Source organism: Microbacterium sp. NPDC055521, assembly GCF_053619695.1.
The window spans coordinates 277,696-362,662 of the sequence record NZ_JBSHJX010000002.1; the positions used below are offsets into that span (position 1 = coordinate 277,696).

The 84,967-nt window shown below is 67.8% G+C and carries 74 protein-coding genes (1 of these 74 cut by a window edge); 39 read left to right on the plus strand and 35 right to left on the minus strand.

Going from position 1 to position 84,967, the window contains the following annotated elements; genetic code table 11:
- Window positions 1-1,273 carry the 3' portion of a hypothetical protein gene (locus ACWGSM_RS03200; RefSeq protein ID WP_452321519.1) on the plus strand. It extends 56 nt beyond the left edge of the window, so 1,273 of the gene's 1,329 nt are visible here — the last part of the coding sequence; the start codon falls outside the window, past its left edge; it ends in the stop codon at window positions 1,271-1,273.
- Window positions 1,274-1,362: 89 nt separating this feature from the next.
- Here the strand turns inward: ACWGSM_RS03200 and hpf are convergent, their stop codons facing one another.
- The 5 genes from hpf to mtrA form a co-directional block, all read right to left on the minus strand.
- A complete protein-coding gene (gene hpf, locus ACWGSM_RS03205; RefSeq protein ID WP_452321520.1) occupies window positions 1,363-2,019 on the minus strand; it encodes a ribosome hibernation-promoting factor, HPF/YfiA family in 657 nt (218 codons plus the stop codon).
- Between the two features lie 101 nt (window positions 2,020-2,120).
- Window positions 2,121-2,765 (minus strand): ComF family protein, encoded by a 645-nt coding sequence (locus ACWGSM_RS03210; protein ID WP_452321521.1) that lies wholly within the window; start codon window positions 2,763-2,765, stop codon window positions 2,121-2,123.
- Between the two features lie 92 nt (window positions 2,766-2,857).
- Window positions 2,858-4,576: an LpqB family beta-propeller domain-containing protein gene (locus tag ACWGSM_RS03215; protein ID WP_452321522.1), complete on the minus strand. Its 1,719-nt coding sequence runs from the start codon at window positions 4,574-4,576 to the stop codon at window positions 2,858-2,860.
- Entirely contained in the window at window positions 4,573-6,312 is a 1,740-nt protein-coding gene (gene mtrB / locus ACWGSM_RS03220) for an MtrAB system histidine kinase MtrB (protein ID WP_452321523.1), read from the minus strand. The genes ACWGSM_RS03215 and mtrB overlap by 4 nt, the downstream gene beginning before the upstream one ends.
- An 8-nt stretch (window positions 6,313-6,320) precedes the next feature.
- Window positions 6,321-7,001 (minus strand): MtrAB system response regulator MtrA, encoded by a 681-nt coding sequence (mtrA, locus tag ACWGSM_RS03225; protein ID WP_313357822.1) that lies wholly within the window; start codon window positions 6,999-7,001, stop codon window positions 6,321-6,323.
- A 161-nt stretch (window positions 7,002-7,162) separates the two neighbouring features.
- Here mtrA and ACWGSM_RS03230 point away from each other — a divergent pair, with 161 nt between their 5' ends.
- The 8 genes from ACWGSM_RS03230 to ACWGSM_RS03265 all read left to right on the plus strand — a co-directional run bounded on the left by ACWGSM_RS03230 (window position 7,163) and on the right by ACWGSM_RS03265 (window position 15,667).
- A complete protein-coding gene (locus ACWGSM_RS03230) occupies window positions 7,163-8,593 on the plus strand; it encodes a glycerophosphoryl diester phosphodiesterase membrane domain-containing protein (protein WP_452321524.1) in 1,431 nt (476 codons plus the stop codon).
- The gene (locus tag ACWGSM_RS03235; protein ID WP_452321525.1) at window positions 8,590-9,252 is read left to right on the plus strand and encodes a DUF4129 domain-containing protein; all 663 of its coding nucleotides are present in this window, start codon (window positions 8,590-8,592) and stop codon (window positions 9,250-9,252) included. Before ACWGSM_RS03230 ends, ACWGSM_RS03235 begins: the two co-directional genes overlap by 4 nt.
- Entirely contained in the window at window positions 9,249-10,439 is a 1,191-nt protein-coding gene (locus ACWGSM_RS03240; protein WP_452321526.1) for a DUF4350 domain-containing protein, read from the plus strand. Before ACWGSM_RS03235 ends, ACWGSM_RS03240 begins: the two co-directional genes overlap by 4 nt.
- A gap of 56 nt (window positions 10,440-10,495) precedes the next feature.
- Window positions 10,496-11,419 (plus strand): AAA family ATPase, encoded by a 924-nt coding sequence (locus ACWGSM_RS03245; protein ID WP_452321591.1) that lies wholly within the window; start codon window positions 10,496-10,498, stop codon window positions 11,417-11,419.
- Between the two features lies 1 nt (window position 11,420).
- On the plus strand, window positions 11,421-12,728 hold the full coding sequence (locus tag ACWGSM_RS03250; protein WP_452321527.1) for a DUF58 domain-containing protein: 1,308 nt from the start codon (window positions 11,421-11,423) through the stop codon (window positions 12,726-12,728).
- A 54-nt stretch (window positions 12,729-12,782) separates the two neighbouring features.
- The gene (locus tag ACWGSM_RS03255; protein WP_452321528.1) at window positions 12,783-13,220 is read left to right on the plus strand and encodes a Fur family transcriptional regulator; all 438 of its coding nucleotides are present in this window, start codon (window positions 12,783-12,785) and stop codon (window positions 13,218-13,220) included.
- Window positions 13,213-14,709 carry a catalase gene (locus ACWGSM_RS03260; protein ID WP_452321529.1) on the plus strand — a complete coding sequence of 499 codons (1,497 nt, stop codon included), beginning with the start codon at window positions 13,213-13,215 and terminating at the stop codon, window positions 14,707-14,709. The genes ACWGSM_RS03255 and ACWGSM_RS03260 overlap by 8 nt, the downstream gene beginning before the upstream one ends.
- A 136-nt stretch (window positions 14,710-14,845) precedes the next feature.
- On the plus strand, window positions 14,846-15,667 hold the full coding sequence (locus ACWGSM_RS03265; protein WP_452321530.1) for an aquaporin: 822 nt from the start codon (window positions 14,846-14,848) through the stop codon (window positions 15,665-15,667).
- Here ACWGSM_RS03265 and ACWGSM_RS03270 read toward each other — a convergent pair.
- Window positions 15,654-16,643 (minus strand): stage II sporulation protein M, encoded by a 990-nt coding sequence (locus ACWGSM_RS03270; protein WP_452321592.1) that lies wholly within the window; start codon window positions 16,641-16,643, stop codon window positions 15,654-15,656. The genes ACWGSM_RS03265 and ACWGSM_RS03270 overlap by 14 nt on opposite strands.
- A 16-nt stretch (window positions 16,644-16,659) precedes the next feature.
- Between ACWGSM_RS03270 and ACWGSM_RS03275 the strand changes: the two genes are divergently transcribed.
- Complete coding sequence (locus ACWGSM_RS03275; RefSeq protein WP_452321531.1) at window positions 16,660-17,469, plus strand: RDD family protein; 810 nt, start codon at window positions 16,660-16,662, stop codon at window positions 17,467-17,469.
- A gap of 25 nt (window positions 17,470-17,494) precedes the next feature.
- Here ACWGSM_RS03275 and ACWGSM_RS03280 read toward each other — a convergent pair whose 3' ends face one another.
- Window positions 17,495-17,773 (minus strand): DUF3499 family protein, encoded by a 279-nt coding sequence (locus tag ACWGSM_RS03280; protein WP_452321532.1) that lies wholly within the window; start codon window positions 17,771-17,773, stop codon window positions 17,495-17,497.
- Between the two features lie 67 nt (window positions 17,774-17,840).
- On the opposite strand from ACWGSM_RS03280, the gene ACWGSM_RS03285 reads away from it, so the two are divergent.
- Window positions 17,841-18,269 (plus strand): hypothetical protein, encoded by a 429-nt coding sequence (locus ACWGSM_RS03285; protein ID WP_452321533.1) that lies wholly within the window; start codon window positions 17,841-17,843, stop codon window positions 18,267-18,269.
- Between the two features lie 36 nt (window positions 18,270-18,305).
- Here ACWGSM_RS03285 and ACWGSM_RS03290 read toward each other — a convergent pair whose 3' ends face one another.
- From ACWGSM_RS03290 to ACWGSM_RS03300, 3 genes are all read right to left on the minus strand, one after another.
- Window positions 18,306-19,676, minus strand: coding sequence for a DUF5719 family protein (locus tag ACWGSM_RS03290; protein WP_452321534.1), 1,371 nt, complete (start codon window positions 19,674-19,676; stop codon window positions 18,306-18,308).
- Complete coding sequence (locus tag ACWGSM_RS03295) at window positions 19,673-22,630, minus strand: glycosyltransferase (protein WP_452321535.1); 2,958 nt, start codon at window positions 22,628-22,630, stop codon at window positions 19,673-19,675. The genes ACWGSM_RS03290 and ACWGSM_RS03295 overlap by 4 nt, the downstream gene beginning before the upstream one ends.
- Before the next feature lie 67 nt (window positions 22,631-22,697).
- Complete coding sequence (locus ACWGSM_RS03300) at window positions 22,698-23,015, minus strand: WhiB family transcriptional regulator (RefSeq protein WP_101187161.1); 318 nt, start codon at window positions 23,013-23,015, stop codon at window positions 22,698-22,700.
- Between the two features lie 202 nt (window positions 23,016-23,217).
- Here ACWGSM_RS03300 and ACWGSM_RS03305 point away from each other — a divergent pair, with 202 nt between their 5' ends.
- From ACWGSM_RS03305 to ACWGSM_RS03325, 5 genes are read left to right on the plus strand one after another with little or no spacing between them, the layout of a single operon-like run.
- Complete coding sequence (locus ACWGSM_RS03305) at window positions 23,218-24,633, plus strand: O-antigen ligase family protein (RefSeq protein ID WP_452321536.1); 1,416 nt, start codon at window positions 23,218-23,220, stop codon at window positions 24,631-24,633.
- On the plus strand, window positions 24,630-25,934 hold the full coding sequence (locus ACWGSM_RS03310; RefSeq protein WP_452321537.1) for an O-antigen ligase family protein: 1,305 nt from the start codon (window positions 24,630-24,632) through the stop codon (window positions 25,932-25,934). The genes ACWGSM_RS03305 and ACWGSM_RS03310 overlap by 4 nt, the downstream gene beginning before the upstream one ends.
- Before the next feature lie 58 nt (window positions 25,935-25,992).
- Window positions 25,993-27,903, plus strand: a complete 1,911-nt coding sequence (locus tag ACWGSM_RS03315) for a glycosyltransferase (protein ID WP_452321538.1) — start codon at window positions 25,993-25,995, stop codon at window positions 27,901-27,903.
- Window positions 27,900-28,859, plus strand: a complete 960-nt coding sequence (locus tag ACWGSM_RS03320; protein ID WP_452321539.1) for a glycosyltransferase family 2 protein — start codon at window positions 27,900-27,902, stop codon at window positions 28,857-28,859. Before ACWGSM_RS03315 ends, ACWGSM_RS03320 begins: the two co-directional genes overlap by 4 nt.
- The gene (locus tag ACWGSM_RS03325) at window positions 28,856-29,443 is read left to right on the plus strand and encodes a hypothetical protein (RefSeq protein ID WP_452321540.1); all 588 of its coding nucleotides are present in this window, start codon (window positions 28,856-28,858) and stop codon (window positions 29,441-29,443) included. Before ACWGSM_RS03320 ends, ACWGSM_RS03325 begins: the two co-directional genes overlap by 4 nt.
- A gap of 27 nt (window positions 29,444-29,470) precedes the next feature.
- On the opposite strand, the gene ACWGSM_RS03330 is transcribed toward ACWGSM_RS03325, so the two are convergent.
- Genes ACWGSM_RS03330 through glf form a run of 3 tightly spaced genes read right to left on the minus strand, consistent with a single transcriptional unit; the run spans window position 29,471 to window position 32,182 of the window.
- Complete coding sequence (locus tag ACWGSM_RS03330; RefSeq protein ID WP_452321541.1) at window positions 29,471-30,208, minus strand: ABC transporter ATP-binding protein; 738 nt, start codon at window positions 30,206-30,208, stop codon at window positions 29,471-29,473.
- Window positions 30,208-31,026 (minus strand): ABC transporter permease, encoded by an 819-nt coding sequence (locus tag ACWGSM_RS03335; RefSeq protein ID WP_452321542.1) that lies wholly within the window; start codon window positions 31,024-31,026, stop codon window positions 30,208-30,210. Before ACWGSM_RS03335 ends, ACWGSM_RS03330 begins: the two co-directional genes overlap by 1 nt.
- A gap of 7 nt (window positions 31,027-31,033) precedes the next feature.
- Window positions 31,034-32,182, minus strand: a complete 1,149-nt coding sequence (gene glf, locus ACWGSM_RS03340) for a UDP-galactopyranose mutase (protein WP_452321543.1) — start codon at window positions 32,180-32,182, stop codon at window positions 31,034-31,036.
- 99 nt (window positions 32,183-32,281) lie between these two features.
- Between glf and ACWGSM_RS03345 the strand changes: the two genes are divergently transcribed.
- Both ACWGSM_RS03345 and ACWGSM_RS03350 read left to right on the plus strand, forming a co-directional pair.
- Window positions 32,282-32,707, plus strand: coding sequence for a GtrA family protein (locus tag ACWGSM_RS03345; RefSeq protein ID WP_452321544.1), 426 nt, complete (start codon window positions 32,282-32,284; stop codon window positions 32,705-32,707).
- A 7-nt stretch (window positions 32,708-32,714) separates the two neighbouring features.
- Window positions 32,715-33,665, plus strand: a complete 951-nt coding sequence (locus tag ACWGSM_RS03350; protein WP_452321545.1) for a glycosyltransferase family 2 protein — start codon at window positions 32,715-32,717, stop codon at window positions 33,663-33,665.
- A gap of 12 nt (window positions 33,666-33,677) precedes the next feature.
- On the opposite strand, the gene ACWGSM_RS03355 is transcribed toward ACWGSM_RS03350, so the two are convergent.
- Both ACWGSM_RS03355 and ACWGSM_RS03360 read right to left on the minus strand, forming a co-directional pair.
- On the minus strand, window positions 33,678-35,630 hold the full coding sequence (locus tag ACWGSM_RS03355; protein WP_452321546.1) for a DUF6541 family protein: 1,953 nt from the start codon (window positions 35,628-35,630) through the stop codon (window positions 33,678-33,680).
- Between the two features lie 166 nt (window positions 35,631-35,796).
- Window positions 35,797-37,092 (minus strand): nucleotide sugar dehydrogenase, encoded by a 1,296-nt coding sequence (locus ACWGSM_RS03360; RefSeq protein ID WP_452321547.1) that lies wholly within the window; start codon window positions 37,090-37,092, stop codon window positions 35,797-35,799.
- On the opposite strand from ACWGSM_RS03360, the gene ACWGSM_RS03365 reads away from it, so the two are divergent.
- The 6 genes from ACWGSM_RS03365 to ACWGSM_RS03390 all read left to right on the plus strand — a co-directional run bounded on the left by ACWGSM_RS03365 (window position 37,085) and on the right by ACWGSM_RS03390 (window position 43,352).
- Window positions 37,085-38,293: an acyltransferase family protein gene (locus ACWGSM_RS03365; RefSeq protein WP_452321548.1), complete on the plus strand. Its 1,209-nt coding sequence runs from the start codon at window positions 37,085-37,087 to the stop codon at window positions 38,291-38,293. The genes ACWGSM_RS03360 and ACWGSM_RS03365 overlap by 8 nt on opposite strands.
- Before the next feature lie 47 nt (window positions 38,294-38,340).
- Window positions 38,341-39,543 (plus strand): glycosyltransferase family 4 protein, encoded by a 1,203-nt coding sequence (locus ACWGSM_RS03370; RefSeq protein WP_452321549.1) that lies wholly within the window; start codon window positions 38,341-38,343, stop codon window positions 39,541-39,543.
- Between the two features lie 2 nt (window positions 39,544-39,545).
- Window positions 39,546-40,694, plus strand: coding sequence for a hypothetical protein (locus ACWGSM_RS03375; RefSeq protein ID WP_452321550.1), 1,149 nt, complete (start codon window positions 39,546-39,548; stop codon window positions 40,692-40,694).
- 131 nt (window positions 40,695-40,825) lie between these two features.
- The gene (locus tag ACWGSM_RS03380; protein WP_452321551.1) at window positions 40,826-41,992 is read left to right on the plus strand and encodes an N-acetyl sugar amidotransferase; all 1,167 of its coding nucleotides are present in this window, start codon (window positions 40,826-40,828) and stop codon (window positions 41,990-41,992) included.
- Entirely contained in the window at window positions 41,989-42,594 is a 606-nt protein-coding gene (hisH, locus tag ACWGSM_RS03385) for an imidazole glycerol phosphate synthase subunit HisH (RefSeq protein WP_452321593.1), read from the plus strand. The genes ACWGSM_RS03380 and hisH (ACWGSM_RS03385) overlap by 4 nt, the downstream gene beginning before the upstream one ends.
- Entirely contained in the window at window positions 42,591-43,352 is a 762-nt protein-coding gene (locus ACWGSM_RS03390) for an AglZ/HisF2 family acetamidino modification protein (protein WP_452321552.1), read from the plus strand. Before hisH (ACWGSM_RS03385) ends, ACWGSM_RS03390 begins: the two co-directional genes overlap by 4 nt.
- Window positions 43,353-43,365: 13 nt before the next feature.
- Here ACWGSM_RS03390 and ACWGSM_RS03395 read toward each other — a convergent pair whose 3' ends face one another.
- Complete coding sequence (locus ACWGSM_RS03395; protein WP_452321553.1) at window positions 43,366-45,159, minus strand: ABC transporter ATP-binding protein; 1,794 nt, start codon at window positions 45,157-45,159, stop codon at window positions 43,366-43,368.
- A gap of 67 nt (window positions 45,160-45,226) precedes the next feature.
- On the opposite strand from ACWGSM_RS03395, the gene ACWGSM_RS03400 reads away from it, so the two are divergent.
- The gene (locus ACWGSM_RS03400) at window positions 45,227-46,420 is read left to right on the plus strand and encodes a glycosyltransferase (RefSeq protein ID WP_452321554.1); all 1,194 of its coding nucleotides are present in this window, start codon (window positions 45,227-45,229) and stop codon (window positions 46,418-46,420) included.
- A 1-nt stretch (window position 46,421) separates the two neighbouring features.
- Here the strand turns inward: ACWGSM_RS03400 and ACWGSM_RS03405 are convergent, their stop codons facing one another.
- The 4 genes from ACWGSM_RS03405 to ACWGSM_RS03420 all read right to left on the minus strand — a co-directional run bounded on the left by ACWGSM_RS03405 (window position 46,422) and on the right by ACWGSM_RS03420 (window position 50,148).
- Window positions 46,422-47,477 (minus strand): glycosyltransferase family 2 protein, encoded by a 1,056-nt coding sequence (locus tag ACWGSM_RS03405; RefSeq protein ID WP_452321555.1) that lies wholly within the window; start codon window positions 47,475-47,477, stop codon window positions 46,422-46,424.
- A gap of 11 nt (window positions 47,478-47,488) precedes the next feature.
- Window positions 47,489-48,337: a glycosyltransferase family 1 protein gene (locus tag ACWGSM_RS03410; protein ID WP_452321556.1), complete on the minus strand. Its 849-nt coding sequence runs from the start codon at window positions 48,335-48,337 to the stop codon at window positions 47,489-47,491.
- A gap of 275 nt (window positions 48,338-48,612) precedes the next feature.
- The gene (gene wecB, locus ACWGSM_RS03415; protein WP_452321557.1) at window positions 48,613-49,674 is read right to left on the minus strand and encodes a non-hydrolyzing UDP-N-acetylglucosamine 2-epimerase; all 1,062 of its coding nucleotides are present in this window, start codon (window positions 49,672-49,674) and stop codon (window positions 48,613-48,615) included.
- A 39-nt stretch (window positions 49,675-49,713) separates the two neighbouring features.
- Window positions 49,714-50,148 carry an acyltransferase gene (locus ACWGSM_RS03420; RefSeq protein ID WP_452321558.1) on the minus strand — a complete coding sequence of 145 codons (435 nt, stop codon included), beginning with the start codon at window positions 50,146-50,148 and terminating at the stop codon, window positions 49,714-49,716.
- A gap of 98 nt (window positions 50,149-50,246) precedes the next feature.
- Between ACWGSM_RS03420 and ACWGSM_RS03425 the strand changes: the two genes are divergently transcribed.
- The 8 genes from ACWGSM_RS03425 (at window position 50,247) to ACWGSM_RS03460 (ending at window position 59,773) form a co-directional block, all read left to right on the plus strand.
- Window positions 50,247-51,212, plus strand: a complete 966-nt coding sequence (locus ACWGSM_RS03425) for a dTDP-glucose 4,6-dehydratase (protein ID WP_452321559.1) — start codon at window positions 50,247-50,249, stop codon at window positions 51,210-51,212.
- The gene (locus ACWGSM_RS03430) at window positions 51,209-52,330 is read left to right on the plus strand and encodes a DegT/DnrJ/EryC1/StrS family aminotransferase (protein WP_452321560.1); all 1,122 of its coding nucleotides are present in this window, start codon (window positions 51,209-51,211) and stop codon (window positions 52,328-52,330) included. The genes ACWGSM_RS03425 and ACWGSM_RS03430 overlap by 4 nt, the downstream gene beginning before the upstream one ends.
- Window positions 52,327-52,950, plus strand: a complete 624-nt coding sequence (hisH, locus tag ACWGSM_RS03435) for an imidazole glycerol phosphate synthase subunit HisH (protein ID WP_452321561.1) — start codon at window positions 52,327-52,329, stop codon at window positions 52,948-52,950. Before ACWGSM_RS03430 ends, hisH (ACWGSM_RS03435) begins: the two co-directional genes overlap by 4 nt.
- Window positions 52,947-54,941 (plus strand): HisA/HisF-related TIM barrel protein, encoded by a 1,995-nt coding sequence (locus ACWGSM_RS03440; RefSeq protein ID WP_452321562.1) that lies wholly within the window; start codon window positions 52,947-52,949, stop codon window positions 54,939-54,941. The genes hisH (ACWGSM_RS03435) and ACWGSM_RS03440 overlap by 4 nt, the downstream gene beginning before the upstream one ends.
- Window positions 54,938-56,110 carry a glycosyltransferase family protein gene (locus ACWGSM_RS03445; RefSeq protein ID WP_452321563.1) on the plus strand — a complete coding sequence of 391 codons (1,173 nt, stop codon included), beginning with the start codon at window positions 54,938-54,940 and terminating at the stop codon, window positions 56,108-56,110. The genes ACWGSM_RS03440 and ACWGSM_RS03445 overlap by 4 nt, the downstream gene beginning before the upstream one ends.
- Before the next feature lie 98 nt (window positions 56,111-56,208).
- Window positions 56,209-57,117: an ABC transporter permease gene (locus ACWGSM_RS03450; RefSeq protein WP_452321594.1), complete on the plus strand. Its 909-nt coding sequence runs from the start codon at window positions 56,209-56,211 to the stop codon at window positions 57,115-57,117.
- Entirely contained in the window at window positions 57,114-57,851 is a 738-nt protein-coding gene (locus ACWGSM_RS03455) for an ABC transporter ATP-binding protein (protein ID WP_452321595.1), read from the plus strand. Before ACWGSM_RS03450 ends, ACWGSM_RS03455 begins: the two co-directional genes overlap by 4 nt.
- On the plus strand, window positions 57,848-59,773 hold the full coding sequence (locus tag ACWGSM_RS03460; protein WP_452321564.1) for a DUF6541 family protein: 1,926 nt from the start codon (window positions 57,848-57,850) through the stop codon (window positions 59,771-59,773). Before ACWGSM_RS03455 ends, ACWGSM_RS03460 begins: the two co-directional genes overlap by 4 nt.
- Before the next feature lie 7 nt (window positions 59,774-59,780).
- On the opposite strand, the gene ACWGSM_RS03465 is transcribed toward ACWGSM_RS03460, so the two are convergent.
- Together ACWGSM_RS03465 and ACWGSM_RS03470 are read right to left on the minus strand one after the other, a co-directional pair.
- Window positions 59,781-60,140: a DUF2304 family protein gene (locus tag ACWGSM_RS03465; RefSeq protein WP_452321565.1), complete on the minus strand. Its 360-nt coding sequence runs from the start codon at window positions 60,138-60,140 to the stop codon at window positions 59,781-59,783.
- A 2-nt stretch (window positions 60,141-60,142) separates the two neighbouring features.
- Window positions 60,143-60,871 carry a glycosyltransferase family 2 protein gene (locus tag ACWGSM_RS03470; protein ID WP_452321566.1) on the minus strand — a complete coding sequence of 243 codons (729 nt, stop codon included), beginning with the start codon at window positions 60,869-60,871 and terminating at the stop codon, window positions 60,143-60,145.
- 130 nt (window positions 60,872-61,001) lie between these two features.
- Here ACWGSM_RS03470 and ACWGSM_RS03475 point away from each other — a divergent pair, with 130 nt between their 5' ends.
- From ACWGSM_RS03475 to ACWGSM_RS03490, 4 genes are all read left to right on the plus strand, one after another.
- Window positions 61,002-61,613, plus strand: a complete 612-nt coding sequence (locus tag ACWGSM_RS03475) for an acyltransferase (RefSeq protein ID WP_452321567.1) — start codon at window positions 61,002-61,004, stop codon at window positions 61,611-61,613.
- Window positions 61,610-62,707 (plus strand): DegT/DnrJ/EryC1/StrS family aminotransferase, encoded by a 1,098-nt coding sequence (locus ACWGSM_RS03480; protein WP_452321568.1) that lies wholly within the window; start codon window positions 61,610-61,612, stop codon window positions 62,705-62,707. Before ACWGSM_RS03475 ends, ACWGSM_RS03480 begins: the two co-directional genes overlap by 4 nt.
- Entirely contained in the window at window positions 62,707-63,693 is a 987-nt protein-coding gene (locus ACWGSM_RS03485; protein WP_452321569.1) for a Gfo/Idh/MocA family protein, read from the plus strand. The genes ACWGSM_RS03480 and ACWGSM_RS03485 overlap by 1 nt, the downstream gene beginning before the upstream one ends.
- Before the next feature lie 98 nt (window positions 63,694-63,791).
- On the plus strand, window positions 63,792-64,697 hold the full coding sequence (locus ACWGSM_RS03490) for a D-glucuronyl C5-epimerase family protein (protein ID WP_452321570.1): 906 nt from the start codon (window positions 63,792-63,794) through the stop codon (window positions 64,695-64,697).
- 177 nt (window positions 64,698-64,874) lie between these two features.
- On the opposite strand, the gene ACWGSM_RS03495 is transcribed toward ACWGSM_RS03490, so the two are convergent.
- From ACWGSM_RS03495 to ACWGSM_RS03540, 10 genes are all read right to left on the minus strand, one after another.
- Window positions 64,875-67,637: an LGFP repeat-containing protein gene (locus tag ACWGSM_RS03495; protein WP_452321571.1), complete on the minus strand. Its 2,763-nt coding sequence runs from the start codon at window positions 67,635-67,637 to the stop codon at window positions 64,875-64,877.
- 299 nt (window positions 67,638-67,936) lie between these two features.
- A complete protein-coding gene (locus tag ACWGSM_RS03500; RefSeq protein ID WP_452321572.1) occupies window positions 67,937-69,004 on the minus strand; it encodes a glycosyltransferase in 1,068 nt (355 codons plus the stop codon).
- A 119-nt stretch (window positions 69,005-69,123) separates the two neighbouring features.
- Window positions 69,124-70,749 carry a RecQ family ATP-dependent DNA helicase gene (locus ACWGSM_RS03505; RefSeq protein ID WP_452321573.1) on the minus strand — a complete coding sequence of 542 codons (1,626 nt, stop codon included), beginning with the start codon at window positions 70,747-70,749 and terminating at the stop codon, window positions 69,124-69,126.
- 71 nt (window positions 70,750-70,820) lie between these two features.
- Window positions 70,821-72,293 (minus strand): LCP family protein, encoded by a 1,473-nt coding sequence (locus ACWGSM_RS03510; RefSeq protein ID WP_452321574.1) that lies wholly within the window; start codon window positions 72,291-72,293, stop codon window positions 70,821-70,823.
- Complete coding sequence (gene purE / locus ACWGSM_RS03515) at window positions 72,290-72,757, minus strand: 5-(carboxyamino)imidazole ribonucleotide mutase (protein WP_452321596.1); 468 nt, start codon at window positions 72,755-72,757, stop codon at window positions 72,290-72,292. Before purE ends, ACWGSM_RS03510 begins: the two co-directional genes overlap by 4 nt.
- A gap of 101 nt (window positions 72,758-72,858) precedes the next feature.
- Window positions 72,859-73,980: a 5-(carboxyamino)imidazole ribonucleotide synthase gene (locus ACWGSM_RS03520; protein ID WP_452321575.1), complete on the minus strand. Its 1,122-nt coding sequence runs from the start codon at window positions 73,978-73,980 to the stop codon at window positions 72,859-72,861.
- Window positions 73,981-74,043: 63 nt separating this feature from the next.
- A complete protein-coding gene (locus ACWGSM_RS03525; RefSeq protein ID WP_452321576.1) occupies window positions 74,044-74,589 on the minus strand; it encodes a PH domain-containing protein in 546 nt (181 codons plus the stop codon).
- A 57-nt stretch (window positions 74,590-74,646) separates the two neighbouring features.
- Window positions 74,647-75,420: a biotin--[acetyl-CoA-carboxylase] ligase gene (locus tag ACWGSM_RS03530; protein WP_452321577.1), complete on the minus strand. Its 774-nt coding sequence runs from the start codon at window positions 75,418-75,420 to the stop codon at window positions 74,647-74,649.
- A complete protein-coding gene (locus ACWGSM_RS03535; protein WP_452321578.1) occupies window positions 75,420-76,685 on the minus strand; it encodes a CDP-glycerol glycerophosphotransferase family protein in 1,266 nt (421 codons plus the stop codon). Before ACWGSM_RS03535 ends, ACWGSM_RS03530 begins: the two co-directional genes overlap by 1 nt.
- A gap of 31 nt (window positions 76,686-76,716) precedes the next feature.
- Window positions 76,717-77,940, minus strand: coding sequence for a hypothetical protein (locus tag ACWGSM_RS03540; protein WP_452321579.1), 1,224 nt, complete (start codon window positions 77,938-77,940; stop codon window positions 76,717-76,719).
- A gap of 117 nt (window positions 77,941-78,057) precedes the next feature.
- Here ACWGSM_RS03540 and ACWGSM_RS03545 point away from each other — a divergent pair, with 117 nt between their 5' ends.
- Window positions 78,058-79,077, plus strand: coding sequence for a glycosyltransferase family 2 protein (locus ACWGSM_RS03545; RefSeq protein ID WP_452321597.1), 1,020 nt, complete (start codon window positions 78,058-78,060; stop codon window positions 79,075-79,077).
- Window positions 79,078-79,180: 103 nt separating this feature from the next.
- Here ACWGSM_RS03545 and ACWGSM_RS03550 read toward each other — a convergent pair whose 3' ends face one another.
- The 3 genes from ACWGSM_RS03550 to ACWGSM_RS03560 are packed head-to-tail and all read right to left on the minus strand — an operon-like array spanning window position 79,181 to window position 83,531.
- Window positions 79,181-80,617, minus strand: a complete 1,437-nt coding sequence (locus ACWGSM_RS03550; protein ID WP_452321580.1) for a CDP-glycerol glycerophosphotransferase family protein — start codon at window positions 80,615-80,617, stop codon at window positions 79,181-79,183.
- Window positions 80,614-81,867: a CDP-glycerol glycerophosphotransferase family protein gene (locus ACWGSM_RS03555; RefSeq protein ID WP_452321581.1), complete on the minus strand. Its 1,254-nt coding sequence runs from the start codon at window positions 81,865-81,867 to the stop codon at window positions 80,614-80,616. The genes ACWGSM_RS03550 and ACWGSM_RS03555 overlap by 4 nt, the downstream gene beginning before the upstream one ends.
- Window positions 81,868-81,920: 53 nt before the next feature.
- Window positions 81,921-83,531, minus strand: a complete 1,611-nt coding sequence (locus ACWGSM_RS03560; RefSeq protein WP_452321582.1) for a trypsin-like peptidase domain-containing protein — start codon at window positions 83,529-83,531, stop codon at window positions 81,921-81,923.
- A 98-nt stretch (window positions 83,532-83,629) separates the two neighbouring features.
- On the opposite strand from ACWGSM_RS03560, the gene ACWGSM_RS03565 reads away from it, so the two are divergent.
- Window positions 83,630-84,829, plus strand: a complete 1,200-nt coding sequence (locus ACWGSM_RS03565; protein WP_452321583.1) for an aminotransferase class I/II-fold pyridoxal phosphate-dependent enzyme — start codon at window positions 83,630-83,632, stop codon at window positions 84,827-84,829.
- Window positions 84,830-84,967: the final 138 nt, after the last annotated feature.

An 84,967-nucleotide genomic window follows, 5' to 3' on the forward strand; every position in this document is an offset into this window, starting at 1 on the left:
CGCGGATCTCGCGCGCCGCGCCGAGCAGGCGCTGGTCGCGACGGACGAGCGCATCCGCACCACCTCCGACGAGCTCGCGTTCGCACAGGCCGAGCTCGGCGACTCGCTGACCGCCGACCTCGGCAACGCGCTGCGGTCGGTGCGCACGCATCTCGGTGAGGCGTTCCAGCTGCACCAGCTGAACCACGACGAGATCCCCGACACCGTCGAAGAGCTGCGCACCCGCAACGCGCGCATCGTGCAGCTGTGCGAGTGGGCCGAGAACCTCCTCGACGAGAAGACCGGCGAGCTGGCCGAGACGGTCGCGAAGGTGCGCCGGGCTCCGGAGATCATCGCCCAGGTGCGGCGGGATGCCGAATCCCTCGCGTCACGCATCCCCCAGGCGCGCGCGACCATCGAGCGCCTCTCATCGCGATACTCCGAGACCGCGATGCGGCGGATCGCCTCGTCGGGCGACGAAGGCGAGCAGCTGCTCGCCTTCGCCACGCACAGCGCAGACGTGTCCGAGCGTCGACGGGCGGCACGCCAGAACGAGGAGGCGAACCTCGCCCTCGAGACCGCGACCGAGGCCGTGCGCCGTGCCGGTGCCCTGCTGGATGCCGTCGAGGACTTCGAGATCCAGGCGCTGCGCGCCGAGTCCACCCTGGCCGACGTGGTCGCCGACTCCCGCGGCGACATCGTCGCGGCCCGCGACGCGCCGCAGACGCCGGAGGTCGCGAAGGCGACCGGCGAGCTCGAGGCCGCTCTGCTCGCGCTCGCACCGTCCGGCACGCGCAACGATCCGTTCGCCGAGCTCACCCAGCTGCGCGGCGCCAACACCGCTCTCGACGAGGCGATCGCGAAGGCGCAGTACCGTGCGCAGAACCCGCTCCCCTCCCTCGGTCACGTGCAGCACGCCCTCGATGACGCCGACCGCCAGCTGGGCGTGGCACGGGGACTCATCGCCGGGCATCGGGGCTGGATCGGCGCCGATGCGCGCACCCGGCTGGCCGAAGCCGAGCGCCTGCGCATGGACGTTCCCGCGATGCTGCCCGCGGAGGACACCCGCGAGCAGGCGCTGGCGGCCGCGCGGCGCGTGGCTCTGCTGGCATCCGAGGCGCTACAGCTCGCTCAGCGCGACATCGACTCGGCCCGCCCGCAGAACCAGGGCTGGGGCGGCGACAGCTGGGGCGGCGGCGGCGGACGCCGCGGCGGCATGGGCGGCGGCGACCTCATGGGCGGCGTCCTCGGCGGCCTGGTGATCGGCAGCATCCTGGACGGCATCTTCGACTAGCCCCTCGACGGGCTCACGGCCCTTCGGCAGTCTCAGGGACCAACACAGACAGAGGCGCCTTCCCCACCGGGAAGGCGCCTCTTCGCTGATCAGGAGGCGATCGCCTCCTCCGGCGGGGCTGCGGTGGTCAGCGAGATGACACCGTAGTCCCAGCCCTTGCGGCGGTAGACCACGCTCGGGTGGTCGGTGCGGGCGTCGACGAAGAGGAAGAAGTCGTGCCCGACCAGCTCCATGCGGTCGACGGCCTCTTCGACCGTCATCCACTCGGCATCGAAGTTCTTGGTGCGGATGACGACGGGCGAGTACTCCTCTTCCTCGTCGGCCTGCACGGGGATCGCGCCGGTCGCCACGGCGCGCAGCACCTCGACCGACGCCGGCTGCACATCGATGCCGGCGAGAGCGCCGCTCTCCTTCTCGAAGTGAGCGCCGCGGGGGTGATTGCGGCCGTCGATGCGCTTCTCCTTGGCGCGGCGCAGCTGCTCGGCGAGCTTGTCGAGCGCCAGGTCGAACGCGGCGAACTTGTCGGGATCGACCGCCTCCGCCCGGATCACCGGTCCCTTGCTGAGCAGAGTGAGCTCGACCGTCTCATCGGGGATCCGTCCGTTGCGATAGGCACGATGGGTGACCTTGATCTCGAGTCGCTGCGCCCGCGGGGCGAGCGTCTGGATACGGGCCGTCTTCTCTTCGACAACGGTGCGGAATCGATCGGAGATGCTCACTCCGACGCCGACGATGCTCGTTTCCATCACTGTCTCCTTGTCCCGGTCCGCCCGGCCAAGGGCGGACCGTGGTCGCCTTGTGAACACCTACGCTAGTCGCCGCGCACCGGCATGTCACTATCCGCTCGTCATGAGATGGCCGTGTCGCGCAGACGCGGTGTGGCTGCGAGCGCGACGGCGCACACGGGGGTGTATCCGGCGGCGCGCAGCGCCCGTGCCGCCTCGTCGAGTGTCGCGCCCGTGGTCACCACGTCGTCGACGATGACGACCTTCCCGTGCCCGCGGCGAGCGGCGCGCATGCTCGCCGTGACGTTGCGGGCGCGCGCCTCACGACCGAGCCCGCGCTGATCCCCCGTGCGCCGCGCGGACACCAGCAGCCGCTGCGCGGCGGCGCCGGCGCGCCGCACCAGCAGATCGGGCACCCGGTAGCCGCGCCGACGGAACGCCGCGCGGCTGGTCGGCACGGGCACGATCAGCGCGTCATGCGCAGTCGTGGACAGGATGCCCGCCAGCGCGGCTCCGAGCGGACGGGCCAGCATGGTCGCGCCGTCCTCCTTCAGGCGTCTGACCGCGCGCGCGGGGACACCCTCGTACCGCAGCGCGGCGTGCACGGCCATGCCCTGCGGGGTGTGCACCACCTGCGGCTCGGCGCGCAGCAGCATCCGGCATCCGTCGCACAGCAGAGTGCCGCTGCGGTCGCACCCGGGGCAGCTCGCGGCGAGCAGCAGCGCGAGGGCATCGCCGGCGATCCGGCGCGCGAGATCCGCATCCATGCTCCGACTGTGCCCGATCCCGCACGGACCGGATGCCCGCCAGCGCACGACCCGGGGAGAACCGGGCGGCACGGCATCCTGTGCAGGGCGAGTTAGTACCCGGCTCTGGTGCCGAGCACCCGCACGTCGGCGATCGCCTCCTGCCAGAACGACCCGCGCTTGGCGTACACCGATTCGTCGGTCGAGAGCACACGCACCCCGGTGACCGTCTTCGCCCCGGCGAGCGCGGCCGCCCCGGCCGGCGCCGACGACACCGTCGACGGGCCGCCGATCGTGTGCGTCGTCAGCGTCGGATCGGGTGTGGCGCTGAGCACCGCCACGGCGTCGGCACCGACCCACGACAGTCCCTGCACCGGTCCGGAGAGCTGCGCCGCATCGAAGTAGGGCGCACCGAGGCTGACCGGACGCTGCTCCTCGTCGCGGATGACGGACGCGACGACGAGGCGGCGCTCACCGCCGGAGCTGACGATCGCGGCGACCCGCGCGCCGTCGGCCGACACGCGCAGCTGGTCGATGGCATCCGCCGACGGCCACGCGTCGGCGACCGTCGACGGCCTCGCCTGCGCGGTCGAGACCTGCACCGCGGCGGGGTTGGAGGTCGGCACCGTCCAGATCAGCCCGAACGGATCCACCGACGGGGCGATCAGCCCGCTGCGACCGTCGACCTGGTTCGTGTGGCCGTCGCTCACCGCGAACACCCGGCCGTCCCGCAGCTGCACCGAGGCCAGCTGCGCATCGGCCGAGACGTCGATGGCAGCGATCGGGTCGACGATCTTCGCGATCTGCGCGGTGAGGCCGCTGACCGGGGCGATCTTGCCGCCCGACGTGGCAGTGCCGAACATCTCGTCGCCGAGCACCAGCACGCCCGGGTCGATGATCGGGTCGTCGACGGTGATGCGACCGGCGTCGAGCGGCACTCCGTCGACGAGCAGACGCACCTCGCTCACCCCCGATCCGTCGAGGCTCGCCTCGAGCTGGGTGCGCATCCGCGCCAGGTCGGTCGGCGAGGCAGACAGCGCCGCGCGGTTCAGTGGCACGGAGGCCACCTGCGACGCGTCGACAGTCACCGCGTCGCCGACCATCTCGACGTCGGACGAGAACGGCCGCACGGCCGGAGCGAGCCATTCGCTCGGCTCGCCCGAGATCAGCGCCCGCACCACCGTCGTCGCCATGGCGGCCCGGCGCGGGAACCAGCGTACATCGGGCACGAGATGGGTCCAGGTGGGATCGAAGTACTTCAGCGAGAACTTCTCGTAGACCTGCCCGAACGTCTCGATGTCGAGCGTGATGCCGTCGGGCGCCTCGGCGATGCGCCACTCGCCGCCCTTCTCGCGCACGAGCCGGTAGGTGGCGGTCGCCGCGCCGGTGTCGGCGCTGTAGGCGCCGGTGCCGTCGACGCTCGCGACCTGCCCGAGCGTGACGCTGACCTCCGCCGACGTCGCGTCCTCGTCATCCGACTCGGCCGTCGAGTCGTAGTCGCGGCCCTCGACCGACTTGTCGATCGTGACGCCGGCGTCGGGTTTCCAGGCGCTCTGGAAGTCGTCGGTGAGGAACTTCCGCGCTGTCCCCCACGAATCCGCCGGCGACATGGACGCGTCGAGGAAGCCCTCGACGATCCGGGCGGGGCCCGCCCCTGGCTCGGGATCCTCGGCGAGGAACGAGAACGGGGCCTCTTCGATCTCCTCCCCCACCGCGAGTCCGGCGTTGGGAGGGCCCGAGGTGGGCAGACCCGTGCAGCCTGCCAGCACGAGGGTGGCGGCGAGGGCTGCGGCGATCGCCGACAGGCGACGGATGCCGGTGCGCGAGCTCATGATGTCTGCCGTCCCTTCTCGCCGAGGTCGCGGCCACGACCGGACTCATCCTCTGGCGTGCTCGGCTCCGCCTCGTCGTGCACGCCGCGCAGGGTGATCGGCTCGGTGACGTCGACGACGTCGACGAAGCCCTCCGCCGGCTCCAGCGGGACGGGACCTCGGCCGATCTCGACGTCGGGGCCGCGCGGGATGGTCAGCACGAAGTTCGTGCCCACGCCGAGCTCCGACCACACCTCCAGCGTGCCGCGGTGCAGTCTGGCGTCGCCGAGCGCGATCGAGAGCCCCAGTCCCGTCCCGCCGATCGTGCGCTTGCGCGACGGGTCGGCCCGCCAGAACCTGTCGAACACGTGCTCGACGTCTTCGGGGCGCATGCCGAGTCCGAAATCCCGCACCCCGATCGCCACGGCGTGCTGATCGCTGTCGACGGTGATCACGATCGGCTCTCCCTCGCCGTGCTCGATCGCGTTGCCGATGAGGTTGCGCAGCACCCGGCGCACGCGGCGAGGATCCATGTCGACGGGCGAATAGCCGCCCGGCGCCACCAGTCGCAGCTCGGTGTCGTGGCCGGCGGCGAGCGGGCGCATCTGCTCGACCATCTCCTCGGCGAGCTGGGCGAGGCTGGTCGCCTCGACCTCGAGCTGCACCGATCCGGCGTCGTACCGGCTGATCTCGAGCAGATCCGCCAGCAGCGTCTCGAAACGCTGCACCTGGGTGTGCAGCAGCTCTGCGGTGCGGGCGGTGACCGGATCGAAATCGTCCCTGGTGTCGTTGATCATCTCGGCGGCCAGGCGGATCGTGGTCAGCGGCGTGCGCAGCTCGTGCGAGACGTCCGACACGAAGCGCTGCTGCACGAGCGAGAGCTCTGCGAGCTCTTTGATCTGACTCTGGATGCTGTCGGCCATCGCGTTGAACGAGCGCCCGAGGCTCGCGAGCTCGTCTTCGCCGTACACCGGCAGGCGCACCTCCAGATCGCCCCCCGCGAGACGCTCACTGGTCTCGGCCGCCTCGATGATCGGCGCGGACACCGAGCGCAGCACCAGCCACAGGATGCCGGTGATCAGCGCGACGAGCGTGATCCCGGCGAACCACAGCGTGCGCTGCACGAAGAGCAGGGTCTCGTCGGCGTCCGCCAGATCGTAGGCGATGTACACCTCGTAGGTGCCCACACCGCGGAACTCGAGCAGCTGGCCGACGACGATCCCCGCGGCGACGGTGCCATCCGCCTGGGGCAGAGCGATCGACTGCCAGGCCTGCCGGGTCGCCACCTGCTTCACGCGGGTGCGCAGCTCGTCGCTGAGCGCCAGCTGCGCTGACGAGTACTCGAGGCTGCGGAAGCCGGTCGGCGTGTAGCCGTCGCCCTGGGCCGAGGAGATGAACCCGACGATGCGGCTCGACGAGGCCGTCCGGCCCAGCACGCGCTGCGCTTCGCCCCACACCGCGGCGATCGTGGCGCGGTCATCGCCGGTCTGTCCTGAGTCGAGCTGCTTCTGCGCGGCCGACACCGCTGCTCGGGCGTTGTGCAGCGCTTCGTCCTTGCGCGATTCGAACAGGTCGCCGCGGATCACCAGGGCGATCACGACGCAGATGATGAAGATGGCGAGCGAGGTGAGCACCAGCGTGACCGCCGTGGCGCGGAACCGCATCGATGTGCGCCACAGGGCGGAGAGCACCTCGGGCCACCTGCGCGGCCCGCCCCAGAGCGCTGCGGTGACGCGCGTCGGAGGATTCACGGCCACGCTCGGACCTAGCCGACGCTGCCCGCGCGATAACCCACGCCGCGGACGGTCGTCACGATGCGGGGGTTGTCGGGGTCGAGCTCGACCTTCGCGCGCAGCCGCTGCACGTGCACGTTCACCAGGCGCGTGTCGGCCTTGTAGTGGTAGCCCCACACCTGCTCCAGCAGCATCTCGCGAGAGAAGACCTGCTGCGGCTTGGATGCCAGGGCGACGAGCAGCTGGAACTCGAGCGGTGTCAGCGCGATGGGTGCGGTGCCGCGGCGCACCTCGTGCGCGTCGACGTCGATCGTCAGGTCGCCGACCCGCAGCACCTCGGTCTCGGTCTGCGGTGCAGGCCGGAGACGGGTGCGGATACGTGCCACCAGCTCCTTCGGATTGAACGGTTTGACGATGTAGTCGTCGGCGCCGACCTCGAGGCCGCGCACGACATCCGCCGTGTCGGTGCGGGCGGTGAGCATGATGATGGGCACACCGGATTCGGCGCGGATGCGGGTGCAGATCTCGATGCCGTCCATTCCCGGCAGCATCAGGTCGAGCAGAACCAGGTCGGGGCGGCTGGAGCGCCACTCGTCGACCGCCAGCGCGCCGTCGGCGCAGAACAGCGCCTCGAAGCCCTCGGTGCGCAGCACGATCCCGATCATCTCGGCGAGCGCCGTGTCGTCGTCGACCACGAGGATACGAGAGGTCATGTTCCGCTCAGCCTCAGCTTTCTTCCCGGTGCGGCATCGGCAGCGCCCTGTGAGGCGGCTCGGATCAGCCTACTTGAGAATGCGCTGCACGCGCGGAGGCCGGCGCACGCGCCCCACCTTGGCGGTGTGCCACGATGGGAGGGCGCAGGGAGGGAGTGCGAATGAGCGGTCAGACCTGGACCCCCGCACCGAAGAAGAGTGCGATCCCGTTGCACCCGATGACATTCGGGATGATCCTGGGGCGATCGTTCAGCGCTCTGCGGCACAACCCGAAGGTGCTGTTCGGATTCGCCGTGGCCGTGCAGTTCGGCATCACTGCCATCGCCGTGGTCGTGATCGTGCTCGTCGCCGGCTTCTCAGCGGCGCGTATCGCGAGCGTGCCAGCCGGCTCCCCGGATCAGGGGCCGATCATCGCCGGCACCATCGCGATCAGCATCGTGGTCGGCATCGTGCTCACGCTCGCGAGCGTTGCCTTCACCTCGATCGTGCAGGGTCTCGTGGCCGCCGATGTGTCTTTCGCCGCGCTCGGCCGCAAGGCGCCGCTGCGGTCGCTGTGGTCGCGCGTGCGCCCCGCGTTCTGGCGACTGTTCGGCTATGCGCTGCTGCAGGGTCTCGCCGTGCTGCTCTGGATGCTCGCGGTCGCCGCCGCGGCGATCGCCATCATGGCCGGCAGCGACTTCTCGGGCGGCTCGATCGGGCTCGCGGTGGGGCTCGTCGTGCTGCTCGTGCTCGCGAGCATCCCGCTCGTGGTGTGGCTGGGCACGAAGCTGCTCGTGGTGCCCGCCGCCCTCGTGCTCGAGAGGGCACCGCTCGGCACGGCGCTCGTGCGCTCGTGGCGTCTCATCCGCGGTCGCTTCTGGCCTGCACTCGGTGTGATGTTCCTGATCGGCGCGATCATGGGGCTGGCAGCCCAGGTGGTCAGCGTGCCCGGCTCGATCATCTCGGGTGTGCTCGGCGGCGTCGTGGCGCCGTCAGGGTCACCCGATGAGAGCGAGGTGATCGCCGTCCTGACACTGACGATCCTGCCGCAGATCCTCGTGCTCGCCGTCCAGGCGATCACGCTCGTCGTGCAGGGCACCGGCGCGACCCTCATCTACCTCGACAGCCGCATGCGGTACGAGGGCCTGGATCAGACGCTGATCCGCTTCGTCGAGCGCAGCGCGCACGGCGCGGCCGACGCCGAACTCGGCGACCCGTACGCTGTCGATCCGGCACGCGCGGTGTCGAAGACTCCCCCACCCAAGCAGCAGGCTACGGCTTACGCCGGGTACCCGGCGGGCGCGTACGCCGGTCAGCCCTATGCGGGTCAGCCGTACGCCGGTCAGCCGTACGCGGGTCAGCCCTATGCGGGTCAGCCGTACACCGGCCAGCCGTATGCGGGTCAGCCCTATGCGGGCCAGCCGTACGCCGGACAGCCATACCCCGGCCAGCCCTACCCGGGACCGCAGCACCCGGCGCAGGCTCACCCGGCTCAGCCCTCCCCTGCTCAGCCCACCCCCTACCCGGCACAGCAGCCCCAGGCATCGCCTCCGGCGGCCCCGCCCGCGGCATCCTCCTCCGATGACTGGGCAGCGCCGGGCGGAGCCGGATGATCGCACTGCTCGCCGCCGCAGACGTGTTCGTCCCCGACGGCGCCGACGCGCGTCGGCGCGCGCAGGAGGAGCTGTCGAAGCCGGAATACCAGGCGGCGAAGCCGAACTGGTTCGACCAGCTCGCCACCGACGTCGCCGACTGGTTCTTCGGCCTGTTCGACGGCGAGGGCACCGGCGCCGTCGCCCCCCTGGCGCTCACGATCATCACGATCGTCGTCGTCGCCGCCGTGGTGGTCGCGCTCGTCCTCTGGGGGCGGCCCCGCTCGTCGCGGACGGTGCGCTCCCGCGCGGACCTGCTCGGAGAGAAGGACGACCGCACGGCGGCTCAGCTGCGCGCCGACGCCGAGCGCCGCGCGCGCGATGGCGACTGGGACGGCGCCGTCGTGCTGCGCTTCCGCGCCCTCGCCCGCGGGCTGCTCGAGCGCGACCTCATCGACCCCGCCCCTGGCGCGACCGCGCAGGGCATCGCTCGCGAGGCGGCTCCCGCGCTCCCGCAGCTCGCGGAGCCGCTGCACGCCGCCGCGACGCTGTTCGATGCGGTGCGGTACCTGGGCACGTCCGCGAGCGAGTCCGACTACCGTGCACTCGCCGCGACGGACGAGCGCATCAAGACGACCGCTCCGCACCTGCACGCCGGCACCGGGACGGTGCCCGCATGAGCTCCGCCGTCTCCCCGCCCGACACCCTCGGCAGCACCGCCGCCCCACCGCGACGCGGCCGGCGCGCCGACGTGCTCGGCTGGGTGTTCGTCGTCGCCCTGCTGGTCGGTATCGCACTGCTCTCACTGCGCCTGGTCACGACCGCACCTCCGCTCGAGGGCGTGCTCCATCCCGAGTCGCCGGCGCCGGGCGGTGCGAAGGCGGTCGCCGAGCTGGTGCGGCAGCAGGGCACCGAAGTCGAGGTGGTGCGCAGTCGCACGGCAGCCGCCGCCGCGCTCGATCCCGGCAGCACGCTCGTGCTGACCGACCCGGTCGCTCTCACCGACGACGCGGTGCTCGCCCTGCTCGACGACGCCGACCGCGTGGTGCTGCTCAGTACGAGCGCCCGCATGCTCGAGCTGCTCGACCTCGGCACCGGCACCGGCGGTCTCGGCGCGGTCGAGTCCGGCTGCGATCGCGCCGAGTTCGCCGACACGGGCACGGTCGAGACCGAGCGGATGTTCCAGCCCGCCGAAGGCGTCGACGGCTGCTTCCGTGGCGCAGACGGCGGCGGCGCGCTGCTGATCGCCGATCGCGACGGAACGCGGATCTCGTTCGTCGAGGCGACCCGCATGCTCTCCAACCGCCATCTCGCCGAGAACGGCAACGCCGCCCTCGGGCTCGCCCTGCTCGCGCAGACCGATCACGTGGTCTGGTACGTCGGATCGCTCGAGGACGGCGACCGAGTGGCCGACGATTCCGCGACCCTCGGCGAACTCACCCCCACGTGGCTCACGCCGGCCATCCTGCTCCTGCTCCTCGCCGGCATCACCGCGATCTGGTGGCGTGGAGCGCGCTTCGGCCCCCTGGTCTCGGAGTCGCTGCCCGTGACGGTGCGCGCGTCCGAGACCATGCACGGCCGGGCCCGCCTCACTGCCAAGGCCGCGGACGCCCCGCATGCCGCCGCCGCGATCAGAGCGGGCACGCGCGCCAGGCTCGCGCAGCGCCTAGCCCTCAGCCCGCGGGCGACAGACGTGGAAGTCGCGGATGCGGCATCCGACCGTCTCGGCGTGCCGCGCGGGGCGCTGCACGACCTGCTCGGCGGCGCCGCACCCGCCGACGACCGCGAGCTCGTCGAGCTCGCCAGACGACTCGCCGAACTCGAGACGGCGGTCATAGCCGCCCATACCGAAAGGACCCGCCCGTGAGCGATGAGAGCATCACCCCCACCGCGACGCTGGACGACGATGCGCTGCGCCAGGCGATGCACCGCGTGCGCACCGAGGTCGACAAGGCCGTGATCGGGCAGGCCGGCACGGTCACCGGACTGCTCGTCGCGCTGCTGGCCCGCGGCCACGTGCTTCTGGAGGGCGTGCCGGGAGTTGCGAAGACCCTCGTGGTGCGCAGCTTCGCACGCGCCGTCGGACTCGACACCAAGCGGGTGCAGTTCACCCCCGACCTCATGCCGGGCGACGTCACCGGCTCTCTCGTCTACGACGCCCGCACCGGCGAGTTCGAGTTCCGCGCGGGCCCCGTGTTCACCAACATCCTGCTCGCCGACGAGATCAACCGCACTCCTCCCAAGACGCAGGCCGCCCTGCTGGAGGCGATGGAAGAGCGTCAGGTGTCTGCCGACGGCATGAGCCGGCCGCTGCCGGATCCGTTCCTCGTCGCCGCCACGCAGAACCCCGTCGAGCACGAGGGCACGTACACGCTGCCCGAGGCGCAGCTCGACCGGTTCCTGATGAAGCTCGTGGTCGGGATGCCCGAGCGCGACGCGGAGGTCTCGGTGCTGCGGCTGCACGCGAGCGGGTTCTCGCCGCGCCTGCTCACCGGCGTGCAGGCCGCCGTGACCGCCGATGAGATCCGCGCCGCGCAGGACGCCGCGGCGCGCGTGCAGGTGAACGATGACGTGCTCGGGTACGTCGTCGACCTGGCGCGGGCCACCCGGCACTCACCCTCGGTCGAGCTGGGCGCCAGCCCCCGCGCGTCGACCGCACTGCTCGCGGCCGCCAAGGCCTGGGCCTGGCTGAACGCCTCGACGGCCGTGACGCCCGATCACGTGCAGACCATGCTCATGCCGGTGTGGCGTCACCGCCTGCAGCTGCGACCGGATGCCCAGATGGAGGGCGTCTCCCCCGACGCCGTGCTGCAGTCGGTGGTGCAGCAGACCCGAGTGCCGATCTGACATGTTCGTCACCGCCCTGCTCGCCCCGCTGATCGCGCTGGGTGTCGTGCCGACCGCGCTGCTCGGCGCTGCCGGTGCGCCGCCATGGGCGGTGTTCGGAGGCTGGATGCTGCTGTGCGTCGTGCTCGTGACGATCGACGTCGTGACCGCTCCTGACCCGCGTGCGCTGATCGTCACCCGGTCGATCCCCGCGCGGGCGCGACTGGGCGAGCCGGTGCAGACCAGCGTCGCCGTGCAGAACGTCGGCGGTCGCACGCTCCGCGGGCAGCTGCGCGACGCCTGGCAGCCGACCGCAGGCGCTTCGGACGAGCGCGTGCCGCTCAGCATCCCGGCGGGCGAGCGTCGCCGCTTCGAGGTGCCGCTGCTGCCGCGACGCCGCGGCGAGCTGGTCAGCGAGTTCGTCGTGGTGCGCTCGCGCGGACCTCTGGGGCTCGCCGGACGACAGACGCGGCACGACGTGCGGGGGGCGCTGCGCGTGCTGCCCGCGTTCAGCTCACGCAAGCACCTGCCGTCGCGCCTCGCCCGACTGCGCGAGCTCGACGGGAACACCTCCATCCAGGTGAGGGGCCAGGGCACCGAATTCGATTCGCTGCGCGAGTATGTGCGCGGCGACGACATCCGCTCCATCGACTGGCGGGCCACCGCACGAGCAGGCACCACCATGCTGCGCACCTGGCGCCCGGAGCGCGACCGCCAGGTCGTGATCCTGATCGACACCGGCCGCACCGCCGCCGCGCGCGTCGGCGACAGCACCCGGCTCGACGCCTCGCTCGAGGCCGCTCTGCTGCTCTCCGCCCTGGCCGCGCGTGCGGGCGACCACATCAACCTGCTCATGTACGACCGGGCGACCCGCGCACGCGTCACCGGGGTCGAGGGCGCCGCCCTTCTGCCGGCGCTGACCGACGCGATGGCACCGGTGCACGCGCGCCTGGTCGACACCGACTGGGCCGGCGCGTTCGCCGCGATCCGCACGCTCACCACGCGGCCGTCGCTGATCGTCGTGCTCACCGCGCAGGACGCGGCGGAGACCGCCCGGGGCTTCCTCGGGGCGTTCCCCGCCGCCTCTCGGGCGACGACCGTGCTGGTCGGCTCGGTGACCGACGAGTCGATCGGGGACCTCGCCCGGCGACGGGAGTCGAGAGCCGACGTCTACCTCGCCGCCGCGGCCGAGCAGACGATGGCCGATGCGCAGGTCGTCGCCGACGCCATCCGTCGCGCCGGTGGGGAGGCGATCGCTGCGGATCCCGAGCAGCTGCCGCCGCGCATCGCCGACCGCTACCTGGAGCTCAAAGCCGCGGGACGTCTGTGACGCGCTGACCCGACGCATTCGCTTTTCTGACTCATTCAGAATAAGATTGGGGGCATGCCCCCCTCCGACACCGCTGCCCAGCAGCGCCTGCGCGATGCCGGACTGCGCGTCACCGTGCAGCGGATCCGTGTGCTCGAGGCTCTCGCCGCACGGCCGCACGCTTCGGCGGACATCGTCTTCACCGGCATCCGCGAGGCACTCCCCGGCATCGCGCTGGCGACGGTCCACGGCATCCTGAACGACCTCACCGACGCCGCCATCGTGCAGCGCGTCAACCTGCCCGACGTCGGCAGCGCGCTGTACGAGCTGCGCAGCGACGACAATCACCACCACGTGCAGTGCGTCGGCTGCGGGCGCGTCGAAGACGTCGCCTGCGCGATCGGCGCAGCCCCCTGCCTGCACCCCTCCCACGACCACGGCATGCGAATCCTCGAAGCCGCGGTCACCTACCGAGCCCTCTGTCCCGAATGCGAAAGGAACGGCAATGGCTGACAAGCCCGCAACCACCACCCAGACAGGAACTCCGGTCGCGAGTGACGCGCACTCGCTGACCGTGGGCGCCGATGGCGTCACGGCGCTGCACGACCGGTACCTGGTCGAGAAGCTCGCCTCGTTCAACCGCGAGCGCGTGCCGGAGCGCAACCCGCACGCCAAGGGCGGCGGCGCGTTCGGCGAGTTCGAGGTCACCGAGGACGTCTCGGCATACACCCGCGCGGCCGTCTTCCAGCCCGGCGCGAAGAGCGAGACGCTGCTGCGCTTCTCGTCCGTCGCCGGCGAGCAGGGCTCGCCCGACACCTGGCGCGACGTCCGCGGCTTCTCGCTGCGCTTCTACACCACCGAGGGCAACCTCGACATCGTCGGCAACAACACCCCGACCTTCTTCCTGCGCGACGCGATGAAGTTCCCCGACTTCATCCACTCGCAGAAGCGCCTCGGCGCCTCCGGTCTGCGCAACGCCGACATGCAGTGGGACTTCTGGACCCTCTCCCCCGAGTCGGCCCACCAGGTCACCTATGTGATGGGCGACCGCGGCCTGTCGCGCTCGTGGCGCCACCTCAACGGCTACGGCTCGCACACCTACCAGTGGGTCAACGCAGCCGGAGAGCGCTTCTGGGTGAAGTACCACTTCCTCTCCCACCAGGGTGTGGAGCGCATGTCGGCCGGCGAGGCCGAGCGCATCGCCGGTGAGGACGCCGACTACTACCGTCGCGACCTGTACGAGGCGATCGAGCGCGGCGACTTCCCCAAGTGGGACGTGCACGTGCAGATCATGCCGTACGAAGAGGCGAAGACCTACCGCTATAACCCATTCGACCTCACCAAGACGTGGTCGAAGAAGGACTACCCGCGCATCAAGGTGGGCACGTTCACGCTCAACCGCAACCCGCAGAACTTCTTCGCCGAGATCGAGCAGGCGGCCTTCTCGCCCGGCAACCAGGTTCCCGGCACCGGCATCTCGCCCGACAAGATGCTCATGGCGCGCGTGTTCTCGTACTCCGACGCGCAGCGCTACCGCATCGGCGCGAACTTCAACCAGCTGCCGGTGAACCAGCCGCACGCGGCCCAGGTGCGCAACTACATGCACGAGGGTCAGATGCAGTACCACTACGCCCCCGCCGAGCACCGGGTGTACACCCCGAACTCGTACGGTGCCGCAGGCGGCCCCGAGGCCGACCCGCTGCTGGGCGTCGAGGCGAGCTGGGAGTCCGACGGCGAGCTGGTGCGCTCTGCGGCCACGCTGCGCGAGGATGACGGCGACTTCGTCCAGGCGAGCATCCTCTACCGCGAGGTGTTCGACGACGAGGCGCGCGAGCGATTCGTGCAGACCCTCGTCGGCCAGTACAACGGACTGACCGTTCCCGCCATCCAGGAGCGCTTCTTCTGGTACTGGGGCCAGGTCGACCAGGACCTCGAAGCCCAGCTGCGTGCGCTCGCGGGTGCACCGATCGGTGAGCCCGAGCCGATCGGCATCGGCGAGTAATCCGGCTCACGCGCACACGAGGCCCCTTCATCCCCGCGATGGAGGGGCCTCGGCGTGTGCCGGCACGGCTGGCATCGCGATGCGGGATCATCGAAGGACGATCCGGCGCGAGGCCGGCATGATGAGGAGAACCGGCATGACCGAACCCCGCACGTCCGTCGCAGCCGCGGCCGCCTCCCGCAGCGCCCGGCTCACCGCCGAGGGCTTCGGCTCGTTCCTGATCGTGTTCATCGGCGTCGGAGCGTCGCTGTTCACCGCCACGCTGTTCGCCGATCCCGGGGCGGGGTCGGCGGTCAACCTGACGGTCGCGCTCGCATTCGGCATCGCGCTGCTCGCCGCCTTCACCTCGTTCGCGGGAATCTCGGGCGGGCACTTCTCCCCCGCCGTGACCATCGGCGCCGCAGCCGCGGGCCGTCTGGCATGGCGCGATGCGCTGCCGTACGTGCTCGCCCAGGTCGTCGGCGGCGTGATCGCGTCGACGGCGCTCATCGTCGTCGGCCTGTTCGGCCCCGAACGCTGGCTGGAGCGAGTCCAGGATGCCGGGTTCGCGAGCACCGGCTGGGGCACGCTCTCACCCGGCGGCTTCGGGATGCCCGCGGCGATCGTCATCGAGGTCGTCCTCACCGCCCTGCTCGTGCTGGTGTTCCTCAGCGTGACGCACCCCGAGCGCCGCGCCGCAGCGGGCGGCGTGGCGATCGGCCTCACCTTCGCCGCCATCCAGTTCGTCGCCATCCCGGTCGCCGGGGGTGCCGCGAACCCGGCGCGCTCCATCGCCACCGCCATCTACGGCGGGATCGGCCCGCTCGCCCAGCTCTGGGTGTTCCTCGTCTTCCCCGCCCTCGCAGCGGCGGCCATCGGGGTCGCCTACCGTGCGCTGTTCGACGGCACGGTCGAGTCCGACGGCACGGTCGACGGGGGCGCGACTGACGCGGGCTCGACCCCGCTCACCCCGCGGTGAGTGTCGGCGTGCCCGCTTCGTACTCGACGAGGTCGCCGCTCTCGCCGCGGCGCGCGGCACGTCGGCCGATGACGAGCATGTAGAACAGGAACGCGCCCAGAGCCAGCGCTCCGATGCCGATCTTCACCGGCCACGGCAGATCCGAGCCGGTGACGAAGCCCTCGACGAGGCCGGAGAGGAACAGCGCGAACACCAGACCGATCGCGACCGTGGCGAGCGATCGCCCGCCCGCCGCGAGCGATTCGGCTCTGGTCCGTCTTCCGGGGGCCGCCCACGCCCAGAAGATGTGCAGGCCGGCGGCGGCCGCGACGAAGATCGCGGTCAGCTCGAGCAGCCCGTGCGGCAGGATGTGCAGCAGCATCGTGTCGAGATGCCCGTAGGCCGACATCACCGCAGCCGCGACGCCGAGCCCGAAGGCGTTCTGGATCAGCATCCACACCGGCCAGATGCCGGTCACGCCGAACAGCACGCACTGCATGGCGATCCAGGCGTTGTTCAGCCACACCATTCCCGCGAACGACGCCATCGGGCCGTAGTAGTCGACGAAGTCCTCCTCGGCGTACTGCCTGAGCACGTCGGGCGGTCCCAGCGACGCGATTCGCGCCGGGTCACTGGCGATCCAGGCGCCCGTGATCGCGACCACGAGCACGAACGCGACCGCGATGATGCCGGTCGTCCAGCGGATCCGGTAAAGCGCCGCAGGCAGCTGCAGCGCGAAGAAGCGTCCGGCCTGTGCGAGAACGTTGTCGCTCGCCCCGGTGAATCGCAGCCGCGCGGCGGCGAGGATCGTCGACAGGTACGCGCCCTGCGGCGAGTCACCCACCGAGGTCTTCAGCTCGGCGAGATCGGCGGATGCCGCGCGGTATCGGATGATCAGCTCGTCGACCTCCGCGCCGCTCAGGCGCCGTCTGCGGCTCAGCGCATCGAGCCGTTCCCATTCCGGGCGGCGGGCGTCGGCGAGGGCATCGGCATCCACCTGATTTACTGTACTCATGTCTGCCACGATCACCGACGAGCAGGAGATCCTGTCCGGCGAGGCCGTCGCCATCGACGTGCAGCCGGTCGGCTTCGTGCTGCGCGCCGCCGGCGCACTGATCGACATGGTCATCGGGTTCGCGCTGTTCCTCGCCGTCACGTTCGTGCAGGTGTGGCTGATGAGCGAGGGCCTGCTGACCGAGCACACCTTCCGCATCCTGGTGATCTGCGCGGCGGTGCTGAGCTTCCTCGTGCTGCCGATCACCGTCGAGGTCGCGATGCGCGGCCGCAGCGTCGGCAAGCTCGCGGTCGGCGGACGGATCGTCCGCGTCGACGGCGGGGCGATCACCTTCCGGCACACGTTCATCCGCGCGCTCGTGGGCGTGCTCGAGGTGTACATGACTTTCGGTGGGGCGGCGGTGATCACCGGTGCGCTCACCGCGCGCTCGCAGCGCCTCGGGGATCTCGTCGCCGGGACCTACTCGCAGCGCGTGCGCACGCCCGCGCTGCCCTCGCATCAGCCGCACCTGCCGCCGTCGCTGCACGGGTGGGCGACCGTCGCCGACGTCGCCCGGATGCCCGATCGCCTCGCTCGGCGCATCTCCCAGTTCCTCGCCAACGCGCAGCGTCTGTCGCCCTCGGCGCGCGCGAGCGTCGCGCACGAACTCGCCCTCGAGGCGCAGCCGTACATCTCACCGCTGCCCGCCGTGACCCCCGAGGAGCTGCTGCGGGGCATCACGGTGCTGCGTCGCCAGCGCGAGCAGCGGGCGCTGGCCCTCGCCGATGAGCGAGCCGAGCGACTGAGCGGGCGGCGCATCGGCCTCTGACGAGAGGCCGATCAGCCGCACGTCGTCACGAGCGCATCGCCTCGTGGCGGATCACCAGCCATCCGGCGGGCACCGAGAGCCGGTCCGCATGCTGAGCGCACAGGTCGTGCGCGTGCGGGTCGCCACCGGGGCCGAGCGGACCGAGCGCGGCCATCTGATCGCCGTAGTCGAAGGTGAGCGTCGCGACCGCCTCGCGCGCACAGGCGACCTTCGAGCACAGCCGTTCGCCGACGGCCAGATACGCGTCGAGGCGCGGCCCTTCGTCGAGGCGCGGTGTTCGGTCATGGCGGAGTCGTTCGTCCATCGCGTCCACACTATGACCGGGTCGGGTGAGAGAGGTGCAGCCGCGCGGCAGCGCATAGACTTTCGGCATGCCCGGCCGACGCTCCTCCCCCGCACCGCGGCGCGGCGCACGTCACGGCCGCCACGGCCGCCTCGGGCGCAGTGAGGTCGTCCGACCACCCCTGCCCCCGCTCGACGGGCGACTCGACCGGTTCGAGATCACGGTCGGCAGCGCCGTCGAATACCTCCGCGGCACCTGGGAAGAGCTGCGCGAGGTCCGCTTCGAGATCGCCGCGATGCCCGCGCACGACCGCGCCGACGGCATCCCGCTCTGGCGCGCCGACCCGGCAGCCCAGCGCGTGACGCTGTACCGCGTGCCGATCGAGCGTCTGCTGCCGAAGGGGCACGACGACGCAGCGCACCGCCGCATGGCCGTCGAGAGCGCCGTGTTCCACGCGGCGGCGGAATATGTCGGGCGCGAGCCCTGGGAACTCGGACCCGACGGCCGCGACCACTGACCCTCGCCCGCATCCCTCGGGCGAGGCGAGCGGTCGTCAGGGAAGCACGATGATCGGCTGCTGCGTTGTCGGCGGCGCCCACAGCGGCCAGCCCGCGATCGCCGCCTCGCCGAGCATGCCGACCGCGGCGTGAACCGTGCCGTCGGCGCGCAGAAGATGCTCGCCGGGCTGCAGCGACACCTGCTCCACGCCGTTCCCGGGCAACTCGATGGTCCGCTCGTCGACGCCCTCCAGGGTCACGGTGGCGGTGCTGTCCTCGGCGTTGCTCAGGTACAGCATCGCCGACGGGCCGCTCGGCACGCTGAACGGCACGCTGCCGGTCAGCTGCGGGGCGGGCAGCATCCAGCCGAAGTCCTCGCGTCCCTGCGCCCGCACCGTCTGACGGGCGCCGGCGACGATCGGCACGGTGGCATCGATCTCGATGTCGTGCGCGCCGGCGCCCATCCCGGTCAGCGAGATCTCGGTGGGAGTGGCCGCGGTGAGCTCGACCACGTACTCGTCGGAGTCCACCTTGCCGTCGGCACCGCGCACGCGCACGGTCGCGGTGGCGTTCTCCTGCGGCGCGAGGATGCGCAGCAGGATGCCGGTCGAATCGTCGCCGTCGGAGATCGGCTGCGACTGCGCACCCAGCAGGCGCAGGCTCCGCTGCGCGCCGCCGACGCCGTCCTGCACGTCGACGCCGACCGCATCGAGCGTGCGCACGCGCGCCGACTGCAGTGCGGCCCGCACCGGAGCGCCGGTGGCGACCACCTCGATCACCGGCCGCGGTTCGGCGCCGGCGACGGATGCCAGCGTGAGCGTCGTCTGGGTCTTCGGCGGCACGATCTTGGTCGTCGTCCTGCGCTGCGAGCCGTAGACGTTCAGCTCGACGGTCGAGGGCACCTCGGCCGGGTTGGACAGCACGATCACGTCCGACGATCCCGTCGATCCGTCGCCGCCGACCAGCCAGGAGCGCATCCCCGCCTCCCGGCACGGCGCTGCAGCGTATCCGCGCAGGTCCTCGTCGTCGACGCTCACCGACTCCGACGCGGAGATCAGCGGCGCGCTGCGGTCGGCGACCGCAGCCGTGATGCTCTGTGCACCCTCCCCGCCCAGCACGTCCGGCATCGCCAGGTCTGTGGTGCGCGTCTCATGGCCGCGATCGTCGACCCGCAGGGTCGGTGCGGCTGCCGAGACGAGAAGATCGGCCCGGCTCGAGTCGCGACCCAGCGCTCGGAACGCTCCGTTGCAGACGATCAGCGCGTCTCCCGGCACCGGGGTCACGGTCGCCGCAGCGGGCTCGTTCTGCACACTCGGCCAGGGTGCGGCGACAGCCGCGGCGACGCCCAGCACGCACGCCGCGGCGACGGCTGCTCCGGTCGCGATGCGGGCGCCGGTGGCCGCGAGGCGGATCGTGCTCTGCTTCATCGGATCTGCTCCTCGACGGCGGGGGGCGGTGATGCGTGGGCCGCGGTGGGCGGCACTCCTCCGGCGGGTTCGGGCACGCTCTGCTCGGTCTGGGAGGTGGTGTCGCCGGGGTGCGCGTCGGTGTCGTCGTTCGCCCGCTGCGGGGTGATCGGCTCATCGAGCGAACGCCCGACCACACGGGAGCGCGAGCGGGCCGCTCGACGCGACGCCCGGGTCGGGATCGACAGCAGCACGGCGGCGAGCACCACGATGAGCTGACCCAGCCCGATGAGACTCCCGAGGGTGCGCTGCGTGTGCGACGGCTGGGCCCGCTCCGCGGGCGTCTCGGCGGTCTGCCACAGCATCCCGTTCGGTGTGCTGCCCGCCTTCACGAACCCGGCGCGCCGGTCGATCGCCGTGATCGCGGCGTCGCTCATGCGGCGGGCCTGATCGCTCTGCCCGGGACGCGACGAGAGCAGGACGAAGCCGATGCCGCGATCGACGAGTGCGGCCGCCGCGTCGAAGTCCCGCGCCGAGAGCAGATCGACGGCGTCGGCGGCGAGGCCGTCGTCGTGCACGCGGGTCGCCGTGGTGAGCATCGTGGTCTGCGCGCTCAGCGTGGCGCTCGGGCCCCACACCAGCTGCGTGGCGAGGGAGCCGTCGTCGAGCGGGGTCATGACGAGCGTGCCGCTGTCGACGTCGTCCGAGGCGTGCGCTGCGACCAGAGCGGGCAGCGTGCTGGTGGCGCCGTTACGGATCTGCGCTTCGCCGAGGTTGACGGCCAGCAGGCCGGGCACGGCGCAGACGAGCACGCCGGCGGCGGTGATGAGCGCCGCGGCCGACCGCAGTGTCGGCACCGCCACGACCGTGTCGAGGGTGACCAGAGCGGCGCCGACGGCGCCGAGCCAGGCGAAGCTCAGACCGGTGCCGGGCCAGATGCCGACCGCGTCGCCCTGCGCGAACGACACCTGCACGCCGACCGCGAGCATCGAGGTGAGCAGCCCGACCGCGGTGGTGGCCAGCAGGGCGAAGCCCGCGCGCCAGCGGGGCGAGAGCGCCGAGGTCAGAGCGAGCAGGGCCACGGGAACGAGCAGCAGGGCGACGAAGGGCGCGAAGCTGCCGTCGAGCAGCCACTCCCACCCGCCTCGGTCGGGGGCCGGGAACCCCTGCGCGATGAGCAGGCGCCCCGCGGCATCCGAAGCTGCCTGGGCGAGCGGGGCGACAGCGCCCGGGTCGGCCAGCAGCGCCCACGGGTCGCCGTGACGCAGCTGCCAGTAGATGAGTGGCGCGAACAGCGCGGCCGCGGGGATCAGCAGCCAGAACACGCGCACGGCTCCGCGCACACGGCCCGCGGCGAGCATCGCCATCACCGTCAGACCCCACAGCGCCGCGAAGGCCGGGGCGAGCGACGGGGCGCAGGCGAGGGATGCCGCCGTGAGGAGGGATGCCGCTCCCGCCGCGCCCCAGGATCGGTGCGCCACCACCGCGGAGTGGAACAGCCAGGGCAGCAGCAGGTGCAGCAGCACGGCAGCGGGTCGGCCCTGAACGAGAGCGGCGAGGAAGGTGGGCGCCAGCGCCCAGAGCACGCCGCCGAGGATCCGAAGGCCCGACCGGTCGGTGATCCGGGTCGCGGCGAACCATCCGCCGAGCACCGCGAGCGGCAGGGCGCCCAGCCACAGGAGCACGACCGCGAACGACGGCGAACCCGGCCAGAGGGTGCCGAGCACCGCGAGCACTGCCGCGAACGGGTCGGCGGGGCCGATGATCCCGGCACCGAGGTCGCGCAGACCCCATCCGGCGTCGTTCCAGAGGTCGGCGACGCTCTGCTGCATCGGCAACAGCTCGCCGCCGCCGATGCTGGGCCAGGCGAGCAGGGGGAAGAAGGCGGCGACGCTGACGACGAGCGCGGCGAGAACCGCCCACGCTCCGCCGCCGCTGAAGAAGTGCAGCTCGCTGACGGCGCCGCGCTCGCTGCCGTGCCCGTCGTCGAGGCGGTGCCGCAGCTGGGTACGGGTCACGCGCAGCGGCGCGATGCCGGCCCACGACGCGGTGCGGAACGAGCGGATGGCGCGTCGCGAGCGGGTGACCGCGGGCACGGCGAGCATGGCTGCCAGAGCCGCGCCCCATTCGGGGATGACCGATCCCGGCCGCTTGCCGATGAGGTGGATGATCGAGCGCCACAGGGCCAGCGGCAGCAGGCTCAGCCAGTGCAGGGGCACCGCGACGGCGGGCGCGTACGCGAGTCGGCGGTGCAGCTGAGCGCGGCGGCTCGTCCAGGTTCGCGCCGTCTGTCGCTGCGGGAGCGCGGCGACGCCGTCGGGTCGCACGCCGATCCGCGCCTTCGGCACGAGCACGATGCGCGCACCGCCGAGCCGAGCGCGCACACCCAGGTCGAGTCCCTCGTCGGCACCGCCGAGACCCGGATCCGGACGCAGCACCGCTGGTGCGGCTCCGCGGATGAGCATGCCGCGCACATCCGCTCCGAGTGCGTCCTCAGCGGCGTCGTGCTGACCCTGGTCGAGTTCATCGGAGGCGAGCTCGACGGCACGGCCGAACCGGCTCATGCTGACACCCAGCGAGACGATCTCCCGGTCGTCGTCGTGCCTTACGAGCTTGGGCGCGGCGAGCGCCGCCGACGGCGAGCGCTCGAGCGATCCGGCGAGAAGCTGCAGCGCCTTGCGGCGGGGCCGAGAGTCGTGAGTGAGCATCCAGACCGAGCTGCCGGTCGCCACGCGCGGCTGGGCGAGCGCGACGGCCTCGGCGAACGTGGTGGTCGCGCGTGCCTCGATGATCGCCTCGACGCTGTGCCCGATGCCGTCGATGGCCCTCACCTGTGCGCCGCTGCCCAGGACGACGACGGTGACGGCATCGGGCGGCGTCGTCTGACTGCGGAGGGCGTCGAGGGTCTCGCTGAGCTGTGCGGCTGCGGAGTCGCCGGTGCGTGCGACGACGATGGCGTGTACTCGGGATGGCATGGCAGAGCCAGCCTAGACAGGCATCCGCGGGGCGCCGGTCATCGGACTCGGCGTGCCCGCGAAGCCGTCAGCTCGCGCGGCGCTTGAGCTTGCGACGCTCGCGCTCGCTCAGACCACCCCAGATGCCGAATCGCTCGTCATTGCTGAGGGCGTACTCGAGGCACTCGCCCCGTACATCGCACGATGTGCAGATGCGCTTGGCGTCTCGTGTCGAGCCGCCCTTCTCGGGGAAGAACGCCTCGGGGTCGGTCTGCGCGCACAGCGCGTCGACCTGCCAGGCGAGCGCGCCATCATCCTCGGCGTCAGCCCGGCGTACACCGGGTACGCCGAGGTTCACTGGATCGACGAACCAATTCTCGGGAACGTCCGACCGGTAACCCGTCATCTCGATCTCCCAACCCTGCATGTGCCCTCTCCGGGCCGTGCACCACTAATTACACCCGTGTCATTCGCCGCGGTCAAGTCGCGGATCGTAAACCCTCAACGGGGCGTTTAAGGTTCATTGAGTCTCATCGGCGTGTCGCGGCGGCGAGAACGGACGAAACCGGAGCGGGTGCGGGCGGTGCCGGCGCGATAGCCTGAACCCGATGGCCGTGTACAGCAAGCATCCCGTGGCCCCTCGCCCCGCGGCACCGCCGCGCGAGGCGACCGGGCATCTGCTGGTGCGCGCGTACAGCGTGCTGGCCATGTTCTGCCTCTTCGCGCACACGGCGGTGTTCAACACCTTCGGCGCGCTCGGGTCGGGCATCCTGCTCGTGATCCTCGCGGCCGGCGCCCTGGCCATCTGGGTACCCGAGGTCGTCGCGCAGCGTCCCACCCGCTTCCCCTGGCGCCGGCTGCCGTGGGCTGCGCTCGGCTACGCGACCCTCGCCCTGGCATCCACCCTGTGGTCCCGCTGGCCCGCCGCCACGCTGCTCACCTGGTCGCTGCTGGCCGCCATCACCGTGACGGCCGTGCTCATCGCGACCACCCTCACCTGGAACGAGATGGCCCGGGCGATCTCGAGCGCGCTCAAGCTGGTCCTGGGTCTCTCCCTGGTGATCGAGCTGTGGGTCGCGCTCGTGCTGCGGCGCCCCCTGCTGCCGAACTTCGTGGACCTGCCCGAGGGGAAGATCGACCCTCACCTCTACTGGGTGCGCGGAAACCTGTTCGACGACGGTCGGATCCAGGGGGTGGTGGGCAACGCGCACGCTCTCGCGATGATGTGCCTGTTCGCGCTGATCGTCTTCGCGGTGCTGTATGCCAAGCAGGTGCGCCGGCGCACCATGCTCATCTTCTGGGCGGTGCTCGCCGCCGTGCTGCTCGTGAAAGCCGCGTCGGCCACCGTGTACCTCAGCATCGCCGTCGTCGTGGTCGTGCTGGCCGCCGTGTTCATGATGCGTCGGGCATCTCCGCGCCGACGCGGCCGGCTCTACCTGCTCTTCGCCGCCGTCGCCGTCGTCGGCATCGGTGGTGCGGTGCTGCTGCGCGACCGGATCCTCTCGGCTCTCGGCAAGGACGGCGACCTCACCGGGCGCACCGAGATATGGCAGGCCGTGTGGGAGCGCGCGATCACCCGGCCGGTGTTCGGCAACGGCTTCTCCTCCCCCTGGGTGCCCTGGGATCCGGCATTCGACGGCTGGATCCTGAACCACGGGCTCAGCGTCTTCCACGCGCACGACATGTGGCTCGACGTGTTCCTGCAACTGGGCGTCGTGGGCGTCGTGCTGATGGCGGTCGCCTGGCTGGCACTCCTGTGGCGGGCGTGGTTCTTCGCCGTCGACCGGCCGCGGTGGGACCTCGACGCCCGCCGCCCTTACTCCCCCCTATCGCTGCTGCCCGTGCTGTTCACGGCGGTGCTGCTCGTCGAGGGCCTCGCCGAATCGGCGCCCATCATGCTGTGGGGCTGGCTGCTGCTGATCCTGCTCTCGTTCAAGATGAAGGCCGTGCCGCTCATCGGCGTCGGCGTCGGGGAGCGCACCCCCGTCATCTCGCACGGCCCGCAGCCGCGGCAGGTGCCATGACACCGCGGCGCTTCGTCGTCTCACTGCTGGGCTCGGCGCTGTTCGCCCGTGCCTACACGCTGACCGCACTCACCGCGGTGTTCTCGTCGTTCCTGATCGAACGGATGATGTCGCCGGTGAGCCTGGCGACGATCATCGGCGCGCTCGCGGTGCTCGGCGTCGCCGTGCTCGTCGTGCGCCGAGACGAGCTGTCTCTGTTGCGCTTCGCCCCGACGTCGCTGCTCGGCTTTCTGCTGCTCGCGCTGCTGAGCGCGCTCTGGTCGTCGGATGCAGGGGGCACGGTCGCCGGCTGGCTCACCCTGCTCGGGTACGCCGTGATCGCGATCACCATCGGGCACGTGCGCGACACGCTGCAGACGGTGCGCGCCATCGGCGACACCCTGCGCTGGCTGCTGGCCCTCTCGCTCGGGCTCGAGATCGTGTTCGGCATCCTGCTAGACAGCCCGTTCCGGTTGCTGGGCATCGAGGGCTCGCTCGCCGACGGCGGCCCCGTCCAGGGCATCTTCGGTACGCGCAACATGCTCGGCTTCATCGCGGTGGTCGCCCTGATCACCTTCGTGATCGAATGGCGCACGCAGTCGATCGGCCGCGTCGCGGGCGTGCTGTCGGTCGCGCTCGGCGGCTCGCTCGCGCTGTTCTCGGCCTCGCCGACGGTCGTCGTGCTCGCGGCGGCGGTGGGCGTGGCGACCGCTGCGCTGGTGATCGTGCGGCACACGCCCGCTCACCGGCGCAGCGCCGTGCAGGCGGCACTCGGCGGGCTGGTCGTGGTGGGACTGGTCATCGCGTTCGCGTTCCGGCATCGGATCATCCGGATGCTCGACGCCGGCTCGGATTTCTCGACCCGCGCCGATCTGTGGAACATGATGCTCGATTTCATCGCCCAGCGACCCGTCACCGGCTACGGCTGGTTCGGCCCGTGGCCGCGGGGCGAGTACCCGTTCACGTACATCAACTTCCTGCTGTCGGATCGACACCAGTCGGCGCTGAACGCATACTTCGACACGCTGCTGCAGCTCGGCTCGGCCGGGCTGGCGCTCTTCGTCGTGCTCGGCGGCGTTGCGCTGGTGCGCTCGTGGCTGGTGGCGAGCGTGCGACGCTCGGTGGTGTACGCGTGGACGCCGCTCGTGCTCGTCACGCTCGGTGTGGAGTCGATGTTCGAGAGCTTCGCGCTCACCGGAACCGGCTGGCTTCTGCTCGTGCTCTGCGCCCTGCGAGCCGGGCAGACCAGGTCGTGGCGAGAGAGCATCGATGCGGCGCACACTGGGGCGATCCCGACGCTCGGGCCGGAGCGTCCTCGCTGAGTCGTGCAAGCGGGGCTGTCGCCGAACTCTGAGGCCACGACAGGTAGGCTTTCTCTTCGTGACCCACGTGCTGCAGAACGTCGTCTTCCCGCTCGACCGCGACCCCGATCTGCTTCCCCTGTATGCGGACCCCGAGACCTGGTCGGTCATCGACGAAGAACCGGTGCGTGTGAGCAATGTCGCGCATCTGGGCAACATTCTCGGCAGGCATAGCGCTCGTGTCGTCTCCGGCCGCCGCGTGTCGCTGGGCACCTACTTCAACGCATTCCCCGCTTCGTACTGGCAGCACTGGACGAGCGTCCGGCAGGTGCAGTTGACGGTGCGGACCTCTGGTCCGGCGACAATCCTCGTCTACCGCTCGAACGGGGGCGGAGTCCGGCAGCGCATCGACACGCGCGAGGTATCGGGCGACGCGAGCACATCATTCGACCTGTCGCTCACCGAGTACAGCGACGGCGGATGGATCTGGTTCGATGTCGTCGCCGATGAGAATCACGCGGTTCTCGAAGGTGCACAGTGGACGACTGAGCAGGAGCCCGTCCGGCGCGGTAAGGCCTCGCTCGGCATCACGACGTACAACAAGCCCGACTACTGTGTGGAAACTCTGAAGGCTCTGGCCGCATCACCCGATGCTCTCGAGTTCGTCGACCGCATCTTCCTGATCGATCAGGGCACCCAGCTCGTCGCCGAGCAGGAGGGGTACGACGACGTCGCGGCCGAACTGGGTGAGACCCTCCAGATCATCCGCCAGGACAACCTCGGCGGATCCGGGGGCTTCGCTCGGTCGATGCATGAGACGCTGCAGCGACCGGAGAGCGACTTCGTCCAGCTTCTCGACGACGACGTCCGCATCGAGCCCGAGTCACTGCGTCGTTCGATCGTCTTCGCCCGCTACGCCACCACCCCGGTGCTCGTCGGCGGCCACATGTTCGATCTGCTCGACCGCCCGAAGCTGCACGGCTGGGCCGAAGTGGTCGACGAGCATCCTTTCATGTGGCGCAACCTGTATCAGGAGAAGATGCCGCACGATTTCGGCACAGCAAATCTCCGTCAATCGCCGCTGCTGCACATGCGGATGGACGCAGATTACAACGGCTGGTGGATGTGCCTCATCCCTCTCGACGCCATCCGCAAGGTGGGCCTCTCACTGCCGGCCTTCATCAAATGGGACGACGCCGAGTTCTGTCTCCGCGCCGGAGAAGCCGGCTTCCCCACCGTGTCGCTTCCCGGCGTCGCGCTCTGGCATGTGTCGTGGGTCAACAAGGATGATTCCATCGACTGGCAGGCCTACTTCCACGCGCGCAACCGGATCGTCGCCGGTCTGCTGCACTCGAACGCTCCCCGAGGAGGCCGGCTGCTCAAGCACAGCCTTCGGGTCGATCTCAAGCACCTGATGATGATGCAGTACTATCCCGTCGCCCTGCGCGCACGCGCACTGCATGACGTCTTGTCGGGTCCTGCTCACATGCGCGTGAACTTGGCGACGGCGATGCCCGCGGCACGCAAGCTGGCCGGGGAATTCCCCGAGACAGTGGTCAATCGCGACCCCAGCCGGGTTCTGCACTCGCGCAAGGGCAGGCAGGTGTACAAGCGCCTCAAGCAGCACCAGTTCGACAGCCCTACCGGACTTCGCCTTCGCTGGTTCACTCTTCGCACCCTGATCGCCCATTGGCTGCGCAGCCCCGATCCTGCCAACGTCGCTCAGCCCGAGGTCGAGTTCGGCAAGGGCGATGCCCACTGGTGGCGCGTGCCGCTTTTCGACAGCGTTCTCGTCAGCTCCGCCGACGGTTCCGGCAAGAACGTCTACACGCGCGATCGTGCTCAGTACCGACGGATGCTCACCGAGAGCGTCAGACTGCATCGACGTCTGCGACGGAACTGGCCGAAGCTTCAGGCCGAATATCGTGCCGCGCTTCCCGACCTCGTCTCCGATGAATCCTGGCGGCGGATGTTCGAGGAGCAGGCATGAGCTCCGCCGAGTTCGACCCCGCATCCGCATCGATCGTCATCGTCACCTACAACCGCTCGCACCTGCTGAGCGGGCTGCTCACCAGCATCCGGTCGATGGACCCGAAGCCGGGCCGCGTCGTGATCATCGACAACGCGTCGTCGGACGACACGACCGACGTCGTCGACTCGTTCCGCGACGGAATCGGCACCGAGATCGTCTACCGCCGGCTCGAGACCAACACCGGCGGCTCGGGCGGGTTCAGCGAGGGCATGCGCACGGCGTACGAGCTGGGATCCGAATGGATCTGGATGATGGACGACGACGTTGAGGTGCTGCCCGACGGTCTCGCGAAGATGGGCCGCTGGTCGAGGCGCTTCAAGAGCATCCAGGGTCGGCGCTACGACTACGACGGCAGCGAGTTCTACTGGCAGTACCGCATCGCCGACCGGATGGGCATCCCGATTCCGTTCGCGCCGTCGAAGTTCGACTCGTCGGGCTTCAAGGGGATGAACAGCGGATGCTTCGAGGGCATGTTCATCCATCGTTCGATCGTGGCCAAGATCGGCCTGCCCGATCCGCGCTTCTTCATCTACTGGGATGACCAGATGTACGGCTGGCTGGCATCGCGCCTGACCACCGCTGTGATCGTCGACGAGTTCGTGCTGCGCCGCACGCGTGAGATCAAGCAGTGGGACATGGGCATCCGGCACATGAACGCGTCGAGCAACGCGTACCGGTACTACATCATGCGCAACCGCGCGTTCATCAAGAACTACTACCGGGTGCACGGGGTGTACAACCCGGTGCTGTTCGGCCTGGGCACCTCGGCGACGTTCGCCAAGGAGCTGATCCGGCTGCTCTTCGTGGAGCGCACGGTGCGCGGGACGAGCAACCTGTTCCGCGGCCTGCGTGACGGGGGCCGGATCGGCCGCGATCGCACCTGGCAGCCCATGCCGGCACTGGAGGCACGATGACCGAGCAGCAGCCCGAGTACGTCTGGGCGTACCCGGACGAGAAGCCCAAGCGCGGCCGCACGTGGCTGATCGTCGGCCTGGCGGTGGCTGCGGTCGTGATCGCCGCGCTGGTGTTCTGGCTGTTCCTGCGGCCCGGGGCGCCGCATGCAAGTGCGACGCCCACGCCGAGTGCGTCGCCGTCGGTGAGTGCGTCGCCGTCGGCTAGTGGTTCGGCCGCGCCTTCCGCAACGCCGGAGCCGTCTGAAACCGCCGTCCCGACACCGCCGCCGGTGCCGGATCCCGACATCGACACCTTCCGAGGGCAGGTGCGGGGCTGGTTGGATGACGCCGGCACGGGGCTGGACATCGTGTCGAGCAGCAGCGGGCAGGAAGCACTTGCGGTGATCGACGCGCTGGAGGCGGATGCTCAGAGACTGGCCGACACCCCGGCGCCCTCCTCGATCACCGCCGAGTGGAGAGACAAGCTCTCGGCCTACGAATCACAGCTGGGTGAGCTGCGTTCGGCGGCGACTAACGGATCGACGATATCTGTGGGGGCTGCACGCTCGGCCCTGCAGTCGCTGCACGCGCTCGTCGGCCTCTGACGCATAGCCCGCCCGCCACCTCGCGGATCAGTGCGCGTTGTGGTCCGCGTTATAACGGTCGAGCACGTCTTTGATCGGTCCGTCGAGCACCAGAGCACCCTTGTCGAGGTAGAGCCCGCGCTTGCAGAAGCGGCGCAGATCGCGCTCATTGTGGCTGACGAAGAAGAGGGTGCGCCCCTCGGCAAGCAGCTCGTCGATGCGCTTGTAGCACTTGTCGCGGAAGGCCTTGTCGCCGACGGCGAGGACCTCGTCGACCAGAAGGATCGGCTCGTTGAGCTGAGAGACGACGGAGAATGCGAGTCGCACCTTCATCCCGTTGGAGAGATGCTTGTAGGGCGTCTCCTGAAAGTCCTCCAGCTCCGCGAAAGCGATCATCTCGTCGTAGCGCGAAGCGACCTCCGCCTTCGACATGCCATGTAGACCGGCGGTGAGACGCACATTCTCGCGGACAGTCAGGTCGCCCACGAATCCGCCGGTGAGCTCGATGAGCGGAGCCACGCCCCCGCTGACACGCACGCTGCCCTCGTCCGGCAGCAGAACGCTCGCCACAAGGCGGAGCAGCGTCGACTTGCCCTGACCGTTTCGCCCCACCACTCCGATGGACTCGCCGGGTTCGACGGTGAACGACACATCTCTCAGAGCCCAGAACTCGCCGGGACGGGATCGACGACTCGCTCCCGCGAAGAGATCTTTGAGAGTGCGTCGTCCGCGACGATTGCGGCGAAAGCGCACGCCGAGATCGGCGACTTTGATCGCGGGTTCCATCACAGCTCCTTCAGCACGGGGCGTTCCAGCGTGCGGAACACCCAGATCCCGAGGGCGAGGATCGCGAAGCTCGTCAGCGCGCTGATCGCCACGACTTCTGGACGCCACTGGTCCGGGAAGAATGCCATCCGATACAGGGAGAAGATCCCGGCGAGCGGATTGAACATACCCAGGGTCTGGAACACCCCGGGCAGGTCGTTGACGCTGTAGATGATCGGTGTGGCGTAGAAGAGCGCTCGGAGGATGAGCGCGGTGGTGCGCTCGAGATCGGTGTACAGGGCGCACAGCGGCGCGACCAGCAGCCCGAGGCCGACGAGCAGGACGGTCTGCAGCAGAATCGCCACGGGGAACAGCAGAATGCCCCATCCCACGTGCGCCGTCTTCGCGGGGTCGCTCTCGAGGAGGACGTTCGCCACGACGAAGATCGCCAGCACGGGCAACGAGAAGCAGAACTCGATGCCCTTGCTGAGCACGATGCGGTTCACCCAGATCGAACGCGGGATCGCGGTCGAGCGCACCAGTCGTGCGTCCTTCTTGAACGCGCGGGTGAAGTCGCCGACCGATGAGTTGAACCACACCCAGGGCAGCAGAGCCGTGATGAGGAAGATGATGTAGGGCTGCTCACCGACGGTTCGGTCGAACACCCGTGTGAACACGAACCAGTAGATCGCGCTCATCACCAGCGGGTCGAGCACCGACCATAGGTACCCCAGTGCGCTCGTCGAATAGCGCACCTTGAGGTCACGGGCCGACAGCAACCACAGCGAATGGAAGTAACGCTGCGGGGTGCCGGGCGCACCGACGGCGGTCCTGCTCATGTTCTCGTCAGTCGCCCTGACCCGAAAGCTCGTTTCGCCACATCGAGAGTGCGGAGCCGATGGCCATGTGCATGTCGAGGTACTGGTAGGTGCCGAGTCTGCCGCCGAAGTGCACATCCGTCTCGCCCTTGGCGAGGTCCCGATACGCGAGCAGGCCCTCGCGGTCGGCCGGCGTGTTCACCGGGTAGTACGGCTCGTCGTCTCGGCTCGCGAAGCGTGAGAACTCGCGCATGATGACGGTCTTGTCGGACTCGAAGATCTCTTTGCGCTCCGGGTGGAAGTGCTTGAACTCGTGGATGCGGGTGAACGGCACGTCGAGGTCGGGGTAGTTCATCACGCTCGTGCCCTGGAAGTCCGCGATGTTCAGGACCTCCTGCTCGAAGTCGAGCGTGCGCCAACTGAGTGCACCCTCGGCGTAGTCGAAGTAGCGGTCGACCGGACCAGTGTAGACCACGGGCAGCTGCCCGACCGTGTCACGCTTGTTCAACGGCTGAGTCTCATCGAAATAGTCGACGTCCAGCTTCACATCGATGTTTGGGTGGTCGGCCATGCGCTCCAACCATGCCGTGTAGCCGTCGGTCGGCAGCCCCTCCCACGTGTCGTTGAAGTAGCGGTTGTCGTAGGTGTACCGCACGGGGAGACGGCTCACGATATCGCCTGACAGCTTGTGCGGGTCGGTCTGCCACTGCTTCGCCGTGTAGTCGCGGAAGAACGCCTCGAACAGAGGGCGGCCCACGAGGGCTATGCCCTTCTCCTCGAAGTTCTGCGCCGACTTCACGTCGAATTCACCCGCCTGCTCCTTGATCAGCGCTCGGGCCTCATCGGGCGAGTACGCTGCGCGGAAGAACTGGTTGATCGTTCCGAGGTTCACGGGCATGGGGTACACCACGTTGTCGTGGTTGGTGTACACGCGATGCACGTAGTTCGTGAACGTCGTGAACCGGTTGACGTACTCCCACACGGTCGGATTCGACGTGTGGAACAGGTGCGCGCCGTAGCGGTGGACCTCGATGCCCGTTTCGGGCTCGGCTTCGCTGTAGGCGTTGCCTCCGATGTGCGAGCGGCGGTCGATGACTGTCACCTTGCGACCGGCTTCAGCGGCGCGCTCGGCGATGGTGAGGCCGAAGAAGCCCGACCCGACGACAAGGAGATCCATGGCATCCATCGTATCGGGGCGCGCGCGATACAGATCACTGGCGCTGTCGGCACAGCGGATTCGCGATCAACGCGCACATGCTCTGGCAGAATTGACCGGATGTCGAACTCACTCATGGTGATCCGCCGCGCCTGGGCGCGCAGCGAGGTGCGCTACCTCGTTGTCGGCGGCGTCTGCTTCGCCGTTGATCTCGGCCTGCTGTGGCTCGCACATGATGCTCTCGGAGTGCCACTTGCGATTGCCACACCCATCGCGTTCCTCGCCTCTTTCGTCGTGACGTACACGTTGCAGAAAGTGGTCGCGTTCACCTCGGATGCCCGCGTGGCTCCCAGCGTGCTCCGGTACGCCGTGCTTGTCGCCTTCAACACGCTGGTGACCACTGGGATCGTGTGGGTCGTCGCAACTCTGAGCGGAGGGTGGATACTCGGCAAGGTCGTCGCCGTCGCCGCCACCACCATCTGTAACTACTTCGCCTATCGATATTGGGTGTTCGCCACCCCACGACCCAAAGGGGCCCATGTATAAGAACGCTGTGATCGCCGCAGTGGTGCCGGCGTACCGCGAGGAGCTGATGATCGCAAAGGTCATCGAGACGATGCCCGACTTCGTCGATCACATCGTGATCGTCGACGATTGCAGCCCCGATCGCACCGCGGAGGTCGTGCTCGAGCAGCACGATGATCGCGTCACGCTTGTTAGACATGAAGTGAATCAGGGTGTCGGCGGCGCGATCGTCACAGGTCACCGTGCGGCGATCGAGCTCGGTTCCGATGTGAACGTCGTGATGGCCGGCGACGCGCAGATGGATCCTGATTACCTGCCTGATCTCCTCAACAAGGTGACCGACGACGGCTTCGGCTTCGCGAAGGCGAATCGCTTCTACGGTCCGGAATCCTTCCGCGGCATGCCCGGGCACCGTGTTTTCGGCAACGTCGTGCTGTCATTCATGAACAAGCTCGCGTCGGGCTACTGGAACCTCTTCGACCCGCAGAACGGATACACGGCGATCCGAACGTCCGTGCTTCGACGGGTCGATCTGGATCGCGTCTCTAAACGCTACAGCTTCGAGAACGATCTCCTCATCAAGCTCAACATCCTTCAGGTGTCGGCCACCGACGTGCCCATTCCCGCTGTGTACGGCGAGGAGGTGTCGAGCATTCGGTTGCGCAAAGTCATTCCGGAGCTGCTTCACAAACTCACCGCCGGCTACTGGTCACGCATCTGGTATCGCTACGTGCTGTGGTCCTTCTCCCCCATCGCTCTGCTGCTGTTCGCCGGCATCCTGCTCACGCTGTTGGGAACAGGCATCGCGATATGGGTGATGTTCCAGATCGCGTCTTCCGTCGTGGCCACCGCGGCGACCGTCATGCTCGCCGCGTTGCCGCTGATGATCGGCATACAGATGCTCATCGCCGCGCTGCAACTGGATATCCAGGCGACACCGGACCAGCCCGACCTGGAGCCGTTCCCAGCGAACAGGTGAGCGCGCCTCCTGTCACCGGCACGCGATGATGCGATACAGTGCCGCGTCTCCTTGACGATCCTCGAGTTCGACTACGTCGGGGCCGAGGTCTGTGAGGCCCGGGTAGGCATGATCGTCGTTGTGTATCTCTTCCGTCCCGAAATCGAGAACCCACTGGGTATCAGTGGCTTTCAAGGCTTCGCACACCGTCGGATCTTCCGCGGCACGGTTCAGCTCGGTGACGATCGTGGTCATATCCGGCGTGAGCGCCTGGAAGATGTGCGGAACAAGCGCTCGACGTCCGACCAGCGCGTAGCTCAAAGATGTGCCCGTCCACGGGCTGCCGACAATGACCTGGTCGGGCGCGACATGGCTCGGGAGCCGTTCGATCAGCGCTCTCTCGTCGTCGTTGATCAGCGGGGATGTCGCGTCCTGCCGGTACATGCTCTGCGTGTTCGCGGTCTCGGCAGCGAGTGCAGACCCGGTCTGCGTAAGGACGAGGACGACCAACGCGGCCGCAACACCGGCAAACGACGGCACTGCAACCAGCGCCTTGTGCGTGCGCGATTGAAGCAGACGGGCAAGAAGCATGCTCAACCCGGATATGCCGATCGCCCCCATAGGCACCAGCACAGCAGGGAAGAGCGCGGCAATCCGGTAGACGTCCTGGTACCACGTGCCCGTGATCATGTAGCGGATCGTTCCTTGCGGCCAGGTGAGGCAGACGACGTAGATCGTCGAGAGCGTCACCAGAGAGGCGATGAGCCACCAGTGCCGGCGCATCCGAGGCGCGATGAGGATCGTGAGCAGACCGGCGAGCGTCACCGCGACCACGGGAAGGCTCTCCGGCCGCCACACCAGTCCTCCCGTGAGAAGCTGGCGTAGCGCATCGGAAACCGTGGCGGACGGCGGCCAGTAAGCCAGCTCCCGCGCAGGGCGCGCGTAGATCAAAAGCAGTAGAGCACCTACCGCGAGAACTGCGAGAGAGGTTCCGAGCTGGCGTCGGCGGTGCACAGGAACGTGCGTCTGCCGCGCACGTCGTGACCAGGTGATGAACCCGATCAGGCCGATCCAGAACGCGATGATGACCCAGGCGATCAACGTGCTCGGATGTGCGAGAGCCAGAGACGGGACGACGGCGACCAGCAGAGACCACCGCACGACCGCGGGTGGCCCTTCCCCCCTGCCGAGGCCGGAGACGAGGACGACCGTCGCTATGGCCGATGGAAGGAGTGAGATGGACAGAACGTTCGGATACAGCACGCCGAAGTCGAGCATCAGCAGAGGGAACGCCGCCATGCCCACGGAGAGAACGCCGGCCGCGACGGTGGCGTCGACCCGCGGACCGACGATGGTCCGGACGAGCCAGATGCATGCGATCGGCCACGCCACGGCGCCGAGCACGATGCTGACCGCGTTGACGGCGATAGGGATGCTCGCCCCACTGAGATGGGACGTGGTCGCGACAACGACATGCCAGAGATCCGGGTAGAAGCCCGGCAGCATCTGACGGGTGGGCGCGATGAAGCCCTCGTCGAGCACTAGGCGCGCAGCGTTGAGATGGTAGATGTTGTCGAACGTCTGGGAGATGTGGTCTGGCCGACCGAACGCGAACATCAGCCGAGGGGCGGCGACGACCGCGGCCAGCAAGGCAGTCAGAAAAGGCGCGATAGAACGCCATCGCGACGAGCCCGTAGCGCGCGAGGCCTCACCGCGATGCGGCGACCACCGGTCGCTCGCCCATCGGATTGTCATCGCGATGCCGAGCAAGAGCACGCACGATATCAGCCAGGCAAGCAGACCCCACCGAAAGGGGATCACGGCGTTGACCAGAGCTGCGGCGGTCAGCAATGCCGCCGAAAGCGGCATCGCGGCGGCCAAGGCGGTGAAGCCGCGCAGCCGCACGAGGAACGCCGCGATCAGCCCGGGAAGAACGAGAACTGCAGCCGCGGAGACCAGGGCAGGGATCTGAGCCCACCAACTCATCGGCGCTGGGCACCCTCAGCTGAAGAGCACCGGCTCGCAGGTTTCATTTGCAGGTCAGAGCTCGCTGGCATACACATACATCAATGCTACTGAGCGCCGGAGCGCCAACATGCACCTAACGCCTCGATAGTCGCCTCAACCGTCTTTCCCAACCCAAGCGGTCGCGTCAGCTGGCGGCGCCTACGACGATGCGCGGGGTCCCCGCCCACAGCGAAGCGTCGGTGGCGTTGCGCCCGTCGACCATGAGCTTCACGCCGGGTATCCGTTCGGGTCCTACTGTCCGATATTCCGCATGGTCTGTCTGCAGCACTGCCAGCTCGGCGGCTTCGCCTAGCTCGTAGGGAGTGAAGCCGAGTCGGCGAAGTTCATCATTCGAGTACATCGGATCATGCACGAGCACATCAGCGCCTCGTGCCTCCAGAGCGGCGACGGTCGGGAACACACCCGAGAACGCGGTCTCTTTGACTCCCCCTCGATACGCGGCGCCGAGCACGACCGCGCGTCGACCGGTAAGGTCACCGAGGACGTCTGCCGCCTGCGCGACCAGTCGCTCGGGCATCGAGGCGTTGAACTGACGAGCTACCCGAACGATGTCCGCGTCCGGATCCGTCGACAGGTACAGGCGGGGATAGACGGGGATGCAATGTCCGCCCACGGCGATGCCCGGGCTGTGGATGTGGCTATAAGGCTGCGAGTTGCAGGCCTCGATCACCTTGTACACGTCGATCCCGTGGCTGGCGGCGAAGACACCGAACTGATTGGCGAGACCGATGTTCACGTCTCGATACGTGGTCTCCGCCAGCTTCGCCATCTCAGACGCCTCCGTCGACCCGAGGTCCCACACTCCGTTCGCACGCGGCAGGTCGGGACGGTCGTCGAATTGCAGGACGGCCTCGTAGAACTCCCGCGCACGCCGAGTGCCCTCGTCGGAGAGGGCGCCGATCAGCTTCGGGTACTTACGCAGATCCTCGAACACACGGCCCGTAAGCACGCGCTCCGGCGAATAGACGACGTGAAAGTCAGTCCCTTCCCTCAGTCCGGACCCTTCCTCAAGCATCGGCTTCCACCGTGAGCGTGTAGTGCCAACGGGAAGTGTGGTCTCGTATGAGACGAGCGTTCCCGGAGTGAGGTGCTCGGCCAGAGACCGCGTCGCCGCATCCATGTACTTGAAGTCGGGCTCCCAGGTCTCGTCGTTCACGAAGACCGGGGCCACCAGAACGACCGCGTCCGCATCTGGGATCGCCTCGGAATAGTCCGTGGTCGCACGAAGACGGCCCGCCGGGATGAGCTCTGCGAGACGCTCCTGCAGGTGCACCTCTCCGGGGAAGGGCTCCCGGCCTGCGTTGATGATGTCGACCGCCTGCTGATTGACGTCGACGCCGACGACATCGTGGCCGGATGAGGCGAACTGAACGGCAAGGGGAAGCCCGATCTTTCCGAGGGCCACGACGGCGATGCGCATGGTCATAAGTCTACGGGGAGGCAGCGACTGCGCGTTCTCGATGCAGTCCTTGCTAGGCTCGCTCGTCGTGACAAAGGACAGGGAAGACGCCGGAGTTCAGCGCCTCGACGCGATAACCGGCCTGCGCTGGTGGGCTGCGCTCGCCGTGTTCGGGCAGCACGTCGTCAATCTGGTCTCGGTCTCGCCCACCCTCCTTCCTGTCCTCGGCTTCGGACATCTCGGAGTCAACTTCTTCTTCGTGCTCTCGGGATTCGTCCTGACCTGGTCGTGGCGAAGAGGTGTCGACCGCCGCACGTTCTACTGGCGTCGGTTCGCCCGCATCTACCCGCTGCACTTGGTCACTCTCGCGATGGCGATCCCGATCTTCTACCGATTCTCATCGCCACCCGGCGACCAGTCCTGGGTCAAAGGGGTGGACATGGTGGCGCTGGTGCTCTGCGTGTTCCTCGTCCAGGGGTGGTCTCGCGACCCGGATCTGCTATTCGCCGGCAACCCCGCATCCTGGACGCTCACTGTGGAAGCGTTCTTCTATGCTCTGTTTCCGTTCGCCATCCCCGCGGTTGCTCGACTGGGTCGGCGAAGTGGACTTCTTGCGGTTCTCGCCCTCATCGCCCTGCTCTTCGCCCTTCGCGGCCTGACGCTGATGCCCGCCACGGCGGGGGTGGCGACATTGCCGTTGCCCTTGCTCCATCTACCTGAGTTCTTGGCGGGCATGACGCTCGCGCAGGCCTTCCGGATGGGGTGGCGTCCGCGGGTGCACCCCGTCATTCCTGCGGTAGCGATCACGATCTGGGTCGTCGGCCTGTCCACGCTGCGGGTGCACGGCAGTCCCGCTGCCACCACTGTCGGCGCGTTCAGCGGCGAGGTCGTCACCGCTCTCTGCGCGCTGCTGATCGCCAGTGTCGCGTCACACGAGCTCAGGGGGCATGCGAGATTGATGCGAGCCCGACCGCTGGTGGCACTCGGCGAGTGGTCGTTCGCGTTCTACCTGATCCACGCAATACTCATCTATGCGGCCCTCGAAGCATTCGGCCGTCAGACCGGGAGTGGACTCCGTTCAATCGCGTGGGCGGCGCTTGTGTTGGCGGCCTCGATCGCCCTTTCATGGGCCCTGCACGTGTTGCTCGAACGGCCAGTCGAGAAGCGTCTCCGAGATTGGCAGCGTGGTCGCCGCGCCGTCCAGCCGCTGCGGAATCGATGATGCGGACGTCAAGCAGATTCCCTAACGATTTCGGGCAGGATCGAGGCATGGACCAACTCGCGGGTCGCCGGATTGCTATCGTTTCGCGTATCTACGCGCCCGAGCCGGGAGCAGCGTCACTCCGGCTCAGTGCCATGGCCCGACTCCTGAGCGAGTCGGGTGCACATGTCGATGTACATACCAGCAGAGCCCCCGCTGGCTATTCACCGGCCGACGCGCAGCCCGGGATCCGCGTCCGTCGCTTTCCCGTTCTGCGGGACAGGAACGGCTACGTCCGTGGCTACATCCAGTACCTGAGCTTCGATATCATCGCGTTCTTCGCTCTTCTGTTCTTACGCAGGATAGACGCCGTGATCGTCGAGCCTCCGCCCACCACCGGTTTCCTGCTGCGCATCGCCTGCCAGCTCCGGCGAGTCCCCTACCTCTTCTACGCCGCCGACATCTGGTCCGAGGCGGCACAGGTCGCCGGCGCGCCGACTCTGGTCGTCTCATTCGTCAGGTGGATGGAGCGAGTCACTTACAACGGCGCCGAGGCCGTGCTCGCCGTCTCGGACTCCGTCGCGCGGCGGGTTTCGGGAGTGGCACCGCATGCGGATGTCGAGGTGGTCGGCAACGGCTACGACTCGGATACCTTCCGACCCGACCCCGACGCCTTACTCGGCGCACCTCCCTACCTGCTCTATGCCGGTACTGCCTCCGAAGTGCACGGTGCAGGGATCTTCATCGAGGCCATGCAGCGCGTGCTCGCGGTGATCCCGTCTGCACGTTTGGTGTTCGTGGGTCAAGGGGCCGACCGCGCAGCGATCGAAGCACGTGCCGCGGCCGTCGCGCAAGACGCGATTGAGTTCCATCCGCGGCTCTCGCCGGAGGCCACCGCTGACTGGATCCGCGGCGCGAATGCGACTCTCGCCAGCGTGCATCCTGACGGATACGAAGCATTCCCGACCAAGATGTACGCGTCAGTGGGATGCGGAACGCCCGTGATCTACACCGGTGGTGGGGAAGGCGCGGACTTCGTGCTGAACCAGCACGTCGGGTGGTCGATCCCCTACGACGTCGCGGCCGTTTCGGATGCCATGATCCAGGCTCTGCTCGCACCGAGAAGTGTCGAGGAACGACAGGAACTCGCGGAATGGGCCACACGGAATCACTCTTTGAGGAGGGTGTCGGGTCGGGTCGCGAACGTCCTCGGAACTGTGATCAGACGGCGCGGCATCCCCAGTTCCACAACCAAGAGGAGAAAGAGCTGACCATGGGCACGAGAGCTCGCCCGAAGATCCTCTGCATCTCGCTGTCGAACATCCGCTCCGACGCCCGCGTCCTCCGCCAGATCAGCGCTCTGCGCGAATTGGGCGACGTCACCACCATCGGCTTCGGGGATCGCCCGGAGGGGGCGGCAGAACACATCTCCGTCCCGCAGGGGCTGCGCACGCTGCCACAGACCGTCCCGGGCGTGGCGAAGCTGGCCTTTCGCCTCTATTCGTCCGCAGCGCTCGCCGCCCCAGCCATCGCCTGGTCTCTCCAGGAACTCGAGGGCCGTTCCTTCGACCTGATCGTGGCCAATGAGGCGCGGGCGCTCGGCCTGGCACACCACATCGCAGCGGGTGCGCCGGTCTGGGCCGACATGCACGAATGGGCCCCGGAGGAGCGCACGCACATCCTCTCATGGAGGGTGCTCGTCGCCCCGTTCATGACATATCTCTGCCGCCGCTATCTGCCTTCGTCTGCCCTGATCACCACAGTGGGGGAAGAGATCGCCGCCCTGTACCGCGATCGCTTCGACGTCACGGTACACGTGATGCGCAACGCGGGCGCGTTTCGACGCCTCTCACCTTCAACGGTCTCATCCGACCGGATCCGTCTCGTGCACAGCGGCGCCGCCATCCACGGGCGCAAGCTCGAGTTGATGATCGACGCGATGCGCCTGCTGGACAGTCGCTTCTCCCTCGATCTCTACCTCATCCCCGGAGGCGATGGCGGTGCGTACCTGAACCAGTTGCGGGAGCGCGCCGCAGGCGATCCGAGAATCACCTTTCATCCGCCCGTGGCACCAGCGGCCCTGCCAGAGACTCTCAACCGGTACGATGTCGGCGTCTTCTGGATTCCTCCGACGCACACCAACGCGCGCCTCACACTGCCCAACAAGTTCTTCGACTACATCCAGGCGCGATTGCTGGTCGCGATAGGTCCATCTGCTGAGATGAGCAGACTCGTGGAGCGCCACGCGCTGGGAACGATCAGCAGCGGCTTCTCGGCTGAGAAGTGCGCGCAGTCGTTGTCGGGTCTGCGCCCCGAGACGCTGCGACAGGGAAAGGCTGCGGCGGACGCCGCAGCAGAGGAGCTCTCCTTCGAGAACGAGGTCATGCGATTGCGGCCCCTGCTCGCGGCGATACTCGATTAGGTGCCGGCGGCAGATCCGGGGATCGGCCGAGAGGTCGAAACCGTGCCGTACCCTTGTTGAGGTGCTTTGGCGCCTACCGATGCACCGGTCGGTAGCGCCCACCAAATGTCCGTCATGCGAGGAGTCAGAGAGTGCCGAACAGCGAATCGGGAGTTGCGCGCGCCTATCAGCAGTGCGTTCGCACCATCATGGACACCTCCGATCCGGACATCTGGTTCGACGAGCAGGGTGTCTCCTCCCACGCTGTGAAGTTCGATGCCACCATGAAGCCGAGTGTGGATGCCGCGCAGGCCGGCGAGCTCCTCGGCGAACTCGATTCCCTGGTGGCCGAGATCAAGGCATCCGGCGAAGGCAAGCCGTACGACTGCATCGTCGGCGTATCGGGCGGCGTTGACAGCACGTACCTCATACTCCAGGCGGTCAAGCTCGGCCTTCGCCCCCTGGCAGTCCACTTCGACAGCGGCTGGAACTCGGAGCTGGCGGTCGACAACATCCACAACATCGTCACAAGGCTCGGCCTCGACCTCTACACGCACGTGGTCGACTGGCGCGAGATGCGCGACCTTCAGCTCTCCTTCTTCAAAGCCTCGGTGGCCAACTGCGACGTTCCGACCGACCATGCGTTTGGGTGGGTGGCATACCAGCAGGCCGTCAAGTACGGAGTGAAGTACATTCTGTCGGGATCCAATCTCGCCAGTGAATCGATTCTCCCCCAGGCCTGGGGGTACAACGCGTCCGACGCCAAGCATGTCAAGGGCATCCATCGAAGGTTCGGAAAAGTCAAGCTGAAGACCTATCCGCTGATGGGACTTTTCAAGCGACACGTCTGGTATCCGCGGGTGCGGGGGGTGAAAACCGTCAAGCCCTTGAACCTCATGCCCTATCGCTATTTGGAGGCGAAGAAGGTCATCGCCGCAGAAGTGGGCTGGCGCGATTACGGTGGCAAGCACTACGAGTCGGTCTTCACGCGGTATTTCCAGGGCTTCTACCTGCCGACCAAGTTCGGGTATGACAAGCGCCTTGCGCACTATTCATCGCTGATCCTCTCCGGTCAGATGACTCGTGACGCCGCGCTCGAGGCAATGCAGTCCTCGAACTACCCGGACGAACTCCGGGCTCAGGACCATCGGTTCATCGCGAAGAAACTTGGGCTCGACACGGATGAGCTCGATGAGATCATCGCGCTTCCGCCCCGCGACTACTCCGACTACCCCAATGCCAAGCGCATGTGGGATTTTGCGATGTCTGTTGCCACCCTCCCCTCGCGGGTGCTCAAGCGCGAGTCCAGAACCGCATGACCGTCAGCGTCCTCGATTACGGTCTCGGAAACGTCGGTTCCGTGGCAAACATGCTGCGCCGTGTCGATAATGAGCCGACGATCGTTCGTCAACCCGAACACGTCGCCGAGGCCGACAGGCTCCTGCTTCCCGGAGTCGGTTCCTTTGACGCAGCCGTCACCCTGCTGCAGCAGCAGGGCATGATGGATGCCATCCGCGAGTTCGCGGCGACCGGTCGACCGCTGCTCGGCATCTGCCTGGGCATGCAGCTCCTCTGTGACACGAGCGACGAAGGGACGATGAACGGACTCGGTCTCATTCCCGGGAACAGCGTGCGCTTCAGCGGGCAGTCCGGATTACGGGTTCCCCACATGGGCTGGAACCGCGTGGCACCGACGACAGATGAGCCGATCGTCCGCGACATCACCCCGGATTCGCGGTTCTATTTCGTTCACTCGTACCATGTCGTCACTGCGGACGAATCCGAGGTGCTGGCGACGACACCCTACGGCACCCCGTTCACATCGATGGTGCGGTCGGAGAACGTCATCGGCGCTCAGTTCCACCCGGAGAAGAGCCACACTTTCGGCATGCAGCTGCTCAAGAACTTCGGTGCACTGTGAACGGGTTTCCTCGCATCATCCCCGTGCTTCTGGTCAGCGACGGCTACCTTGTCAAGCCTGTGAAATTTCGCGGCGAGACCTACATCGGCGACCCGATCAACGCGGTGCGCATCTTCAATGAGAAGCAGGTCGACGAGCTCATCATCTGCGACATCGACGCCTCTGCGAAGGGACCAGGAGTCGACTACAGGCTGATCGAGGAGGTAGCCAGCGAGGCATTCATGCCCGTCGCATTCGGCGGAGGCGTGACCTCAGTCGCCGAGGCCCGTCGGATCACCAACATCGGAATCGAGAAGGTCGTTCTCAACACCGCCGCTTTCGCTTCGCCCGATGTAATCGAAGACGTCTCCCAAGCGCTCGGCTCCTCCAGCACCGTGGTCAGCATAGACGCGAAGAGAAGACTCACCGGCGGCTGGGACACCTACACGTCTCGAGGGCGCAGAAAGACGGGATACAGCCCGACCGAGGCGGCGGCGCTCGCGCAGCAGTGCGGGGCAGGCGAGATCCTCATCTCGTCGATCGATCGGGAGAGCACATTCCAGGGCTACGACCTGAAGCTGATCGAGAGCGTAGCGGGAGCAGTGGATGTCCCGCTGATCGCGCTCGGCGGCGCCGGAACCTTCGACGACCTCCGCCAGGCGATTCAGGCGGGTGCGTCAGCAGCCGGCGCGGGAAGCATGTTCGTGATGACAGGAAAGCACCGCGCAGTGCTGATCTCTTATCCCTCGGCTGACGCCATTCGCTCCCTGGCCTACTGACAGGAGAGCGCTGCTACCTATCGGTGCGTTCCAGGCCGGCAAGCCGCACCTGCGCGGCAAACGCGGGAACCTTCTCGGCAAGCTCGTAGAAGCTTCCCTCCGCGACGACTCGTCCCTTGTCCAGATAGCAGACGTTGTCGTAGTCCTTGATCGTGGACAGCCGATGAGCAACGGAGATCATCGTCACCGCGCCGGACAGGGCGAGAAGCTCCTGGGAGATCGCGTCCTCGGTCTCGACATCGAGTGAGCTGGTGGATTCGTCGAGGACGAGAACGAGCGGATCGCCGTACAGCGCGCGCGCGATGCCGAGCCTCTGCTGCTGGCCGCCGGACAGTAGCATACCGCGCTCACCGATCCGAGCATCGATGCCGCCAGGTCGTGACTGGATCATCGGCAGCAGCTGGACCTTGTCCAGGACCTCCAGCACCTTCTGGCGGTCGAAATCGTCGTCCCATGTCAAGGCGATGTTCTGGGCAATCGTCCCGTCGAAGAGCGCGACGCGTTGCGGAACGTATCCGACCCGGCTGCGCCACGCACGAATCACCTTCGTCATCTCCATTCCGTCGACGAGGACTTCCCCCTCGGTCGGGACGCTGAGCCCGAGAAGGATGTCGATCAGCGTGGATTTCCCTGCCCCAGAGGGACCCACGATCGCCAGACGCGACCCGAAGGGGATGTCGAGAGTCACCGAATCGAGCACATTCTCGGTCGAGGTGCGGTATCGGAAGGATACGTTCCGCAGCGCGACTCCGCGCGGGGTGCTCGCCAGTGTCGCCTGGTCGGACACGCTGTGCTCCGATCCGGCAGAAACCCGGGTATCGGTCAGGTCTTGTATGACGTCCTTCGCCCACGGAATGGCGGTCGTCGATGTCACCAGCGCATTCTGCATCCCGACGATCGCAGGGAGGAGGCGGAATCCGGCAGCAGCGAAGAGCGCGACGGATGCGATCGCCGCCTCAGGCCCTTCTAGGAAGAACGTGGCCCCCCCGATGAGTAGGAACCCACCGATCAGCGCAGCCTCGAAACTGTACTGCGGGAGTGTGGACAGGAAGGAACTGTTCGCGCGTGCCCGGACAGACTTCGCTCGGCTACGGGAGATGACGTCCGCCACCTGGCCGAGTCGATCCCGCAAGGTGAGCTCTTTGAGAGCCTCGACGACCTCGGTCATCAGGATCCCCACGCGGTACGTGTAATCACGATTGACATCACCCGCCAGCAGTGCTCGACGCGAGATCAGCCGGTTCACGAAGATCGCGATGAGAGACAGGTACACCAAGGCGATGACGGCGGTCAGAGGCTGTGCGAGCAGCAGGACCGCGAGAAGGGCCGCGAACGTGAGGAGGTTGCTCGGCACACGTGACAGCGGAATGACGAACCCGGACATCGTATTCGCGATTCCGACGTCCGCCATCCTCGTGATCTCCGCGGTGGCGCGGCGGGTTCTGTCCTCCCAACTCGAGCGGATGTACGCATCGAACAGCCGCTTGCCGACCTCGAACTCGTAAGCCGCGAAGCGCCGTGTGGCGACGAACTGCAATACGACCGCGAATAGGCTCTTCAGGATGAGCAGCACGCACGCAACCAGCACGAGAAGCGGAGCCTTCTCCACCGGGAATGTGCCGACCAGCGGGATGTCGATCGCCGAGGAGCTCACAGCCGGCGCGATCGTCAGTGCGAGGACCGCCATAGCTATCACGTCGAAGATCGTCAGGGCGGAAGAGGCCAGCACGTAGACCACGAAGAACTTCCGAGCGCCGGCGGGAAGGAGCGGGAAAAGCCTGCGGAGCACCGGCAGCAACTCGTTCATCGGTAGCCAGGCTATCAGAAGGGAGTTCGGTCATCCGTGGTCGCGATTCCCTGGAATACTGATATGAGTGGATGCGACATCGGCCCTCAACGCCCTGCCCGGGCCGCTTTCCGACGCGATCGTCCGGGCTTCCGCGGGCGGCGGAGTGGCTGGCGCCCTGCTGTCACGGCTCACGACCCGGTACTGCCCTGAGGACGTGCCCGCCCTCCCCCATTCCGCCGCGGCCGTCCGAGTAGCCATCGGTCCGGCGAACGAGGTCGCTCAAGCCCACGCGTGGGCCAGCGCACTCCGACGGGATGAGCGGATTAGTGCGACGTCGTTCGCAGTCAAGGAGCCGACCGGCGAACCCGTCGATGTCGCAGTGCCCCGCGGGGTGAGCCTCCGCGATCGGTCGTGGACGAGAGCGTTTTCCTCCTTTCTGCGATCGCAGACCCACGTGATCAACGAGTCTGCTCGACCCATGCTGGGCAGGTTCAAGGACGCTGATGCGTTCGCCGAGCTGGAGTGGCTGCGCAACGCGGATGTCGCGACAGCCCTCATGTTCCATGGCAGCGACATCCGTGATCCGGACGCCCATCTGCGTATAGAGAAGTGGTCGCCTTTCGACGATCCCCAGATCCCCACCCGACTGCTCCGACGGCGGACCGCTCAGGTGCGAACTCGAGCTCTGCGATCCGGGATGCCGCTCTTCGTGACCACGCCCGATCTGCTCCGAGATCTCCCCGACGCGGCATGGTGCCCGGTCGTGATCGATTGCGCGCGATGGCGTTCGGCTCGGCGCCCCGACAACCGGGTACCCGTGGTCGTGCACGCACCGTCGCGAGCGCCGATGAAGGGCACTTCGCTGATATCTCGCCAGCTGCAGGAGCTCGATCGAGCGGGAGTCCTGCAATACCGCGAGGTGACGGGGGTGCCGGCCGATCTGATGCCCGCCGTATACGGCGACGCGGATATCGTGCTTGACCAGTTCAGGATCGGCGCCTACGGAGCAGCCGCGTGCGAAGCGATGGCCTCGGGCTGTGTCGTGGTCGGCCACGTCGCAGCCGATGTCCGCGCTCATGTGAAGAACGCGACCCAGTTGGACGTGCCGATCGTCGAAGCCACCCCCGACACGATCACCTCCGTGCTCCGCCGCCTCGTCTCCGCACCGGACGAGCGTTCGACGCTGATCGATCAGGGGAGCCGATTCGTCACAACCGTGCATAGCGGCGATTACAGTGCGCGGGTGCTTTCGACTTTCATCGGAATTCCCGCGCGCTGACCTATGAACGATTGAACGCGGCAGCCGCCAGCAGACGGGGCGGCGACTCCCTGTCGAAGATTCTTCTCGGGGCGTTGGGAAGCAGAGCGGCCGCCGGCACTCTCCTCCGGTACGCCTCAGAAGCCGCCGATACAGCTTCCGACCCATGACCGAGGGCGTCCAGCAGGCGTGCATCGCGTCGGCTGAGGACCTCCATCGATCGTCGAGCCGTCGCCGAGCCGATTCGGTTCACGATGGTGGTGAACGCTGCGGCGTCGCTTTCCTCAAGCTTCGCGCGTTGCGACCTCGCGAGCACCGCCGGCACCACGTGGCTCCGTAGAAGCTTGATTCCGATTGAGGTCTTGGATTCAATCGACAATCGATCGAACCACGAGGTCTCGATCACATGCGGAAGGAACGCGAATTCATCCTCTGGATCACGAATAGGCGACGTCACTCTGTCGACCGTGGCTTCGTCGTGCACGATGTATCCGGGGTCGTGGCGAGCGAATGAGATTGCTGCCCCAGAGAACCACACGTGCAGGCCATAGGCGATGTCCTCACCAGTGGTCAGACCGTCGCTGAATCGGATGTGCGAGAAGTCATGCCTTGAGATCAGACCGAGCGGAGCCGTGCGGTAGGCGAGTCGATCCTCGACCGGATCGAGTCCACGCGATCGCCATGGCCGGGTTATCGGCGTCCTCGCCAGCTTCCCGGACACGAAGCGTTGCCGGCAGATCACCGCGCGCGCCCCGGTTCGCCTCGCCGTCGCCAGCCATGCGTCGATGGCGTGGGGTTCGAGCTCGTCATCGGATCCGAGGACCGCAGTGAACTCGGCCGAGGCGAGGTCCAAGCCCGCGTTGAAAGGACCTGCGGGACTCGCCACTTCGTCATGATGCTCGACCAGGCGCACAGACGGGTGATCCGCTCGAGAGCCGAGGCGATCGCCGATGGCGTCGCTGCTCAGTCCGTGGCACACGACCGTCACCCGCACCGCGGCGTCCGTGCCGTCCAGAATCGAGCCGACCGCACGATCGATCGGTCGGCTCGTGTTGTGCACCGCGACGACGACGTCCACAGCCCGCGCAGTCATCGGTCACGATCCGCGAGCTCGGCGATGGCGCGTCTCCAGATGTCGACCTGCGGTCCCGCGGAGAGGCGGTGCGCTGATGCATCCGCATTCCGCTTCCACAGATCAGCGGCCTCCACGTCGATCCGCTCGATCGCTGATCGCACGGCGGCCGCGTCGAAGCTCTCCGCGACGATGCCGATGTCGTTATCGGCAACGACATCGGCCATCTCCTTCGTCGGCCCGACCAGAATGCCCAGTCGCGCCTGGACGTAGTCGAACAGCTTGTTCGGAAGCGCCCACTTGTTGTTGAAGTTCGTGGGCGGGATGACATGGACGCCCACGTCGTAGCCGTTAAGGGTGCCGATCAGCCGCTCGTACGGAACGGGCTCGTGAAACGTCACGCGTGGGTCCTCGCCCGCGATCGTCTTGAGCTCATCGAGATACACCGGGTCGTTCGGCATCAGGTACAGATCGAGTGTCGCGTCGCAGCTGCTCTCGAGCACCGCGCGCACCGTGACATCGAGCCGTCGGTTGCGAAGCGCAGCTCCGCTGTGCACCAGACGGATAGGACCCTCGACGAGTGTCGGACGATGATCGACGTACGGGGCGGCGTTGTTGACCACCTCGGAAGCCACGCCGAACCGTCGCCGGTATTCGTCGGCGATCCCCTGTCCGACCGTCGTAATCGAGGCGACGCGTGGCAGGAAGCGTCTGCACATCCACCGCATGTACGGCGCGATGAACAGCCGCCACATGACGAGTTCCTCATTCAGCCTCGGGCTGTACTCGTGGAGATCAGCATGCACCCCGCGCGTCGGTCGCAGCGCGAGAGCCAGCCCCAGAGAATCGACGTCGTTCGCGAGCACGAGATCAAAGGGTTCTGCGCCTCGGAGAGCTGCGCGCGCGCTGCGCACCGCGGGCTCGTTCTCGTACATGAGCGCGTATCGCCGCAGGATCAGATTCGTTCTCCGCCCGTGGTCTGCCGGGAGCGGCGTCATCTCGCAGTGGACGACGCGCGGGTCCGGAGATCCACCGTATCCGCACGTCGTCACGTCGTACTCTTCCGCGAATGCATGCACCTGCTTTAGGACTCGCGCGTCCGAGTAGATCTGCGAGAACGAGAGGATGAGCAGACGCTGCTTCACCAAGTCGACCCATGCTCGAGCAGCACGTCGGCCACGCGTCGAGCGGCGTGTCCATCGCCGTACGGTGCATCGCCCGTCGGTGCAGGTGTGCGACGGCGCACCGCATCGGGGATGCGGGCAGGGTCGTTCGCGAGCACGTTCCATCCGAGGTCCACGGTCTCCACCCACTCGGTCTCCGGGCGGATGGTCGTCGTCGGCACGCGCAGGAGGAAGGCCTCCTTCTGCAGGCCCCCGGAATCGGTTATCACCCCTCGACTGTGCACCACCGCGGACACGAGCTCCGGGTATGGAAGCGGTGCGCGAACCTGCAACGAGCCGGAGACCTCGAATCCAGACCGTACGATCTTGTCCATGAGCCTGGGGTGAGCGAACAGCAGAACGGGCGCGTCCAGGCTGCCCAATGCGGAAAGGATCTCCGCGAGGCGTCCGGGTTCATCGGTGTTGCTCGGACGGTGGATCGTCGCGACGTAGTAGCCGCCTGCGTCGACGCCTTCGGGGCTTCCGACGCCCGATTGCACGTTTCGGTCGCGGACGAAGTAGAGAACATCGGTCATGACGTCGCCGACGAGCCGAGAGCGCACCTCCAGTCCCTCGTCTGCCAGGTGCTGCATCGCCACCTCCGTCGGGGCCAGGAGGAGGTCCGCCGCGTGGTCGGTCAGAACGCGATTGTGCTCCTCCGGCATCGCTCTGTTGAAGGAACGCAGTCCAGCTTCGAGGTGGGCGACGGGGATGTGCATCTTGACTGCAGCGATCGCCGCCGCCAGCGTCGAGTTCGTGTCTCCGTATACGAGGACGACGTCCGGAGCCAGCCGGGTGAATTCCTTCTCGAGGCGGATCAGCATGTCACCGGTCTGCTTGCCATGAAGCGCAGAGCCGACCTCGAGGTTCACGTCCGGCGCAGGAATCCCGAGATCAGAGAAGAAGACGTCCGACAGCAGTTCGTCATAGTGCTGTCCAGTGTGCACGATGACATGATCGGCTCGCGCGCCGAGTTCTCGAGCGATCGGAGCTAGCTTGACGAACTGAGGGCGCGCGCCGACGACGCTGAGGATCCGCATGGATTCGATCCTATTGGAGCGAGATGCGCCCCCATTGGGTCAATGCGGGTCGATCAGTCGATGCGCCGCACCTTCCATCACCCGCGCCGGCACGCCGACAAGCACGCTGTAAGGAGGCGCCACCGTCCCCTCTCGAACCACTGCTCCGGCACCGATGACGCTGTGATCGCCGATCTCGCTGCCCATCAGCACGACTGCATTGGCACCGATATGGACGTTGCGTCCGATGCGAGTGGGCCGTCTGACGATCGGGCGCGCTCGGTCGCTCACACAGCGCTCCACGGTCGAATGCGAGTAGATCTGAGCACCTGCGCTGATGTCGCATCCGCGACCGATCGCCAGACCGCCGCTGCCGTCGATGACGCAGAACGCGCCGATCCAGACGTCCTCACCGATCTCGGGCTCTCCGACAAGCCATGCATGCGTGTTGAACGGGTTTCGGGGCAGTCCGTGCAACTCATCGAACCCGTCCACGGAGCCGTCTCCCATCGTCGAAGCAATGTGGCGATCCTAGCTCAGCCACCGCTACCGCCCAGCCCTGGTCGCAACGTGCGATCCCGTAGGATTGCAGAGTGACCCTGAAAAACCATTCTCTCCTCGTTACCGGTGGTGCTGGCTTTATCGGCAGTCACCTCGTCGACCGCCTGATCAAGGAAGACCCCCGCAAGATCGTGGTCGTCGACAACTTCTTCCTCGGCGCCGAGCGGAACCTCGACGACGCACGCGCCGCCTTCCCCGATCTTCAGGTGCTCCGGCTGGACGCCTCTAATCTCGCAGCGATGCAGGATGTGGTCGTCGAGCACAAGATCGACACGGTGTTCGATCTCGCCGTCGTGCCGCTCCCCACTTCTCTGACCTACCCGCATTGGACGATGCAGACGAACATCGGCATCACCTCGACGTTCTGCGAAGTGGCTCGACGCGGTCTCATCGACCGTCTGGTGCACATGTCGAGCTCCGAGGCCTACGGCTCCGGGCGCTATGTCCCGATGGACGAGGACCACCCGCACGATGCCATCACTCCGTACGCGGCGGCGAAGTCCGCGGAGGATCACATCATTCGCTCGTATGTCCGCACGTTCGGCATCCATGCCACTGTCGTCCGCCCCTTCAACAACTACGGACCACGGCAGAACCCGGGCTCTTACGCCGGCATCATCCCCATCATCGTGCAGCGGGTGATGGCCGGGGAGCCGATCGAGATCCACGGAGACGGCGAGCAGACTCGTGACTTCACCTTCGTCCGAGACACCGCGGATCTGACGGTCGCCATCCTCGAACACGAGGCGGCACGCGGTCAGGAGTTCAACGTGGCAACAGGAGTGGGAACCTCGGTCAACACGCTGGTGGCGCGCATTCTCGCCATCATGGGAGCGGAGAATCATCCTGTCTTCCACTCCGAAGAGCGCCCCGGGGATGTCCGACTCCACATGGCGGACGTCTCGCGTCTGGACGAGCTGGTGGGTCGCCACCCCGCCGTCCTCAGCGACGATGCTCTCGCAGAGACCGTCGAGTGGTATCAAAAGGTTCTCGCGTGACTCTTCGGCTCAGCATGTCCGTTCTCGGACAGGAGGAGATCCGCGAGGTGGCGGCCGTCCTCGATTCGGGCTTCCTGACTCAAGGACCGCGCGCTGCCTCGTTCGAGAACGAAGTGAGCCGTCTGACCGGCGCGTCCAACGCGTTCGCCACCAGTTCGGCCACCACCGGTCTCCATCTCGCATTGCGTGCCCTGGACATCGGTCCCGGTGATGAAGTCATCATCCCGGACTTCAGCTTCCCTGCGACCGCCAACGTAGTCGTGCAGCTCGGAGCTGCACCGGTCTTCGTCGACATCACCATGTCCGATTTCGGAATGGATCCGCTTCTGCTGGAAGCCGCCATCACCGAGAAGACCAAGGCGATCATGCCCGTGCATGCCTTCGGCCTCGTCTGCGACATGGATCCGATCCTCGAGATCGCAGCACGGCATGGGCTGCCCGTCATCGAGGACGCCGCCTGCGCCCTGGGCGCGATGTATCAAGGCCGCCAGGCCGGGGCTCTCGGCACCGCGGGCGTGTTCTCCTTCCACCCCCGCAAGGTCATCACCACCGGCGAGGGCGGGATGATCACGACTTCGGATACCGAGCTGTCAGAGCGCATTGCTGTGCTTCGGTCCCACGGCTCCGTCCGCGGCTCCCACTACATGTCTTTCATCGAGGCGGGCTACAACTACCGACTCAGCGACATCAACGCGGCAATCGGACTGGTGCAGATGACCCGGCTCGAGGATCTGCTGCGAGATCGCAGCGCCCGTGCAGACCGATATGCCGAACTGCTTGCGGATGTCGAAGGTGTGAGGACCCCGCGGGTACCCGAGGGCCGAACCCATACCTTCCAGTCCTATGTCGTCACTCTCGATGATGACATCTCCCGAGATGCCGTCATCGACAGCATGAGAGCAGCCGGCGTCGAGACGACTCTGGGCACGTACTCGATGCATCTCCAGCCGTATTTCCGTGATCGCTTTGGCATTTCGGACGCTGCTCTGCCCTCAGCGACGCGCGCGCACCACAGTGGCCTCACTCTGCCTCTCTACCCGCAGCTCACCGACGATGATCTGATCCGAGTACGCGAGGCACTCGTGTCCAGCGTGGCGACGTCTCGAGGTCGTTCATGACCCCGATCGCAATCGTCGATTACGGGGTGGGAAACCTTCAGTCCATCGCGAACATGCTGAAGAAGGCCGGATTCGACAGCGTCATCACGGAGGATCACGAGGTGATCTCCAGCGCCGAGAAGCTGATCCTTCCCGGAGTCGGATCGTTCGACCGCGCGGCGACCCGCCTTCGCGAGTCAGGGCTGGCGGACATCGTCCTCGGACGAGCGCAGGACGGAGCCTGGATTCTCGGCGTATGTCTCGGCATGCAGCTGCTGCTGGAAGCCAGTGAGGAAGGACGAGAGGCGGGTCTCGGTCTCGTCCCCGGAACCGTCCAACGGTTCCCCGACCACATCGCTCAGCGCCGGTTGCTCGTGCCGCACATGGGCTGGAGCACGGTGTTGAGACATGAGGGTCACGACGGCATCCTGCCGTCGGTACAGGACGGCAGTCGCTTCTACTTCGTGCACTCCTATCACGCGGTGCCGGAGGCCGCGGAGGATGTCTTCGCCACCTCGCTCTACGGTGTGCCTTTCACCGCTATGGTCCGGCGCGGTCGCGTCATCGGCGCGCAGTTCCATCCCGAGAAGAGTCATCGCGTCGGCATGGCACTCCTCACCGATTTTGCGAGGCAGCAATGACAAGCCCTCTGCAGTTCGACGCTCGTGACGCCCAGCCGAGAGTGATCCCGGCACTCCTCCTCAGCGGAGAACGCTTCGTCAAGACCGAGCGGTTCTCAAATCCCGTGTACGTAGGCGACCCCGTCAATGTCCTGAGCATCTTCAATGACTTCGAAGTCGATGAGATGCTGCTGCTGGACATAGATGCGGCCGCTCGTCGCTCCGCCATCAACTTCTCCTACCTGGATCGGCTGGCGTCCGAGGCGTTCGTGCCCCTCGCCTATGGGGGCGGAGTCGAGACGTTGCGGGATGCCGAACGCCTCATACGCATTGGCTTCGAGAAAGTCGTGTTCAACACCGCGCTCATCGAGCGGCCGGACGTCGTGCGAGAGGTCGTGGCCTCCCTGGGTTCGCAGGCGGTGGTCGGCGCGGTAGACGTCCGTGCCGGTAGAGACGGTTATCACGTCTACACGCACTCGGGGACTGCGGATCCTGAGATGCCGCTGGACGACTGGCTCGCCCTCGCCGAGAGCGTGGGCATCGGGGAAGCCATGGTCACGTCTATCGATCGCGAGGGAACGCGCGTGGGGATCGACTTGCATGTGACCAAGCACGTGGCGGATCGACTCTCGGTTCCCGTAATTGCTCACGGCGGCGCTGGAACGAGGGCGCAGCTCGTCGAACCGGTCTCCGTTAGCGGCGCGAGCGCGGTGGCCGCAGGCAGTCAGTTCGTGATGCAGGGAAATCGCTCTTCGATCCTGATCAACTATCCGACGCCTCGCGACCTCAGCACCCTCTTCGGGCGTGAGCATTCCGTTCTCTTCGACAGCGCTCCAGAGCCCGACCCTCGCTACATCGTTCCCGGCAGAGACCTCAGCGCGACACGGATGTGCCGGCGATGCATCATCACCTCAGACGTTCCCCGGTCCGGGCTGGATGAATCCGAGATCTGCTATTACTGCGGTTTGCACGATTCGCTCGATCAGCAGTTCCCGATCGGCGAGAGCAGCACGGCCGCACTGCATGCGTTCGCTGAGAAGCTCAAACGAGCAGGACGGAACAACAAGAGCGGCTATGACTGCGTCCTGGGTGTCTCCGGCGGAACCGATTCGTCGTATCTCGCTCATCTGCTCGTCAGCATGGGCGTCCGTCCTCTAGCGGTTCATTTCGACAACACGTGGAACTCTCCCACGGCGACCGCCAATATCTACGCTGTGCTGGACAAGCTCGGTGTCGACCTCGAGACCTACGTCGTGGACAACACCGAGTACGACGACATCTATCGCTCCTTCATGCTCGCGGGCGTGAAGGACATCGAAGCCCCGACGGACATCGGCTTCATGGGCGTCTTGTATCGTGCCGCTGAGAAGCACGGCATCACGCACATCGTCGAAGGCCACTCGTTCCGCACCGAAGGCATCTCTCCGATGGGGTGGCTCTACATGGACGGCGGGTACATCAGCGACGTGCATCGACGTTTCGGCGCGATCCCCATGAAGACATTCCCCAACATGGCCCTGCCTGACTTCCTCCGCTGGTCGGCGTTCTCCGGCATCGAGCGCACGCGTCCCCTGTACTGGATCGACTACCAGAAGGAAGAGGCCAAGCGCTTCCTTGCCGAGGAGTACGGCTGGACGTGGTACGGCGGGCACCACCTCGAGAACCGGTTCACCGCGTTCTACCACTCCTACTTCCTGCCGAAGCGTTTCAAAATCAATTTCCGTCAGATCGAGCTGTCGGCACTCGTGCGTTCGGGTCAGATGAGTCGTGACGACGCCATCGAACAGTTCTCGGCCCCGCGCAACGGCGATGCGGACATCATCGCGCTCGTCAAGAAGCGTCTGCGTTTCAGCGATGCCGAGTTCGAATCGGTCATGAGCTCGCCCGAGCACTCGTATCGAGAGTTCAAGACCTACAAGAAGACCTTCGAGCGCCTGAGGCCGCTGTTCTGGATGCTCTACAAACTGAACCGGGTGCCGCGGAGCTTCTACGAGAAATTCTGCAAGCCGTGAAGAAGACGCTGGCGCGGTGGGCTCAACTCAGCGCGCTTCATCTCAGCTTCGCTCTGCACCGCTCGACGTCACGTCCGATCACGTGGGTGGTCGGCCCGACTGAGACGGCCGGCATCGTCCGTGACATCACGGCAGTGGTCGAAGGCAGTTATTCGGCTCTGCTAGCGCGTCACGCGATGTACGGCGACCGATACGACTGGCTTCCTCCGGTGAGGTCCAGCGGGTGGCGCCGGCGTCTCGCCGGGATCTTCGAGGGGCCCTGGCTGCTGGGGAAGCTCGCGGCTCGATCCCGGGGGTTCATCTACGTCGGTGCTGGTGGGTTCCTGTGGTCGGTCGAGCGGGACTACGAGTATCAGTTCCTCCGCGATCGCGGGTTGCGCATCGTCTGCTACTTCACCGGAAGCGACATCCGTTCGCCGAAGCTCATGCAGCAGCTCGAGGATGAAACCGGCGAACCCAACATCGCGACCTGGTTGCGGGCTGTCGCCCCGGGCTATTCGGATCCGGCCTTCGATGCCGCTAAGGAACGGATGGGCAGGACGGCTACCGCATACGCGGATCTGGTCTTCACCGCGCAGAACGACCAACGCGGCTATGTGCCGGCATCCTCAGAGCCGTTCCTCTACTTCTACCCTGACGCGGACGTCCTCCCCGCTCGGGAGCCGCTCGGCGAGCAGGAGCGCCTCGTCGTAGTGCATGCGCCCTCCTCCCCCGTCATCAAGGGCACGCAGCTCGTCCGCGCGGCCGTGCGGGCGCTGCACGAAGAGGGCTATGACTTCGAGTACGTAGAGCTGCAGGGAGTGCCGAACTCCGACGTTCGCGCCGCGCTCCGACGGGCTCATATCGTGCTCAACGAGTTCTTCGCGTTCATGCCTGGCGTCTTCGCGGTCGAAGCGATGGCAGCGGGATGTGCTGTGCTGACGAGAGCCGAGGAGCGGATGGAGCCTCAGCTTCCCAACGGCTCCGATCAAGCATGGCTGGTCACGCGACATCACGAGGTCGAGCAGAACCTGCGACTTCTGCTCGATGACAGGGCCCGCATTGCGACGCTCGCGTCAGCGGGCAGAGAATGGGTGCTCCGCCACGCCGTGTCATCCGTGAGTGGCCCGCTGCTCAACAGAAAGCTGCAGGACACCCTCGAACGCGCACCATCACCTCGGATCTCGTAAGGGTTCTGACGTAGGATCGTTGAGTGAATGACGGCCGCCACAGGGTAGGTCGTAGTGTGGATAGGCCCGTGACTCCGAATCAAGATCTTTTCGCCGCTGTGCCGCGAAGCGCCTTCGACACACCCGGCAAGAGCCGCGGGCTGATCGATGTCGTCCGCTGGCGCTATCTGCTGGCACTGCTGGTGCGTACCGGCGTGACCACTCGGTACCGCAACTCCGTGCTGGGCTGGACGTGGTCCTACGTACGGCCAGCCGCCCAGTTCCTCGTCTTCTGGGTCGTTCTCGGCGTCTTCATGGATCTGAACCGGGGCATCCCCAACTACGCGGTGTACCTGTTCTCCGGGATCGTCGTGATCAACCTGTTCTCGGAAGCTTTCAAGAACGCCACGACGTCGATCGTCGGCAATGCGGCGCTCGTGCGGAAGGTCTTCCTGCCACGACAGCTCTTCGCGGTATCGGCCGTCCTGGTCGCTTTCGTGCACTTCCTTCCGCAGCTCGCTCTGCTGCTGCTCGTCTGCGTGCTGATGGGCTGGGCTCTACACATCTCCGTGCTCGGAGTGCTGGCGATCTTCGGTGCTGTCGCCCTGGTCATGCTCTTCGCGCTGGGCACGGGCCTGATGTTCGGCGCGCTGAACGTCCGGTATCGCGACTCGGAGAACATCGTGGAACTTCTCCTGCTACTGGCTACCTGGGCTTCGCCGGTGCTCTACTCGTGGACGCAGGTGCAGAGCGCTCTGGTAGGTGGGCTCGGATTGCCGTCGTGGCTGCTTCAGGTGTACCTGCTCAACCCGATCACGCAGGCTGTCGAACTGTTCCACTACGCGCTGTGGCGTCCCGCGACCGAGGGATTCGTGGGCGCCGTCGGCTACGACGGCCTCCCGATGATGGACGTGCCGCCCGGATTGGGCATGAACACCCTGTGGACGTTCGCCATCTCGATCGCGGCGCTGCTCGTCGGCCAAGCGGTCTTTCGCAAACTCGAAGGAAGGTTCGCGCAGGATCTATGAGTTTCGACATCTCGCAACGCCCCAGCATCATCGCAGAAGGCGTCTCCAAGACCTTCCTGCTCAATCACGCCTTCTCCTTCAAGGACACGCTCGTGTCGTGGGTACGGCGTCGCAAGACGACGACGCCGTTCGAAGCGCTCAAGGGAATCGATCTCGTCATCGGCGAAGGGGAGGCGGTGGCGGTTCTCGGGCGAAACGGCTCGGGTAAGTCGACATTCCTCAAGCTGGTGTCCGGGGTGATGGCGCCTGATGGCGGGGTGCTGTTGACCCGAGGCAGAGTGGCGGGGCTGATCGAGGTGGGAGCGGGGTTCCACCCGGAGCTCTCCGGTCGCGAGAACGTCTTCCTCAATGCGGCGATCCTCGGGATGAAGCGCACGGAGATCGAAGAGCGCTACGACGAGATCGTGGCTTTTAGCGAGATCGAGGAGTTCATCGATCAGGAAGTGAAGCACTACTCCTCGGGCATGTTCATGCGCCTGGCCTTCTCCGTCGCGATTCATGTCGAACTCGACGTCCTCCTCGTCGACGAGATCCTGTCGGTGGGAGACGCGCAGTTCCGTGAGAAGTGCCGTCGAAAGTTCGCCGAGCTCATTGACGCGGGCAAGACGCTGGTCGTCGTCAGCCACGATTCGGACATCGTTCGCGAACTGTGCACCCGCGGGATCGTGATCGACAAGGGGAAGATCGTCTTCGACGGCGCGGTGAATCAAGCACTCGCGATGGTCGAAGGATGATCCTCGCCTGGATCAGTTCCATTCCCGCGGTGCTCGCAGCTGCGGTTGTCGTCTTCGTGCCGGGGTGCCTCGTCCTCTGGGGATTCCGGCGCGTCCGGGGTCTCAGCCTGATCGCTCTGGCACCAATCGCGTCCGTGGCGATGTTCGCCGTCGCAGCTCTGCTGCTCGGATTGCCGTCCATCGGATGGTCGGTCGCTTCTTTTGCGGGAACGCTCCTGGTCATGGCGCTGGCGGCATGGGGTCTCGGGCAGCTATTCGGGCCTCCACGCGTCGACGCAGCATCCCCGCGATCGGCACGCTGGCTGCTGCCTGTCGGCATCGCTCTTGGTGTCATCCTCGGCGCCTGGCGCCTGATCTCGTACATCCAGGATCCAGCGGGGATCTCACAAACGAACGACTCCGTGTTCCACATGAACGCGATACGTCATGCGCTCGACACGGCTGACGTCTCATCGCTGCACCTGACTTCAGTGATCGGCGGAACCGGCTTCTATCCGGCGGCGTGGCATGCGCTGGTGTCGATGACGGTCCTGCTCAGCGGGACAGACATTGCCGTTTCGGTCAACGCCATCACACTGATCGTCGGCGCGGCCGTGTGGCCGCTCGGCATCGCCTGGATGGTCCGCGTGATCACGCGCTCGGACCGGATCGCCGCGCTTGCCGCTGTGATGTCGCCGGCGCTGCAGACGTTCCCGCTCCTGATGTTCCAGTGGGGTGTGCTCTTCCCCAACGCCCTCTCCGTCTCCCTGCTCCCCGCGGCGGTTGCTGCAGTGATCGTGTCAGCGGACTTGTACGATCCCGCGCATCGGCTGAGGTCCAGTGGGCGCATCGCGTTGATCATCGCGATGACAATGGCAGCGCTCGCACTGTCGCACCCCGCCGCGCTCCCGATATGGGGACTCATGCTGGTCATCTGGTTCACTGACCGGATGCTGCGTGCCGGCGCCCGCCCCACGACGATCGCGGCGGCGATCGCGGCATGGCTGCTGCTCGCGGGCGCCTGGTACCTCATGACTCGCGGGACCGACGGAGCGCACTGGCCGCCTTTCCGGGGAAAGGTGGAAGCCTTGCTCGAGGTCGTGGTCAACGGGCAGCTAGGAATCGCACCCGCCTGGGTCATCAGCGCCTTCATGGCTGCGGGGCTTGTGGTCGCGCTTCGCGCTGAGGCCTGGAGATGGCTGGTCGTGGTGTGGCTGGGCTTCTCCGCACTATATGTCTTGGTCGCCGCAGTCGGGATGCCGGTCATCCGCGACGTGCTGCTGGGCCCCTGGTACGCAGATCCGTATCGTCTCGCCGCTCTCGCCCCGATGGCGGTCATTCCCCTGGCCGCCATCGGCATCGACCGGCTCGCGCGCGTGATCGTCGGCCGCGGGCGCGAGGTAGCTACCAACCGTCGTCAGATCGTCGTGGCGATGGCCGCGGCAGCCGTCGCGATGAGCGGGATCACGTTCTGGCGGCCAGTTCCCATGCCCGCCTTCCTGCAGGGAACCTTCGACACGGACTCCCGGTACCTGACCACATCCGACAGCTACCTCAGCGAAGACGAAAGAGCTCTTCTTGAGTCACTCGACGACTACGTCCCCTCTGAGGCACGGGTCATCGCGAATCCCTCGACGGGCGCAGCGTTCGGGTATATGCTCAGCGGTCGCGACGTGTATCCGCGAACGTGGACACCGCCGAAGACCGCTGAGTGGGACGTGATTGCGGAGGAACTGCGCGATGTCTCCACCGAGCCCGCGGTCTGTGACGCCCTCGCAAGCATGGGAAGCCCAGCCTACGTACTGGACTTCGGCGAGGGAGAGCTGGGCCCTGGTCGCTTCGTCATGCCCGGTCTCACGGATTTCGCCGGCCGTCCCGGTTTCGAGCTGGTGGCAAAGCGAGGCGACGCGTCGCTGTGGCAAATCACGGCCTGCGAAGACTGACCCCGGCTCATTCACCGCCGTTCGGTTCGCCGGTCGCGTCGGCTCTCGGTGCAGACGTCAAGGCGACGTGCCGGACGAGCAGCGTCAGCTGACGCTGTTGGGTGAGGTTCCGACGGTACTGGGTGTACACGAAGGCGAAGAAGACGATCACCAGGGCGTACAGAAGAAGGTCAGCGCCCCTGCCCACTCCGATGAGCTGGGCGAACGCGGTCAACCACTGCGGGAACAGAATCGCGAGAATGGCCGCGATGACGAAGAGTCCCATTCCGATCCGCCGGATCGCGAGGTGGCTGTCGGCTCCTGTGCGACGCATCATGATCAGACCGAGTGCCGCGACTGCGGCGATGAGTACAAGCTGAATCCACATGATTACCTCACGATCAGGTCGAACAGGATGTTGACGGAGTTGAGGACGCTCTGCCCCTTGGACTTCGAGTAGTCCGTGTAGAGAAGTTCGACCGGGTACTCCCGCCAGGGAAGTCCGGTCCGTCCGAGGTCGAGAACGATCTCTGTGGCGTGGGCCATCCGGTCCTGCTTCAGGTGCACGCGACGGGCTGCGTCCCTCCTGATGACTCGCAGACCGTTGTGTGCGTCCGTCAGCTGGAGTCCCGTGGACATGTTCGTCACCCAGATCGCCGTCTTGAGAATCACTTTCTTGATCCAGCCGGGGTTGGTGCGGTCGTCGAGGAAGCGAGATCCGAAGACGACAGCGAGATCTGACTCGCGAGCAAGGCCCAGCATGGCCTGCGCGTCCTCGACCCTGTGCTGCCCGTCCGCGTCGAACGTGACGATGTACTCACAGGAATCGTGCATCAGTGCATATTCGATCCCAGTCTGGAGCGCGGCGCCCTGCCCTCGGTTAACGGAATGCCTGACCAGAAGTGCTCCAGCGGCGAGAGCGGCTTCGGGCGACGCATCCGTCGAGCCGTCGTCGACGCAGACCACATGCGCGAAGTGCTCGCGCAGAGAACGCACCACCTCGCCGATCACGGAGACTTCATTGAAGAGCGGAATGACGATCCACGCGCTGGAGTCCACAACGGGTGTCGGCCGCTGGCGCGGCGTCTCGTCGTCAGGTATCGGAGAGGTGTGCGTCACGCCCCCATTCTCTCAGGTCTGCCGAGTCAGCCGCGCTGGCGGCGGCAGCCGAAACGTGCAGCGTCGCGCGACCGGTAAACTATGCGGGAATAGCATTGCTCGCTCGAGCCATGATGGAGAAGGTTGATCAGTGTCAGCACATGATTCCGTGCGGGTCGTCGAAACCGCAGATGTCTCGCCCGAGGCCACCGTCGGCGCAGGAACCTCCATCTGGCACCTGGCCCAGGTGCGAGAGAGCGCTCATCTGGGCGAGAACTGCATCATCGGGCGAGGAGCGTACATCGGCACTGGCGTCCTCATGGGGGACAACTGCAAGGTTCAGAACTACGCACTGGTCTACGAGCCGGCAAGGCTCGGCGACGGAGTGTTCATCGGACCGGCCGTCGTGCTCACCAACGACACCTATCCGCGGGCCATCAATGCCGACGGCAGCCAGAAGAGCGCTCACGACTGGGAGCCGGTCGGAGTCATAATCGAGCGAGGAGCCGCCATCGGCGCACGCTCCACCTGCGTTGCTCCCGTGACGATCGGAGCCTGGGCTACGGTAGCTGCCGGTGCCGTCGTCGTCAAGGACGTCCCCGCCTACGCGCTCATGGCCGGCGTGCCCGCTCGCCGCATCGGCTGGGTCGGAGAGTCCGGTGTGCCGCTCGTCGCCACCGGCAACGATGGGATCTGGACGTGCCCTACGACCGGCGACCGATTCATCGAGACCAACGGAACATTGACCAAGGAGACCGTGTGAGCGAGTTCATTTCCCCCGCCAAGCCCATCATCGGCGATGAGGAGCGCGCAGCCGTCGATCGCGTGATGCGCAGCGGCATCGTCGCACAGGGTCCCGAGGTCGCGGCGTTCGAGCAGGAGTTCTCCGCGCACTTCGTTCAAGGCCGCCCCTCGGTGGCGGTCAACTCCGGCACGGCCGGCCTGCACCTCGGGCTTCTGGCCGCAGGTGTCGGAGCGGGCGATGAAGTCATCGTCCCGTCGTTCACCTTCGCGGCGACCGGCAACTCCGTGGCGCTAACCGGAGGCACTCCGGTGTTCGTCGACATCGAGCCGGAGACCTTCACCCTCGATCCCGCGGCAGTAGCCGCCGCGATAACCCCGAAGACCAAGGGCATCCTGCCGGTGCATCTCTACGGTCACCCCGCACGCATGCGCGAGCTCGAGGCGATCGCAGCCGAACGCGGTGTCGCGCTCTACGAAGATGCGGCCCAGGCTCACGGCGCCTCTCTCAACGGGCGTCCCGTGGGCTCCTTCGGGGAGTTCGCGATGTTCAGCCTCTACCCGACCAAGAATATGACCAGCGGCGAGGGCGGCATGGTGACCACGGCGACCGCCGAGATCGCCAGGCAGGTCAAGCTGCTGCGCAACCAGGGCATGGAGCGCCAGTACGAGAACGAGGTCATCGGCTTCAACGCGCGGATGACCGACATCCACGCCGCAATCGGTCGCGTGCAGCTGACGAAGGTCGACGCCTGGACGAAGACCCGTCAGGCGAACGCGGCCTTCCTCGACGCCAACCTGCGCGGTGTCGTGGTGCCGCCCGTCGCCGACGGCGCCGTACATGTGTACCACCAGTACACGATCCGGGTGCCGGAAGACCGCGACGGGTTTGTCTCTGCCCTCAAGAACGAGCACAACGTGGGTGCCGGTGTTTACTACCCGATCCCGAACCACCGGCTGCCGTCGCTGGAGCGGTTCGCGCCGGGCCTGCACCTTCCCGAAACTGAGCGCGCTGCGCGCGAAGTCGTCTCGCTGCCAGTGCACCCGTCGCTGAGCCAAGGCGAGCTCGACCGCATCGTCGCCGCCGTCAACACCGTCGCTGGAGCGGGCGCCTGATGGCCGGGCAGCTGCGGGCCGGACTCATCGGTCTCGGCGTGATGGGGCGCAACCACGCACGGATTCTCGCGCATCTGGACGGGGTGGATCTCGTCGGAGTGTATGACCCGGCCCCGGGTGTGCCTTCGACCGTTCATGGGAGTCCCACCTTCGACGACCTCGACCGCCTGATCGACACGGGGCTGGACTACGCCGTCGTGGCCGCCCCGACGGTCTATCACCTGGACCTGGCGACTCGTCTCGCTGAAGCCGGCATCCACGCCCTGGTGGAGAAGCCTCTCGCCTCCACCTCCCCAGACGCAGAAGCCATCCGCACGATCTTCGCCTCGAAGGGCCTGATCGGCGGGGTCGGGCACATCGAGCGTTTCAACCCAGCCCTGCGGGCCGCGCGTCAACGCATCACCGATGGTCTTCTGGGAGAGATCTATCAGATCACGACCCGGCGGCAGGGGCCCTTTCCTGGACGTATCGCCGATGTGGGTGTGATCAAGGATCTCGCATCGCACGACATCGATCTGACCGCATGGGTGGCGCAACAGCCGTACGTGTCGGTCAACGCACGCACGACTCACCGAAGTGGGCGTCCGCATGAGGACATGGTCGTGGCCGTCGGGACCCTTGCGAACGGCGTCATCACCTCGCACGTCGTCAACTGGCTTACGCCGTTCAAGGAGCGCACGACGATCATCACGGGTGAGAAGGGCGCGCTGGTGGCGGACACCCTCACTGCAGATCTGACTCACTATCAGAACGGCACCATCGTCACTCAATGGGATCAGGTGTCGGCCTTCCGAGGCGTGACCGAGGGCGACATGACGCGGTTCGCCCTCGACCGCCGCGAGCCGCTTCTCGTCGAGCACGAGACGTTCCGGGACGCCGTGATCACTGGCGACACCACGGAGATTGTCTCCCTTGTCGAAGGCCAGCGCATCGTCGAGATCGCGGAGCAGATGGCCCTGGACGGCGTGTCCCACCGGCGACGCTGATGCCACCACGTTTCCGGGCCATCCGCTCCATCCCTCGCCGATACCTCGCTTGGTATCGGCGAGTGCGCGCGGGACTCCCGAAGCTGTACACACCGCCCGTGACCGAGATTCCTCACGTCGATCGGTCCGCGTTCCATCGTTCGGGTTACCCTCTGCACGACGTGGTGGTGCTTCCCTACGAGCACCAAGGCATGGACTACGTGAAGGGCGACGTCATCCTCGATCTTTTCGACCCGGATGTCGAACTGGATGAGGAAGGCGTCGCGCTCTGGCGCGCTCCCGATGGCACACTTGCCCATCATCCGGTCACGGTGACGCAGTACGCACTTGCGGCCCTCGGAGCGTATGGACGGACGGGCGATCGCCGATACGAGAGCAGAGCGCTGGCAGGAGGTGCGCGGCTTCTCAAGCTGGCGGACGAGGTCGACGATGTGCTCTGGTTCAGCTACCGCTTCCCACACACGTACTACGACGTGACCATGCCGGTTCCCTGGTGGTCGGGACTGGCACAAGGGCAGGCGCTCTCGCTGTTCACGCGGCTTTGGCAACGCTACCCCGATGATGAGCGCTGGCAGCGCGCAGCCGTCGGTACTTTCCGGAGCTTCCGGGCCTGGCGCGCACTCGGCGTCCCGTGGATCACCACCATGGATGCCCATGGGTATCTGTGGTTCGAGGAGTACGCGGCCGACGTCGAACCGCTGCTCGTCGTCAACGGGCACGTTTTCGCGCTGTACGGCCTGTACGAGTACGCCCGCCACACCGGCGACAGCCATGCGCGAGATCTCTTCGACGGCGGCGCGACTACCGTCCACCACTATCTCGACACGTTCCGTGTACCTGGGGGCGTGTCGTACTACTGCGTGAGAGAGGGCTACTGCCAGCGCCCGGAATGGCAGAACGCCTCCTACCATCCGATCCACATCCAGCAGCTGACGATGCTCGGAGAGATGACCGGAGACGATCACTTCACGGAAGCAGCGCGAGCGTTCGCACTCGACGCCTGATCAGCCGTCGACGCGGGGCGCACCGCCGGCGGCCCGGCCGCGTGCGGCGGAGTCCCCAGCACCTGCCGTGCATCTCCGCAACGATCAAAGCGAAGTCGGAGTCAGGCGAGGCTCGACTTGGTCGCCGGCGAGACGCGCGCCTACTGCGACCGACATCCCACAGGGCCGCAGTGAAGCTCACTGACCGCGCTTGATCACGCCTCCCTGGAACTTCTGCTCGCACACGCCACCAGCGCACGTCATGGTCGAGATGGGCCAGCCGAGGCGTCCCGCGGAGCCTCCCTCATCGAAGTAAGCGCGACGGATGCTTCCGCTGACCACGAACGATCCTGCCTTGGACGCATAGATCGATGATTGGTTGCTGAAATCCTGGGCCGTGCCGCCGCCGTTCTGGGGATAGCTGTATACCTGCCCAGCAGGCCACCCCAGCGTCCCCTTCGGACCTCCCTGCGCGTGATACGCCAGGTCCACGCTCGAGCCGACCACTGCCGCCTTGATGCTCTCCGAAACATAGAGGACACCGAACTGGAACTGCTGGCGGCAGATCCCGCCGGTGCAGCTTGCGACCGAAACGGGCCAACCGAGCGCTCCGGCGGCACCGCCCCGGTCGAAGTATGCGCGCCGAAGGACTCCGTTCACTGCGAATGCACCGGCCGATGATGAGTAGATCGACGCCGACGCCGAGAAGTCCTGGGCTGTTCCGCCCCCGTTCTGGGGATAGCTGAAGGTCCGGGAAGCGGGCCAGCCCAACGCGCCTTTGAAACTGCCGAGTTCGACATAGGCTTGATGCAGCTTGCCCATGACGCCGAACGCTCCGGAAGGACCCGCGTAGACAGCTCCAGACTGGAAGGCCTGAGTCACGCCGCCGGTCACGGCGACTGCCGCCGCAGTCGGCCAGCCGAGTGGTCCCACAGCGCCTCGCTCAGCGAAGTAGCCCTTGCGAACCTGACTTTCGACGATGAAGGCGCCTGCCTTCGACGCGTAGACCGATTTCGTGCCCTGGAAGTCCTGAGCGGTTCCGCCGCCGTTCTCTGCGTAGTAGAAGGTTTTCGTGGTGGGTGCACCCAGAGAGCTGCCCCGCACAGACTGCCAGAGCTGCAGTATGGCTCCGGAGACCGGGAACCCCTCACCGTCGATCCTGATCGCGCCGCCCTGGAACGACTGCTCGCATACCTTGTCCGCGCACGAGGCGCCGGAGGTCGGCCACCCGAGCGGTCCCGCGGCACCGCCTTGGTCGAAGTACGCGCGTCGCATCACGTTCGAGACCGCGAACGCGCCCGACGAAGAAGCGAAGATCGACGACGAGTTCTGGAAGTCCTGGGCGACCCCGCCACCGTTCTCCGAGTAGGTGAAGATCCCCGAGGTGGGCCAGCCTAGGTCTCCCGATGCCCCGCCGCGATCGAAATACGCCCGCCGGATCGCGCCGGTGACCGGGAAGGCGCCCGCTGCCGAGGCATAGATGGATGCAGAGTTCTGGAAGTCCTGAGCCGTCCCTCCGCCATTCTCGGAGTAGGCGAAGAGGTCGGAGGTCGGCCATCCCAGAGCTCCGGACGCTCCGCCTTGGTCGAAGTACGAGCGCCGGATGGCGTCCGCGACGGGGAACGCCCCCACTGAAGAGGAGAAGATGGACGTCGAGTTCTGGAAGTCCTGGGCTATGCCCCCGCCGTTCTCCGGGTAGCTGAAGATGCCGGAGACCGGCCAGCCGATCCTGCCAGCAGGGCCGCCGTTTCTCATCAGGGCGACATGGATCTGCGCGGACGTCGTGTTAATCGACGACCCCGAGTCGTAAATGCCACCGAACTGGAACATCTGCGAGCAACGCGCACCCGAGCACGACGTCGAGGTGGTCGGCCAGCCGAGCGACCCCGCCGAGCCGCCCATGTCGAAGTAGCCCCGCCGAACTCGGTCGACGGTCCAGTAGGCGCCGCTGGCGGACGAGAAGATGCTCCCCTTCTGGAAGTCCTGCGCCTTGCCCCCGCCGTTCTGCGGATAGGTGTAGACGCCGGGAAGCGGGTATCCCAGTGGACCGATCGGGCCACCTGACTTCCGGAAAGCCGAGTCGATGTCACCCAGCACCACCGTTGCACCTGTGCCGATGCTCCAGTAGATCGAGCCCTTCTCATACTGGGGCCAGCAGTTAACGGCAGTGTTGGGGCAAGAGAGCCCGGAGACACCTGCACCGAGCACGGCCTTGCCGCCTGCTGCGACATAGGCCTCGTCGATTCGCGGCTGTCCGCCGCCTTGCGTGGAACCGAACCAGTCGGTGAAGTAGTTGTAGAAGTTGCGGTTGCCGTAGCTCGAGCACGAGTCACCCGTGCCATAGCCGGCGCGCATGGCCGCCGCGTTGGGCTGGTACGGGGTGTAGTAATACAGGGCTTCCGTCGCCTTGTTCGCGATGTAGACCGGTCCGGTGCCACACCGCTCACGGTCCGGGTGGTACTGGATCTGCCAGGTCTTGCCCGCCTGGTACCACTGGAAGTAGCGCCCTTCCATGTAGATCTGCATCTGCCGCGCGGCGCCGTAGATCTGGTGGAAGAACCCGACGAACTTGGGGTCACATGGCGCGGTATCGGGGCACGCCTGACCGAGCGCCGCGTCGTAGCGCCATTTGCTCGGCCATGTGTGCGTGATGAGCCCCTGCTCCTTCTGAAGCATCACGATCAGCACCTGTGGGTTGATACCGCAAGCCTGCGCGACACGATGGATGATCCGGGCAGCTGACTCGCCCCTCGCGCCCATATAGCCCTTGCAGTAGACGTCTGCGGGCCGATTAACCGAGTCGGACTTGTAGTCTTTCAGGCAGGTATACCCGGCCTGACACGTTTTCACCTTGGAGTTGAAGAACGTCTGGATCTGCGCCTCGGTCATGGTCGAGCGATCAGTGAAAACGGCGTCACCGATGATATTGCCGGGGTCAAAACCAGCCAGCGACGTCTTCATCGGCCCGCTCCCGGGTGCTGTCGACGCGGGTACCACGCCAGCGGCCGAGCCCGTGCGGGCGACACTCGCTGCGACCGAGGACACGGGAGTCGCGCCCGCGGAAGCAGGCACAGCTGTGCCCACGACAAGACCGAGAACGGCGAGCAGCGTCGCCGTCCAACGGCCGATGTGCGAGACCCGTCGGGGGCGGGATCCACGAAGATGCATGTGAACAGTGTGGCGGAAGTTGCGGCATGATGCCAGCGAGGCGACATACTGGCCGATCCTTACCGGCGTGTCCAGCGACTCGGAGCTGACTCTCAGAGTTCCGCGTGCAGCGCCCACACACGCTCGGCGGAGCTCGCCCACGAGAACGCACGGGCCCGGTCGGCGCCGAGCACCCGCAGCCGCTCGCGCCCCGAACCGAGCGCATCGATGAGCGCATCGTCGAGCCCAGCGGAGAGCACGACCGCTCCCCCGTCTGCGACCACGTCTCGGTGCACTCCCGAATCCACCGCCACAACAGGCACGGCGAGTTCCATCGCCTCGATCAGTCGCCAGGGCCAGACCGAAGCCGGCGAGGTCGCGACGACGGCATCCGCTCCCGCGAGCAGCGCTGCCCGCGACGGGTCGTCGAGCTGGCCCGCGATGCGGAGGCGATCTTCACCCAGCCCGGCAGCGCGGGCCAGTTCGAGCAGCGCAGCCTCCGCGCCGTCCGGGGCGTCGACGACCACGGCATCGACCTCGGCGCGCGCAGCCGCGCGGAACCCGTCCGCAAACGACTCGCCCTCGCCCGTGACCGCCACATAGCGCTGCGGCAGCAGCAGATCCGCGCGCAGCCGCGCTGCATCCGCCGGCGCGGCGAATCCGTTCGGCGCGGCGCCGGCGATCACGCGGATGCGATCACCGAGGGGGGCGATCTCACCCAGCCGTTCGGCGATCGCATGTGAGGGCACGACCACGGCATCCGCATGCCTGACGGCTCTCTTGAGCATCGCGCGCTGCCACACGACACTCGTCTTCGACAGCGTCTCCGGAGCCTCCCACGCGCACAGGTCCCAGAGCGTGACCGTCGTCTGGTCGTTGTCGTGCAGTCGATCGTGACGCACCAGCGGCGCGAGCAGGGTCGGCGAATGGATCAGCCCGCCCCCGACACCGACCGCGATGCCCATCTGCCAGGCGGCGGCCAGCTCACGCCGCGCGAGCGGCAGGGTGCGCACCTCGCGCAGACCGGCGATCGACGCCTCCGCGCCGTTCGGCACGATCCCAGAGACGACGCAGCCACGGGGCGCGGTGCGGATCAGCCCCTGAGTCAGCCCTCGCGCCGCACGCGCCAGATCGGCGTCCACGCCCACCTGGTCGATGACGACACGCAGCTGCACAGTCATGACTCCAGAGTAACGGCGGCATCCACCGCCCCCAGGAGCCTCTCCGGAGCGCAGCAGAGCGCTCTGCATTCTCTCAGCTGCCGCACGAACCATGCCGAAGCGATGAGTCGACAGGCTCCTCAGCTCTCGAGCTCGAGCAGCTCCTTCTCCTCGACGAGTTCGAGTGAGAGCACCCGGTATCCCTCGGCGTCGAAGAACACGGTCATCCGATCCTCCTCGACAGACATCACAGTGCCACGGCCCCACTCCCGGTGCCGAACGACGTCGTCGACCCGGAACCCGCGTCCGTCTTCGACCTGCGTCTCTTCCCCGACATCGCCGACTACGCCCACCGCACAGGTGTCGCAGTTGCCGCACGGCTCGTCCAGCTCGTCACCGAAGTATCCGAGCAGCACCTGACGCCGGCACCGGCGCGTCTCGGCGTACGAGCGCATCATCTCGATCCGGGACTGGTCGATGCGCTCGCGCTCCTCGACCCGCTCGAGCGCATCCGAGACGGCCGTCGCCGGGTCGTGGGTGAGCAGCCGCACGCCGCTGCGGCCGATGCGCACATGCCCGGTGTCGGACAGCAGAGCGAGCAGCGCGGTCACGCGTCGGGCTGAGAGTCCGGATGCCTCCGCCAACTCTGCACGCCTGCGGGAGCCGCCGTCGAGGGCGCGCAGCAGCCGGCGGATCTCACCGCCGGCGGGCTTGCGTCCCGCGAAGTACTTCCGCAGCGCGAGATCCTCGGGACGGAAGTGCAGGGTCGCCTGGGCAGGCTCGCCGTCCCGGCCGGCGCGGCCCACCTCCTGGTAGTACGCGTCGACCGAATCCGGCGCATCGGCGTGCACCACGAAGCGCACGTTGGGCTTGTCGATGCCCATCCCGAATGCCGAGGTCGCGACCACGACATCCAGCCGGTCGTCGAGCAGATCCTCGTGCGCCTGGGCCCGCGACTTCGCCGGCATACCCGCGTGATAGGCGGCCGCGCGCAGACCGCGCTCCTGCAGCTGCTGCGCGTACTGCTCGGTGTCGCGTCGCGTCGCCGTGTACATCAGGCCCGGCTTCGGCAGCTCGACGACCTCGTCCACCACCGCGGCTCGCTTGTCGGCATCGCGGGTGTGCCGCCGCACGGTCAGCGTGATCTCGGGTCGGTCGAGCTCGCCGATGCTCTCGAACGGATCGCGCAGCCCGAGCCGCCGCGAGATCTCGGCGCGCACCGGCATCGATGCCGTCGCCGTCAAAGCCATGATCGGCGGGCGCCCGAGGCGCTCCGCGACGGCCCCGAGCATCAGGTAGTCGGGTCGGAAGTCGTGGCCCCACGAGGCGATGCAATGCGCTTCGTCGACGACGAACAGCGACACGTCCAGCTCGGCGAGCGCCGCCAGCACCCCCTCCTTCGCCAGCTGCTCGGGCGCGAGCAGCACGAACTCGGCCTGTCCCGAGCGCAGCATCCGCCACGCCTCGCGCTTGCGGCGCACCCCGCCCGCGGAGTTGAGCGCGACCGCGGCCGGCGCATCCGGCGCACTCTCGATGCCGACCAGCTGATCCTCCTGCAGCGCGATCAGCGGCGACACGACGACGGTCACGCCTTCGCGCAGCGTCGCGGCGATCTGGTACATCACCGATTTGCCGTACCCCGTCGCCAGCACCCCGAGCACATCGCGGCCGGCCACCGCGGCCTCGATCGCGTCCCGCTGGGCAGGCTTCAGCTGGTTGATTCCGAAGGACTCGCGGGCGACGCGGTCGATGTCGTCTGGGATCACACCTTCATTCGATCGCAGGAATCCCATCCATGCGACGGGGTTGCGTGCGGGTGCCGTGCGGCTCTAAAGAGTCAGGGCGTGGGAGTCGCGGTGGGCGTCGGCGGGTGCAGCGCCTGCTGCACCATCTCGTGGATCTGCGCGAAATCCGGCTCGTGCTCGTCGACCCCGAACTCGGGAGTCAGCTCGATCTGCGCGACCGGCTGCTCCTTCGCCTTCATGACCAGGTCGAAGAACTCCGGCAGCTTGTCACGCGGCATGTCCGTCTCGATCAGCGCCGTACCTGCAGCCGCGATCTCGTTGAACCGGCCCAGCACGTTGCGCGGCGTGAACTGGTCGAGGATGGCGACCTGCAGCTGACGCTGGCGCTTCATGCGATCCCAGTCGCTGGTCGTGTAGCGCGAGCGGGCGTACCACTGGGCGGTGTCGCCGTCCATATGCTGCGCTCCCGGCTCGATCCAGCCGGTCGCCCACTCCTCGGCGGGCTCGCCGGGATACGACGGACCGCCGCCCTTCGGCAGCCGCTCGGTGACCTCGATGTCGACGCCGCCGAGCGCATCGATGAGCTGCGCGAACGCGTTCATGTCGGCGAAGACGTAGTACGGGATCTTGATGCCGAGCACACCCTCGGCCGCGTCCTTGGTGGCCTCGATCTCGGGGGTGGATCCGTGCGCCGCGGCATCCGGGTAGAGGCCGGCGCCGTCGTCGTCACGGCACACCTGCACCGCGTTGGTGAGCTGGTTGATGCCGGGGCCCCAGCCGCACTTGCGGTCGTCGTGGCCCTCGAAGTAGTTGCGGTAGTCGAATCCGACCAGATCGGGATCGCGCATCGGGCTGTCCTTCGCGAACGGCACATTGGGCATGTCGCGCGGGATGCCGGTGATGGTGACCGCGCCGGTGCCGGCGTTCACCGACACGACCGAGATGCTGTCGAATCGCATCGAGTCGCGCCCGTCACCGCTGTCGGCGCCGAGCAGCAGGATGTTGTAGTAGCCGTCGCTGGGCGGCAGGCTCGGCCCGCTGCTGCCGAAGATGGTGCCGATGGCACCCCGACTGGATGCCGTCACGGTCGACGCGTAGACCGCCGACGACGCGGCGAGCGCGAGCACCAGAACGGATGCCACCGCCATCGCCCACCGCGAGAAGACCGGCACCCGCACCAGACGCACCACGCGCAGGGTGTCGACGGTCAGCACGATCCACAGGATCGCGTACCCGAGCAGCAGCGCCTGCACGAGCGTCAGGGCGAACCATGACAGCGGTCCGGTGACGAACCACACCAGCGCATCCTGCGCGAACAGACCCATCCCCGCGCCGACGATGAGCAGGAACCACCCCAGCAGGGTGGCACCGAGTCCGAGGCGCCCCAGACGGCGGTTGCCGGCGAGCACCTGCGCCGAGCCCGGGATGAGAGCGTTCAGCGCCACGAGCCACCATCCGCGACGGCCCATGACGGCCGCGTCAGCGGTGTCGGGGTGCCGCAGCGGCCGGGTCTCGATCAGCGGCCGACCGCCTCGCGCCGGGGCGTGCGGTGCGGCCAGGGTCACAGCGAGTCCTTCAGCCGCTGGTTCTTCTGCTCGACCTGCTGCTCGAGGTCGCGCGCGTACGCCTCGACGCGATCGGCGAGCTCGCCGTCGGATGTGCCCAGGATGCGGGCGGCGAGGATGCCCGCGTTGCGGGCTCCGCCGATCGAGACGGTCGCGACCGGGATGCCTGCGGGCATCTGCACGATCGAGAGCAGCGAGTCCATGCCGTCGAGGTAGGCGAGCGGCACCGGCACGCCGATGACCGGCACCGCGGTGACCGAGGCGAGCATGCCGGGCAGGTGCGCCGCTCCCCCAGCTCCGGCGATGATCGCCCGGATGCCGCGGCGGCGCGCCTCACGCCCGTAGCTCATCAGCTTGTCGGGCGTGCGGTGCGCCGAGACGACCTCGACCTCGTGCGGGATGCCGAAGTCGGTGAGCGCCTGGGAGGCGTCGCTCATCACGCGCCAGTCGGAGTCGGATCCCATGACGACCCCGACCAGGGGCGTGCTCGAGGAGTGCAGTGGCTCAGTCACCATGACAGGCTACGATGCGCCGCTGGGAGAAGGTCGCAACGGCACGCGCGCGCTCAGACGAACAGGGCGGCCGCCGCGCGGGCGGTGTAGACCACCTCGTCGAGGTCGTCGCCCGAGACGTTCACGTGCCCGACCTTGCGGCCCGGACGCGGGTCCTTGCCGTAGGTGTGGATCTTCGCATCCGGGTACTCCTGCATCGCGGGCGCGAAGCGGTCGGCCAGCGAGCCCTCGGCCGGTCCGCCGAGGATGTTGATCATCACCGTCCACGGCTGACGCGGATCGATGCGCCCGAGAGGCAGATCGGCGACCGCACGCAGGTGCTGCTCGAACTGCCCCGTGGTGGCGCCGTCCTGGCTCCAGTGCCCGCTGTTGTGCGGACGCATCGCCAGCTCGTTCACGAGGAGGCGATCGTCGTCGGTCTCGAACAGCTCGACGGCGAGCATCCCCGTCACACCGATGCCGTCGGCGATCCGGCGGCCCATCTGCTCGGCCAGAGCGATCACGCGGTCGGTGGTGCCCGGCGCCGGTGCGATGACCTCGGCGCACACGCCGTCGCGCTGCACGGTCTCCACGACCGGGTACGCGGCCATCTCCCCGCCGGGCCGGCGGGCGATCTGCTGGGCGAGCTCGCGGCGGAACGAGACCAGCTCCTCCGCGAGAAGAGCCCCGCCGTCGGCGGAGGCGAACCAGTCGGCTGCCTCGGCGCCTGAGCGCACGACCCGCACGCCCTTGCCGTCATAGCCGCCGCGCGGCGTCTTCACGACCGCTCCCCCGCCGTGCTCGTCGATGAACCGCTGCAGCTCGCCGGCGTCGTGCACCGCCGCCCACTCCGGCTGCGGCACGTCGAGCTCGGCCAGACGCGCTCGCATGACCAGCTTGTCCTGCGCGTACTGCAGGGCGTCAGGGCCCGGATGCACCTGCGTGCCGTCGGCGACGAGCGCGCGCAGCACCTCCTGCGGGACGTGCTCGTGATCGAAGGTGATGACATCGACGTCGCGCGCGAACGCCCGCACCGTCTCGAGGTCGCGGTAGTCGCCGACGGCGGTCGCAGCCAGCTGCGCCGACATCCCCTCGTCTTCGGCGAGCACCCGGATGTCGAGCCCGATCTCGACCGCCGGAGCGATCATCATCCGAGCCAGCTGTCCTCCGCCGATCACACCCACGCGCACGGTCATGCAGCGCCCCTTTCGTCGCCTCCATTCTCGCGCACTCCGTCGCGGCCGGAAGACGATCGAGGCTCAGTACCCCCGGCTCGCGGTCTGCGCGTCGCGGTGGGCGAGGATCTGATTCACCTCGACCTGATCGGCGAGCACCTCGTGCACAAGGCTCGCCATGGGCACGTTCACCAGCCGCACCGGCTCATCGGAGCCGTTGCTCAGCGTGATCGTCCCCGCACCCCACATCCGCTGCAGCGGACCGCGGCGGATGCTGATCGAGTAGCCGCGTATGTGCGACAGCTCGCGGCGGCGGCGTGAGCCGAGCCCGTCGCGCACGATGACCCGGCGGGTGGTGATCGTGAAGGTGCGCGAGATCCAGAACAGGAACGGCATCACCACGAGCAGCAGCACGACGATGCCCGCCGCGGCGAGCAGCATCCAGTTCTCGAACGGGGCGGGCAGGTTGTCGTAGAGGTAGCCGGTGGCGCCGGCGGTGGCGATCAGCAGCGCAGCCGGCCAGAACAGCCGGCGGGCCTGGCTGCGCAGACGCGCCACGAGCAGCTCTTCGGCGGGCGCACCCGGCGGCGGCATGTTCGGCCTGCCTCCGAGGGTCACGGGCTGGGTCACCCCTCCATTGTGCCTGCGGCGGCGCGGGTACGCGGAAGGCCCGCCGGGCGCGTCGGCTCAGGCGAGTCGGGCGTGCACGACATCGCCGGATGCCACGGCGTGCTCGGCCCCGTCGACGTCGACCACCAGGCATCCGTCGTGCTGCAGGCGCACGGCGCGGCCGCGCAGCGTCTCGCCGTGCGGCAGGGTCACCTCGACGTCACGGCCGAGGGTGAGACAGCGCCTCTCGGCGTCGCGGTGGAGTCCGGATGCGATGGCGCCGACCCGGGCCAGCTCGGCGACCCGGTCGCGCAGGGAGGTCAGATAGTCCGAGAGCAGGCGGTTGATGTCGGCCTCCGCCCCGAGCGCGGCGAACGACGTGGCCGTCGGCACGGGCAGCTGGTCGGTCGTCATGGCCGTGTTCACGCCGCTGCCCATGATCACGCCGTGCGGGGTGACCTCGGCGAGGATGCCGCAGATCTTGCGCCCGTCGACGAGCACGTCGTTGGGCCACTTCAGCCCCACGTCGTGCGCCGGCAGCTGCGCTGCCACGGCATCCGTCATCGCCACTCCCGCCGCCAACGGCAGCCAGCCCCACGCGTCGCCGTCGGCGGGCAGATCGCGCAGCAGCACCGACACGGCGAGCGCAGCGCCCGGTGGTGTCGTCCAGGTTCGATCCAGCCGCCCGCGGCCGGCGGTCTGCGAGTCGGTGACGACCACGGCGAGATGCCCGAGCCGCTCGTCGGCGAGCCGCTCGTCGGCGAGCCGCTCGCGCATCTCGGCGTTGGTCGAGCCGCACGAGTCGAGCACGATGAGCGGGTCGGCGAGCGCATGCGCGCGGGGCAGCCGCATCAGATGTCGCCGCCGGAATCGGTGCCGGATGCCGCGGGGCCGACCTCCCGCGCGTGCCAGTCGTCCCATTTCTGCATGAGCTGCTCGATCGCGCCGTGGAACTTCGCGGTGGCGGCGCCCGGGGTGGTGTCGCCGAAGTAGTGCTGCACCCAGTGGCGCAGCCGCGCGACGGCCTCGTCGTCGGCGGCGACCCGCTCGACCTCCTCGACGATGCGCCCGGCGCCGTCGACGGTGAGCCACTCGCACGCCGACAGGTACCCGGTGGTGTCGATCGAGGCGCGCTCGTCGGCCGGGCGCGTGATCAGCAGCGGCTTGCCCGCGGCGAGCCGGTCGTACACCATCGCCGAGATGTCGACCACGGCGACGTCGGCGGCCGCCAGCTGCCAGCCGAGCTCGGGGCCGTCGTCGTGCACGTGCTGCGCGCGGGGGTCGGCGGCGTTGGCCTGCTCGATCGCGGCGAGGATGCGGCGGTGCGCCGCGCCGTACTCGTCGTCCACGACGCCGCTGCGGGGATGCGGACGGTAGATCACCCGGTGGCGCCCCGTGGCGAGCAGCCGGGTGACCAGCATCTCGCCGTGCGACGAGATCGAGCCGTAGTGCGCCGAAGGGCGATCGCCCTCCCAGGTCGGCGCGTACAGCACGACCATGCGCTCGTCAGGGGTGTACGGCAGGGTTCCGGAGTAGTGATCGGCCTGCGGCCGGCCGATCTCGATCGTGCGCGTGTCGAGGTCGTAGTCCCACAGGGTGCGGCTGAGCCGGTCGCGGGCTGCTTGACCGGCGATCAGGGCGTAGTCGTACGCCTTGTACTGGTTCGTGGTCATGTACATCTTGTCGGACTCGCCGTGGTTGATGAACACGTGCCAGCGGCGGCCGTAGCGGAACATCTGGAAGTTGCGGGTGTTCTGGTTCACGTACAGCACGACGCGGATGTCCTGCTCGGCGATGAACCGCTCGAGGTCGCGCACCGTGGGCACGAAGGCGACCGGAGGGGCGTCCTCGGCGATCAGTCGCTCTGCGCCGGTCGCGCTGCGGGCGAGCACGACGACGGGCCACCGCTTCGCGAGCTCGGCGAGCGGGCGGTACCACTGACGCATCTGGTACATGTTGACCGCGCCGTCGGCGAAGTACACCGCGACGCGGTAGTGACCGTGCGGGTGGGGGCCCTGTGCGATGAGGCGGCGCCTCACCCGCTGCACGGCCGATCGGGAGGTCAGCGCCTTCTGCAGCAGTCGATACGCCTTCTTGCCGTCTGAGACCACACCCATCCCTCCAGGATACCGGCGGTAGCGACCGCCCTCAGGAGTCGGGATGCCCGGCGGCGGCGTCCCAGAGCCGATCGATCGCGGCTTCGAAGCGCGCGGTCGCGGCTCCCGGCGACGTGTCGCCGAAGTAGCGCGTCGACCAGCGTCCGAGACGCTCGATCGCCTCCGCGTCGACGCGCACGCGCTCGATCTCGGCCACCGCCTCGGTGCGCGCGGCGGTGGCGCTCAGCCACTCGCAGGCCGACAGGTAGCCGCTCTCGTCGATCTCCGCCTCCGCGCTCACCGGGCGGGTCACGAGCAGCGGCCGCCCGGTGGCGAGGCGGTCGTAGATCATCGCCGAGACATCCAGCACGGCGACGTCTGCGACGGAGAGCTGCCAGCCGATGTCGGGGCCGTGGTCGTGCACGTGGTGCGCGGCGGGATCGGCGGCGTTCGCCTCGGCCAGCATCGCGATGATCCGCTCGTTCGCGGCGCGGTACTCGGCATCCATCACCCCGGTGCGCGGATGCGGACGGTAGATCACCCGGTGCCGGCCGGTGGCCAGCAGGGCCTCGACCAGGGAGACGCCGTGCGTGCGCACGGACCCGTACGCCATCGACGCCCGGTCACCCTCCCAGGTCGGCGCGTACAGCACCACCGTGCGCTCATCGGGCGTGAACGGCACGTCACCGGCGAAGTGGTCGGCCTGCGGCCGGCCGATCATGCTCGTGCGCGCGTCGACGTCGTACTCCCACAGCGCGTCGAGCAGTCGGTCGCGCGCGGCCTGCCCGGCGATGAACGCGTGGTCGTACGCCTTGTACTGATTGCTGCTCATGTAGACCTTGTCGGACTCGCCGTGGTTGATGAACACGTGGATGCGCCGGCCATAGCGGAACATCTGGAAATTGCGCGTGTTCTGATTCACGTAGAGCACGATGCGGATGTCCTGCTCGGCGAGGAACGCCTCGAGGTCGGTGACCTCGGGCACGAAGGCCACCGGCAGCGCGTCGTCGCGCAGCAGCGCCTCCGCCCCGCGCGCAGAGCGCGAGAGCACGACGACGGGGTGCCGGTCGGCGAGGCGCTGCAGGGGGCGGTACCACTGACGGATCTGGTACATGTTCACCTCGGTGTCGGCGAAGTACACCGCGATGCGGAAGTGACCGGCCGGCAGGGCGGGTCTGATGGCGAGCGCCTCCCGCACGTTCCGCCGCGCCTGGCGCAGCCGCATCTCACGCCGCACCAGCCGGACGGCCTTCTTCGCATCTCGGAGAACGTCCATCCCGGGACGCTATCGAGGCAACCTCCGAATCGTCCGTGCTGACCCGCCGAAGGCGCATGACATGATCGACACGTGCAGGATGACGACAGGATCACCTCCGCCGGCGTCTCGTTCGTGATGCCGGTTCTGAACGAGCGCGACTACCTCGAGCACGCCGTGCGCTCGGTGCTCGAGCAGGACATCGACGGTCCTGCCGAGCTCGTGCTGGCGCTGGGACCGTCCAGTGACGGCACGACGGAGCTGGCCAGACGCCTCGCCGACGACGACCCGCGGATCATCCTGGTCGACAATCCCGCAGCGCACATCCCCGTCGGCCTGAACGCCGCGATCCGCGCCAGCCGGCACCCCACGATCATCCGCGTCGACGCGCATTCCGAACTGTCTCCCGGCTACGCCCGCCGCGCCCTCGAGACGCTGCAGCGCACGGGCGCCGCGAACGTGGGCGGGATCATGCGCGCCGACGGGCGCACCCCGTTCCAGCGAGCCGTCGCGCGGCTGTACAACTCCCCCGTCGGGCTCGGCGGCGGGGCGTACCACGGCAGCGAGCACGAGGGCGAGGCCGAGTCGGCGTACCTCGGCGTGATGCGTCGAGACGTGATCGAGCAGGTCGGCCTGTTCGACGAGACGATCCGCCGCGGCGAGGACTGGGAGCTGAACCTGCGGATCCGGCAGGCGGGTCACCTGGTGTGGTTCGACCCCGCCTTGTCGGTCACGTACTGGCCGCGCGAGAGCTGGTCGCGGCTGGCCCGGCAGTTCCGTGCCACGGGCGCGTGGCGGGGCGAGCTGGTGCGCCGCTTCGGGCGGCGCAACGGACTGCGCTTCTTCGCGCCGCCCGTTCTGGTCGTCGTGACCGCGATGGCGGTGCTCATCGGCATCCTGCAGCTGCTCGGGGTGCTGCGCGGCGTCGCCGCGGTGGTCGCGTCGGTGATCTACCTGCCGCTCATCGCGTACGCCCTGCTGGTCATCGGCGTCGGCCTCGTGAGCCCCGGCGGCATGCGCCAGCGACTGTGGACGATGGCCGTGCTGCCGACCATGCACCTCTCGTGGGGGCTCGGCTTCATCGGTGGCGCGCTGCGCGGTGCCGGCGACACGGTCGACGCGTCGCGGCTGGGATCGCGGAACACGCCGCTGCCGTAGCTGTCGGGTGGGGCGCGGGCCCTTCGGCAGGCTCAGGGACCCATGTGGGGTCGGGTGTCAGGGGTGGGGCGCGGCCCTTCGACAGGCTCAGGGACCCAGGAGGTCAGGCGGTGAGCCATCCCTGGTCGAGGATGCGCGACACGACGCGATCCGCGGCCTGGCCGTCGTCGCGCCGGTTGAACTGCGCACGCCACGCGGCGTAGCGCTCACGGTAGGCCTCGGGCACCTCCGGCTCGTCGAGCGCACGCACCAGCTCGTCCTGACTGTGCACGAGCGGCCCCGGGGCGCGCTCGGCGAGGTCGAAGTAGAACCCGCGCAGCTCACCGCGGTAGTGCTGCAGGTCGGGCACGAGGAAGAACATCGGCCGGCCGGTGACGCTGAAGTCGAACATCACCGACGAGTAGTCGGTGACGAGCACATCGGCGATGAGCAGCAGCCGGGCCGTCTCGGGGTATCCCGTGACGTCGATGACCCTGGCGCCGGTGTGGTCGCGCCCCGGCTGGATGGTGCGCGAGTGCCCGCGCACCAGCACGACCGAGTCGGTCTGCTCGGCCAGCAGCTGCGGGTCGACGAAGTCCACCATCTCGGAGCGGTCGTCGCGCCAGGTGGGTGCGTAGAGGATGACGCGCTCGTCGGCGCCGATGCCCAGGGCCTCGCGGACGGGAGCCGGGTCTGCGTTCACGAGCACGTCGTTGCGCGGGTAGCCCTCGACCCAGATCGGCTTGCCGAAGAACGCGTACGCCTTCTTCAGGATGCGTGCCGCGTACGGGTTCTGCGCGAGCAGCACATCCCACCGGCGGGATTCCTTGATGACCGCCGCCATGCGTCGCGGGTCGAAGCCGGGCCGGTGCAGCGCGAGGCGTTTGAGGGGCGTGCCGTGCCAGGTCTGCAGCACGATCTGCCCCGGCTTGCGCACGAACCGGCGCCGCAGCCAGTCGTTGACGACGAGGATGCGGGACTCGGCGCGGGCCCGCCACCAGTCCGGGCCACCCTCGACGACAGGCACCGCGCCCTCTGGCACCTCCACCGACAGGTCGGTGACGCTCCAGTACCTGGTCACCGCCGGTGCGCGCTCGGCGAGCACGCGGTCGATCGCGCGCGGATTGCACCCGGCGGTCTGGCCGTAGAAGCTCTCGAAGAAGACCGCGTTCTCACCGGCGCCGATCTGCGACGCGTACCGCTGCTCGAGCGTGCGCTGCCCCTCCGGGGTCTCGTAGATGGGAGCGATGGGCGCCGCGATCACGGCATCCGGTCCGTGCACCTCGATGCGCAGACCCGGCAGCAGGGTGGGCTCGATCTCGACGCCGTCGACGTCGACGCCCTCCACCGTCAGCCGGTACGCTCCGGCGGGCAGCGGCAGCGCTGCTCCGCCCCAGCGCGAGGTCTGCAGCGGCAGGGTCGCCTTCCACGTCTTGCCGCCGCCGGTGATCCGGGCGGCGACACGGGCTCGCGGCCCGACGAGCCAGGCGGATGCCGGGCGGGCGCCGGTTCCCGAGATGATGAGCGTCTGCGTCTGCTCATCGATGCGAGCCGTGGTCATCGTGCTCCCTTCGGCGCGGGTATGCCGCGCGCGCGGATGGCCTGGTACACGCGACGGGCGTTCCGCCCGTCGCGATGCGCGTGCATGTGCGCACTGAGTTCGGCCGAGCGCGCCGAGCGCTCCGCCCTGACCGCGTCGTCCGAGAGCACGGCGTCGAGCTGCTCGAGAGCGGCCGGCCAGTCGGCGGCGTGATCGTCTCCGGCGACGTCGGAGTACCGGCCGTAGAAGCCGCGCTCACGGGCGTACTGCTCGGCATCCGGGGCCAGGTACACGACCGGCATCGCCAGCAGACCCACGTCGTAGGCCATCGACGAGTAATCGGTGATGAGCACGTCCACCCGCGGCAGCGCCGGTGTGACATCGACGAGCAGGTCGGAGTTCAGCATCCGCACCCGTCCGCTCGACCACGGCGGCGCGTACGCGCCGGCGCCGAGCGGATGCGACCGGATGAACAGGATGGCGTCGTGCTTCTCGAGCAGCCGGACGATCTCGAGCCACTGCGCGGCGCTGGGCACCGCAGGGTCAGGGGCGCCGTCGCGCCAGGTCGGCGCGTACAGCAGCACGCGCTGACCGGTGAGAACCGGACCGGTGCGGGTGAGCAGCGTGGTGGCGGTGGCGCGCCGCTGCGCGTCGGAGCCTTGCGAGAGCACGTCGACACGCGGCTCGCCGGTGACGACGACCCGGTCGTCGCCGAGCCCGAAGGCCGATTCCAGCCGGCCGCGCGAGCGATGGGATGCGGCGGGCAGCACCTGGATGCGCTGCGCCGCGCCGCGGTACATCGCCGTCAGCAGCCGGCGCAGCACAGCGGCGCCGGGGATTCCCGGGGGAACCTGCGCGGTGACCGGCGAGTCGAGCCCGATGCGCTTGAGCGGGATGCCGTGCCAGAGCTGCACGACGAACGCGTCGCTGCTGCCGTATCTGTTCACGTCTCCGAGCCCGTGTGTGACGACGATGACGCCCGCGCGGATCGTCGCCCACCAGCCGCGGATGCCGTCGCGCGGGACGGTGCGGATGCCCAGGGCTCTGGCGCCATCGGCATCCCGCGCGGAGCGCGCGAGCCACAGCAGGCGGTGCCCCTCGCCGGCCGCGACGCGGTACAGCGCGAGGGCTCCGTCGCCGACGCCGGCTCCGCAGCCGAACACCCATCTGTCGCCGCGCGGGATCAGCAGCGCTGCGATGCGTCCCGCGGCATACAGCGGCATCACGAGCAGCTTCGCCGCGTTGCCGGAGCCGAATGAGAAGGACGCCACCTCGCGAGCCTATCGCGGGGCGGCGTCCTTCTCGGGGAGTCGGCTGGCAGGGCTCAGAGCTTGAGCTCGCCCAGCGTCACCTTCGCCTCGTAGGTCTTGCCGGAGCGGACGTAGCTCAGCGTCGCGTCGCTGCCGGCGGCCGCGGCGCGCACCTGAGCGGTGAGGTCGCTGGCACTGGAGATCGGCACGCCGTTGAACCGGGTGACGACGTCTCCGCGCTGCAGTCCGGCCGCCTCCGCCGCACCGCCCGGCGTCGGGGTGTCGATCACGGCGCCGGCGACGGACGCGTCCTTCACACTCGACGCGTTGCGCACGGTGGCGCCCAGCAGACCGTGGGTGGCTGCGCCGTCGGCGATGATCTCGTCGGCGACCCGCTTGGCGATGTTCGACGGGATCGCGAAGCCGAGGCCGATGGAACCGGCCTCACTCGACGACGACGAGCCGCCGGCCGTGGCGATCGCGACGTTGATGCCGATCAGGCTTCCCTTGCTGTCGACGAGCGCACCACCCGAGTTGCCGGGGTTGATGGCCGCGTCGGTCTGGATCACGGAGATCGAGATCGACTGCTTCGCCTGCTGCTGGCCCAGGCCGGGGATGTCGAACTGGAACGGGTTGCCGCTGCCACCCTGCTCGCCTTCGCTGTCGGGCTGCGACGAGCTGTCGGGAAGCGCCGACGAGGCGACCTCGATGCTGCGGTTCAGTGCGCTGACGATTCCGGTGGTGACCGAGTTCGACAGGCCGAGCGGGGCGCCCACCGCGACGGCGGTGTCGCCGACGTTGAGCTTGCTCGAATCGGCCATCTCGATCGGCGTGAGGTCCTTCGCACCGTCGAGTTTGATGACGGCGAGGTCGTACACCGGGTCGGTGCCGACGACGCTCGCCTGGAAGATGCGACCGTCGGAGGTGGTGACGCGGATCGTCGGGTCGGCGGCCGCGCCGCCGAGGGTGACCACGTGCGTGTTGGTCAGCACGTGGCCCTCCTTGTCGAGGATCACCCCGGATCCGCTGCCCGACTCGTTCGAACCCGCGACCTCGATCGTGACCACCGACGGCAGCACCTCGGTGGCGATGGCCGTGGTCTCGTTGACCGAGCCGGGGTTGTTGACGGTGACGCTCTGCGGCCCGCTCGCAGACTCCGATGCGGGCCGGTCGAACACGGCCGTGCCGATGGCGCTGCCGCCGAACCCGGCGACCCCGCCGACGAGCGCCGCGGCGATGATGAGGCCGGCGACCTTCACCGGTGCGCCGCCCTTCCTCTGCCCGGGATCGTGCGATCCGGTCTGTGCGGTCGGCGCGGCGACCAGCGTCGGATCGAGGCTGAGCGTCGGCTGCTCGGAGGGCGACGGCGATCCCGTCGGGTGCGGTGGCAGGGGCATCCCGGGCTGGGAGGCGCCGTACGCAGTGCCGGCCGGCTGGGCGGCGCCGTACGGAGCGGCGCCCGGGTGGGCGGCGCCGGGCTGCGGCTGGGCGGCGTGCCCGAAGCTTCCGCCGGGCTGAGGCGGCGTGCCGTACGGCGCACCCGACTGCGGCGACGCGGGGGCCTGCCACCGCGCCTGGTCGGAGCCGAAGTGCGAGGGTACGTGCTGCCCCGGCGTCGACGACGACGGGGTCTGAGCCGAGGCCTCGGGGTTCGAGGGCTGGTCCGGGGTGCTGTTGTCGTTCATCTTCTGCTCCTTCTCCAATGCCCTATCAGAGTGACAACCGAGTCTGTGCGTTTCGTATGCCGCCGATGACATTCGCCTATGGTCTTAGCCTGTTCTGCATGGATGTCATATCAGGAGCATGGCGCCGCACTGCCGCGGGCGCCGGTCTGCTCTCCCCCGACGGACGGGTCGCCCCCACCATCTTCGCCGAGATGTCGGCCGCCGCGGTGAGAACCGGGTCGGTGAATCTCGGCCAGGGATTCCCCGACGAAGACGGTCCGCCGCAGGTGCTGGAGGCGGCGAGGGATGCCATCGCGCACGGCGCGAATCAGTATCCGCCCGGCCGGGGCATCCCGGATCTGCTCGCCGCGGTCAGCGAGCATCAGCGCCGCTTCTACGGACTCGAGGTCGATCCCGACACCGAGATCCTCGTGACCGCGGGTGCGACCGAGGCGCTGACCGCCACCCTGCTCGCGCTCATCGATGGCCCCGACGACGAGGTCGTCGTCTTCGAGCCGTACTACGACTCGTACGCGGCCGCCGTGGCGCTGGCGGGTGCGCGGCTGCGCACCGTCGCGCTGCGCCGCCCCGACTTCCAGCCCGACCTCGACGAACTGGGCGCGGTGGTGAACGACCGCACCCGGATGATCCTCGTCAACGATCCGCATAATCCCACCGGTGCGGTGTTCACGCCCGAGGTGCGGGCCGAGGTCGTGCGCCTGGCCGCGCAGCACGACGCGGTTATCGTCACCGACGAGGTGTACGAGCATCTGTCGTTCCACGCGCCTCACGTGCCGATCGCCACGCTGCCCGGCGCCGCCGAGCGCACCCTCACGATCTCATCGGCGGGCAAGACGTTCTCGACCACGGGGTGGAAGATCGGCTGGGTGCACGGACCGGCCGCTCTCATCACCGCGGTGCTGACCGTCAAGCAGTTCCTCACCTATGTCAACGGATCCGCATTCCAGCCCGCGATCGCGGTGGGGCTGCGACTGCCCGATGCCTACTTCGACGAGGCGGCGGCCACGATGCTGCGCAAGCACGAGCTGCTCGGCGACGCGCTGCGCACCGCCGGCTTCGACGTGTTCGCCCCGCAGGGCGGCTACTTCACCGTCGCGGATGCCACGACGCTGGGCGGTGCGGACGCCGCAGCGTTCTGTCGCGCCCTGCCGGAGCGGGCGGGGGTCGCGGCGATCCCGATCAGCGCGTTCGTCGCGCCGGAGAGCCACAGGCACTACGCGGGTCTGGTGCGCTTCGCCGCGTGCAAGCGCGTCGACGTGATCGAGGAGGCCGGCCGCCGGCTGTCCGCCCTGCGCTGACGGCGCGGGCCCCGCCGGCCGTGCCGCCCCGCCCGTGCCGCCCGGCCCGTGCCGCCACGGGCGCCGCGGGCCGATACGTTCCGGGGGCCGACACTCCAGATGTCGGACGCTTCACGCGGATCGGTCCGACATCTGGAG

Bases quoted from the DNA above. Each gene is read 5' to 3' on its own strand.
- hpf (WP_452321520.1), bottom strand. From the start codon at position 2,019: ATGGAAACGAGCATCGTCGGCGTCGGAGTGAGCATCTCCGATCGATTC.
- ACWGSM_RS03210 (WP_452321521.1), bottom strand. From the start codon at position 2,765: ATGGATGCGGATCTCGCGCGCCGGATCGCCGGCGATGCCCTCGCGCTG.
- ACWGSM_RS03215 (WP_452321522.1), bottom strand. From the start codon at position 4,576: ATGAGCTCGCGCACCGGCATCCGTCGCCTGTCGGCGATCGCCGCAGCC.
- mtrA (WP_313357822.1), bottom strand. From the start codon at position 7,001: ATGACCTCTCGTATCCTCGTGGTCGACGACGACACGGCGCTCGCCGAG.
- ACWGSM_RS03230 (WP_452321524.1), top strand. From the start codon at position 7,163: ATGAGCGGTCAGACCTGGACCCCCGCACCGAAGAAGAGTGCGATCCCG.
- ACWGSM_RS03235 (WP_452321525.1), top strand. From the start codon at position 8,590: ATGATCGCACTGCTCGCCGCCGCAGACGTGTTCGTCCCCGACGGCGCC.
- ACWGSM_RS03240 (WP_452321526.1), top strand. From the start codon at position 9,249: ATGAGCTCCGCCGTCTCCCCGCCCGACACCCTCGGCAGCACCGCCGCC.
- ACWGSM_RS03245 (WP_452321591.1), top strand. From the start codon at position 10,496: ATGCACCGCGTGCGCACCGAGGTCGACAAGGCCGTGATCGGGCAGGCC.
- ACWGSM_RS03250 (WP_452321527.1), top strand. From the start codon at position 11,421: ATGTTCGTCACCGCCCTGCTCGCCCCGCTGATCGCGCTGGGTGTCGTG.
- ACWGSM_RS03255 (WP_452321528.1), top strand. From the start codon at position 12,783: ATGCCCCCCTCCGACACCGCTGCCCAGCAGCGCCTGCGCGATGCCGGA.
- ACWGSM_RS03260 (WP_452321529.1), top strand. From the start codon at position 13,213: ATGGCTGACAAGCCCGCAACCACCACCCAGACAGGAACTCCGGTCGCG.
- ACWGSM_RS03265 (WP_452321530.1), top strand. From the start codon at position 14,846: ATGACCGAACCCCGCACGTCCGTCGCAGCCGCGGCCGCCTCCCGCAGC.
- ACWGSM_RS03275 (WP_452321531.1), top strand. From the start codon at position 16,660: ATGTCTGCCACGATCACCGACGAGCAGGAGATCCTGTCCGGCGAGGCC.
- ACWGSM_RS03280 (WP_452321532.1), bottom strand. From the start codon at position 17,773: ATGGACGAACGACTCCGCCATGACCGAACACCGCGCCTCGACGAAGGG.
- ACWGSM_RS03285 (WP_452321533.1), top strand. From the start codon at position 17,841: ATGCCCGGCCGACGCTCCTCCCCCGCACCGCGGCGCGGCGCACGTCAC.
- ACWGSM_RS03290 (WP_452321534.1), bottom strand. From the start codon at position 19,676: ATGAAGCAGAGCACGATCCGCCTCGCGGCCACCGGCGCCCGCATCGCG.
- ACWGSM_RS03295 (WP_452321535.1), bottom strand. From the start codon at position 22,630: ATGCCATCCCGAGTACACGCCATCGTCGTCGCACGCACCGGCGACTCC.
- ACWGSM_RS03300 (WP_101187161.1), bottom strand. From the start codon at position 23,015: ATGACGGGTTACCGGTCGGACGTTCCCGAGAATTGGTTCGTCGATCCA.
- ACWGSM_RS03305 (WP_452321536.1), top strand. From the start codon at position 23,218: ATGGCCGTGTACAGCAAGCATCCCGTGGCCCCTCGCCCCGCGGCACCG.
- ACWGSM_RS03310 (WP_452321537.1), top strand. From the start codon at position 24,630: ATGACACCGCGGCGCTTCGTCGTCTCACTGCTGGGCTCGGCGCTGTTC.
- ACWGSM_RS03320 (WP_452321539.1), top strand. From the start codon at position 27,900: ATGAGCTCCGCCGAGTTCGACCCCGCATCCGCATCGATCGTCATCGTC.
- ACWGSM_RS03325 (WP_452321540.1), top strand. From the start codon at position 28,856: ATGACCGAGCAGCAGCCCGAGTACGTCTGGGCGTACCCGGACGAGAAG.
- ACWGSM_RS03330 (WP_452321541.1), bottom strand. From the start codon at position 30,208: ATGGAACCCGCGATCAAAGTCGCCGATCTCGGCGTGCGCTTTCGCCGC.
- ACWGSM_RS03335 (WP_452321542.1), bottom strand. From the start codon at position 31,026: ATGAGCAGGACCGCCGTCGGTGCGCCCGGCACCCCGCAGCGTTACTTC.
- glf (WP_452321543.1), bottom strand. From the start codon at position 32,182: ATGGATCTCCTTGTCGTCGGGTCGGGCTTCTTCGGCCTCACCATCGCC.
- ACWGSM_RS03345 (WP_452321544.1), top strand. From the start codon at position 32,282: ATGTCGAACTCACTCATGGTGATCCGCCGCGCCTGGGCGCGCAGCGAG.
- ACWGSM_RS03355 (WP_452321546.1), bottom strand. From the start codon at position 35,630: ATGAGTTGGTGGGCTCAGATCCCTGCCCTGGTCTCCGCGGCTGCAGTT.
- ACWGSM_RS03365 (WP_452321548.1), top strand. From the start codon at position 37,085: ATGCGCATGGTCATAAGTCTACGGGGAGGCAGCGACTGCGCGTTCTCG.
- ACWGSM_RS03360 (WP_452321547.1), bottom strand. From the start codon at position 37,092: ATGCGCATCGCCGTCGTGGCCCTCGGAAAGATCGGGCTTCCCCTTGCC.
- ACWGSM_RS03370 (WP_452321549.1), top strand. From the start codon at position 38,341: ATGGACCAACTCGCGGGTCGCCGGATTGCTATCGTTTCGCGTATCTAC.
- ACWGSM_RS03375 (WP_452321550.1), top strand. From the start codon at position 39,546: ATGGGCACGAGAGCTCGCCCGAAGATCCTCTGCATCTCGCTGTCGAAC.
- hisH (WP_452321593.1), top strand. From the start codon at position 41,989: ATGACCGTCAGCGTCCTCGATTACGGTCTCGGAAACGTCGGTTCCGTG.
- ACWGSM_RS03395 (WP_452321553.1), bottom strand. From the start codon at position 45,159: ATGAACGAGTTGCTGCCGGTGCTCCGCAGGCTTTTCCCGCTCCTTCCC.
- wecB (WP_452321557.1), bottom strand. From the start codon at position 49,674: ATGCGGATCCTCAGCGTCGTCGGCGCGCGCCCTCAGTTCGTCAAGCTA.
- hisH (WP_452321561.1), top strand. From the start codon at position 52,327: ATGACCCCGATCGCAATCGTCGATTACGGGGTGGGAAACCTTCAGTCC.
- ACWGSM_RS03440 (WP_452321562.1), top strand. From the start codon at position 52,947: ATGACAAGCCCTCTGCAGTTCGACGCTCGTGACGCCCAGCCGAGAGTG.
- ACWGSM_RS03455 (WP_452321595.1), top strand. From the start codon at position 57,114: ATGAGTTTCGACATCTCGCAACGCCCCAGCATCATCGCAGAAGGCGTC.
- ACWGSM_RS03460 (WP_452321564.1), top strand. From the start codon at position 57,848: ATGATCCTCGCCTGGATCAGTTCCATTCCCGCGGTGCTCGCAGCTGCG.
- ACWGSM_RS03465 (WP_452321565.1), bottom strand. From the start codon at position 60,140: ATGTGGATTCAGCTTGTACTCATCGCCGCAGTCGCGGCACTCGGTCTG.
- ACWGSM_RS03485 (WP_452321569.1), top strand. From the start codon at position 62,707: ATGGCCGGGCAGCTGCGGGCCGGACTCATCGGTCTCGGCGTGATGGGG.
- ACWGSM_RS03495 (WP_452321571.1), bottom strand. From the start codon at position 67,637: ATGAAGACGTCGCTGGCTGGTTTTGACCCCGGCAATATCATCGGTGAC.
- ACWGSM_RS03500 (WP_452321572.1), bottom strand. From the start codon at position 69,004: ATGACTGTGCAGCTGCGTGTCGTCATCGACCAGGTGGGCGTGGACGCC.
- purE (WP_452321596.1), bottom strand. From the start codon at position 72,757: ATGGGATCCGACTCCGACTGGCGCGTGATGAGCGACGCCTCCCAGGCG.
- ACWGSM_RS03520 (WP_452321575.1), bottom strand. From the start codon at position 73,980: ATGACCGTGCGCGTGGGTGTGATCGGCGGAGGACAGCTGGCTCGGATG.
- ACWGSM_RS03530 (WP_452321577.1), bottom strand. From the start codon at position 75,420: ATGCGGCTGCCCCGCGCGCATGCGCTCGCCGACCCGCTCATCGTGCTC.
- ACWGSM_RS03535 (WP_452321578.1), bottom strand. From the start codon at position 76,685: ATGGGTGTGGTCTCAGACGGCAAGAAGGCGTATCGACTGCTGCAGAAG.
- ACWGSM_RS03540 (WP_452321579.1), bottom strand. From the start codon at position 77,940: ATGGACGTTCTCCGAGATGCGAAGAAGGCCGTCCGGCTGGTGCGGCGT.
- ACWGSM_RS03545 (WP_452321597.1), top strand. From the start codon at position 78,058: ATGCCGGTTCTGAACGAGCGCGACTACCTCGAGCACGCCGTGCGCTCG.
- ACWGSM_RS03550 (WP_452321580.1), bottom strand. From the start codon at position 80,617: ATGACCACGGCTCGCATCGATGAGCAGACGCAGACGCTCATCATCTCG.
- ACWGSM_RS03560 (WP_452321582.1), bottom strand. From the start codon at position 83,531: ATGAACGACAACAGCACCCCGGACCAGCCCTCGAACCCCGAGGCCTCG.
- ACWGSM_RS03565 (WP_452321583.1), top strand. From the start codon at position 83,630: ATGGATGTCATATCAGGAGCATGGCGCCGCACTGCCGCGGGCGCCGGT.